Consider the following 82,309-nt stretch of genomic DNA (forward strand, 5'->3'; position numbering starts at 1 on the left):
CCCAGCTCCCCGAGCCGGGCGACTGGGAGATCGACCCGATGCATTCGCAGATCGGCTTCACCGCGCGCCACATCGGCCTGGCCCGGATCCACGGCCGGTTCAACAGCTTCGCGGGCGCGGTACGCATCGCCGACCGCATGGAGAACTCGGCGATGCACGTCGTCATCGACGCGGCCTCCATCGACACCGGGGTCCAGATGCGCGACGACCACCTGCGGTCGGGTGACTTCCTCGACGTCGGCGCCTACCCGACGCTGGAGTTCTTCAGCGAGCGCTTCACGCACCGGGGCGGCAACCGGTGGGCCGTCACCGGGGCCCTCACCCTGCACGGCGTCAGCCGCACGGTGACCCTCGACACCCAGTACCTGGGCCTCGGGAACGGCCTGGAGGGCGAGACGCGCGGCGCCTGCCGCGCCAACACCGAACTCCACCGGGAGGACTTCACCCTCACCTGGCAGACGCTGCTCGCCCGCGGGATCGCGGCCGTCGGCTCCAGCATCAGCATCGACCTCGACATCCAGATCGTCCCGAAGAAGAGCTGAGAGCGCGCCCCACGGGTCACGGGGCTGGACGCGCCCCGCGGGTCACGGGGCTTCGAGCCAGCCCTCGTACTCGGCCGCCAGCGCGTCGAGGGCCGACGGGTCGAGCCGGCCGTCCGGGTCCTCGACGACGACGAGCCACTGCGCGTCCTCGGCGTCGTCCTCCCCGGCCAGGGAGTCCCGTACGAGCTGGGGTTCCTCGGCGACGCCGAAACGGTCGGGGAGCTCCCCGGCGACCTCCTCGGCGGCGTCGCGGTCCGGGAGTACCAGTACGTGTCGTTCACTCACGCCGCCATTCTCGCGCGCCGCCCGGAACGGGGTGTCAGTGGCCCGTGGGATGCTGGATCGCGATGGCCACCAGAAAGACTTCCCCCGACGACCTCCTCGGCCCCGTGACGCTCGCGGTCGGCCAGGAGGACCTGCTCCTCGACCGCGTCGTCCAGGAGGTGGTCGCGGCCGCCCGGGCCGCCGACGCCGACACGGACGTCCGTGACCTCACGTCCGACCAGCTCCAGCCCGGGGCGCTCGTCGAACTCACCAGCCCCTCGCTCTTCGCGGAGCGCAAGGTGCTGATCGTGCGGAACGCCCAGGACCTCTCCGCCGACACCGTCAAGGACGTCAAGGCCTACCTCGGCGACCCCGTCGAGGACATCTCCCTCGTCCTGCTCCACGCCGGCGGCGTCAAAGGCAAGGCCCTGCTCGAAGCCGCGCGCAAGGCCGGTGCGCGAGAGGTGGCCTGCCCCAAGACGACGAAGCCGGCGGAACGGCTGACGTTCGTACGGCAGGAATTCCGGGCCCTCGGACGTTCGGCCACGCCCGAGGCCTGCCAGGCCCTGGTCGACTCGATCGGCAGCGACCTCCGCGAGCTCGCGTCCGCGGTCGCACAGCTGACCTCCGACGTCGACGGCACCATCGACGAGGCCGTCGTCGGGCGGTACTACACCGGCCGCGCCGAGGCCTCCTCCTTCAACGTCGCCGACCGCGCCGTCGAGGGGCGGGCGGCCGAGGCCCTCGAAGCCCTGCGCTGGTCCCTGTCCACCGGCGTCGCCCCCGTCCTCATCACCAGCGCGCTCGCCCAGGGCGTACGGGCGATCGGCAAGCTCTCCTCGGCCCGCGGCGGCCGCCCCGCCGACCTGGCCCGTGAGCTGGGCATGCCGCCCTGGAAGATCGACCGCGTCCGTCAGCAGATGCGGGGCTGGACCCCCGACGGCGTCTCCCTCGCCCTCCGCGCCATCGCCGACGCCGACGCGGGCGTCAAGGGCGGTGGCGACGACCCCGAGTACGCCCTCGAGAAGGCGGTCGTCGCGGTGGCGCGGGCGGCGAGGATGCGGCGGGCGTAGGGGGCCGGTTCGGTGCCGGTGCCCGGTGGGGCCGTTGCCGGTCCCAGTCCCGGTGCTTGGCAGTCCCTGGCGTTGCCCGGGGTGGCTGCGGTCGTGGCCCGTGGGCCGGTGTAGGCCTCGGGGTTGTTGCGCCGTGCCGGGGCCGGTGGGTCGGTGCGGTCCGGTTCGTGGCCGGCGTCTGAGGTGATTCCCCCACCCCGCCCCTTCCCGAAACCCTGCCGGAGGCCGATGGGGCCGAGGTGATTCCCGGGGGCTCCGCCCCCGCCGCCCCACGCGTCGACGGCAGCTTCGCGCCGTGGGCATTCGCCCTCAGGCCCGAGCCCACCTGCGGCAGCCCGTCCAGGGCTCGCGTGTGGGGCTTACGTGCCTCCTCGGCCCCGAGCCTGCCTCCGGCGGTCCTCCGGGGGGCCCGCACCCTGGCTCGCCGAGGCGCGGAACCGGCTCCGGGTGCGGCGAAGGCCCCGGCGGCTCCTGGGGAGGAGGCGGCGGGGCCTTCGGCGTATGGGGTGGGCTCGCACCCGCGTGGCGAACGCGTCCGCGTGCGAGTCCGGGGTGGCCGTCGGGAGCGGGAGAGAGGGCCCGCTGGGTCCCGTACGGCCGGTTAGATCAGAGCTCAGCCCTGGAGGGAGGCGACCTTGATGGCCAGCGCCGACTTCTTGTTGGCGGCGGCGTTCTTGTGGATGACACCCTTCGAGACAGCCTTGTCGAGCTGACGCGAGGCGGCGCGAGAGGCGATGGTGGCCTTCTCGAGGTCGCCGGCGGCGACGGCCTCACGGGCCTTGCGGATCGCGGTCTTGAGCGACGACTTGACGGCCTTGTTACGCAGGCGCGCCTTCTCGTTGGTCTTGTTCCGCTTGATCTGGGACTTGATGTTCGCCACGAAAAGAGCCTTTACAGGTTCGGTGTTCCTTCTGGATGTGACTCGCAGGCTGAGAGGGCACACGAGACACAGCTGTCCACAGTACCAGTCACCCTCGGGGCCGCCCAAACCGGGCGCCGGGCGGCGGGCATGGGACCATGGAGCCTACGTATCGATCCGACATCGCCCCGAGACGAGACCCTGCGTGCCCGCGACTCCTACCAACGTGCCCGAGCCGAGCCGTACCGACCCGGCTCTGATCCGCAATTTCTGCATCATCGCGCACATCGACCACGGCAAGTCCACGCTTGCCGACCGGATGCTCCAGCTGACCGGTGTGGTCGACCAGCGGCAGATGCGTGCCCAGTACCTCGACCGGATGGACATCGAGCGGGAGCGGGGCATCACGATCAAGTCCCAGGCGGTCCGGCTGCCCTGGGCGCCGACCGACGGGCAGGGTGGGGGCAGGACCCACATCCTGAACATGATCGACACCCCCGGGCACGTCGACTTCACGTACGAGGTCTCGCGGTCGCTCGCCGCCTGTGAGGGCACGATCCTGCTGGTGGACGCGGCGCAGGGCATCGAGGCGCAGACCCTCGCCAACCTCTACCTGGCGATGGAGAACGACCTCACGATCGTTCCCGTCCTGAACAAGATCGACCTGCCGGCCGCCCAGCCGGAGAAGTTCTCCGAGGAGCTGGCCAACCTCATCGGCTGCCAGCCGGAGGACGTCCTGAAGGTCTCGGCGAAGACCGGCATGGGCGTCGAGGCGCTGCTCGACCGCGTGGTCCGGGACGTGCCGGCGCCGGTCGGTGTGGCCGACGCCCCCGCCCGCGCGATGATCTTCGACTCCGTGTACGACTCGTACCGGGGCGTCGTGACGTACGTCCGTGTCGTCGACGGCCAGCTCAACAAGCGCGAGCGCATCAAGATGATGTCGACCGGCGCGACCCACGAGCTGCTGGAGATCGGCGTCTCGTCGCCGGAGATGACCGCGTCCGACGGTCTCGGCGTCGGCGAGGTCGGCTACCTCATCACCGGTGTGAAGGACGTCCGTCAGTCCAAGGTCGGTGACACGATCACCTCCCTGAACAAGGGCGCGACCGAGGCGCTCGGCGGTTACAAGGACCCGAAGCCGATGGTGTTCTCGGGTCTGTACCCGCTGGACGGCTCCGAGTACCCGGACCTCCGCGAGGCCCTCGACAAGCTCCAGCTGAACGACGCCGCGCTCGTCTACGAGCCGGAGACGTCCGCCGCGCTGGGCTTCGGCTTCCGCGTCGGCTTCCTCGGCCTCCTGCACCTCGACGTGATCCGCGAGCGCCTGGAGCGCGAGTTCGGGCTCGACCTGATCGCCACCGCCCCCAACGTGGTCTACCGCGTGGTCATGGAGGACGGCAGCGAGCACACGGTCACCAACCCGAGCGAGTTCCCCGAGGGCAAGATCAACGACGTGTACGAGCCCGTCGTACGCGCCACGATCCTGGCCCCCAGCGAGTTCATCGGCGCGATCATGGAGCTCTGCCAGACCCGCCGCGGCACGCTGATCGGCATGGACTACCTCTCCGAGGACCGGGTGGAGATCCGCTACACCCTGCCCCTCGCCGAGATCGTCTTCGACTTCTTCGACCAGCTGAAGTCCAAGACGCGCGGTTACGCCTCCCTCGACTACGAGCCCACCGGCGAGCAGGCCTCCAGCCTGGTCAAGGTCGACATCCTGCTGCACGGCGACAAGGTCGACGCGTTCTCCGCCGTCACCCACAAGGACGCCGCGTACGCCTACGGTGTGCGGCTCGTCGCGAAGCTGCGCGAGCTCATCCCGCGGCAGGCCTTCGAGGTGCCGATCCAGGCCGCGATCGGCTCCCGGGTCATCGCCCGCGAGACCATCCGCGCCATCCGGAAGGACGTCCTCGCCAAGTGCTACGGCGGTGACATCTCCCGCAAGCGGAAGCTGCTGGAGAAGCAGAAGGAAGGCAAGAAGCGCATGAAGATGGTCGGCTCGGTGGAGGTGCCGCAGGAGGCCTTCATCGCCGTCCTGTCGAGCGACGAGTCCTCCGGCAAGAAGAAGTAGCAGGGCCGGCAGGAATAGCTGTCCTATGCAACCAATGGGTCCACGTGCCGTGCGCGCGTGGGCCCGTTCGTTATGAAGCGACGCCCTGCAGGGCCTTACGCGCCGGTCCCCGGCCCTCTACTCTGATCCCGAATCGCAGGTTACTCGCCAGTTTTTACGCACCGCCAGAAGGCACCGCCGCCGCCCGGAGGACGTCGTGAGCGACACACAGAACCAGATCGAGAACCGGCCGCCCTCCGTGGCGTCCCTCTTCCTTACGCGCGTCGAGCGGACCCCGGATGCGGAGGCCTACCGCTATCCGGTCCCCGCCGCCTCCGGCACCGGCCCGGACGAGTGGAAGTCGCTCAGCTGGGGCCAGGCCGCCGAGCGGGTCTACGCGATCGCCGCCGGTCTCGCCGACCTCGGCGTGCGGGCCGAGGAGCGGGTCGCCCTGGCCTCCTCCACCCGGGTCGAGTGGATCCTCGCCGACCTCGGCGTGATGTGCGCCGGCGCCGCGACCACCACGGTCTACCCGCAGACCAACGCCGAGGAGTCGGCGTTCATCCTCTCGGACTCGGAGTCGAAGGTCCTCATCGCCGAGGACGCCGCCCAGCTCGCCAAGGCGGTCGAGCGCCGCGGAGACCTGCCGAACCTCCGCCACGTCGTGGTCGTCGACCCGGCCGGCGTGGAGAGCGACGGCGAGTTCGTGCTCTCCCTCGCCGAGCTGGAGGCGCGCGGCAAGGCGTACCTGGAGAAGCACCCCGGGGCGGTGAAGGAGCGGGTCGCCGCGATCACCTCCACCCAGCTCGCCACCCTCATCTACACCTCGGGCACCACCGGCCGCCCCAAGGGCGTCCGCCTCCCGCACGACAACTGGTCGTACATGGCCAAGGCCATCGCCGCGACCGGCCTCGTCACCCAGGACGACGTGCAGTACCTGTGGCTGCCGCTCGCCCACGTCTTCGGCAAGGTGCTCACGTCGGGCCAGATCGAGGTCGGGCACGTCACCGCCGTCGACGGCCGCGTCGACAAGATCATCGAGAACCTGCCGGTGGTCCAGCCGACCTACATGGCCGCGGTGCCGCGCATCTTCGAGAAGGTCTACAACGGGGTCGCCGCCAAGGCCCGCGCCGCCGGCGGCGCCAAGTACAAGATCTTCCAGTGGGCGGCCGGCGTCGCCCGCGACTACGCCAAGGCCACCCAGGACAACTTCCGCCGCACCGGCACCGCCTCCGCGCCCTTCGGCCTCTCGGCGAAGCACAAGGTCGCCGACGCGCTCGTCTACGGCAAGATCCGCGAGGCCTTCGGCGGCAACCTGCGCGCCTGCATCTCCGGCTCCGCCGCGCTCGCCCCCGAGATCGGCTACTTCTTCGCCGGCGCCGGCATCCACATCCTGGAGGGGTACGGCCTCACCGAGTCCTCCGCCGCCTCCTTCGTCAACCCCGGCGAGGCCTACCGCACCGGCACCGTCGGCAAGCCGCTCCCCGGCACCGAGGTCCGCATCGCCGACGACGGCGAGATCCTGCTGCGCGGCCCCGGCATCATGGAGGGCTACCACGGCCTGCCCGAGAAGACGGCCGAGGTCCTGGAGTCCGACGGCTGGTTCCACACCGGCGACATCGGCGAGCTGTCCGCCGACGGCTACCTCCGGATCACCGACCGCAAGAAGGACCTGATCAAGACGTCCGGCGGCAAGTACATCGCGCCCGCCGAGGTCGAGGGCCAGTTCAAGGCCGTCTGCCCGTTCGTCTCGAACATCCTCGTCCACGGCGCCGACCGGAACTTCTGCACCGCCCTGATCGCCCTCGACGAGCCCGCCATCCTCGGCTGGGCCGCCGAGCACGACCTGGCGGGCAAGCCGTACGCCGAGGTCGTCGCCGACGCGCGCACCCAGAAGCTGATCCAGGGCTACGTCGACCGCCTCAACGAGGGCCTCCAGCGCTGGCAGACGATCAAGAAGTTCCGGCTGCTGCCCCGCGACCTCGACATCGAGCACGGCGAGCTCACCCCGTCGCTGAAGCTGAAGCGACCGGTCGTCGAGCGCGAGTACAAGGACCTCATCGAGGAGATGTACGCGGGCTCCCGCGAGTCCTGACCGGCCGGGCACGACCGGCACCGCGGGCAGTACGGGACAATGGGACCCATGCCTTCCGTACTGCCCGATGGTGAGCCCGTTCCCGACGACGGGGCGCTGCCCCCGCACGCCCTCGAAGGGGCGGGGGAACGGCCGCTCGGGTTCTACCTGCACGTGCCGTACTGCGCCACCCGGTGCGGCTACTGCGACTTCAACACGTACACGGCGAGCGAGCTGCGCGGCACGGGCGGTGTGCTCGCCTCCCGGGACAACTACGCCGAGCAGGTCGTCGAGGAGATCCGGCTCGCCCGGAAGGTCCTCGGCGACGCCCCCAGGCCGGTGCGGACCGTCTTCGTCGGCGGTGGCACGCCGACGCTGCTCGCCGCCGGGGACCTCGTACGGATGCTGGGGGCGATCCGCGACGAGTTCGGGCTCGCGGACGACGCCGAGGTGACGACGGAGGCCAATCCGGAGTCCGTGAACCCGGCCTACCTCGCCGAGCTCCGGGAGGGCGGCTTCAACCGGATCTCCTTCGGCATGCAGAGCGCCAAGCAGCACGTCCTCAAGATCCTCGACCGCACGCACACGCCGGGCCGCCCCGAGGCGTGCGTCGGCGAGGCGCGGGCCGCCGGCTTCGACCACGTCAACCTCGACCTCATCTACGGCACGCCCGGCGAGACCGACGACGACTGGCGCGCCTCCCTCGACGCGGCCATCGGCGCCGGGCCCGACCACGTCAGCGCCTACGCCCTCATCGTCGAGGAGGGCACGCAGCTCGCCCGCCGCATCCGCCGCGGCGAGGTGCCCATGACCGACGACGACGTGCACGCCGACCGCTACCTGATCGCCGACGAGGCCTTCGAGGCGGCCGGCTTCTCCTGGTACGAGGTCTCCAACTGGGCCACCTCCGAGGCAGGGCGCTGCCTCCACAACGAGCTCTACTGGCGCGGCGCCGACTGGTGGGGCGCCGGCCCCGGCGCCCACTCCCACGTCGGCGGCGTCCGCTGGTGGAACGTGAAGCACCCCGGTGCGTACGCGGCCGCCCTCGCCGCCGGGAAGTCCCCGGGCGCCGGCCGCGAGCTCCTCTCCGACGAGGACCGCCGCGTGGAGCGGATCCTCCTGGAGCTGCGGCTCAAGGAAGGCGTCGAGCTGTCCCTCCTCAAGCCCGCCGGGCTGGCCGCCGCCGGCAGGGCCCTCACCGACGGCCTCCTCGCCCCCGAGCCGTACGAGGCGGGCCGCGCCGTCCTGACCCTGCGCGGCAGGCTGCTCGCCGACGCGGTGGTGCGGGACCTGGTGGACTGAGCCGCCCCGGTCGGTCGACGGACGGCTCGAAATCCCAGGTGGGGCGGACGCGCCTCCGGGCCGCCAGGGTGTGAGAGCGCGGGCTCCGGCATGGTGTGGGCGGCGGCCCGGTCGCCGGAGGCCACCAGCACGAGGGCCGTGTTGGTGGCGGCGGCGACGGGGTGGGTGGGGCCCAGGAGGGCCGGTAGCCGTTCTCCGCTTCGGTGCGTCGGACGTGGAGGTGTGTACCGCGCCCCGGGCGCCCCTACGGGGACGTCACGAAGTCGATCAGTTCCTCGACGCGGCCCAACAGCTCCGGTTCCAGGTCCTTGTAGGAGTGGACGCGCTTGAGGATGGCCTGCCAGACGGCGCCGGTGTTGTCGGAGGGCCAGCCGAGGGCGCGGCAGGTGCCGGTCTTCCAGTCCTGGCCGCGGGGCACGGCGGGCCAGGCGGGGATGCCGAGGGAGGAGGGCTTCACCGCCTGCCAGACGTCGATGTAGGGGTGGCCGACGACGAGGACGTCGGGGGAGGTGACCTGGGCGGCGATCCGCGACTCCTTGGAGCCGGGGACCAGGTGGTCGACGAGGACGCCGAGGCGCGCGTCGGGTCCGGGGGCGAAGTCCGCGACGATGGACGGCAGGTCGTCGACGCCCTCCAGGTACTCCACGACGACGCCCTCGATGCGCAGGTCGTCGCCCCAGACCCGTTCGACGAGTTCCGCGTCGTGGCGGCCCTCGACGTAGATGCGGCCCGCTCGCGCCACGCGCGCGCGTGCGCCGGGGACCGCGAGCGAGCCGGAGGCCGTACGGGTCGGACGGACCGCGCCGCCGGACGCCGGGCGGACCAGGGTGACGACCTTCCCCTCCAGGAGGAAGCCGCGCGGTTCCAGCGGGAAGACCCGGTGCTTGCCGAAGCGGTCCTCCAGGGTCACCGTCCCCGCCTCGCAGCGGATCACCGCCCCGCAGAAGCCCGTGGAGACCTCCTCGACGACGAGGTCGGGGTCCGCGGGGACCTCCGGGACGGGCTTCGGCTTCTTCCAGGACGGCGTCAGGTCCGGGTTGTAGCTACGCATGGGCTCCGATCCGTCCGGGGCGCGGTGGCGGGGGTTCCGCCCGGGGGTCCGGGGGCGTCCCCGGGGAAGGCACAGCCGGGGCCGCGTCGGGTCCGGGCGTGGCTGCGCATCCCGGCGACGTTATGCGACCGAGAAGCGCCTGGCCAGTTCCTCGCGTTGGCGTCGCACGAACGCGGCGTCGACCACGGCGCCGTGGCCGGGTACGTACGCCGCGTCCTCGCCGCCCAGCGCGAGCAGGCGGTCCAGGGCGTCCGGCCAGCGGGAGGCGATCGCGTCGGGGCCGGCCTGCGGCTCGCCCGACTCCTCGACCAGGTCGCCGCAGAACACCACCTCGCGGCTGCCGGGGACGCAGAGGGCCAGGTCGTGGCCCGTGTGGCCGGGCCCCACGTTCGCCAGGAGGACCTGGCGGTCGCCCAGGTCGAGCGTCCACTCGCCCGAGACGACGTGCCGCGGGGCGACCAGGACGTCCACCGCCTCCGCCGCCACCCGCGGGTCGACCCCCTGCCGTACCGCGTCCTCGCCGAGCTCCTCGCGGGCCCGGGCGGAGCCCAGGAGGTCGTCCGAGCCGACCGCACCGAAGACCTCCGCCCCCGCGAACGCCGCCGTGCCGAGAACGTGGTCGAAGTGGGGGTGGCTGAGTGCGATATGCGTCACCCTCCGGCCGCCCGTGAGGGCCGTCACCTGTGCGCGCAGCTCGGCGCCCTCGGCGAGCGACGACCCCGTGTCGTACAGCAGTACCGCCCGTGTGCCCAGGACCAGTCCGACCGTGGCGTCCCAGCCGGGCAGCCGCCGCCGGCCGACCCCGTCCGCGAGCCGTTCCCATCCGTATGCTTCCCAATCCGCGTCCATGGGGCGACGCTAACCGCTGGGCACGCCGCCTCCTTGCCAGGAGCGATGCCCGCCGCCGTACACTGACCGGGGATCGCTGGCACTCGGACCGGGGGAGTGCCAAAAGCGGAGCAACCGGAAACGACGACAGCTGGAGGTGCGCACGATGCTCAGCGAACGCAGACTCGAGGTACTGCGCGCCATCGTCCAGGACTACGTCGGGACGGAGGAGCCCGTAGGCTCCAAGGCGCTCACCGAGCGCCACAAGCTCGGCGTCTCGCCCGCCACCGTGCGCAACGACATGGCGGTCCTGGAGGAAGAGGGCTACATCGCCCAGCCCCACACCAGCGCGGGCCGCATCCCGACCGACAAGGGCTACCGGCTCTTCGTCGACCGGCTGGCCGGCGTCAAGCCGCTGTCGACCCCCGAGCGGCGCGCCATCCACAACTTCCTCGACGGTGCCGTCGACCTGGACGACGTCGTCGGCCGCACGGTCCGGCTGCTCGCGCAGCTGACCCGTCAGGTCGCCGTCGTCCAGTACCCCTCGCTGACCCGTTCGACCGTCCGGCACGTGGAGCTCCTCGCGCTGGCCCCGGCCCGCCTGATGCTCGTGCTCATCACGGACACCGGCCGCGTCGAGCAGCGCGTCATCGACTGCCCCGCGCCCTTCGGCGAGACCTCCCTCGCCGACCTGCGGGCCCGGCTCAACAGCCGGGTCGTCGGCCGCCGGTTCGCCGACGTGCCGCAGCTGGTGCAGGACCTCCCCGAGTCCTTCGAGGAGCTCGAGGACCGCGCCACGGTCTCCACCGTGCTCGCGACCCTCCTCGAAACCCTGGTGGAGGAGCACGAGGAGCGGCTGATGATCGGCGGCACCGCCAATCTCACCCGCTTCGGACACGACTTCCCCCTGATGATCAGGCCCGTCCTGGAAGCACTCGAGGAGCAGGTCGTGCTCCTCAAGCTGCTGGGCGAGGCCAAGGAATCGGGCATGACCGTACGCATCGGGCACGAGAACGCCCACGAGGGGCTGAGCTCCACGTCCGTCGTCTCGGTCGGCTACGGTTCGGGCGGCGAGGCAGTCGCCAAACTCGGCGTGGTCGGACCGACCCGCATGGACTACCCCGGAACGATGGGAGCGGTACGCGCAGTGGCACGTTACGTCGGACAGATCCTGGCGGAGTCGTAAGTGGCCACGGACTACTACGCCGTACTCGGCGTGCGCCGCGACGCTTCCCAGGACGAGATCAAGAAGGCGTTCCGGAGGCTCGCTCGCGAGCTGCACCCGGACGTCAATCCCGATCCGAAGACGCAGGAGCGCTTCAAGGAGATCAACGCCGCCTACGAGGTCCTCTCGGACCCGCAGAAGAAGCAGGTCTACGACCTCGGCGGCGACCCGCTCTCGGCCTCCGGTGGCGGAGGCGGCGCGGGCGGCTTCGGTGCGGGCGGCTTCGGCAACTTCTCCGACATCATGGACGCCTTCTTCGGCACGGCCTCGCAGCGCGGCCCGCGCTCGCGGACCCGTCGCGGCCAGGACGCCATGATCCGCCTGGAGATCGACCTCAACGAGGCGGCCTTCGGCACCACCAAGGACATCCAGGTCGACACGGCCGTCGTCTGCACGACCTGCTCGGGCGAGGGCGCAGCCCCCGGCACCTCCGCGCAGACCTGTGACATGTGCCGCGGCCGCGGTGAGGTCTCCCAGGTCACCCGGTCCTTCCTGGGCCAGGTCATGACCTCCCGCCCCTGCCCGCAGTGCCAGGGCTTCGGCACCGTCGTCCCGACCCCGTGCCCCGAGTGCGCGGGCGACGGCCGGGTCCGGTCCCGCCGCACCCTCACGGTCAAGATCCCGGCCGGCGTCGACAACGGCACCCGCATCCAGCTCGCGGGCGAGGGCGAGGTCGGCCCCGGCGGCGGCCCCGCCGGCGACCTGTACGTGGAGATCCACGAAACCCCGCACGACACGTTCCAGCGGCGCGGCGACGACCTGCACTGCACGGTCACCATCCCGATGACGGCGGCCGCGCTGGGCACCAAGGTGCAGCTGCAGACGCTGGACGGCCTGGAGGAGATCGACATCCGCCCGGGCACCCAGTCCGGCCAGTCGATCCCGCTGCACGGCCGCGGCGTCACGCACCTGCGGGGCAACGGCCGAGGCGACCTGATCGTCCACGTCGAGGTGCAGACCCCCGGCAAGCTCGACGCGGAGCAGGAGCGCCTCCTCCGCGAGCTCGCCAAGCTGCGCGGCGAGGAACGCCCGACGGGCCAGTTCCAGCCGGGCCAGCAGGGGTTGTTCTCGCGGCTGAAGGACGCGTTCAACGGGCGGTAGGCGTCCTGCCGGGGGTCCGGGGGGCGTCCCCCGGGCCGGCACAGTCAGCCGGGCCGGCAGGGGTTGTTCTCGCGGCTGAAGGACGCGTTCAACGGGCGGTAGGCGTCCTGCGGGGGGTCCGGGGGTCGTCCCCCGGGTCGGCACAGTCAGCCGGGCCGGCAGGGGTTGTTCTCGCGGCTGAAGGACGCGTTCAACGGGCGGTAGTTGCCCAGTGGCACGGATGGAGGCGGTACCCGCGGGTCGCGGGTACCGCCTCCATCCGTTTGCGGAGCCGTTGCTTCCACGATCTGACGTACGGATTCGGCGGGGAAGCAGGGGCATGACACGATGCCCATATGTCCACCACCGCACTGAACGATCTCTCTCGGTTTCCGATCGTGCAGGCCCCCATGGCGGGTGGACCCTCCTGTCCGGAGCTCGTCGGGGCCGTGTGCGAGGCCGGGGCGCTCGGCTTCCTGGCGGGCGGGTACAAGACGGCCGGAGGCCTGTACCAGGAGATCAAGCAGGTACGCGGGCTGACCGCGCGGCCCTTCGGCGTCAACCTGTTCATGCCGCAGGACGGCCGGCCGGCCGACCCCTCCGCGGTGGAGGTCTACCGGCACCAGCTCGCGGGCGAGGCCACCTGGTACGACACCCCGCTGGGCGAGGCCGACGACAGCCGGGACGACGCCTACGACGCCAAGCTGGCGATCCTCAGGGAGGACCCCGTCCGGGTCGTCTCCTTCACCTTCGGCTGCCCCGAACCGGAGGTCCTCGCCTCCTTCGCCCGGGTCGGCACGTTCACGATCGTGACCGTCACCTCGGCCGCCGAGGCCCTCGCCGCCGAGCGGGCGGGCGCCGACGCCGTCTGCGTGCAGGGCGTCGAGGCGGGCGGGCACCAGGGGACGTACCGCGACGACCCGGCCGACGACGGCGTCCCGGGCATCGGGCTGCTGGCCCTCGTCACCCAGGTCCGCGAGCGCGTCGGGCTGCCGATCGTCGCCACCGGCGGGATCATGCGCGGCGCGCAGATCGCCGCGGTCCTGGCCGCCGGGGCCGACGCGGCCCAGCTCGGCACCGCCTTCCTCGGCTGCCCCGAATCGGGCGCCCACCCGCTGCACAAGCGGGCCCTGACCGACCCGCTGTTCACCCGGACCGCCCTCACCCGGGCCTTCTCCGGACGCCCGGCGCGCGGCCTGGTCAACCGCTTCATGCGCGAGCACGGGCCGTACGCCCCCGCCGCCTACCCCGAGATCCACCACCTCACCGCCCCGATCCGCAAGGCCGCCGCAGCCGCGGGCGACGCCCAGGGCATGGCCCTGTGGGCCGGTCAGGGCCACCGTCTCGCCCGCGCGCTTCCCGCCGGGCAGCTGGTGGAGGTGCTGGCCGCCGAACTCGACACCGCCCTCTCCGAGATCGCCCACAGGAGCGCCTCATGACCGCACCCGTCTTCGTCGTCGACGCCATCCCCGACACCCGGCTCTTCGTCCTGGACGGGCCCGAGGGCCGGCACGCCGTCTCCGTGAAGCGGCTGAACGCGGGGGAGGCCGTCGTCCTGACCGACGGCCGGGGCCGCTGGGCCGACGGCGTGGTGGTCGCGGCGGAGGGCAAGGACCGGCTGACCGTGGAGTTCTCGTCCGTGTCCGAGGACCCGGAGGAGGAGCCGCGGATCACGGTCGTCCAGGCGCTCCCGAAGGGCGACCGGGGCGAACTCGCCGTCGAGACCATGACGGAGACCGGTGTGGACGCGATCGTGCCGTGGGCCGCCGCCCGCTGCATCACCCAGTGGAAGGGGGACCGCGGCCTCAAGGCGCTCGCCAAGTGGCGGTCCACCGCGCGCGAGGCCGGCAAGCAGTCGCGCCGCACCCGCTTCCCCGAGGTCGCCGACCTGATGAGCACGAAGCAGGTCGCCTCGCTCCTCGCCGGCGCCGACTTCGCGGCCGTCCTGCACGAGGACCGCGCCCACCCCAGCGGCGCGCTCGCCACCGCCGAACTCCCGGAGAAGGGCTCGATCGTCCTGGTCGTCGGCCCCGAGGGCGGGGTCTCACCGGACGAGCTCGCGGCCTTCGAGGCGGCCGGAGCGAAGCCGTACCGCCTCGGCCGCAGCGTCCTGCGCACCTCCACGGCGGGCACGGCGGCGACGGCCCTCGTCCTGGGCCGCACGGGCCGCTGGAGCTGACCCGTCCCGGTCAGGGTGCCCCGGCGCCCGCCTCCCTGTCCGCCACGGTGTCGTAGAGGGGCCAGGCGTTCTCCTCGCGGATGCCGTGGACGGTCGGGAGGAGGCCGCGGGTCGCGGCCTCTTCGAGGAAGCGGCGTACGACGCCCGGCTTGTTGAGGTTCAGGATCGCGCCGCCGGTCGAGGCGACGTCGCCCAGGCCGAAGGGGTATCCGGCCACGATGCGGCCGGGGCCGTCGCGGAAGACGAGCCGGAGCTGCGCGTGCGGGTGCTCCGTGCGGCGCAGGGAGAGCACCGTCCGGCAGTCGGGGTGCCGGTGGCGGACGTTCCACAGCCACACGGTGCCGTCCACGGTCAGTCTGCGCGGCGCGCTTTCGCGTCTCATGCGGCGCACCCTACGCGCCGTGTCTCCGGCCGCACCCGGTGGACAGCGGCCCCCCGGCGCTCCTTAGGCTGACCGCATGGCCGACGAGTCCCCTCTGATCCGCAGTCTGCGTGCCGCCGTGGCCGCCGCCCCGGGTGACGTACCCCTGCGTCTCCACTTCGCCGAACTCCTCCTCTCCGAGGGACGGAACGACGACGCCGTCGCCGAGGCGGCGGTCGCGCTCCAGCACGCGCCGGGGGACGCGGACGCGCGAGCGCTGATGGTGCGGGCGATGGGCCTGCCGCCGGCCTCCGCCCCCGCGTCGGCCCCGGCGCCCGTGCCGCCTCCCGCGCCCACGCCGCCTCCCGCTCCGGCTCCGGAACGGTCTTCCGCTCAAGCGCCCTCCGCTCCCGAAGAGCCCTCCGCGACCGCTCCGGCCGCCGGGGAGTCCGCGGAGCAAGCCCCCGACTTCGACTGGGCCGCGGCCGAGCAGCAGGTGCAGGACCTGGTGGGGCCGCGGTTCCTGGAGGCCCCGCAGGCGGACGGTGGCGAAGGGACCGCGGGGGACGCCGCGGCGTGGGACGTGGACGCGCCCGGGGCGGTGCGTCTTGCCGACGTCGGCGGCATGGAAGAGGTCAAGGACCGCCTGGAGGCCGCGTTCCTCGCGCCGATGCGCAACCCCGAACTGCGCAGGCTGTACGGCAAGTCGCTGCGCGGCGGGCTGCTGCTCTACGGGCCGCCCGGCTGCGGCAAGACGTTCATCGCGCGGGCCGTCGCGGGCGAGCTGGGCGCGAACTTCCTCACCGTGTCGCTCTCCGACGTCCTGGACATGTGGATCGGGGCCTCGGAGAAGAACATCCACGACATCTTCGAGACCGCCCGCCGCCAGGCGCCGTGCGTCGTCTTCCTCGACGAACTGGACGCGCTGGGCGCCAAGCGCTCGCGCACGCACCACAGCGGTCTGCGCAACGTCGTCAACCAGCTGCTCACCGAGCTCGACGGCATCGCGAGCGGGGCCGGCAACGAGGGCGTCTTCGTCCTCGCGGCCACCAACGTGCCCTGGGACGTGGACATCGCGCTGCGCCGCCCCGGCCGCCTCGACCGCACCCTGCTGGTGCTGCCGCCGGACGCCAGGGCCCGGGAGGCGATCCTCCGCTACCACCTGCGGGAGCGGCCGATCGAGGCCGTCGATCTCGGCAAGCTCGTCAAGGTCACCGAGGACTTCTCCGGCGCCGACCTCGCCCACCTGTGCGAGTCGGCCGCCGAGGCCGCGCTCCTGGACTCCGCCCGCACCGGCTCCGTACGGCTGATCACCACCAAGGACCTGCTCGGCGCGGCCAAGCAGATCAAGCCGTCCACGGAGCCGTGGTTCGCCGCGGCCCGGAACGTCGCCATGTTCGCCAACGAGGGCGGCCTGTACGACGACCTCCTGGCCCACCTCAAGCGGAAGCGCAAGCTGTGACCGCCCCGGGCGGCCCGACCGCGCTCCTGCGCGCCGAGGCGCTGTACGACACCGGGCGGTACGCGCAGGCCGGGGCGCTCGTCGCCCAGCACCTGGCGACCGAACCGGAGGACGCCGAGGCACTCGTGCTGCTCGCCCGCTGCCACCACAGGAGCGGCGACGGGCCCGCCGCCCTCGCCGCTGTGGACCAGGCGCTGCGGGCGCAGCCGGACCTGCTCGGCGGCTGGCTGATGCGCGTGCACATCCTGCTCGCCGCCAAGCGGTTCCCGGAGGCCGAGGCCTCCGCGCGGCACTCCGTCGAACTCGCCCCGCAGTACTGGGGCACCCACTACGCGCTCGGCACGGTCCTCGCGGAGCACGGCGAGGCCACGCGCACCCCGGGCCGCACCGTCGAGGCGTACGAGGCGGCCCGGGCCGCCGTGGCCCTCGCCCCCGAGGAGGACGCGGCCCACTTCCTCGTGGGTCTGACCGCCCAGCGCCGGGGCGACCGGGTCACCGCGCAGCGGGCGTACGAGACGACGCTGCGGCTCAACCCGCAGAGCAGCGAGGCCCACAACAACCTGTCGCTGCTGCGGCTGCGGCGCCGCTGGTTCCGCCGGGGGGCGTGGACGCAGGCCGCCGAGGGATTCGTGGCCTCCGCCGCGCTCGACCTCCAGGACCGCAAGGCCCGCTACAACCTGGAGGCCATGGCCTGGAGCACCGCCGCCGGCGCCCGCTGGGTGGCGCTGCTCGGCTTCCTCGCCTCGGCGTTCGGCGCCGCTCCGCTGCGCGAGGGGGCCACCGGGGCCGCGGCGTTCGTGCCCTTCGTGATCGGCGCGGTCGTCCTCGTCGGTGCCTGGGGCGGCTGGGTGCTGTGGATGGCCCGGCGGGTGCCGCCCCGGCTGCGCCGTCCGATGCTGCTCGTCGCGCGCGCGTGCCGGCCGGTGATCGCGATGGCCACCGCGGTGGGGCTGCTCGGTCTCTACTCGGCGGTGTCGATGACCCTGTGGGCGTTCGACGCGGGTGTGATCGGCGGGCTGGGGACGCCGTTGTTCTGGGCGGTGGTCATCACGTACTGGGTGAGCCGCTCGGCCCTGAACCGGCGCGCGCCCAAGGACTGACCGGGGCCCGGGGCCCGGGGCCGGGGAGGCGGCACCGGGGACGCGATGCCGGGGGGACATGGGGCCGATCACGCGGTGCCGGGGACGCGGCACCGGGGACGCGGTGATGCCGGGGGCGGCCGATAGCATGCGCGTGTACTGACCGACGGAGGCGAGGAGGCCCGGGCCATGGCCGGAGAGCCGCAGAGCGACTGCCTGTTCTGCAAGATCGTGGCGGGGGAGGTGCCGGCGACGATCGTCCGCGAGACCGAGACGACCGTGGCGTTCCGCGACATCAACCCGCAGGCGCCCACGCACGTCCTCGTCATCCCGCGCGTCCACTACCCGGACGCCGCCTCCCTGGCCGCCGCCGAGCCGGCCATCGCGGCCGACATACTGCGCGAGGCCGGTGAGGTCGCCGCCCAGGAGAAGGTCGACGGCCACGGCTTCCGGATCGTGTTCAACACCGGCGCGGGTGCGGGCCAGACCGTCTTCCACGCCCACGCGCACGTGCTGGGCGGCCGCGGCCTCAACTGGCCCCCCGGATAGATCCGTGTCCGTACGCGAACTGGTCGTGCTCGGGACCGCCAGCCAGGTCCCGACCCGGCACCGCAACCACAACGGGTATCTGCTGCGCTGGGACGGCCAGGGCATCCTCTTCGATCCCGGCGAGGGCACCCAGCGCCAGATGCTGAGGGCCGGGGTCGCCGCGCACGACCTCGACCGGATCTGCGTGACGCACTTCCACGGCGACCACTCGCTCGGCCTGGCCGGGGTGATCCAGCGGATCAACCTCGACCAGGTCCCGCACCCGGTCACCGCGCACTACCCGGCGAGCGGGCAGCACTTCTTCGAGCGGCTGCGGTACGCCACCGCGTACCGGGAGACCGTGAAGCTGACCGAGTCGCCCGTCGCCGCCGACGGGCCGCTCGCCGTCACCGAGGCGTACACCCTCGACGCGCGCCGGCTGTCGCACCCCGTCGAGTCCTACGGCTACCGGCTGACCGAGTCCGACGGGCGCCGCATCCTGCCCGAGAAGCTCGCCGCGCACGGCATCAAGGGCCCCGACGTGGGCCGGATCCAGCGCGACGGCGTCCTGGACGGCGTGACCCTCGACGAGGTCAGCGAGGTGCGGCGCGGGCAGCGCTTCGCGTTCGTCATGGACACCCGCCTCTGCGACGGGGTGCACGCCCTCGCCGAGGGCGCCGACATGCTCGTCATCGAGTCGACCTTCCTCGACGAGGACGTCCGACTCGCCACCGACCACGGTCATCTGACGGCAGGACAGGCCGCGTCGGTCGCGCGGGACGCGGGGGTGCGGCACCTCGTCCTCACCCACTTCTCGCAGCGCTACTCCGACCCGGCGGAGTTCGAGCGGCAGGCGCGGGCGGCCGGGTTCGACGGCGAGCTGAGCATTGCCCAGGACCTCATGAGGGTCCCCGTACCGAAGAGATAGAGCACCACCCATGCACCAGCCGGTGGCCCTTCCCAAGGCCGAACTGCACCTCCACATCGAAGGCACCCTCGAACCCGAGCTGGCCTTCGCGCTCGCCGCGCGCAACGGCGTCACCCTGCCGTACGCGGACACCGCCGCCCTGCGCGAGGCGTACCGCTTCAGCGACCTGCAGTCCTTCCTGGACCTCTACTACGGCCTGATGGCGGTCCTGCGCACCGCCGAGGACTTCACGGAGCTCGCCGACGCGTATCTGGAGCGGGCCGCGGCCCAGGGCGTCCGGCACGCCGAGATCTTCTTCGACCCGCAGGCGCACACCGCCCGCGGCGTCCCGATCGGCACCGTGATCGAGGGCCTGGGCGCCTCCCTGGACCGCGCCGAGGAGCGGTACGGGATCTCGACGCGCCTGATCATGTGCTTCCTGCGCGACGAGTCCGCCGAGTCGGCGCTCGCGACCCTGGAGGCCGCGAAGCCGTACCTGGACCGGATCACCGGCGTCGGCCTGGACTCGGCCGAGGTCGGCCACCCGCCGGCCAAGTTCCGCGAGGTGTACGAGGAGGCCGCCCGGCTCGGCCTGCGCCGCGTCGCGCACGCCGGCGAGGAAGGTCCCGCCGCCTACGTCCGCGAGGCCCTGGACGTGCTCGGCGTGGAGCGGATCGACCACGGCCTGCGCTGCATGGAGGACCCGGAGCTCGTCGAGCGGCTGGCCCGCGAGCGGGTCCCGCTCACCCTCTGCCCGCTGTCGAACGTCCGGCTCCGCGTCATCGACACCCTCGCCGACCACCCGCTCCGCACGATGATGGCGGCGGGCCTCCTCGTCACCGTCAACTCCGACGACCCCGCGTACTTCGGCGGCTACGCCGGCGACAACTACGACGGGGTGCGGGAGGCGCTGGGCCTCACCGACGCCCAGCTCCGCGAGCTCGCCCGGAACTCCTTCCGCGCGTCGTTCCTGGACGACGACGAGCCGCGCCGCGCGCGGTACCTCGCCGAGGTGGAGGCGTACGAGTTCGGCGGGAAGTAGACGCCCCCGTCAGCCCCGGTCGCTCGGCCTCGCCAGGCGGTACGCCGACTTCGCCGGGCGGCGGCGGGCCGCCGGGACCGGGATCGGGGTGACCTCCTGCTCCGGCGCGCCCATCTGCGGGACGAGGGACGGCGTCGCCGAAGCCGTGCCCGCCAGGACCGCCGCCGGTGCGCCGCCGCGGCGGCGGACGGAGCCCGGGACCAGGGGGCGGCCCGAGGCGTGCCGGGCGACGGCGGTCATGGGGAGTGCGACGAGGACGAGCAGGGCACAGAGGACGGCGCCCATGCCCGGGTAGCCGGCGCTCTCCGAGAGGAGGCTGCCGACGACGGGGCCGCAGGCCACGCCGAGGGAGGAAGCCGAGCCGACCAGGACGGCCCAGCGGCCGCGCGGGTCGAGGGAGGCGGCGAGGCCCAGGAGGTACGACAGGACGACCGGGTAGACGGCGTTCCACAGGATCTCGCCGGTCGCGAAGGACGCCAGGCTTCCGGCGGCCGAACTCAGCAGCACGCACCCGGCGATGAGGACGGTGCCCACCCCGATCGGGACGGCTCGGCCGAGGCGCGAGCCGAGCGCCCCCGCCGCGGTGACCCCGGCGAGGCCCGCGCCGAGCGCCGCGGCGAAGACCGCGCCGACCGTGACCTCGGAGAGCCCGGCCTGGGTGATCCCGATGCGGCCGCTGACGCCCCAGAGCGCGTTCTGCGCGAGGGACCAGAACAGGATGCCGCCGGCGAGCACGGCCCCGGCCCGGCGGTACGGCAGCGGGCCCGTCGGGGCGTGCCGCCGTTCCGCCCCGTCACGCGCGTGCGTGGCGCCCGGCAGGCGGCCGGTGAGCGGCCACACCAGCGCCGCCGCGCAGGCGATCGCGAGCAGCGGCGCCGCGTGGCCGCCGCCCAGGTGCGGGAGCGTCAGATAGAGGGCGCCCGCCGTGGCCGACACCGTCAGGAGGCCCAGCGTGGAGGCCCGGTGCGGGTCGGGCCGGCCGGCGATCCCGGCCGCGGCCACCGCCGTCGCCGTACCCGAGCCGAGGCCGCCGATGACCGCGCCCGCGACCACCAGCGGCACGGTGCCGGTCGCGGCGGCGGAGCCGTATCCGACGGCCATCGCGAGCAGGCCCGCGCGGGCCGCGGTGCGGGGCCCGATCCGGTCGCCGCGCGCGGCCAGCGTGAATCCGGCGGACGAGGAACCGAGCAGCAGCACGGAGCCGACCAGACCGGCCTGCGCGGGGGTGAGGCCGAGCCCGGCGGAGAGCCGGCCGACGACGGTCGGGAGGAGGTACGGGGCGAGGTAGCCGGCCGTGAAGAGGGAGACGAGGGCGGCGAGGGCCCCCGGGCCGCGAGTCCGCGACGACATGGGCGTTCCCAGGAACAGGAGGGGAGGGGAGGAGCGCCCGGTGGTGCGGGGAACACGGGGTCGCGGAACCATGTGTATCAAGCAGGTGCTTGACCGGAGAAGGTGGTATCCGCCCGTTCGTCACGTGATCTGGGTCACCATCGGTTTCGTCCGTGGATTCCCGGGTAGGAGTCGGCTTCCTCGTTGCGTCCCACCCGTCACCCACCCCTCGTCGGGCACACTGGCATGATCCGCACCGCAGCCGAGGAGTCCGCCGTGACCACAGCAAGGGGAGACCAGCCGCAACACGACGCCGGGGTCGACCCGTTGGTCTGCCTGCGCGAACCCACCGACCCCGACTGCGACGTCTTCCTGACGGGCACGGTCTTCCTCGACATCATCTTCACCGGCCTCGACAGCGCGCCCGTCCGCGGCACCGAGTCGTGGGCCCGCGGCATGGGCTCCAGCCCCGGCGGCGTCGCCAACATGGCCACCGCCCTCGCCCGCCTCGGTCTGCGCACCTCCCTCGCCGCCGCCTTCGGCGACGACCACTACGGCGAGTACTGCTGGGACGCCCTGGAGCAGGGCGAGGGCATCGACCTCTCGCTCTCCCGCACGGTCCCCGGCTGGCACTCCCCGGTGACCGTCTCCATGGCCTACGAGGGCGAGCGCACGATGGTCTCCCACGGCCACGAGGCCCCGCCGCTCGACGGCGCCCTGCCGGCCTACCCGCCGCACGCCCGCGCCGCCGTCGCCTCCCTCGTCCCCGGCCGCTCCGAGGACTGGGTCGCCCAGGCCGCCCGCGGCGGCGCCAAGGTCTTCGCCGACGTCGGCTGGGACGACACCGGCCGCTGGGACCTGGCCGGCCTCACCGACCTGGAGCACTGCGAGGCCTTCCTGCCCAACGCCGCCGAGGCCATGCGCTACACCCGCACCGACTGCCCCAGAGCTGCCGCCCGCGCCCTCGCCGACAAGGTCCGCTACGCCGTCGTCACCCTCGGCTCCGAGGGCGCCTACGCCGTCGACGGAGCCACCGGCGAGACCGCCGAGGTCCCCGCCATCCAGGTCGCCGCCCTCGACCCCACCGGCGCCGGGGACGTCTTCGTCGCCGGTTTCGTCACCGGCACCCTCGCCGACTGGCCGCTCGCCGACCGCCTCGCCTTCGCCGGTCTGACCGCCGCCCTCTCCGTCCAGGAGTTCGGCGGCTCCCTCTCCGCGCCCACCTGGGGCGAGATCGCCGCCTGGTGGCAGCACGTCCAGGGGCACGCCCGGCAGGACCCCGAGGCGCTGCGCAGCCGGTACGCCTTCCTGGAGCGCCTCCTTCCGGTCCCCGCCCGCCCGTGGCCGCTGCGCCGGGCCGTGCCGACGATCGGCTTCCGGGCGGCCGCCTCGTAAATCCCTTCGACCCGTCGCCGGCAAGTCGTAGGCTTGGAGGCCGAGAGGTTGTCGAGCGGCGAGAACCCCGCAGCGGGAGGTATCCGCAGGCCACAGTGCCGGCCCATGACTCAGACACCCACAGCCCACAACGGCGCGGCCCGCGACGGCGCGCCCGGTCAGGCCCGCGCCCAGTTCACGGTCCCCGCCAAGCACCCGATGGTGAGCCTCCTCGGCTCCGGTGACGCGCTGCTCCGCGTCATCGAGCAGTCGTTCCCGGCCGTGGACATCCATGTCCGGGGCAACGAGGTCAGCGCGGTCGGAGACGCGACGGACGTCGCGCTGATCCAGCGCCTGTTCGACGAGATGATGCTGGTGCTCCGCACCGGTCAGCCGATGACGGAGGACGCAGTGGAACGCTCGATCGCCATGCTCAGGGCGAGCGGGAACGGTTCGGCGGAGGGCGGCGAGGAGACTCCCGCCGAGGTGCTCACGCAGAACATCCTCTCCAGCCGGGGCCGCACGATCCGACCCAAGACGCTCAACCAGAAGCGGTACGTCGACGCGATCGACAAGCACACGATCGTCTTCGGCATCGGCCCCGCCGGTACCGGAAAGACCTACCTCGCCATGGCCAAGGCGGTCCAGGCCCTGCAGTCGAAGCAGGTCACCCGGATCATCCTGACCCGGCCCGCCGTCGAGGCGGGCGAGCGCCTGGGCTTCCTGCCCGGCACGCTCTACGAGAAGATCGACCCGTACCTGCGCCCGCTCTACGACGCCCTGCACGACATGCTCGACCCCGACTCGATCCCCAAGCTCATGGCGAACGGGACGATCGAGGTCGCGCCGCTGGCGTACATGCGCGGCCGGACGCTGAACGACGCGTTCATCATCCTCGACGAGGCGCAGAACACGAACCCCGAGCAGATGAAGATGTTCCTCACCCGCCTCGGCTTCGACTCGAAGATCGTCATCACCGGTGACGTCACCCAGGTCGACCTGCCGAACGGGACGAAGAGCGGTCTGCGGCAGGTCCGCGACATCCTGGACGGCGTCCAGGACGTCCACTTCTCGACGCTCACGTCGCAGGATGTCGTCCGGCACAAGCTCGTCGGCCGTATCGTCGACGCGTACGAGCTGTACGACAGCCGAAACGGCCGCAACGGGAAGTAGCGACAAGCACCATGTCGATCGACGTCAACAACGAGTCCGGTACCGAGGTCGACGAGCAGGCGATCCTCGACATCGCCCGCTACGCGCTCGCGCGCATGCGCATCCACCCGCTCTCCGAGCTCTCGGTGATCGTCGTGGACGCGGAGGCGATGGAGCAGCTCCACATCCAGTGGATGGACCTGCCGGGTCCGACGGACGTCATGTCCTTCCCGATGGACGAGCTTCGCCCGCCGTCGAAGGACGACGAGGAGCCCCCGCAGGGGCTCCTCGGCGACATCGTGCTCTGCCCCGAGGTCGCCACCCAGCAGGGCAAGGACGCGCCGACCGAGCACTCCATGGACGAGGAGCTCCAGCTCCTCACCGTCCACGGCGTGCTGCACCTCCTCGGGTACGACCACGAGGAGCCGGACGAGAAGGCCGAGATGTTCGGCCTCCAGGCGGCGATCGTCGACGGCTGGCGCGCGGAGAAGGGCCTCACGGGCCCGTCCCCGGCGCCGACCGTCTCCTGACCCCGTGGACGTGTCGCTGATCCTCGGCGCCGTCGCGCTGGTCATCGTGGCCTGGCTCGCCGCCTGCGCCGAGGCGGGCCTCGCCCGCGTCTCCACCTTCCGCGCCGCCGAGGCCGTACGGTCCGGGCGGCGCGGGGCCGAGAAGCTCGCGCAGGTCGCCGCCGACCCGACCCGCTACCTCAACGTGGCGCTGCTCGTCCGCGTCGCCTGCGAGATGGCGGCCGGCGTCCTCGTCACGTACGCCTGCCTCGAGGCCTTCCCGGAGACCTGGGAGGCGCTGCTCGTCGCGATCGCCGTCATGGTCCTCGTCTCGTACGTGGCCGTCGGCGTCTCGCCGCGCACCATCGGCCGCCAGCACCCGCTGAACACGGCGACCGCCGCCGCGTACGTGCTCCTCCCGCTGGCCCGGATCATGGGCCCGATCCCGCAGCTGCTGATCCTCATCGGCAACGCGCTGACCCCGGGCAAGGGCTTCCGCAAGGGCCCCTTCGCCTCCGAGGCCGAGCTGCGGGCCATGGTCGACCTCGCCGAGCAGGAGTCGCTGATCGAGGACGAGGAGCGCCGCATGGTGCACTCCGTCTTCGAGCTGGGCGACACCCTCGTGCGCGAGGTGATGGTGCCGCGCACGGACCTCGTCTGCATCGAGCGGTACAAGACGATCCGTCAGGCGCTCACGCTCGCGCTGCGCTCCGGCTTCTCCCGGATCCCGGTCACCGGCGAGAACGAGGACGACATCGTCGGCATCGTCTACCTGAAGGACCTGGTCCGCAAGACGCACATCAACCGCGACTCCGAGGCGGACCTGGTGTCGACCGCGATGCGGCCCGCCGCCTTCGTCCCGGACACCAAGAACGCGGGCGACCTGCTGCGCGAGATGCAGCAGGAGCGCAACCACGTCGCCGTCGTCATCGACGAGTACGGCGGCACGGCCGGCATCGTCACCATCGAGGACATCCTGGAGGAGATCGTCGGCGAGATCACCGACGAGTACGACCGGGAGCTGCCGCCCGTCCAGGACCTCGGCGAGGGCCGCCACCGGGTCACCGCCCGGCTCGACATCGGCGACCTCGGCGAGCTGTACGGCCTGGGCCCCGACGAGTACGACGACGAGGACGTGGAGACCGTCGGCGGCCTGCTCGCCAAGGCGCTCGGCCGCGTCCCGATCGCCGGCGCCAAGGCGGTCGTGGAACTGCCCGACGGCCGTTCGCTACGGCTGACGGCGGAGGCCCCCGCCGGCCGCCGGAACAAGATCGTCACCGTGCTGGTGGAACCCCTGGAACCGGAGGACGCACCGGAATGACCCCCGACGAGCTGCGCACGCTCTGCCTGGACTTCAACGACGCCTCGGAGGAGTTCCCGTTCGGGCCGGACACCTCCGTCTTCAAGGTGGCCGGGAAGATGTTCGCGCTGTCGTGGCTCGACGGCGACCCGCTGCGGATCAACCTCAAGTGCGACCCGGACGACGCGGTACGGCTCCGCGAGGAGCACCCCGCGATCGCCCCCGGCTATCACATGAACAAGCGGCACTGGAACACCGTGACCGTCGGAGAGCTCCCGGACCGGATGGTCCGGGAGCTCGTCGAGGACTCGTACGACCTCGTCGTCGCCGGTCTGCCGAAGGCGGTACGGCTCCGCCTCGACCGCCCCTGAGTCAGGACCGGCGCCGCAGGCCGAGGCCGACGAGGACCGCGGTGCCGAGGACGATCGCCGCGTCCAGGGCGATGACCGTGCGGACACCGCCGTACAGGTCGGATCCCGTGGTCGCGAGCACGCCGAGCAGCGGGATGCCGACCGTGAGGCCGACCTGCTGGGTGGTGGTCACCAGACCGGTCGCCAGGCCCTGCTCCTCGTCCGGGACGCCGGAGGTGACGGTCAGGCCGTACGAGATGATCGCGCCCAGGTGGAACATGCAGGCCAGCGAGGCCGCGACCGTCGCGAGGACCGCCCCGGAGTCCCGTCCCACACCGAGGACCGCGGCCGTCAGCAGGCCCTGCCCGACGAGCGAGCCGACCAGGACGCGGCGGGTGCCGAGCCGGCCGATCACCTTCGGGGCGAGCGTGCCGGCCAGGATCGCGGCCAGGCCCTGCACACCGAAGACGAGGCCGGTGACGAACGCCGAGAGGTGCAGCGTCTCCTGGAGGTACAGGGTCAGGACGAAGACGACGGTCGACATCATCGCGAAGGTGACCAGGCCGCCCAGGTTGCCGAAGGCGACCGTCCGCCTCCGCAGCATCGGCAGCGAGACCAGCGGGGACGCGTGCCGGGACTCGACCCGCACGAAGACCGCGAGGAGCACCACGCCCGCCACCAGGGTGACCAGCACGTCCGCGCCGCCGAAGCCGCGCTGGGCAGCCGTGGACAGCGCGTAGATCAGGGCGAGCAGGCCGCCGGTGACGGTCACCGCGCCCGGCACGTCGAGCCGGGGCCGCTCCGGGGTGCGGGACTCGGGCAGCAGGCCCGGCGCCAGCGGCAGCACGATCAGCGTGAACAGGGCGAGCAGGCCCATCGTGGAGCGCCAGCCGAGGGTGTCGGTCATGACGCCGCCGAGCACCATGCCGACGGTGAAGCCGAGCGACAGCAGCGTGCCGGAGATGCCGAGCGCCCGGTCGCGCAGCGGCCCCTCGGGGAACGTGGTGGTCAGCAGCGACATGCCGGTGGGGACGATCGCGGCGGCACCGATGCCCTGGAGGGCGCGGCCGGTGAGGAACACCGCCGGGTTCCAGGCGAGGGTGGCGAGCAGCGAGGCGGCGCCGAAGAGCACGAGCCCGGCGAGGAACAGCCTCTTGCGCCCGTAGAGGTCGCCGATCCGGCCGAAGAGGAGCAGGAAGCCGCCGGACGGCAGGGCGAAGGCGGTGACGGCCCACTGGAGGGCGGACTGGCCGAGGCCGAGGTCGGCGCCGAGGACGGGCAGCGCCACGTTCAGGACGGAGAAGTCGAGCGCCACCATGAACTGGGCGGCGCACAGCACGAAGAGGATGAGCCGGGTGCGGCCGGTGAGCACCGGAGGAGCCGCGGGGGTGGTGGGGGCGGTCGGGGGAGAGGTCGTCGTTGCCATGCCCCCACCCTCGGCGTCCGGGAACAACGTTGGGGAGCGGGAACTTATCCTGTTGGTCGCACCACCAGGCACCGCCAGGCATCCACCATGCGTCCAGGGGGAGGAAGCACACGTGGCCACCGTTCTCGAGAGCGCCGGAGCGAAGCGGCACCGACTCGGCGAACTGCGCGAGTTCCTGATGAGCCGTCGGGCGCGGGTCAGTCCGGCGGAGGCGGGGCTCCCGGACGGAGGGGCGCGCCGCCGCACTCCGGGCCTGCGCCGGGAGGAGGTCGCGGTCCTCGCGGGCGTCGGGGTCTCCTGGTACCAGTGGCTGGAGCAGGGCCGGGACATCACGGTGTCGTCGCAGGTCCTCGACTCGGTCGCGCGGGTGCTGCGGCTGAGCCCGGCGGAGCGGCGGCACCTGTACGTCCTGGCGGGACTGAACCCGCCTGCCCTGGAGGCGGCCCCGGAGGACCGGGACATGTGCGACGGGCTGCGGCGCCTGATCGACGCGTGGATGCCGTTCCCGGCGCACATCATGGACCGGTACTGGAACACGGTCATGTACAACGACGCGGCGGCGATCGTCCTCGGGATGCGGCCGGAGATCTCCCAGAACTGCATGATCGCGTTCTTCACCGACCCGCTGCACCGCGCCCGGGTGAGCCACTGGGAGGAGCTCGCGCCGAAGGTGGTCGCGCAGTACCGCTCGGCGTGCTCGGAGTACGAAGACGACGGCGGGTTCCGGGCGGTGATCGACGAGCTCAAGGAGTGCAGCGAGGAGTTCGTGGAGCTGTGGGAGCGGCGGGACGTCCTGCCGGGCGGCCAGAACCGCAAGGAGATGGAGCACCCGGTGGTCGGCACGCTCGTCGTCGAGTCGACGCAGCTCAGGGTCCCCGCCCGCCCCGACCTCGTCATCGTCATGCACACCCCGCTCCCGGAGGCCGACACCGCCGAGAAGCTGGAATGGCTGGTCTCGCCCGAGGGCCGGCGCGGCGCGATGTACCCGCTCGCGGGCTGACCCCCGGGCGGCCGAGGGCCGAGACGGTCCCGCCCGGCGCCCGGGAAGGTCCGGCCGAGGGCCGAGACGGTCCCGCCTAGGGCCCGGGAAGGTCCGGCCGAGGGGCGAGACGGTCCGGGCGAGTGCCGAGACGGTCCGGCCCCCGGTCGCGCCGCCGGCCGGTCGAAGGTCGAGACGAGGTGGCCGAGGACTGAGACGCCGGACGGCCGGGCGTGGGCCCCGACCTATGCTCGGGGCATGACACTCAGCAGCGAGCACGGCGACCTCGGCGCCGAGGACCTCAAGATCATCACCTTGGCGCGGAGCGCCCGCGCCCGCAACGGCGTGCCCGAGGGCGCGGCCGTGCGCGACGAGACGGGCCGGACGTACGTCGCCGGCACCGTGGAGCTGGAGTCGCTCAAGCTGAGCGCGCTGCGGACCGCGGTGGCCATGGCCGTGGCCAGCGGCGCCCAGTCCCTGGAGGCGGCGGCCGTCGTGTCGAACGCCGAGGCCGCCTCGGACGAGGACCGCGCCGCCGTACGGGACCTCGGCGGCCCCGGGACCCCCGTCCTGCTCGCCGGCCCCGACGGGCGGCTGCGCACCGCTGTCACCGCCGGCTAGGTCCTGCCCCTCGGATCGTGCCGGGCTCGCGGCGCCTGGTCGCACGGCGCCCCCGAGGCATCGAGGACCCGGCCGCCCGCCGGGTCCTTGCGCGTTTGTGAAGGATCACCGCAACTTCTCTTGCCTTCCCCGGTCGTCTGCGCATCAATGGCATCGGTTCGCCTGACGGACCGTCGGATGTTCGCCAATCACGCAGTGCCCGCACCCCTGCGTTCTTCATCGGAAGGGGTACGAACTCGCCATGAGAAGCAGAAGCACCTTAGGGACCGTCGCGGTCGTCAGCGGGGCGCTGGCGGCCGCCGGACTCGCCTTCGCGCCGACGGCCGGCGCCGTCGCTCCGGGCAGCGCCACGGCGACGTACGACTGCGGCAGCTGGGGCGGTGGCAGTGCCACCCTCACGGCCACGCAGAGCGGCACCGCCGCGACCATCACCGTCACCTCGGCCGTCACGACACCGATCCCGGTCGGTGCCGATACGATCAACGCCACGCTGACGATGGCCAAGGGCGGCGGCGGCACCCGGGTCTTCACCGGCAAGAAGAACCCGGCGCTCGGTGCCGGGCAGTCCGTCGTCATCGGCCCGCTGAGCGGGACCGTGGCCTCGGGCGACAGCCTCAACTCGTACTTCGCGGGGGTCGCCCTCAAGATGGTGATCTTCGGGGTCACGGTGAACTGTGACGCGCTGACGTCGCAGTCGCCCGGCCCGTTCGTCTTCAGCTGAGCCCTCTCCACAAAGGACCGGTGTCGCCTTCGGTGGCACCGGTCTCTGTCGTGTCCGCACCACCGTTGAGCTGGGGAAACGTCTCCCGTTCGTCGATCTTGACATTATCTGATGGGTCATCAGTCAATGGGTCCCGATCCCATTGACTTCTCTCCGCCCGCAGCCGTCAATGGCGCCCACTCATCCCTCAGGAGGGGGCACACCCATGGCACTCAACCGATCCCGGGCGGCGGCCCGAAGACGGCGTTGGACCGCCGTCCTCGGCGCCACCGCCCTCGCGGTCGGCGGCGGCGCGCTCGCCGCCCCGGCGGGCGCGACGACCACCTCGCAGTCGGTGGAATTCCCGACCCGCTGCGTCCCGCCGCCCATCGCCGGCATCCCGCCGATCGAGGGCGTCACCACCGCCGAGATCACGGTCGACAAGCCCAGCCCCAAGGTCGGCGAGACCGTGACCGTGACCTACACGGTCACCAAGCCCGCCGCGTCCAACCCCGTCGACCTCGCTCTCCCGGCCGACATCATGACGCCCAGCGGCAAGGTGGTCCTCGGCGGCGCCCAGACCGGCCAGGTCACCGTCACCGGCCCCAAGAAGAACCCGCCGGTCCCCGGCAAGGGCTCCTTCCCGGCCTTCTCCATGACGGGCACCTTCACGGCCACCGCGGCGGGCTCGATCACGCTCTCGCCCGGCGACTACAACATCCACACCAGCTACCTCATGGAGCTGGACACCCCCTGTACGGTGCTCAACCCGCCCGCCCCGGTCTCCGAGACGGTCGTCGCGAGCCCCGTCACCAACCCCAACACGCGCACGCTCCAGCTCGACAGCGCGTCCGGGGACCCCGGCGTCCGGGTGACCGTCAGCGGCTCCAAGTTCACCCCGCTCGCCGAGGTCACCGTCGTGGGCCGGGCCGGCGGGGCGGAGACCGCCGACCGGATGACGGTCACGACCGACGCCGAGGGCGGCTTCGCCGCGCGCCTGAAGGTCAACGACCCGGCGACCACCGGGATCGTGGCGTACGAGGGCGCGGCCTGGGACCCGGAGAAGGGCGCCGGACCCGCCGCGTACAAGGTCATCGTCCCGGCACCGCCGAACAGCCAGACGATCACGGCGGCCGTCACCGCGGGCGAACTGTCCATGACCCAGGCCGGGGACGCCGTCCAGCTGTCCTCGGTCGACTTCGGCGCGGGCGGCGCGGCCACCGGCGCCCTGCAGACGGTGACCGTCAAGGACTTCCGCGGCGGCCCCGCGGGCTGGTCCCTGACCGGCAAGGTCACCGACTTCAGCGGGCCCGGCGGAGCCATCGGCGCCGGGAACCTCAGCTGGACGCCGGCCTGCACCGCCAAGGCCGGCAGCCCCAGCGCCTGCTCGGCCGGCTCGGCCGGGCCGGTCGGCAGCGGGGGCGCGACCCTCGCCTCCACCCCGAACGGCACCCTCACAGGCGGTGAGTTCACCGTCGACGCGGGACTCTCCCTCGACGTCCCGGCGTTCACCGCGCCCGGCTCGTACGCGGGCGTCCTCACGCTGACGCTGTCCTGACCACCCGCGGGCCGGGCGCGCACCCGGCCGGCCCGCTCCGTCTCCGCACCCCCGGGGGGTTCCGCACCCGTGCGCACCAAGCCGTACGTCCTCCTCCTGAGCACCCTCCTCGCGCTGCTCGCCCTCGCACCGAGCGCGGAGGCCGCCGAGAACGGCGAGTGGGCCGTCTACCCGGCCGCCGCCCGGCTCGGCAGCCGCCCCTACTTCTTCCTCTCCGCCGACCCCGGCAGCACCCTCACCGACCGGGTCACCGTCACCAACAAGACCGCCGCCCCGCTCACCTTCCGGCTGTACGGCGCCGACGCCTACAACACGGACCGGGACGGCGGCTTCGCCGTCCGCACCCAGGCGGAGCGGCAGACCGGCGCCGGCGCCTGGATCAAGCCCGAGCGGACCCGGGTCACCGTCCCGCCGCGCTCCGCCGTCACCGTGGCGTACACGCTCGCCGTCCCCGCCGACGCGGACCCCGGCGACCACCCCGGAGCCCTCGTCGCGCTCGACGAGCGGGTCAGCCCCGGCGGGAAGGGCACCGTCGCCGTCGGCGTGCAGCGGGCGGTCGCCGCCCGCCTCTACCTCCGGGTCAACGGGCCGACCGTCCCCGCGCTCGCCGTCGAGGACGTCACCCTCGACCAGGACCGGCCGCTCGTCCCCGGCACCCGCACGAGCAGCGCCGTCGTCTCCTACACCCTGCACAACCGGGGCAACGTCACCCTCAACCCCAAGGTCGCCCTCAAGGCCCGCGGCCTCTTCGGCCGCACCCTCCTCGACCGCGACCTGGCCGAGGTGCCCGCCGAGCTGCTGCCCCGCCAGAAGATCCGGCTCACCGAGCGCTGGACCGGCTCCCCGCAGTTCGACTGGGGCGACATCACCCTCACGGCGACCGCGAAGGACGTGAAGGAGACCGGCGCGGTGTCCTTCCTCGCCCTGCCCTGGCTCGCCGCCGCGGTCCTCGTCACGGGCGCCGCGGCCGGCCTCCTCGGCCTGCGGATACGGCGCCGCCGGGCACTGAGTGCGTGACGCGGGCGCTCATCGGGGACAATGGCCCCCATGAGCGCTCGCAACCAAGAAACCGAAGCCGTCCACCGGGCCGGCTTCGCCTGCTTCGTCGGCCGCCCCAACGCGGGCAAGTCCACCCTCACGAACGCTCTGGTCGGCCAGAAGGTGGCCATCACCTCGAACCGGCCGCAGACCACCCGGCACACCGTCCGCGGCATCGTGCACCGCCCGGACGCGCAGCTGATCCTGGTCGACACCCCCGGCCTCCACAAGCCGCGCACCCTCCTCGGCGAGCGGCTCAACGACGTCGTCCGCACCACCTGGGCCGAGGTCGACGTGATCGGCTTCTGCCTGCCCGCCGACCAGAAGCTCGGCCCCGGCGACAAGTTCATCGTCAAGGAACTCGCCGCGATCAAGAAGACCCCGAAGGTCGCGATCATCACCAAGACAGACCTGGTCGACTCCAAGACGCTCGCCGAGCAGCTGATCGCCGTCGACCAGCTCGGCAAGGAGCTGGGCTTCGAGTGGCAGCAGATCGTCCCGGTCTCGGCCGTCGGCGACAAGCAGGTCCAGCTCGTCGCCGACCTGCTCATCCCGCTCCTCCCGGAGTCCCCGCCGCTCTACCCGGAGGGCGACCTCACGGACGAGCCGGAGCAGGTCATGGTCGCGGAGCTGATCCGCGAGGCCGCGCTCGAAGGCGTACGGGACGAGCTGCCGCACTCGATCGCGGTGGTCGTCGAGGAGATGATCCCGCGGGAGAACCGCCCCGCGGACCGGCCGCTGCTCGACATCCACGCCAACGTGTACATCGAGCGCCCCAGCCAGAAGGGCATCATCATCGGCCCCAAGGGCAGCCGCCTCAAGGAGGTCGGCATGAAGTCCCGCAAGCACATCGAGGCGCTCCTCGGCACCCCGGTCTTCCTCGACCTCCACGTGAAGGTCGCGAAGGACTGGCAGCGCGACCCCAAGCAGCTGCGCAAGCTGGGCTTCTAGCCCGGCTTCCGGAAACCGTCCTAGGCAGCCTCCGGGGGCGCGTGTCAGCATGGCGCCGTGACAGAGATCGTCAAGGGGGGAAACCTGCCGGTCCCCGGGCAGGCGTGGCGGGTCGCGGTCGTCCGGCGGGCCGCCGGTGACGGGGTGCCGGAGGTCGACGCCTCGGCCCTGCTGCTCGACGCCTCGGGCAGGGTCAGGGGCGACGGCGACCTGGTCTTCTACAACCAGCCCGCGCACGCGTCCGGCGCGGTGCGCCTGAGCGGGCAGGTGCGGGACGAGGAGCAGCGGGTCGCCGACTGGCTGGAGATCGACACCGCGCTCGTGGAGCCCGCCGTCCAGCGCATCGTGATCACCGCGTCCAGCGAGGACGGGACGTTCGGCCAGGTGCCGGGCCTCCACATCCGGACGGTCAGCGCCGCCACCGGCGAGCAGCTCGCGCTGTACGAGGTCGACGACGCGAGCACCGAGACGGCGTTCGTCCTCGGCGAGTTCTACCGGCGCGACGGGGCGTGGAAGTTCCGCGCCGTGGGCCAGGGGTGGGACTCCGGCCTCGTCGGCCTCGCAGAGGACTTCGGCATCGTGGGCAGGGACCCGGATCCCGCCCCCGACGACGATCCCGCGCACGACGACGAGCCCGCCCCGGCCGACGAGCCCGTCTCCGGCGACGCCGCTCCGGAGGCCATCCCCGAGGAGCTCCTCGCCAAGGTGAGGGAGGCCGAGGCCGGGGCCGCCTCCGTACGGACAACGCCGCGGGTCCCCGTACAGCGACCCCCGCGGACCGGTCCGCGGTCGGACGCCGAGCTCTTCGGACAGGACTTCCCGGAGTTCGTCCGCAGTGGCGAGGGCAAGGCCGACATCACCGTCGACGTGCCGATCCCGGCCGGATACGTCATCGTCGAGGCGACCCGGAAGGGCGACAGTTTCTTCAACGTGCGCAGCATCGACGAGAAGGACGAAGGCGGCGGCACACTGCTCGCGAACACGACCCTCGAGGACTACGAGGGCCGCCGGTGCATGCACCACGACGGCAAGGCCCCGCTGCGCCTGCGCGTGAGCACCTCCGACGCCTCGTGGACGATCGCCGTCCGGCCGGTGAGCACCCTGGAGGTCCTCGACGGCTCCGCCAAGGGGCGGGGCTCCGACGTGCTGCTCCACACGGGCCCCGCCGGCCTGCTCACCTCCCAGCTCCACTCGAGGCTGGGCCATGAGTGGATCTGCGTGGAGGGCTACGAGCCGGACGGCCGCCGCCACCTGCTCGCCAACGAGGCGGGCAGGATCATCCGGGACACGCGTCCCCTGCCCGAGGGGCCTCTGCTCGTGCAGCTCACCAGCGCCGACACCCATTGGTCCCTGAAGGTCAGGCAGAACAGGTTCTGGCGCCGCGCCTCCCGCTAGCGGTTACGCGCCTTCCTTGAGGACCCTCGTGACGAGGGTCCTCTGCGCGTCCGTGAGCCTGGGGTCGCAGCAGCGGACCGTGCGGCCGTCGACGGTGATCTCGTACGAGAAGCCGTCCGGCACGCCCCGGACGTCGCCGTCACCGTCGGCGAGGACGGTGGCGGCCAGGGCCTCCAGTTCGGGGTCCGTGACCGCCACCTCCGCCGACCGCTCGATGCCCGCGAAACCGCCCGTGCGTCGCACTCGAATCCGCATGGCCCCTGTCTACCAGCCGGTCAGTCGGTGGGCACCCCCACCGCCGTCCAGGCCTTCAGGACGGCCTGGATCTCCTCGCCCTCGCCGTACCGGGCGCGGGTCGCGGCCACCGTGGCCGCCGCGAACTCGTCGAACCGGGTCTCGGGGGCGAGGGTGCCGCCGGTCATCACGTCGTACCAGATCTGCCCGGCCCGCTCCCAGGCCTTGCCGCCGAGCTCGGTCGCGACCAGGTAGAAGGCGTGGTTGGGGATGCCGGAGTTGATGTGCACCCCGCCGTTGTCGCGGCCCGTGCGGACGTAGTCGTCCATGTGGCCGGGCTGCGGGTCCTTGCCGAGGACGTCGTCGTCGTACGCGGTGCCCGGGGCCTTCATGGAGCGCAGCGCCGTCCCCTCCACGTTCGGGTGGAAGAGGCCCTCGCCGATGAGCCAGTCGGCCTGCTCGGCGCTCTGGTCGAGGGCGTACTGCTTGACGAGGGAGCCGAAGACGTCGGAGACCGACTCGTTGAGGGCGCCGGACTGGCTGAAGTACTCCAGGTTCGCCGTGTACTGGGTGAAGCCGTGGGCGAGCTCGTGCCCGATGACGTCCACGGGCAGCGTGAAGTCGAGGAAGATCTCGTCGTCGCCGTCGCCGAACACCATCTGCTCGCCGTTCCAGAAGGCGTTGCCGTAGTTCTCGTCGTAGTGGACGGAGGCGATCAGCGGCAGTCCGGAGCCGTCGATCGAGTCGTGGCCGTAGGCGTTCAGGAAGAGGTCGAAGGTGGCGCCGAGGCCGGCGTAGGCCCGGTTGACGGTGGCGTCGGCGACCGCCTCCTCGCCCTCGCCCCGGACCTTGGTGCCCGGCAGGTCGGTGCCGCGCGCGCAGTCGTGGACGGTCCGGTGCGGCTTGCCGGCGTCGCCGGGGGCGAGCGTCGGGGCGGCGCCGGGCAGCGGCAGCACCCGGAACGTACGGGCGGCGGCGTCGGCGACCAGGGTGCGGCGGGCGGCGGCGGCGACGGCCGGGTTCGAGGAGCGGGCCAGGTGCTCCAGGAGGTGGGGCGGCACGATCGAGCAGAAGGCGGACGTCTGGGGAGTCATCCCAGCAATGTGGCACTGCGTGGTGCGACTGTCACGAGGAGAGACGAAGATTGGCGAAATGGAGTGATGAGTCACCTTTCGGGCTTGACGCGGCCGCCGTCCCGCATACTGAAACAGGACGTCCGCCTTCCACGGACCTGGGCTATGGTGACGCACATCATGCGTTTCGGGCTGCTTCTCCTTAGCTGCCGCGGCGAGGGCCTGTAGTCGTAGGCCGACCCCCTCCCCGCGGGACCTGGTGTTGCGTTCGACAGTCGGCCGTCCCTCCCGTTGGACCCGAGGAGCCCTACGCAATGACCCAGTCGCCTTTCGTCAGCCGCCCCACGCCCGTCACCAACGCGACGCAGCTGCAGAAGCCGTCCGGCATGCCGATCCACAAGTACGGCCGGTACGAGGCCGTGGTCATCCCCGACCGCACGTGGCCCGAGCAGCGCATCACCAAGGCGCCCCGCTGGCTGTCCACCGACCTGCGTGACGGCAACCAGGCACTGATCGACCCGATGTCCCCGGCCCGCAAGCGCGAGATGTTCGACCTGCTGGTCCGCATGGGCTACAAGGAGATCGAGGTCGGCTTCCCGTCCTCCGGCGAGACCGACTTCGCGTTCGTGCGCTCCATCATCGAAGAGGGCGCGATCCCGGACGACGTCACCATCTCCGTACTGACCCAGGCCCGCGAGGACCTGATCGAGCGGACCGTGGAGTCCCTGGTCGGCGCCAAGCGCGCCACCGTCCACCTGTACAACGCCACCGCCCCCACGTTCCGCCGGGTCGTCTTCCGCGGTTCGAAGGAGCAGATCAAGCAGATCGCCGTGGACGGCACCCGTCTGGTCATGGAGTACGCGGAGAAGCTGCTGGGCCCGGAGACGACCTTCGGCTACCAGTACAGCCCCGAGATCTTCACCGACACCGAGCTGGACTTCGCCCTGGAGGTCTGCGAGGCGGTCTGTGACGTCTGGCAGCCCGGCCCGGGCCGGGAGATCATCCTCAACCTGCCCGCCACCGTGGAGCGTTCGACGCCGTCCACGCACGCGGACCGGTTCGAGTGGATGTCCCGGAACCTGACCCGCCGCGAGCACGTCTGCCTGTCCGTCCACCCGCACAACGACCGCGGTACGGCCGTCGCGGCGGCCGAGCTGGCCATCATGGCCGGCGCCGACCGCATCGAGGGCTGCCTGTTCGGCCAGGGCGAGCGCACCGGCAACGTCGACCTGGTCACCCTGGGCATGAACCTGTTCAGCCAGGGAGTCGACCCGCAGATCGACTTCTCGCAGATCGACGAGATCCGCCGCACGAGCGAGTACTGCAACCAGATGGAGGTCCACCCGCGCCACCCCTACGCGGGCGACCTGGTCTACACCGCCTTCTCCGGCTCCCACCAGGACGCCATCAAGAAGGGCTTCGACGCGATGGAGGCCGACGCGGCCGCCAAGGGCGTCACCGTCGACGACATCGAGTGGGCCGTTCCCTACCTGCCGATCGACCCGAAGGACGTCGGCCGCTCCTACGAGGCCGTCATCCGGGTCAACTCGCAGTCCGGCAAGGGCGGTATCGCGTACGTCCTGAAGAACGACCACAAGCTGGACCTGCCCCGCCGGATGCAGATCGAGTTCTCGAAGATCATCCAGCAGAAGACCGACAGCGAGGGCGGCGAGGTCACGCCGGCCGCGATCTGGGCCGTCTTCCAGGACGAGTACCTGCCCAACCCGGACAACGCCTGGGGCCGCATCCAGCTGCGCTCCGGCCAGTCCACCTCGGACACCGACGGCACGGACACGCTGACCGTCGAGGCGGTCGTGGACGGCGTCGACACCGTCCTGACGGGCTCCGGCAACGGTCCGATCTCGGCGTTCTTCGCCGCGCTGCAGTCCATCGGCGTGGACGCCCGCCTGCTGGACTACCAGGAGCACACCATGAGCGAGGGCGCCTCCGCGCAGGCCGCCTCGTACATCGAGTGCGCCATCGACGGCCAGGTCCTGTGGGGCATCGGCATCGACGCCAACACGACCCGCGCCTCCCTGAAGGCGGTCATCTCGGCGGTCAACCGCTCCGCCCGCTGACCCGCACCGCGCCCGAAGGCCGCCCCGCGCCCCTCCTCACGGAGGAGCCGGGGCGGCCTTCGCGTGTGAGCCGCGTCACGGTTTCAGGTTCGCTTAAGGAAGATCATCCCGGCATGCCGGAATCGGCGCCATATCAGGTGAGTTGACGGCACATCGGGGAATGGCGGAAGGTCGGCTCGTCCGCTCGGACACACCCCCCACGCGCCCTCCCCGTACCTCCCTGACCTGGAGTTTCGCATGCGCACGACCGCTGCCGTGGCCGCCGTTCTCGCGGTGACCGGTGCCGCCCTCGCCTGGGCCCCCGCCGCTTCCGCCACGACCTCCACGGAGTGCGCGACGAACCCGCTCGGAACGGCCGGCCTGTACGCCGAGTTCGTCGAGAAGGACTCCACCCGCCACTCGGACTCCGAGGGCGCGGTCGCGGTCGGCGGCGACGCCTTCTTCGGCGACGCGAAGGTCGGCCAGGGGTTCTCCGTCGGCAACAAGCTGACCGGCGCCGACCTGGCGAAGCTGCCCGGCGGCCACAGCCTCGTCGTCGGCGGCACCCTCCACGCCAACCAGGTCGTGATCACCAAGGGTTCGGGCGTGTACGGAGCACTCGACGACCGCTCGGCGAAGGGCGCCGGCTTCGCCGTCGACGGCCCGCACGCCAAGGGCGCCTCCCCGGTGGACTTCGGCAAGGAGTTCACGCGGCTGCGCGCGCTGTCCGCCGGCTGGGCCGCGACGAAGCCCAACGGCACGGTCTCCACCTCCGGTGACGGCATCTTCCTCACCGGCACGGACCCGAAGCAGAACGTCTTCGCCGTGAACGCCGCCGACCTGGAGAAGTTCCGCGCGATCACCCTGGACGTCCCGGTCGGCTCCTCGACCCTGGTGAACGTGCTCGGCACCTCGTACGACATGAGCGCCTCGGCCACGTACGGCGTCTACTACCGGAACCTCGACGGCGGCACCCCCGTCATCGACGACTACGCCGTGCCGCGCGACGAGTACCGGCAGATCCGCTCCAAGCTGCTGTGGAACTTCCCGCAGGCCGACAGCGTGAAGAAGAACCACACCTCGTGGCCGGGCGCCATCCTCGCGCCGGACGCCAAGGTCGAGATGGGCGGGAAGAACATCGGCCCCGGGCACGTCAACGGCTCCGTCATCGCCGAGGAGCTCGTCACCGTGCCCGGCGCCGAGACCCACCAGATGAACTTCACCGGCTGCCTGCCCGGAGAGCCGACGCCGGGCCCGGTCGTCACCCCGGAGGCGCCGAAGCCGACCGACACCCCCGCCCCCACCCCGCCGGCCACCCCCGGCGAGGGCGGCGCGACGCCCGGCGCGTCCGAGACGCCCGGGGGCTCCGCGTCCCCCTCCGCGCCCGCCACTCCGGGCGACAGCACCACCGCCCCGGCCGCCACCCCGACGCCGGCGCCGTCCGCCACTCCGGAGGGTGATCTCGCGACCACGGGATCGGCCATCGGTCCTGGCGCGATCGGGGCCGCGGCCGCCGCCGTCGTCATCGGCGGGGGCTTCCTGGCCTTCGGAAAGCGTCGCCGCCGCGCCTCCTGAGGCTTCCGGCAGGGTGACGTGTCTCGGCCAACTCCACGGTGAACTCCCTACGGGGTGCTGACGTCACATCAAGGATGTGGCTAACATCACGCCAACGCCGGCAGTGCAGCCGGGCCGTTGAGGAGGTGCGTATGCGGTCTGCCCGGAATTCACGTGGTGGGAAAGTGGGCGTCTGCGGAATCCGCACCTCCTGGAACACCGTCGGAGACGGCGAGTTCTTCTGCGAGGAGTGCGGGGGCGACCGCAACTACCGGCGGCGCACCGGCCGCCGCAGGTTCGCCGTCCTGGGCGTCCCGGTCCTGCCCCGGGGCTGTACGGGCCCCGTCGTCGAATGCGCGGCCTGTCACACGCACTTCGGCACCGAGGTCCTCGACCACCCGACGACGAGCCGCTTCTCGGCGATGCTGAGGGACGGCGTGCACACCGTCGCCCTGGCCGTGCTCGCGGCCGGCGGCACGGACTCCCGCGCGGTCCTCGACCGGGCCGTCACCGCCGTCCGGTCGGCCGGCTTCGCCGAGTGCACGGCCGTCCAGCTCGTCGACCTCGTCGAGGCCCTGGCCGCCGACACGGGGCGCTTCATGCCCGAGGTGAACCCCGAGGGCACGCTCCTCGCGATCGAGCTCCACGAGGCCCTGGAGCCGCTCACCCCGCACCTCGCGCCCGCCGGCCGGGAGTCGATCCTGGTCCAGGCCGCGCGGATCGCCCTCGCCGACGGGCCCTACAGCCCGACCGAGATGGAGGTCCTCGGGACCGTCGGGAACGCCCTCGCGTTCGCCCCCGACGACACCGTCCGCCTCCTCGACTCGGCGCGGACGGTGTCGTAGGCCCCGGTCTACGGGGCGATGTTCTGGTTGAGCCGGAACACGTTGTCGGGGTCGTAGCGGCGCTTGACCGTGCGGAGCCGGTCGTAGTTCTGGCGGTAGTTGACCCGCACCCGGTCCTGGTCGTCGGTGTCCATGAAGTTCACGTACCCGCCCTCCTGGGTGTGCGGGCGCAGCGCCTCGTCGTAGGCACGGGTCCAGGCGATGTTCCGCTCGGAGTCCGCCGGGTCGGTCCAGGTGCCGCCGAAGGAGTGCGAGAAGACGGCGTCCCGGTAGGCGAAGGCGGTGTCCTGCGGCCCCACCTCGTGGCATGCCCCGTCGATCGGGAAGATCGCCGTGTCCGACTCCAGCGACGGCATCGTCTCGCCGTACGCCACGTGGGCCGCGATCGCGCCCTCGGAGAGCTCACGGCTGAAGTTCCCCTTCCAGTAGTGGTGGAGCCCCGGCGGCAGCTGCTCGTCGAAGAGGGTGTTGATCACCGGGTACGGCATCCGGTCCATGAACCGGCCGACGACCGGGCCGAGCCCGTCCAGGCGGGCGAGGACCTTCTCGTCCTCCGTCACCGAACCGGTGAAGCAGGTGAACGCGGCGCAGATCGGGCGGCCGTGCCAGCGCTCCGGCAGGAACGGCTCCTGGGGGCCGAGCGCGATCACGAAGATCGAGTTGAGCTCGACCGGCGCCGCCGCGTTCATCGCCTGCCAGGCGCGTGCCACGTCCCCGTCCAGCGGGTAGCAGGTGATCCCGCCGAAGACCACGTCGACCGGGTGCAGCCGGTAGGCGAGCGAGGTGACGACGCCGAAGTTCCCGCCGCCGCCGCGCAGCGCCCAGAACAGGTCCGCGTTCCGCTCGGCGTCGCAGGTCACGAGCGCGCCCTCGGCGGTCACCACGTCCGCCGCGACCAGGTTGTCGCAGCTCAGTCCGCAGCGGCGGGCCAGGTGCCCCATGCCGCCGCCGAGCGTCAGGCCGCCGAGGCCGGTCGTGGAGACCACCCCGCCGGTCGTGGCCAGCCCGAAGGCGTGGGTGGCGTGGTTGAAGTCGCCCCAGGTGGCGCCGCCCTCGGCGCGGGCCGTACGGGCCTTCGGATCGACCCGCACGCCCCGCATCCGGGACAGGTCGACCACGAGGCCGTCGTCCACGGTGCCGAAGCCGGCGACCGAGTGGGAGCCGCCCCGCACGGCGAGCGGAAGGTCGTGCTCCCGGGCGTACAGCACCGCCGCGATCACGTCACCGGCGTCCACGGCGTGGACGACGACGGCCGGCCGGCGGTCGTGCAGGGCGTTGTAGACCCGGCGGGAGACGTCGTACGACGGGTCGCCGGGCGTCACGACGGTGCCGCGCGCGGCACCGCGAAGCGTGTCCAGGGAGTTGGTCGTGGTGGTCATGGATCCGGTGTAGCCCCGTGGGCCGCGGGCCCGCATCGCCCGGACCGCCCATGGGCGGTCCGGGCGCCGCATGGGTTGTACGGCCCATGGCGCGGCCCGCCGCGTCAGACCAGGTCGTGCGCGTACGCGTAGGCCGTGGCGGCGGCACGGGAGCCGACGCCGAGCTTGGCGAAGATGTTGTTCAGGTGACGGCCCACGGTGTGCTCGCTGATCACCAGGGCGTGGGCGATGTCCCGGTTGGTGCCGCCGGCGGCGACGAGCCGCAGGACCTCCGCCTCGCGGGCGGTCAGACCGCCGGGCAGCCGCCGCCGCTTCCCGCCGGAGAGCAGCGCCGCCGCGCGCCGGGCGTCCGGCACGGCCCCGAGCCGCTCGAACACGGCCCGCGCGGCGCCCAGCTCCAGCCGGGCGGCCTCCTCGTCGCCCGCCGCCCGGCAGGCCGCCGCGAGCAGCATCCGCACCTGCGCGGCCTCGTACGGCACCCGCAGCTCCAGCCATCCGGCGAGCGCCCGCCGCAGCGGCGGCAGCGCGGCCCCGTGGGAGGCCAGGGCGACCGCGCCGGCCGCCGTGTCGGCCATCGCCCGCAGCAGGGGCACGTCCGCGGCCAGCGCGTCCAGGTCCGCCGCCGCCTCCGTCGCACCGGCCACGTCCCGGACGGCGAGGGCCACCTCGGTGCGGGCGGCGAGCAGCCGGGCCCGGCCCAGGAGGTCGTGGCGCGGGTCGCTCTGGCAGGCGAGCGCCAGTTCGACGCCCGCGACCGCCGCGTCGGCCCGGCCCTGCGCCAGGCGCAGCAGCGCCAGCCCCGGCTGCGGGATCCGGCCCAGCTCGTGCGCGTGGGCGTACGACACCGCGGCCGCGTCGAGCCGGCCCTGCCGTCGCTGCACGTCCCCGGCGGCGTAGTACGCGGCCGCCGCCGACTCCAGGCAGTCCACCGGCACCTCCCGGCACGCGAGCCGGGCCTCCGCCTCGGCCGGTTCCCACGCCCCGAGCAGGTCGAGGACCTCCACGCGGTGGGCTCTGCAGACGCCCCGGAAGGGGTTCTCGCCGGAGGGGACGGTCATGGGGAGGGGGGCCGGGGACGCGGCCGGGCCGGCGGCCGCGTCCGTCGTCGAGCGGCCCGACCACGGCGGCGCGCACCACTCCATCGCCGCGTTCGTCCACTCCACGGCGCGGCCGAGGTCGGCGGCCTCCATGCACTGGGTGAGGGCGAGGCAGTAGAGCCAGCCCGTGAACATGCCGGTGAGCTCCCCGGCGGAGACGGCGCACATGGCGTCGTCGAGGAGGGCGAGGGCCTGGGCGCGGCGGCCGTCGGCGAGGAGGACGGCGGCCTCGGCCTGGCGGCTCAGGGCGAGCAGGTCGGGGCTGCCGGAGCGGAGGGCGAGGCGGGTCATCCGGTGGGCGGCGGCGAGGGCCGCGGCCCGGTCGCCGTGCTGCTCGGCCTCCTCGGCGTCCGTCCAGGCGAGGAAGCACTGCTCGGGGCACGGGGGCAGGTCCGCCAGGTGGTGCCTGGCCCGGTGGAGCCAGCCGGAGGCCGCCGCGGGCCGCCCGAGACCCCGGTACTCGAAGTACAGCCACCAGGAGGCGAGCCCGGCGCCCCGGTGGTCGCCGGCTGCGAGGAAGGCGGCGTGCGCGCGGAGCCTGGCGGTGACGGACTCGTCGACGTGCCCCGACCACCAGGCCGCGTCGGCGAGCGCGGACAGGTCGTCGGCGGTCAGCGCGCGCGAGGGGTGCCGGTCGTGGGCGTGCAGCAGCGCGTACACCTCCGCCCAGGACTCCCGGCCGGCGGCCTCACGGGCCCGCTCGACCACGTCCGCCGACCCGGCCGTGGTGGTTCCGTCGGCGGCGGTGGCCGTGTGCGTCACCGGTGCGGACATGGCCCTCACCTCTTCCCGGTCCTTTCAGGGTAGGACCGGGAACGCCCGAGGGCCCCGCGACCGACAGGTCGGGGGCCCTCGGGCGTGACTGCCGCGACTACTGGATCGCGCCGCTGGCGCGCAGCATGTCCTCGCGCTCGACGATCTTCACGCGCTCGCGGCCCTGCGGCTCGCCCAGCGCCTTCTCGGCCGCGTCGAGGGCGTACCAGCCCTCCCACGTCGTGTAGGTGAGGCCCTTGCCCTCCAGGAAGGACACGATCGCGTCCGTCTCGGGGGTCTCGGGCGTCAGCAGACGGCCGTTGGCGAAGTCGTCCAGGAGGTTGGCGACGGTCTCGTTGGCGTCGCCCTTGGTGTGGCCGATGAGGCCGACGGGGCCGCGCCGGATCCAGCCGGTGCAGTACGTGGAGGCCATGGGCTCGCCGGACTCCTCGATCACGCGGCCGCCCTGGTCGGGGATGGTGCCGGTCGTGGTGTCCCACGGGATCTTCGGGAGCTCATCGGAGAGGTAGCCGACCGCGCGGTAGACGGCGGAGACGTCCCAGTCGGTGGTGGCGCCGGTGCCCTTGACGTTGCCGGTGCCGTCGAGCTCCGTGCGCTCGGTGCGCAGGCCCACGACCTTGCCGTCCTCGCCGAGGATCTCGACGGGCGACTCGAAGAAGTGCAGGAAGAGCTTGTGCGGGCGGTCGCCGGTGTCGCGGATCGCCCAGTTCTCCAGGGTCTTCGCGACCATGTCGGTCTGCTTGTTCTTGCGCCGCTCGGCGATCGAGCCCTCGTCGTAGTCGATGTCCTCGGGGTTGACGATGACCTCGATGTTCGGTGAGTGGTCGAGCTCGCGCAGCTCCATCGGGCTGAACTTCGCCTGCGCGGGGCCGCGACGGCCGAAGACGTGCACTTCGAGGGCCTTGTTGGCCTTGAGGCCCTCGTAGACGTTCGCAGGGATCTCGGTCGGCAGCAGCTCGTCCGCCGTCTTCGCGAGGATGCGGGCGATGTCGAGCGCCACGTTGCCGACGCCCAGGACGGCGACCTTCTCGGCCTCCAGGGGCCAGGTGCGCGGGACGTCCGGGTGGCCGTCGTACCAGGACGCGAAGTCGGCGGCGCCGTACGAGCCGTCGAGCTCGACGCCGGGTATGCGGAGCTCGCGGTCGGCCATGGCGCCGGTCGAGAAGACCACGGCGTCGTAGAAGGCGCGCAGGTCGTCCAGGTGTATGTCGGTGCCGTAGTCGACGTTGCCGAACAGGCGGACCTGCGGCTTGTCGAGCACCTGGTGCAGCGCGGTGATGATGCCCTTGATGCGCGGGTGGTCGGGCGCCACGCCGTAGCGGATCAGGCCGAAGGGGGCGGGCATCCGCTCGAAGATGTCGATGGACACGCCCGGCTCGGCGGCGGCGTCGGACTTCAGCAGCGCGTCGGCGGCGTAGATGCCGGCGGGGCCGGCGCCGACGATCGCGACCCGGAGGGGGCGGGGCATGACGGGATTCCCTTCGCAAGCGACGTGGCGGCGAAGCCGCCGACACTTAGGTCACCCTAAATAATTTCTTTCACGGAGTGGTACCCGGGCCCGGTCTATGGACTCATAAGGCGGACTTATGGCGTCCATAAGCGAGTGCATGAATGAGCGCGTGGGCGCTCAGAAGCCGCCGACGCCGAGGAGCGCCATGACCGTGGCCGTGACCGCGCCGGCGGCGCCGAGGAGGCCGATGAGGAGACCCGTCGACGCCAGGGTGACGTCCAGCCACCACATGGCCCGGGTCCGCAGGACGACCACGCGCCCCGGGTCCCGCGGGTCATAGGCGACGTCGATGGTCCACGCGGGGGCGAACTTCCGCACGGTGCGGTGCAGCCCCATCGGGTCGACGTACACGTAGGTGCCCGGCTCCCCGGAGACCCGGTCGGCGGCGACCGTGACCCCGCGCTTGCGCAGGTACCACTCCTCGTACGGCGGGTACGCGCCCCCCGCGCCGAGGATCAGGAACAGCAGCCCGAAGAGGCCGCCCGGGATGATCGCGATCAGGGCGACCGGGTGCCCCGTGACGCACACGAGCACGCAGAGGGCGACGATCACGAGGAGGCCGTGGAGTGCCCCCCGCTTCAGCCTGCGGAAGAGCCGCACGGCATGCAGGTCGGCCAGGCGGTTGCCCGATATGTACGTGATGCCGTCGACCGGCTCGGACCGCTCCGGCAGGGCCCCGTTCACGGCGTCGGCGAACGCCGCCGCGGCCGCCCCGTCCACCTCCTCCAGCCGGTACACGGCCGGCGTCGCCCCGGTCAGGGCGGCCAGCTCGACGGCGACGGCCCTTCCCTCGGCGCGGACCCGGCCGACCGCCATCAGCGGGATGTGCACCTCCTCCTGAGCCGTACGCAGGAGCAGGGCCTCGCCCTCGACGCGCAGACCGGTGCCCCGGGGGCCCGGGAGGGCGGGTATCGGCGACATGATCGACATGGCGCGATCGTAAAGGGCGGTCTGACGGTCGGTGAAGCCCTTGGCCACCGTGCGCATTCGCTTGACGGCTGTCCGGCGGAATGCACCCTGTCCAGTGAAATGGGCACGGCGGCAGGGTGGGGTGGCGTACGTCGACGAGATCGGCGCGTACCGCGCGGCCTGAGGGTGCTCTACGAGGGGTCGGCGGGAGGCGGCCGGCGGGGCGGGTCAGCCCCTCAGGAGCGTGACGACCAGCCGGCCGATGTCGGGGCACGACGGTCACCAGGACGCGGTGCTGCCGGATCAGAGACACGATGGGGTCGAGTCGGGCGGCCATGGCCTCGGGGCCGAGGCCCGGCAGCACCGTCGGTGCGAACTCGCGGATCCTCGTCGCCACCGCCTCCGGCTCCGCCACCTCGTGGAAATAGGAGCCATACGGCGACTTGTTGACGACTTGGCATACCGTCCGTTCGAAAAAACCGCCGGTTTGCAGGGCGGCGTCGATCCGCTTCGCCACGTCCAGCTGCGGCTTTCGAATTCCCTGCTCGAACAGTCCGATTAGGCGCCCGAAACGAACATTAGGGCGGCCGGCTCGCCCCGCGTGGGCCCGGCGTCCTCTCGGCGTTCCTTCAGGGCCTCGCCGAAGTACTCCCACGCCTTGTTTCGCCTGGTCTTGGCCATGGGTTAACTCCCCAATCCTGCGCCGCAGTTGTACAGACCGCGCGTCTGCCGATTCTACGGATCTGCCCCCACCCTGGAGAGGCGAAGCGGGAAATGGATTCAGAAAGGCATACGTTGGTGAAGGAAGACATCAAGAAGACGACCACGGGGGCAGTCGGAGCCGCACAGGAGGCGGTGGCGGAATTGCGCGAGGCGTTGGCGAGGGCCGGAATCAGGTTGCCGTCGCAGGGGCTTGGCGTCGTCACGCTCGCGGCCGAGCCGCCGAGGCCGCTCGTGGAATCGGGATGCTGCACGGTGGAAACGGCTCGGCTGCTCGCGGCCGCCGTACTGCCGAGGGAGGAGAGTCGAACGTGACGCTGCCCATCGGGTCGTACGTCGTGGAGATCAGCACCGGGCGGGTGGGGACGGTGATGGGGCATGAGGGGCCGTACGTCCAGATCCGGCCGCTGGGGGGCGGGCGGGAGTGGGACGTGGAGCCGGAGGAGGTGCGGGAGGCGACGTCGTCGGAGCGGCTGAGCGCCGCGACGGCGCACGCGAACGCGCGGAGCAGGGGAGAGGTGCCCTGAGGGGCACCGTATGCGCGGGAACGGGCCGGTACGCGGAGTGCGTACCGGCCCGTTCCCGTGCGCGCGGTCAGGACGTGTGGCCGCGGCGGCGGATCTGCTGGACTTCGCGGGTGATGGCCCAGGCGTCGGCGACGGGGCCGAGGTGGGCGAGCTTGTCGGGGTTGAGGACGGCGCGGATGGTCTGGATGTGGCCGTCGAGGACGTCGAGGGCGAGGGCCTGGAGGACGCGGCCGTCGCGGTCGCGGTAGATGGCGCCCGGCTGGCCGTTGATGTCGCGGGGCTCGCAGGTGATGTCGAGGGCGAGGAGCGAGGGGAAGACGGAGCCGAGGAGGCGGGAGACGTTGTCGGCGCCGTGGATGGTGCGGGCGAAGTTGGGGGCCTTGCCGCCGCCGTCGCCGACGAGCTGGACGTCGGCGGAGAGGAGGGTCTGGAGTCCGCCGATGTCGCCGGTCCGGAGGGCGTCGAAGAAGCGGTCGGCGAGTTCCTGGCGTTCCTGGCGGTCGGCTTCGAAGCGGGGGCGGCCGTCGTGCATGTGGCGGCGGGCTCGGACGAGGAGCTGACGGCAGGCGGCCTCGGAGCGGTCGACGGCGGCGGCGATGTCCTCGAAGTCGAAGGCGAAGACCTCGCGGAGGAGGAAGACGGCCCGTTCGAGGGGGCTGAGGCGTTCGAGGAGGAGGAGCGCGGCCATGGAGACGGAGTCGGCGAGTTCCACCGAGCGGACCGGGTCCTGGTAGGGGTCGGTGAGGAGGGGTTCGGGGAACCAGGGGCCGACGTACTCCTCGCGGCGGACGCGGGCGGAGCGGAGGACGTCGATGGAGAGGCGGGTGATGGTGGTGGAGAGGAAGGCCTTGGTGGAGGTGGGGCGGGTGGGGGAGGCGTCGAAGCGGAGCCAGGTCTCCTGCACGGCGTCCTCGGCCTCGCTGACGCTGCCCAGGATGCGGTAGGCGATCGAGAACAGCAGGGGGCGCAGTTCCTCGAACTCCTCGACCTTGCCCATGACGTCGTCCTCGCTCATGACGGCTTCCTCTCCCCGTTTCCCCGTTGCGGTGCGTCCGCGTCCGTGTTGCGCGCCGGCGTGACGCGGACGCACCATGATCATCCAGATGTGGGGCGGCCTTCAGTGGAACTGCCCGGGCACGTAGTCGCCGGCGGGCTGCCGAGTGATGACGTTCAGGCGGTTCGCCAGGTTCATGAAGCCGATGTGCATGACGAGGGCGACCAGCTGTTCCTCGTCGTAGTGGAGGGCGGCGCGCGCCCAGACCTCGTCGCTGACGCCGCCGGCCGCGTCGGCGGTGCGGGTGCCCTCCTCGGCGAGTTCGAGGGCGGCCCGCTCGGCCTCGGTGTAGACGGTGGCCTCGCGCCAGGCCGCCACCAGGTTCAGCCGCAGCGGGGTCTCGCCCGCGTGGGCCGCGTCCTTGGTGTGCATGTCGATGCAGACCGCGCAGCCGTTGATCTGGCTCACGCGCAGCGCCACCAGCTCCTGCGTCGCGGCCGGCACCGTCGACTCCTTGACCGCCTTGCCCGCCGCCAGCAGGTGCTTGAAGGCCTTGCCGACGGTGGGGCTGGCGAGGAGGTCGAGTCGCGCGTCCATGGGGTGCTCCTTCGTGGGTGTCGCTCGCTGGTGACAACCCCTGAGACGAGACGGCCCGGGCCCCTGTGACACGGCCCGATGTGACCTGCGTCTCCCCGCGGGCCGACTTCCCGCCCCGGGCTCGACTGTCGGCGCCGTACGGGAGAATGGGCGCATGAGTCTGTTCCGCGACGACGGCATCGTGCTGCGCACCCAGAAGCTGGGTGAAGCGGACCGCATCATCACCCTCCTCACGCGCGGTCACGGCCGCGTACGCGCGGTCGCGCGCGGCGTGCGCCGGACGAAGTCGAAGTTCGGGGCGCGACTCGAACCCTTCTCGCACGTGGACGTGCAGTTCTTCGCCCGGGGGAGTGAGCTCGTCGGACGCGGGCTGCCGCTCTGCACGCAGAGCGAGACCATCGCCGCGTACGGCAGCGGCATCGTCACCGACTACGCCCGGTACACCGCGGGCACGGCCATGCTGGAGACGGCGGAACGGTTCACCGACCACGAGGGCGAACCCGCGGTGCAGCAGTACCTGCTGCTGGTGGGCGGCCTGCGGACGCTCGCCAGGGGCGAGCACGCGCCCCACCTCATCCTCGACGCCTTCCTCCTCCGCTCCCTCGCCGTGAACGGCTACGCGCCCAGCTTCGAGGACTGTGCGAAATGTGGCATCCACGGTCCCAACCGGTTCTTTTCGGTCGCCGCGGGTGGAGTCATATGCGGCGACTGCCGGGTCCCCGGAAGCGTCGTACCCTCCTCGGAGGCCATCGGCCTGCTCAGCGCGCTGCTCACCGGCGACTGGGCGACGGCGGACGCGTGCGAGCCGCGTCACGTCAGGGAGGGCAGCGGACTCGTGTCCGCCTACCTGCACTGGCACCTGGAGCGCGGCCTGCGCTCCCTGCGTTACGTAGAGAAGACCTAGGAGAGACGACCCATGGCCATCGCACGACTCCTCGGGCGCCAGCGTCGGGAGTACAGGACCCCCGAGCCGCACCCGTCCGGTGCGCGCCCGCCGAAGCTGCAGTCCGAGCTCGTCCCGGAGCACGTCGCGATCGTCATGGACGGCAACGGCCGCTGGGCCAAGGAGCGCGGCCTGCCCCGCACCGAAGGCCACAAGGTCGGCGCCGAGCAGGTGCTCGACGTGCTCCAGGGCGCGATCGAGATGGGCGTCGGGTCGATCTCGCTGTACGCCTTCTCCACCGAGAACTGGAAGCGCTCCCCCGAGGAGGTGCGCTTCCTCATGAACTTCAACCGCGACTTCATCCGCAAGACCCGCGACCAGCTCGACGAGCTCGGCATCCGGGTCCGCTGGGTGGGCCGGATGCCGAAGCTGTGGAAGTCGGTCGCCAAGGAGCTCCAGGTCGCGCAGGAGCAGACCAAGGACAACACCAAGCTGACGCTCTACTTCTGCATGAACTACGGCGGACGCGCCGAACTCACGGACGCCGCGCAGGCGCTCGCGGAGGACGTGAAGGCCGGTCGGCTCGACCCCGCGAAGATCACCGAGAAGACCATCCAGAAGTACCTGTACTACCCGGACATGCCGGACGTCGACCTCTTCCTGCGTCCCAGCGGCGAGCAGCGCACCTCCAACTACCTGATCTGGCAGAGCGCGTACGCCGAGATGGTCTTCCAGGACGTGCTGTGGCCCGACTTCGACCGCCGCGACCTCTGGCGCGCCTGCATCGAGTACGCCCAGCGCGACCGCCGCTTCGGCGGCGTCGACCCGGCAGACCTGGCCGTCCTCGACAAGGCCTGAGCCGGGACCGGGGGCTGGGGATGACGATGGAGCTGGTGTACACGCCGACGCGTGAGGACCTCGTGGACGCCGTGCGGGTGCAGCTGCGGTACGGCTCGTTCCGGTGGATGCGGTGGGTGCTGCCGTTCGCGGCCTGCCTGGCGTTCCTGGCCGTGGCCCTGATGCTGACCGGCCCCGGCGGGGCGGAGACCGGGCCGGTGGCGCTGATGGTCTCGCTGGGACTGTTCGCCGCCGTCTTGCGGCCGCTCATGCCGCGGCTCGTCGCCCGGGTGACGTACCCGATGATCGAACGGCAAGGGGAGCACCGGGCGAGCGTCGGCGAGGAGGGGGTCCGCTGGGTGACCCGCGACAGCGAGGTCACGGGCCGCTGGCAGCTGATGGCCCGGTACGTCGAGACGCCCACCCAGTTCGTCCTGCTGTCCGCCGACAAGGGCGCCGCGGGCGTGGCGGCGCTGCCCAAGCGCGGCCTCGCCGGCCCCGCGGACGTCGACCGGCTCCGTGCGGTGCTCGACCGGAACATCGCCCGGATGTGAGAGCGCGTACGCGAAGGGCCCGCACCGAATCCGCTCGGTGCGGGCCCTTTCGTATGTCAGGTCGCTCGGCCGCCGTATGTCAGGTCACTTCTCGGCGCAGTCGGCGCAGGTGCCGAAGATCTCGACGGTGTGCGCCACGTTCACGAAGCCGTGCTCCGAGGCGATGGTCTCGGCCCACTGCTCGACCATGGGGCCCTCCACCTCCACGGCCTTGCCGCAGACGCGGCAGACGAGGTGGTGGTGATGGTCGCCGGTCGAGCAGCGGCGGTAGACCGTCTCGCCGTCGCTGGTGCGCAGCGCGTCCACCTCGCCCGCGTCCGCCAGGGACTGGAGCGTGCGGTAGACGGTGGTGAGGCCGACGGAGTCGCCGCGGTGCTTGAGCATGTCGTGCAGCTCCTGGGCGCTGCGGAACTCGTCCACCTCGTTCAGCGCCGCCGACACGGCGGCCCGCTGCTTGGTCGAGCGGCCGCGTACGGGGGGTCCTGCCGTCGCCACGGGGGCCTCCTTGGATGCTTGTCTGCCCCGCCATTCTGCCAGCCCCCCGCGCCCCCGGGATCAGTCGTGGATCAGACCTTCACGTCGTCCGTCGGTCGCCGGGTGTCCGGGACGCACCGGGCGTCGCAATCGGCGATGGCCCGCTCGGCGGCCTTCGCCCGCCTTTTGGCGAGCGGAGCGGCCAGCAGGGTCAGGACGATGAAGATCCCGATCGCGTACAGGACGATCGTCGCGCCGGGCGGGACGTCCTGGTAGTACGAGGTGACCGTGCCCGCCAGGGTGACGGTGATGCCGGTCGCCACCGCGAGGACGAACGTCATGCGGAAGGACTTCGACAGCTGCTGGGCGGCCGCGACCGGCACCACCATGAGCGCGCTGACCAGGAGCAGGCCGACGACCCGCATGGCGACGGTGACGGTGACCGCGGCCGTGACCGCGATCAGCAGGTTCAGGGCGCGCACCGGCAGGCCGGTGACCCGGGCGAACTCCTCGTCCTGGCTCACCGCGAAGAGCTGGCGGCGCAGGCCGACCGTGACGAGGACCACGAAGCCGGCGAGGACGCTGATCGCCGTGACGTCCTCGGTGGAGACCGTGGACAGCGAACCGAAGAGGTACGAGCTGAGGTTGGCGTTGGAGCCGGTCGGCGACAGGTTGATCAGCAGGACGCCGCCGGCCATGCCGCCGTAGAAGAGCAGCGCGAGCGCCAGGTCGCCGCGGGTCTTCCCGTACGCCCTGATCAGTTCCATGGCGACCGAGCCGGCGACGGCGACCAGGGTCGCCATCCAGACCGGGCTGGAGTTCAGGAGGAAGCCGAGGCCGACACCGGTCATGGCGACGTGGCCGATGCCGTCGCCCATCAGCGCCTGGCGGCGCTGGACGAGGTAGATGCCGACGGCGGGCGCGGTGATGCCGACGAGGACGGCCGCGAGGAGCGCCCGCTGCATGAAGGCAGGTTCGAGGAAGTCCATGATCAGGTCAGCAGTCCCGTGCGGAGCGGCTCGCCGGCCGCGTGCGGATGTACGTGGTCGTGGCCCGGCAGCGCGTGCTGGCCGACGGCCTCGGGCGGCGGGCCGTCGTGGACGACGCAGCCGTCGCGCAGCACGACCGCCCGGTCGATCAGCGGCTCCAGGGGGCCCAGCTCGTGCAGGACGAGGAGGACGGAGGTGCCGCCCGCGACCTGCTCGCGCAGCGTCGCGGCCAGGATCTCCTGGCTCGCGAGGTCCACGCCGGCCATCGGCTCGTCCATGATCAGCAGTTCGGGCTCGGAGGCGAGCGCGCGGGCGATCAGGACGCGCTGGTGCTGGCCGCCGGAGAGCGCGGTGACGGCGTCCTGGGCGCGGTCGGCGAGGCCGACCAGCTCCATGGCGCGGTGGACGGCGGCCTTGTCGGCCTTGGTCGGCAGGCCGAACCGGCGGCGCGAGAGGCGGCCGGAGGCGACGACCTCGCGGACGGTGGCGGGCACGCCGGCGGAGGCCGTGGTGCGCTGCGGCACGTAGCCGATGCGGGCCCAGTCGCGGAACCGCCTGCGTTCGGTGCCGAACAGCTCGATCGTGCCGCCGGTCAGCGGGACCTGGCCGATGACGGCGCGGACGGCGGTGGACTTGCCTGAGCCGTTGGCGCCGAGCAGCGCGACGACCTCACCGCGGCCGACGGTGAGGTCGACGCCCCGGAGGACGGGCCGGGCGCCGAGGGCCGCCGTGGCTCCGCGGACGGAAATGACGGGATCCGGTTCCTGGGCTGCCATGGCTCGTGCCTCCTGCTGTGCTGCCGTGGTCACTTGGCGCCGAGTGCCTTCTTCAGCGCGGCGAGGTTGGACTGCATGACCTCGATGTAGTCATCGCCCTTGGACTTGTCCGTGATTCCCTCCAGCGGGTCGAGCACGTCGGTCTTCAGACCGGTGTCGCCGGCGAGGGTCTTCGCGGTCTTGTCGCTCGCGAGGGTCTCGAAGAAGACGGTGGAGACCTTGTCCTTCGCCGCGATGTCCTGGAGTTCCTTGATGCGGGCGGGGCTCGGCTCGGACTCGGGGTCGATGCCGGTGATGCCCTCCTGCTCCAGGCCGTAGCGCTCGGCGAGGTAGCCGAAGGCGGAGTGGGTGGTGATGAAGGTCTTCGTGGCGGTGTTCTTCAGGCCCGTCTCGAACTCGGTGTCCAGGTCGCCGAGCTTCTTCACCAGGGCGTCGGTGTTCTTCTTGTAGTCGGCGGCGTGGGCCGGGTCCGCCTTCTCCAGGGTGCTGCCGACGCCCTTGGCGACCTCGGCGTACTTCACGGGGTCGAGCCAGACGTGGGGGTCGGCGCCGGCCTCGGACCCGTGGTCGTGCCCGGCCTCCTCGCCCTCGTGGTCGTGGCCGACCTCGGTGCCGTGCTCCTCGAGCGTGGTGAGGCCGGCGGCGTCGACGGTGTTCTTCACGCCGGCCTGGGCGATCGCCTCGTCGACGGCGGGCTGGATGCCCTTGAGGTAGAGGATGACGTCGGCCTCGCCGAGCTCGCCGATCTGCTTCGGCTTGAGCTCCAGGTCGTGCGGCTCGACGCCCGGCTTCGTCAGGGTGTTCACGGCGACGTGCCCGCCGCCTATCTGCTCCGCCAGGTACTGCATGGGGTAGAAGGACGCCACGACGTCCAGCTTTCCGCCGCTTCCCTTGTCCGCTGCGTCGGAGGTCCCGGCGCAGGCGGAGAGGGAGACGACGCCGAGCGCGACGGCTCCGGCGAGGGCGGTGCTGGGTATCAAACGGCGTACGTTCATGACACTCATTTTCAACAAAACTGGAAACGGTTGTCAATTGCCGTATGTGTGGCCCCGCCCACGCGGGCCCTCGCCCGCCCCCGGTGCCGAACCGATTTGATACGGGGGGTGCGGGCGCCGGTAACCTGAGGCATTCGCACTTCGTCGTCGTAATGAAGAGAGCACCGTGGCCGCCGACAAGATCGACACCATCGTCAGCCTGAGCAAGCGCCGTGGCTTCGTCTACCCGTGCAGTGAGATCTACGGCGGCCAGAAGGCCGCCTGGGACTACGGACCGCTGGGTGTCGAACTCAAGGAGAACCTGAAGCGTCAGTGGTGGCGTTACATGGTCACCTCGCGCGAGGACGTCGTCGGCATCGACTCGTCGGTCATCCTGGCCACCGAGGTCTGGGAGGCCTCCGGCCACGTCGCGACCTTCACCGACCCGCTGACCGAGTGCACCTCCTGCCACAAGCGCTACCGGGCGGACCACCTGGAGGAGGCGTACGAGGAGAAGCACGGCCGTCTTCCCGAGAGCCTCACCGATCTCAACTGCCCCAACTGCGGCAACAAGGGCACCTTCACGGAGCCCAAGCAGTTCTCCGGCCTGCTCTCCACGCACCTCGGCCCGACCCAGGACACCGGCTCCGTCGCCTACCTGCGTCCCGAGACCGCCCAGGGCATCTTCACCAACTTCGCCCAGGTACAGACCACCTCGCGCAAGAAGCCCCCGTTCGGCATCGCGCAGATGGGCAAGTCCTTCCGGAACGAGATCACTCCGGGCAACTTCATCTTCCGCACGCGCGAGTTCGAGCAGATGGAGATGGAGTTCTTCGTCAAGCCGGGCGAGGACGAGCAGTGGCAGGAATACTGGATGGAGCAGCGCTGGAACTGGTACACCGGCCTGGGTCTCCGTGAGGAGAACATGCGCTGGTTCGAGCACCCGGCGGAGAAGCTCTCCCACTACTCGAAGCGCACCGCCGACATCGAGTACCGCTTCTCCTTCGGCGGCAGCGAGTGGGGCGAGCTCGAGGGCGTCGCCAACCGCACCGACTACGACCTGACGGCCCACTCCAAGGCCTCCGGCGCCAACCTCACGTTCCTGGAGCAGGAGTCCGGCGAGCGCTACACGCCGTACGTCATCGAGCCCGCGGCCGGTGTCGGCCGCGCCATGCTCGCCTTCCTGCTCGACGCGTACATCGAGGACGAGGCCCCGAACGCCAAGGGCGTCATGGAGAAGCGCACCGTGCTGCGCCTCGACCACCGCCTGGCCCCGATCAAGGTCGCCGTCCTGCCGCTGTCGCGCAACGCGCAGCTCTCCCCGAAGGCCAAGGGCCTCGCGGCGGACCTGCGCCAGAACTGGAACATCGAGTTCGACGACGCCGGCGCCATCGGCCGCCGCTACCGTCGCCAGGACGAGATCGGCACCCCGTTCTGCGTCACCGTCGACTTCGACACCCTCGAGGACAACGCGGTGACCGTGCGCGAGCGCGACACCATGAAGCAGGAGCGCGTCTCCCTCGACCAGATCCAGGGCTACCTGGGCAGCCGTCTGCTCGGCTGCTGAGTCCGATCGGCCGTACGCGTACGTACGGGAAAGCCCCCGGTTCCGAGCTTCGGAACCGGGGGCTTTCCCGTGCCGTCAGGCGGTCGCGGCGGCCGCCGCCGCGTCGGCCTCGGCCTGGCGGCGAGCACCCTCGGCCGCGCGGCGCTTGCCGAACCAGGCCGTCCAGACGCCCAGGGCGGCGAGGACGCTGTAGATCATGACCGGGCTGAGGGCGACCATGGTCTTCGTCGGCAGGGCGTACGCGAGGGCGACGCGGACCAGCGCCTCGGCGACGTACGCCACGCCCCACACCAGCGTCATCGTGCGCATGGTGGAGCGGAAGCCCTCGTACTGCCACAGGCCGTTCCACCAGGCCGTGCTCGCCGGGGTGCCGTCGGTCGCGAACTTGCGGCCGAAGTAGAACATCAGCGGGCGCGGGGCGAGCAGGGTGGCCAGGCACAGCAGGCCGAACAGGCCCGTCACGCACGAGTCCTTGACCAGGAGCGCGCGGGCGGTGTGCGCGCCGACGAGCGAGACCACGGCCGTGATCACCAGGAAGACCAGGGTGACGACGGCGAACTCGTCCACCTTGCGGCGCCAGGCGACCACGATCGCGGTGTCGAGCACCGGCCAGGCACTGCTCAGGAGCAGAGCGGAGAACTCCGACCAGCCGTGGTCCTCCGTCAGGATGTCGTACGTGAGGATCGGCGCGACGACGTTGAGGCCGATCGTGAGGATCCAGCCCAGCGCGGAGGCGGCGCCCGAGCGGGCCGGTGGCTCCGGTGGGGCGGTGGCCTCCGCCGGCGGCCTGGCGGGTGCGGACATGGTTCCCCCTGGGTGCTTCTGCGGTCGCGGTGCGGGGGAACGATAGCCATGCACCGGACAGGGAAGGGGAAACTCCGCGCCAAGTGATCTTCAAGAGGCCGCGGGCGCGGGCCGTTCGCCGATCGGCTCTTCGCCGGCCGGGGCCGTCAGGCCCGCAGGGCCCGCTGCACCAGGGAGACGACCGCGGTGAACGCGTCCTCGGCGTCCGGGGCCGACCAGTCGGCCGCGTGCGCCGGGTTGTGGAAGCGGTCCGTGGCGTCGAAGACCGCACGGGCCGTCGAGGTGAGGTCCCGCTCGGGGGCCGTGAACACGCCCTCGCGGTGACCGTCCTCCAGGATGCGGGCGATCTGCTCCACGAGGTGCTCCTCGTGCCGGTCGACCACTGCGCTGTTCTCGCCGATCAGCACCTGGAAGGTGGCCATCAGCTCCGGATCGCCGCCGGCCTTCCTGCGCTTGAGGGCGAAGAGGGCCGTGAGCCAGCCGGTCAGCCGCTCGTCCGCGGGCTCCCCGGTCTCGACGTGCGGCCGCAGCGCCACGATCGTCCGCTCCAGCCACCGTTCGGTCACCGCCTCGCGCAGCGCCGCCTTCGTGCGGAAGTGCCGGTACACGCTGCCGTGGCTGACCCCGAGGACCCGGGCCACGTCCACGACCGTCGCCTTCGCGGGTCCGTAGCGTCGCAGCACCTCCTCGGTGGCTTCGAGGATGCGCTCGGCGGTCAGGGTCTCGGTGGTGGCGGCCATGAAATGACACTACCTGTCAGCTGCGGGAGCCCGGCGGGTGTCGGTCAGCGCTCGCTGTCCAGGTGGGCCATCTGCGCGGCCGGGTAGCGGTCGCCGGAGGCGGCGCCCGCGGGGACGGCCTCCTCGATGGCGGCCAGGTCGGCGGCGTCGAGGGTGACGGCGAGGGCGCCGAGGGCCTCGGCGAGGCGGTCCCGGCGGCGGGCGCCGATCAGCGGGACGATGTCCGTGCCCTGGGCCAGGACCCAGGCGATGGCGGTCTGGGCGACCGTGACGCCCTTGGCCTCGGCCACCTCGCGCAGGCGGTCCACGAGGTCGAGGTTGCGGCCGAGGTTCTCGCCCTGGAAGCGCGGGGACATGCCGCGGAAGTCGCCGGGGCCGAGCGCGCGGTCCCGGGTGAAGTGGCCGCTGATCAGGCCGCGGGAGAGGACTCCGTACGCCGTGACGCCGATGCCCAGTTCGCGGGCGGTCGGCAGGATCGTGTCCTCGATGCCACGGGAGATCAGCGAGTACTCGATCTGGAGGTCCGCGATCGGGGCGACGGCCGCCGCCCGGCGCAGGGTGTCGGCGCCGACCTCGGAGAGCCCGATGTGCCGGACGTGGCCGGCCTCGACCAGTTCGGCGATGGCGCCGACGGTCTCCTCGATCGGCACGTCCGGGTCGACGCGGGCGATCCGGTAGATGTCGATGTGGTCGGTGCCCAGGCGCTGGAGCGAGTACGCCGCGAAGTTCCTCACGGCGGCCGGGCGGCCGTCGTAGCCGGTGAAGCCGCCTTCGACGGTGCGGAGCGCACCGAACTTCACGCTGGTCAGCGCCTGCTCGCGGGCGGCGGCGGGCGCGCTGCGCAGGGCCTCGGCGATCAGCAGTTCGTTGTGGCCCATCCCGTAGAAGTCGCCCGTGTCCAGCAGCGTCACTCCGGCGTCCAGGGCGGCGTGGATCGTCGCGATCGACTCGGCGCGGTCGCTCTCGCCGTACAGAGCGGACATGCCCATGCAGCCGAGGCCCAGGGCGGAGACGGTCGGCCCGGTGGTGCCGAGGGAGCGGGTGGCGGTGGGGTTCTGTGTCGTCGTCATGCAAGAAGAATGACATGAGCGATGACAGATTTCAATATCTGTCATTCATTCGGCAGGGAGGTGGCGCGGAGGGAGGGGCGAGGCTCCGGCGGGGAGCGGAAAAGCGGGTGCCGGGGAGGAAGGCCGGAGGTAGCGTCGTGCGCATGGCTTCTTCGTTCTTCCAGATCTACGAGTGAGCGCGTCGCGCAGGCGACCGACCACCGCACACCTCACTGACGGGAGAACCCCATGGCCAAGCGCAACAATCTCCTCGGCGTAGGAGGACAGCGCAAGAAGCTGTCCCGTGCCGACCAGCACGGCGCCGTCCAGGGCGCCGCGGCCGTCCGCGGCGCGGCCGACGAGCGGAAGCAGGAGCTTCTGAAGAAGATGCGCGAACGCGCGCAGGGGGCGCAGGACACGAACGCCGCCGGGACCCCGGACACCACCGGGGCCGGGCAGGAGTAGCAGCCGCCGCACGACGAAGGGCCCGGGTCGCGCACGCGCGACCCGGGCCCTTCCATGCCGCCCTCTGGCACCGGGCCCTTCCGTGCCGCTTCTTCGGCACCGGGCCCTTCCGTGCCGCGCCGCTCTTTGGCACCGGGCCCTCTCGTGTGACTTCCGGCCGGTCAGCTCACCGACTTCGGCAGCCGCAGCGCGAGGATCGCCGTCAGGAGCGCCATCGCCAGCTGGATGACGAGGGTCACGGTCAGGGCCGTGCCCGTCGAGCCCGAGGCGGAGAGCGAGAGGAAGAGTGAGCCGAGGGTGGCGACGCCCAGGGTGATGGCCGCCTGCTGGGTGGTCACCATGACGCCGCTGCCGACGCCCGCGCGCTCCGGCGGGACGTCGGAGAGGACGACCCGGAAGAGCACCGGGAGCTGGAGTCCCTGGCCGAGCCCCGCGACCGCCATGCCCGGGACGAGGCTCGCCACCGACAGGTCCGGCCAGGAGCGTCCGGCGGTCACCGCGATCAGGCCCAGACCGGCGGCCTGGAGCAGGGCGCCCACCGGCACCACCCGGGTGCCCCAGCGGCGGATCAGCCGGGGACCCGCGAGGGATGCCGCGAAGAAGGCCAGCGCCATGGGGACCACCGCGAGGCCCGAGGCCACCGCGCCGAGGCCCAGGCCCTGCTGGAGCGAGACCGCGATCACGAACATGAAGCCGCTGAAGCCCGCCGAAAGCGGCAGGACGAGCACCAGACCGCGCCGCAGCGACGTCAGGTCCAGCAGGCTCGGCGGGACCAGCGGGGTGCGGCCCGTGCGGTCGAGCCGCCGCTCCACCCGCCAGAAGCCCGCGGTCAGGAAAGGGAACGCCCCGAGCGAGAGCCAGGTCCACAGCGGCCAGCCCGCCGACCTGCCCTCCGTCAGCGGGGCGAGCAGGCTGAGCAGGGCGGCCGCGAGGAGCAGCGTGCCCGCCGCGTCCACCGGCGCCGGCCGGTCCGAGCGGGTCTCCGGGACGGTCCGCACGGCGAGCAGCAGGCCGGCCGCGGCGATGGGCACGTTCACCAGGAACACCGCGCGCCAGCCCGTGCCCGCGAGGTCCGCCGCGACGAGCACGCCGCCCAGGATCTGGCCGCCCGCCATCGAGAGGCCGGCGGTCGCCCCGTACAGGCTCACCGCCTTGGCCCGCCGCGGCCCCTCCGTCGCCGCGTGGATGGTCGCGAGCACCTGCGGCAGCATCAGCGCCGCCGCGGCGCCCTGCGCCACCCGCGCCGCGACCAGGCTCCAGGCGTCCGGGGCGAGCCCGCAGGCGAGCGAGGTCAGGCCGAAGGCGGCCATGCCGGCGAGGAAGAGCCGACGGCGCCCGAAGAGGTCGCCGAGCCGTCCGCCGAGGACGAGCAGCACGGCGTACGGCAGGCCGTACCCGGCGACGACCAGCTCCAGCATCACCGGGCCCGCGGCGAGGTCGTGGTCGATGGACGGCAGGGCGACGTTGACGATGAAGAAGTCGATCAGCGGCAGCGCGGCGCCCAGGAGGACGGTGAAGAGGCCCAGGGTGCCGAGCGAGCCCGAGGTCGCGCGGGGCGCAGGGGACGTGGGGGCGGGGGCCGGGGCCGTCGGGTGGCCGGGCGGGGTGCCGGGGGTGCCGCCCGAGGTGCGGCCGGAGGTGGGAGTCGAAGTCACGGATCCGACGATCCGCCGATGCTCAGCCTGGTACCAGAGTGTCTTCATCCTGGTAGAACGAGTACCTGGCAACGGGCTGACGGCCCCGGCACCCTGGGAGCGTGACGACAGCGATGACGGCGGCACCCGAGACCCGGCGGCACGAGCTCGCCGCCTTCCTGCGCAGCCGGCGCGAGCGCATCACCCCCGAGCAGGTCGGCCTGCCCAGGGGCCGGCGCCGCCGCACCCCCGGTCTGCGCCGCGAGGAGGTCGCGCACCTCTCCGCCGTCGGCGTCACCTGGTACACCTGGCTCGAACAGGCCCGGGACATCCAGGTCTCGCCGCAGGTCCTCGACGCCCTCGCCGACGCGCTGCTCCTCGACCCGACCGAGCGGAACCACCTCTTCGCCCTCGCCGGACGGGTCGACCCGCACCCCGGGGCGCCCTCCTCGGCCGTCACGCCCGCGCTGCGGACGCTCCTGGAGCAGCTGGAGCCCGTACCCGCCGCCGTACAGAACAGCCGGTTCGACTTCCTCGCCTACAACCGGACCTTCGGGCACCTCTTCTGCGACCTGGACGCGCGGCCCCGCGAGGACCGCAACTCGCTCTGGCTGGCCTTCACCGACGAGGACTTCCGGGCCGCCGCCACCGACCTGCCGGACCTCCTCCCGATCCTCGCCGGGAAGTTCCGTGCCTCCATGGCCGAGCACCTGGCCGAGCCGGCCTGGAAGGCGCTCGTCCAGCGTCTCGAAGCGGCCTCGCCGGAGTTCCGGGAGATCTGGGCCCGGCACGACGTGGTCGCGCCGGGCGGGCGCACCAAGGTCGTCCACAACGCCCACGTCGGCCTGCTCAGGTTCGAGCACACCAACCTCTGGCTCGGCCCGAACTCCGGCCCGCACCTCGTCACGTACCTCCCCGTCGACGCCGAGACCCGGGCCGGGATCGCCCGGCTCCTCGACGTGGTGGTCCGGACGCGGGTCCCGCGGCTGGGATCGCCGCGCCCGCCGGGGCGGCCCGGGGGCTGTGAGCTCGGCCATGCGCGGACGGGAGGGCTGACCGGAGGCCTCGGCGGTGCGCGACAATGGGGCGCATGACCGCGTTCACCCCTCTCGCCATCGGGCCGCACATCGTGCAGCCGCCGGTGGTGCTCGCCCCGATGGCCGGCATCACCAACGCCCCGTTCCGTACGCTCTGCCGCGAGTACAGCGGAGGCAAGGGGCTGTTCGTGAGCGAGATGATCACGACGCGCGCCCTGGTCGAGCGCAACGAGAAGACGATGCAGCTCATCCGCTTCGACGAGACCGAGAAGCCGCGCTCGATCCAGCTGTACGGCGTGGACCCGGTGACGGTCGGCAAGGCCGTGCGGATGATCGTCGACGAGGACCTCGCGGACCACATCGACCTGAACTTCGGCTGCCCGGTCCCCAAGGTGACGCGGAAGGGCGGCGGCTCGGCCCTCCCGTACAAGCGGCCGCTGCTGCGGGCGATCCTGCACGAGGCCGTGACCAACGCGGGCGACCTGCCGGTCACCATGAAGATGCGCAAGGGCATCGACGACGACCACATCACGTACCTGGACGCGGGCCGGATCGCGGTCGAGGAGGGCGTCACGGCGATCGCCCTGCACGGGCGGACGGCGGCCCAGCACTACGGCGGTACCGCCGACTGGGACGCGATCGCGCGCCTCAAGGAGCACGTGCCGGAGATCCCGGTGCTCGGCAACGGCGACATCTGGTCGGCGGACGACGCCCTGCGGATGATGCGGGAGACGGGCTGCGACGGCGTGGTCGTCGGGCGCGGCTGCCTGGGCCGGCCGTGGCTCTTCGGCGACCTGGTGGCGGGCTTCGAGGGCACCGGGGAGTACGCGCAGCCGGGGCTGCGGGAGGTCGCGGACGCGATGGTGCGGCACGCGCGGCTGCTCGGCGAGTGGCTGGGAGACGAGGCACGCGGTGTCATCGACTTCCGGAAGCACGTGGCCTGGTACCTGAAGGGCTTCGCGGTCGGTTCCGAGATGCGCAAGAAGCTCGCCATCACCTCGTCCCTGGACGAACTGCGCGCTCAGTTGAGCGAGCTCGACCTGGACCAGCCGTGGCCCGTGGGTGCGGACGGTCCTCGGGGTCGTACGTCCGGAAACAACCGGGTTGTCCTGCCGGACGGCTGGTTGAAGGACCCGTACGACTGCGCCGGAGTGAGCGAGGACGCCGAGCTGGACACGTCCGGCGGCTGAGATTCGGCCTTTCCTGGGGAGTGATCCTCGCCACCCCTGAGGGGGGTAGCGCTCACATGAGCAGGTTACGGCCCCCTGCACCGCCTGAAGGGGTGGCACTCGGTGCCACCCCTTTTGCGTTCAAGAGTTGAACGCAAGTGGTCGATTGGGCGCTCAGGTGAGCGGGATACCCGGGCTTTGGGGTTCAGGACCCTTCGGGCCGTGAAAGCGGAATGTTTTGCTCGGTAACTTTCGAAGTGCTGGCGGACGGGTGGTTAAGACCGAGTGTCCGGTAGGCGTACCTCCCCAGAAGCCTTCGATCTGGGTATGTTCCTCGCCGTCAGGGCAGCCAACCGAGTCGTCGAGGAGTCGAGACCCGTGTCGGGAAACATTGATCAGAAGTTCGTGTACGACTTCACCGAGGGCAACAGGGACCTGAAGGACCTGCTCGGTGGCAAAGGCGCCAACCTCGCCGAGATGACCAACCTCGGCCTGCCGGTGCCTCCGGGCTTCACGATCACCACCGAGGCGTGCAAGGTCTACCTCGAGAGCGGCTCCGAGCCGGTCGAGCTCCGCGACGAGGTGACCGCCCACCTCGACGCCCTCGAGCGGCAGATGGGCAAGAAGCTCGGCCAGGCCGACGACCCGCTGCTGGTCTCCGTCCGCTCGGGCGCGAAGTTCTCCATGCCGGGCATGATGGACACCGTCCTCAACATCGGCCTCTCCGACGAGTCCGTCGCCGGCCTCGCCCGCCAGGCCGACAACGAGCGCTTCGCGTGGGACTCGTACCGCCGCCTCATCCAGATGTTCGGCAAGACCGTCCTCGGCGTCGACGGCGAACTCTTCGAGGAGGCCCTCGACGAGGCCAAGACCGCGAAGAAGGTCGCCAGCGACACCGACCTGGACGCCGGTGACCTCAAGAAGGTCGTCAAGCACTTCAAGAAGATCGTGAAGGCCCAGACCGGCCGCGACTTCCCCCAGGACCCGCGTGAGCAGATGGACCTCGCCATCGAGGCCGTCTTCAACTCCTGGAACACGGACCGCGCCAAGCTGTACCGCCGCCAGGAGCGCATCCCGGGCGACCTCGGCACCGCCGTCAACGTCTGCTCGATGGTCTTCGGCAACCTCGGCCCCGACTCCGGCACCGGCGTCGCCTTCACCCGCGACCCCGCCTCCGGCCACGCCGGCGTCTACGGCGACTACCTGCAGAACGCGCAGGGCGAGGACGTCGTCGCCGGCATCCGCAACACCGTGCCGCTGGCCGACCTCGAGTCGATCGACAAGAAGTCGTACGACCAGCTCATGCACATCATGAGCACCCTGGAGACCCACTACAAGGATCTCTGCGACATCGAGTTCACCATCGAGCGCGGCCAGCTCTGGATGCTCCAGACCCGCGTCGGCAAGCGCACCGCCGGTGCCGCCTTCCGCATCGCCACCCAGCTCGTGGACCAGGGCCTGATCGACGAGGCCGAGGCGCTCCAGCGCGTCACCGGCGCCCAGCTCGCCCAGCTCATGTTCCCGAAGTTCGACGAGAACGCGAAGGTCGAGCAGATCGGCCGCGGCATCGCCGCCTCCCCGGGCGCGGCCGTCGGCAAGGCCGTCTTCGACTCGTACACCGCGGTCAAGTGGTCCCGCTCCGGCGAGAAGGTCATCCTGATCCGCCGCGAGACCAACCCGGACGACCTGGACGGCATGATCGCCGCCGAGGGCATCCTCACCTCCCGCGGCGGCAAGACCTCGCACGCCGCCGTCGTCGCCCGCGGCATGGGCAAGACCTGTGTCTGCGGCGCCGAGGAGCTCGAGGTCGACACCAAGCGCCGCCGGATGACCACGGCCGACGGCCAGGTCGTCGAGGAGGGCGACGTCGTCTCCATCGACGGCTCCACCGGCAAGGTCTACATCGGTGAGGTACCCGTCGTACCGTCCCCGGTCGTCGAGTACTTCGAGGGCCGCATGCACGCCGGCGCCGACGACGCCGACGAGCTCGTCGCCGCCGTGCACCGGATCATGGCCTACGCGGACCGCGTCCGCCGCCTGCGCGTCCGCGCCAACGCCGACAACGCCGAGGACGCGCTGCGCGCCCGCCGCTTCGGCGCCCAGGGCATCGGCCTGTGCCGCACCGAGCACATGTTCCTCGGCGAGCGCCGCCAGTACGTCGAGCGGCTGATCCTGGCCGACACGGACGCCGAGCGCGAGGAGTCGCTGAAGGCGCTGCTCCCGCTGCAGAAGCAGGACTTCATCGAGCTCTTCGAGGCCATGGACGGGCTGCCCGTCACGGTCCGCCTGCTCGACCCGCCGCTGCACGAGTTCCTGCCCGACATCACCGAGCTGTCGGTGCGCGTCGCCCTCGCCGAGTCCCGCAAGGAGCCGCACGAGAACGACCTGCGCCTGCTCCAGGCCGTGCACCGGCTGCACGAGCAGAACCCGATGCTGGGTCTGCGCGGTGTCCGCCTCGGCCTGGTCATCCCCGGCCTGTTCACCATGCAGGTCCGGGCGATCGCCGAGGCCGCGGCCCAGCGCATCGACGCCAAGGGCGACCCGCGCGTCGAGATCATGATCCCGCTCGTCGGCACCGTCCAGGAGCTGGAGATCGTCCGCGAGGAGGCCGAGCAGGTCATCGCGGAGGTCCGGGCGCAGACGGGCGTGGACCTGAAGCTCGCGCTGGGCACCATGATCGAGCTGCCGCGCGCCGCCGTGACCGCCGGTCAGATCGCCGAGGCCGCGGAGTTCTTCTCCTTCGGCACGAACGACCTGACCCAGACGGTCTGGGGCTTCTCCCGCGACGACGTGGAGGCCTCGTTCTTCACCGCGTACCTGGAGAAGGGCATCTTCGGCGTCAGCCCCTTCGAGACCATCGACAAGGACGGCGTCGGCGCCCTGGTGCGCAGCGCCGTGCAGGCCGGCCGGGCCACCCGCCCCGACATCAAGCTCGGTGTCTGCGGCGAGCACGGCGGCGACCCGGAGTCGGTGCACTTCTTCCACGAGGTCGGCCTCGACTACGTCTCCTGCTCGCCCTTCCGGATCCCGGTGGCGCGCCTGGAGGCGGGCCGCGCGGCCGCCGAGGCGAAGGGCAGCGACAGCCGCTGACCGTGCTGAACGGACGTTCAGCAGCGGCCACCGAGTCCTGCTGAACCGGGGTTCAGGAGCGGCGGTCGGGCCCTCCTGAACCCCGGTTCAGCAGCGGGAACACGGAACCACCGGGGTCATCGCCGGCCATTCTTCGACCCTCACCGGCGGGCGGCGGCCTCGGAAACACAGAGACGGGACGGACACCTTTGTGCGGAGGTGTCCGTCCCGTCGTCTTTCGTCCCGCTGATTTCGCGTGATCGTCGACCAGATGTGAGTTCGTGTTCAATTGCGGCCGCTTGAATTATTGGCCATTGAACTTTTCTGTTTCCTTGCCGCAAAGAACGTGGTCGGGCGCGGCCTCCGGATCCCCACCCGGAGGCCGCGCCCTTTACCGATGCCGGGCAGGTGAGCCGCAACCCTCGCCGACCGCCGCCAGACGCGTGAAGCCCCCCACGGTCTTCGTCGCGTCACCTCGGTCCTGAAGGTTTCCTGCCCGACCCGTACAGCTTTTCGGTTCTGCCCCGATTGCCGCGATGCTTTTCAACTGTGGCTGAAACACCCTGGTAACGTGCAGTGATGCTGTGCATACTCGTCGTCGGGGGTGGTTGCGAGTGCACAGGTGGGGACGTCATGCTGCGGATTCATTTCACCGGAAACGACTTGGCGGGGGTGCGGACGGCCGCCCGGCCTGACGTTCTGTGGGAAACGATTCTCAGCTTTCACCGTTTAAGGGACCGGCGCGGTCCCGTGGTCTACGGGGAATGGCGCTCGGAAACGCGGATGCGGCTCGGCGGTGAGACCCGCCTCCTCGCCGCGCTCGTGCCCAGCCGCGGCTATTTTCCCGACTTCCTGACGCCCGCGGAGGGCGTCCACGGGCTCGACGAGGGCCTCCAGGCGATCCGCGCGACCGACGCGGGACGGCTCCGCGGAGAGCTCTCGCTGCTCGCCGCGGACCGTTCGGGAGCCCGGACCGTCCCCCATTCGCTGCGCGCCCTCGCCGACGGCGGCGCGGAGCCCTTCGACCGGCTCGTGGGGGCCCTGCGGAGCTATCACCGGGCCGCCGTGGAGCCGTACTGGCCGCACATCCGGGCCCGGGTCGAGGCCGACCGGGCCCGCCGCGGCAGGGCCCTCCTCGACGGCGGCGCCGAGGAGCTCCTGGCCTCGCTGCCGCCGATGCTGCGCTGGCGCGCGCCCGTCCTGGAAGCCGACTACCCGGTCGACCGGGACGTCCACCTCGACGGGCGGGGGCTGCTGCTCCAGCCGTCGTACTTCTGCCGGGGGACCCCGGTGGTGCTGCGCGACCCCGGGCTGCCGCCGGTCCTCGTCTACCCGGTCACGCACGGCGAGGCGCCGACCGTCCGCTCGCCGGGCGGCTCCTCGCTCGCCAAGCTGGTCGGCCAGACCCGCTCGGCGGTCCTGCACGCCATCGGCGACGGCGGTACGACGAGCGAGCTCGCCCGCCGGGCCGGGGTCTCCCTCGCCTCGGCCAGCCAGCACGCGGGCGTCCTGCGGGAGGCCGGTCTCATCGCGACCCTCCGCAACGGCAACGCGGTCCTGCACACCTTGACGCCGTTGGGCGCCGCCCTGCTCGGCGGCGCCCAACGGACGGTGGACCTGCGGTGCTACGCGGGGAACTACGCCCGGAACGGGCCCTTCACCTCGTAGGTGATGCCGCCCGACGAGCTGCCGGTGGTGCCGCGCTGGCTGGAGAAGTACAGCCGGCTGCCGTCGGGGGAGAAGGCCGGTCCGGTGATCTCGGAGCCGGACTGGCCGGTGATCCGCAGGAACGGCGCCACGACGTCGTCCGGCGTGATGATGCAGATCTCCATGTTGCCGCCGTCCTCGGCGACGTACAGGTCGCCCGAGGAGGCGCCGGTGATGTTGTCGACCCCGGTGAGCGGGGCGCCGCCGCCGGAGACCAGCGAGTCGTCGTAGGCCAGCTCGTACGTGCCGGCCGCCAGGTTGACCTGCCAGACCCGGTTGTCGCCCTTGGTGGTGAACCAGACGGTGTCGTCCGCGTAGTGGCAGCCCTCGCCGCCGTTGAACCGCTTGGCGCCGGAGACCTGGTTGCGGGTGGTGGTCGGCGCGCCGTCCGGGTCCGGCACGTTCTGCCAGGTGAACGTGCCGGAGGTGGCCGTGCCGGCCTTGAAGACCTGGAGGGTGCCGGAGGACAGGTTGCCCCAGGTGGTGGGGATGAACCGGTAGAAGCAGCCGTCCGTCTCGTCCTCGGTCAGGTAGATCACCTGGCGCACCGGGTCGGCCGCCGCCGCCTCGTGCTTGAACTTGCCCATCGCGTCCCGGCGGGTGGCGGTGCCGCCCCACGGGTTCGTCTCGTAGACGTAGCCGAGGGACACCTCCTCACAGGACAGCCAGGTGTTCCACGGGGTCTTGCCGCCCGCGCAGTTCTGCCGGGTGCCGGAGAGGATGCGGTACGCGCCGGTGATCGCGCCGGCCGAGTCGAACCTCACCGCGCTCGCGCCGCCGCTGGGGTTGATCTCCGAGTTCGACACGTAGATCCAGCCCGTGCCGTCGGCGAAGCAGGCGCCGCCGTCGGGGGCGTTGTGCCAGGTGTACGAGGTGCCCGTCACGGTCTGTCCGGACCGTGCGATCACCCGGCTGGTGAACCCGGCCGGCAGCTGGATGCCGTTCGCGTCCGCCGCGCCGAGCGCCCCGTAGGGGCCGGCGCCGGGCTGGGCGGGGGCGGCGAAGGCCGCGCTCTGCCACAGGCTGCCGCCGAAGGCCGCGGCCGAGGTGCCGATGACCGCTCCACGCAGGAAACTGCGTCGCTCCACGTCTCACTCCTGAGAAGGGTGTGAACCGCCCCGCCGCGCCGGTCGGCGACGGGGTCGCGCGTTTCCGGAACCTAGAAGTGCTGAATTGACAGTGCAGCAACAGCCGATGAAGCGGAAGCGGCGGGCGCCGGGACCTTCGGCACTGGGGGGAACGGGGGCCGTCGGGGACACTGGGGGCATGCGTGCCACCCGGGACATCAGCGACCGAGAAGACCTCGACGTGCTGCTGCGCAGGTTCTACGGCGCCGCGTTCGAGGACCCCTTGATCGGGCCGTTCTTCACCGAGATCGCCGGCACCGACCTGGAGGTCCACCTGCCGCGGATCACCGACTTCTGGGAGCGGGCGCTGCTCCGGAGCGCGGAGTACGGGCGGGACGCGTTCGCCCCGCACGCGGCGCTGCACTCGGCCCGGCCGCTCACGGCCGCCCACTTCGGCCGCTGGGTGCAGCTGTGGCACGCGAGCGTCGACGGACTGCACCAGGGGCCGCTGGCCGAGCGGGCGAAGGGGCAGGGGGAGCGGATCGCCGTGGCCATGCTGCGGAGGCTGGCCGGGCCGGGCGCGGCCACCGGGGGAGGCGGCGGCGGGTTCGTGCCGCTGGCGGCGCTCGAACTGCGTTCGGCCGCCTGAGCGAAAGAACTCTCCGGAGAGCGATGAGTTCCGGGGGGCGGGCCCGTCCTACCTCTCGACAGCACCGCACGACGGAAGAGAGCACACCATGGCCCCGCAGATGATCTTCGTGAACCTGCCCGTCGCGAGCGTCGAGGCGAGCAAGGCCTTCTTCTCGAAGATCGGCTTCTCCTCGAACCCGCACTTCAGCGACGAGACCACCGCCTGTGTGGTCATCAGCGACACGATCTTCGCGATGCTCCTCGAAGAGCCCAAGTTCCAGTCCTTCATGGCGCCCGGCAAGGAGATCCCCGACGCGACCAAGACCACCGAGGTCATGGTCACGCTGAGCGCCGAGAGCCGGGCGGAGGTCGACCGGCTGGCCGACGCCGCCCTCGCCGCGGGCGGCGGCCCGGCGAAGGACCCCATGGACCTCGGCCACATGTACGGCCGGTCCTTCACCGACCTCGACGGCCACCACTGGGAGGTCTTCTGGATGGACCCGGCCGCCGTCCCCGAGGGCTGAGCCCGGAGGCGTACGCCGACGCGGCCGCCCGGTGCCGGGCGGCCGGGGGCGCACTCAGGCCGAGACACCGCCGTCGATCACCAGGTCCGTGCCGACGACGGAGGCCGCGTCGTCCGAGGCGAGGTACAGCACCGCCGCCGCCACCTCCGCGGCGGACGAGATGCGGCCGAGCGGCGACTGCTCCTTCATCCGGACCTCCCGCTCGGCCTCGGACTCGCCGGGCAGCAGCGACATCGTGGACTCCGAGGCGCCGGGGCTGACCGCGTTGATCCGGACCCCGTCGGAGATGTGGTCCAGGGCCGCGGCCCTGGTGATCGCCGAGACGGCCGCCTTGGAGACCTGGTAGCCGAACACCCCGGGGATCCGCACGTGCGGGCCCAGATTGGACGCGATGTTCACGATCGCCCCGCCGCCGTGCGCCCGCATGTGCGCCACCTCGGCCTGGAGGGCGTGCAGCACCCCCGTGACGTTGATGTCGAGCAGCGTCCGCCAGTCCTCCAGCGGGAAGTCGGCGGCGCTGTGACCGCCCCGGAAGACACCGGCGTTGTTCACGGCGACGTCCAGGCCGCCGAAGAGCTCGACCGTGCGGCGCACGAGGTCCCGGGTGGACCCGGCGCTCGCCACGTCGGCGGTGACCGCGGCCGCGGTGCCGCCGGCCGCCTCGATCAGGGCGACCGTCCCGTCGAGGGGCCCGGCGGTGCGGCCGGCGACCACGACCCTCGCGCCCTCGGCGGCGAAGGCGAGCGCGATGGCCCGGCCGAGTCCGGAACCCGCGCCGGTGACGAGGACGGTGCGGCCGGTGAAGCGTGCGGACATGACTGACTCCCGTGTGAGTTCGAGTGTGGGTGTGGGTGTGGGTGTGGATGCGGTCGTGGGTGTGGATGCGGCCGTGGTGGTCGCTATCCGGCGCGGGTGGCGCGGGTGGCGCGGTTCATGAGGGGCGCGAGGACGGTGACGGCGGCCAGGGCGGCGAACAGGGCGGCCGCGGTCGCCAGCGACACCGCGTCGCCGCCGAGGGTGAGCAGGGCGGCGAAGACCACCGTCGGCCCCAGTTCCATCGCCGTGTTCAGGACGCCGCCGGCGAGCCCCGCGTGGTGCGCCGGCACCCCCCACGTGGCGAGGACGGCGGCGCCCGCGAAGGACAGCGCGCCGCCGGCCGGCAGCAGGAGCAGGCCGGGCAGCAGGCCGTACGCGTACGGGACGGAGGTCTCGAAGCCGGTCGCCGCCAGCAGGCCGAGGCCGGCGGCGGCCGTGCCGAGCCCGGCACCGGTGACCCGGCCGGGGCCGTACCGGCCGATCAGCGGGCCCGCGAACCGGCCCGCGCCGAGCAGCGCGACCGCGAAGGGCACGAAGGCGGCGGACGTGAGGAGGGCGCTCCAGCCGCGCTGTTGTTGGAGCGTCAGGGAGAGCAGGACGAACACCGTCGCCGTTCCGGCCGCCGTCAGTCCGATCGCCGCGAGGCCCAGCGCGCGGCGGCCGTCGCGCAGGAAGTCAGGGGGCAGGAGCGGGTCGGCGGTCCGCCGCTCGACGGCCCCGAAGGCGGCGAGCAGGACGAGGCCGGTCGACAGCGGCACGAGGACCGGCGCGGACGCCCACGGGTGGGCGTCGGTGAGGACGAGTCCGTAACTGGCCAGCGTGATACCGGCGGTGGCGAGCAGCGCCCCGGGCAGGTCGAGTGACCGGCCCGTGCCCGGTCGGCGGAGGGGCCGGCCCGTGCCCGGTCGGTCGGGGTATCGACTTGTGCCCGGTCGGTCGGGGGATCGACTCGTGCCCGGCTGTCGGAGCGGCCGGCCGGGGCCCGGCGAGGTGGTGGGCAGCAGTCCCGGGGCGAGGAGGAGGGCGGCGAGGGTGACGGCGACGGGTACCGCGAAGGTGCCGCGCCAGGAGGAGACGGCCGCGATCACGCCGGAGAGGAGGTTGCCGGCGGTGGCGCCGAGCACGGAGAGGCCGCCCCAGGTTGCCATCGCCCGCCCGTACGCGGCAGGTTCGGGGAACAGCGCCCGGAGGAGCGCCATCGCGGCGGGGGCCACCAGGGCCGCGCCGACGCCCTGGCCGAAGCGGGCGGCGAGCAGCGCCTCGTACCCGGGGGCGAGCGGTGCGGCGACGGAGGCGGCGCCGAAGACCAGGAGCCCGACGGTGAGGGTCCGGCGTCCGCCGAACCGGTCGGCGAGCCGGCCGCCGAGGAGGAGAAGCCCGGCGAAGGTCAGCCCGTACGCGGCGCTCAGCAGGATCAGTTCGGCGCGGTCGAGCCGGAACGCGGCCCCGATGCGGGGGAGAGGCACGGCGAGGGAGGCGAGGGTGAAGATGAGCGTCATCTGCACGCCGCCGAGCAGCAGGAAGGCGGGGCGGGCGCGCACACCGGGCGTGTTCCCTAAGGCCGTCCGGGCCTCTGTCGTCGTCGTCATGTCCGTACCCCCTCCGTCCGTACCGGCCGCCGCACGGGCCGCCCGCTTTCCCGACAACCTTGAACTTGACCGTACATTCCAATATCAAGGCCGAGGAAAGGGCGCCCCCGTGGGCGCCCTTTCCTCAGTCCAGCAGCCTCAGCGCCTGTTCCGCCGCGTCCCTGACCCGGCCCGGGTCGCTCGACGCCTTGCCGACCACCCGGACGCCCTGCAGCAGGACGAGCAGCATCCGGGCCAGGGCCCGCGGGTCGCGGTCGGCCGGGAGTTCGCCTCCGGCGCGGGCGCGGGTGAGCGCCCCGTGGAGGAGCGTCTCGATCTGCTCCCAGCTGAGCTCGACCCGGCGGGCCACGGCCGTGTCGTGCGGCCCCAGCTCCGCCGCCGAGTTGGTGACGAAACAGCCGTTCAGGCGCTCGCCGTCGGTCGCCGCCTCGGCGGCGAAGCGGCGGACGAGCGCGCGCACGGCCGGCAGGGCCGGGCCCGGCGCGGACAGCTCCTCGACGATCCGGGGGTCCCGGGTCTCCAGGTAGCGGTCCATCGACTTCAGGTACAGCTCGTGCTTGTTCCCGAAGGTCGCGTAGATGCTCGCGCGGCCGATCCCGAGGTGCTCCACGAGGTCCGACATCGTCGTCGCCTCGTAGCCGCGCGCCCAGAACAGTTCGAGGGCTGCCTGGAGCGCGGCGTCCGGATCGAATTCCTTGGTCCTGGCCACGAGAAGACCGTACGTCTTTCTGGAACGACCGGTCAAGCTAGACCGTGCGCACCGGGTAGACCGCCACCGCGACCTCGTCGTCGTCGAGGCAGCGGCCCGTCTCCAGGTCGAAGCGCTGCTTCAGGAGCGGCGAGGCCACGAACAGCCGCCCGTCCGCCGAGCCCACGAGCCCCCGGGCCAGGACCTGCGCCCCGGTGAACGGGTCGCGGTTGTCGATCGCGTACGTCCGCCCCGCCCGGTCGCGGAAGACCGCGGCCTGCCGGCCGTCCGGGAGGAGCGCCGCCATGCCCCGGCCCGGGGTCAGCCGGGCCTCCTCGCAGACCGTCATCCAGGCGCCGGGGGAGGGGGAGAGCTCCAGCATCGTCGTGGAGCGTGCGGAGGGTTCGGTGAGTGTCGTCATCAGGAGGAAGCCCCTTCCAGCGTGCTGATCGTCGGTCCGAGCGTCAGGATCGTGAGGTCCGGCTTGATCTGGTCGCGCTCCGGCACGAACCGGACCGAGGGGTCCGGCGCGTCCGGGGCGTTCACGAAGGAGACGAAGCGCCGCAGCCGGTCCGGGTCGTCCAGGGTCTGCGCCCACTCGTCCTGGTAGTCCTCGACGTGGGCGGCCATCAGCGCCTCCAGCTCGTCGCAGAGCCCGAGCGAGTCGTGCACCACCACGTCCTTGAGGTGGTCGAGGCCGCCCTCCAGGCGCTCCAGCCAGGTCGACGTCCGCTCAAGGCGGTCCGCCGTCCGGATGTAGAACATCAGGAACCGGTCGATGAGCCGGACCAGTTCGGCGTCCGACAGGTCCTGCGCGAGCAGGTCCGCGTGACGCGGGGTCGCGCCGCCGTTGCCGCCGACGTACAGGTTCCAGCCGTTCGCCGTCGCGATGATCCCGAAGTCCTTCGACTGGGCCTCCGCGCACTCGCGGGCGCAGCCGGAGACGGCCGACTTCAGCTTGTGCGGGGCGCGCAGGCCCCGGTAGCGCAGCTCCAGTTGGATCGCCATCTTCACCGAGTCCTGGACGCCGTACCGGCACCAGGTCTGCCCGACGCAGGACTTCACCGTGCGCAGCGACTTGCCGTACGCGTGGCCCGACTCGAAGCCCGCGTCGACCAGCCGCGTCCAGATCGAGGGGAGCTGGTCCACCCGCGCGCCGAACAGGTCGATCCGCTGCCCGCCGGTGATCTTCGTGTAGAGCCCGAAGTCCCGTGCCACCTCGCCGATCACGATCAGCTTCTCCGGGGTGATCTCACCGCCGGGGATGCGCGGCACGACCGAGTAGGAGCCGTTGCGCTGCATGTTCGCGAGGAAGTGGTCGTTGGTGTCCTGGAGGGAGGCCTGCTCGCCGTCCAGGATGTAGCCGTTGTTGAGGCTCGCGAGGATGGAGCCGACGGTCGGCTTGCAGACCTCGCAGCCCTCCCCGCCCTTCGCCCCGTCCCGCCCGTGCGAGTCGAGCAGCGCCGCGAACGAGGTCACGCGAAGGGTGCGGGCGATCTCGTAGAGCTCGCTGCGGGTGTACGAGAAGCAGCCGCAGAGCCCCTTGTCCTTGGCGGCCGGCAGCAGCTTCTCTATCACCTTCACACAACTGCCGCAGCCCGTACCGGCCTTGGTGCACTTCTTGACCTCGGCGAGCGACTCGCACTGACCGATCGCGTGCTTGGTCACGTTGTGGCAGGAGCAGATCACCGCGTCGTCCGGCAGCGCCGACGGGCCGAGCGCCACCGGCGCCCCCGCACCCGCCGGAAGCACCAGCTGCTCGGGGGAGACGGGCGGCACGGAGCCGGTGAGCGGCCGGAGGAGTCCGTACTGCTCGGCGTCGCCGACCAGGACACCGCCGAGCAGCACCCCGTCGCCGGAGATCACCAGCTTCTTGTAGACGCCCGAGCGGGAGTCCGAGTACACCACGTCGAGGCAGCCCTCGGCCGTGCCGTGCGCGTCGCCGAAGGAGGCCACGTCCACGCCGAGCAGCTTCAGCTTCGTCGACATGTCGGCGCCGGTGAAGCCGTCGACCGTCTCGTCGGCGATCGCCGACGCCGCCGTCTGCGCCATCTCGTAACCCGGCGCCACCAGGCCGTACACCCGGCCGTCCGAGGCGAGGGCGCACTCGCCGATGGCGAAGACCGCCGGGTCGGACGTGCGGCACAGCTCGTCGACCGCGATGCCGCCGCGCTCGCCGACCGTGAGGCCGCAGTCACGCGCCAGCTGGTCGCGGGGCCGCACGCCCGCCGAGAACACCACCATGTCCGTGGCGAGTTCGGAGCCGTCCGACAGCTTCATCCCGGTCACGGCGCCGTCGGTCGTCACGACCTCCTGCGTGCCCGTCCCCGTGTGGACGGTCAGACCCATCTTCTCGATCGTGCGGAGCAGGGCCGCGCCGCCGCCCTCGTCGACCTGCACCGGCATCAGGCGCGGCGCGAACTCCACGACGTGCGTGTCGAGGCCGAGCCCCTTCAGGGCGCCCGCCGCCTCCAGGCCGAGCAGACCGCCGCCGACGACGGCGCCGGTCGTCGCCGTCTTCGCGTAGTCCTCGATCGCGAGCAGGTCCTCGATCGTGCGGTAGACGAAACAGCCGCGGGCGTCCTTGCCGGGCACGGGCGGCACGAAGGGGTACGAGCCGGTGGCGAGGACGAGCGAGTCGTACGCGAAGACCTGCCCGGAGCGGGCCGTGACCGTACGGGCCTCCCGGTCCACCGACTCGGCCGGATCGCCCACGTACAGCTCGATGCCGTGCTTCTCCATGAAGCCGGCCTCGACCATCGACAGGTCGTCGGGCGTCTTGCCCGAGAAGTACGAGGTCAGCTGCACGCGGTCGTACGCCGGGCGCGGCTCCTCGCAGAGGACCACGATCCGGGCCCGCTCGGTGACGCCACGGTCGGCGAGCGCCTCCAGGAACCGCTGGCCGACCATTCCGTGGCCGACCAGGACGATCGTCGGGGTGTGCGCGGTCATGTCAGGAGCCTCCGTCGTGGGTGAGCAGGTGGAGCAGAGGGGCGTCGGGGAGGGCTTCGTCGCCCTCCCACGCCTGGGCGAGCGAGCCGACCGCGGCCAGATCGCCGAGGAGGACGCCCCCGACGAGCCGGTCACCGCGCACGACCACCTTCCGGTAGGCGCTGCGCGTGGCGTCGGTCAGCTGGACGACGTCGTCGCCGGGGCGTGCCGTGACCTCGCCGAACGCGGCGAGGTCGAGCGGCTGCGCGCCGCCGAGGGTGAGCCGGGTGAGGGCACGGGTGCCGGTGTAGCGGGCGCCGGTGAGCTCGGTGGTGAGCAGGTCCGCCAGGACGTCGGCCTGTTCGAGCGCCGGTCCCGCGAGGCCGTAGTTCCGGCCGGCGTGCTCCGCGCAGTCGCCGATCGCGTGGATGAACGGGTCGGAGGTGCGCAGTTCGTCGTCGACGACGATGCCGGTGGCGACGTCGAGCCCCGCCTCGCGGGCGAGGGAGACGCGGGGGCGCACCCCGCAGGCGAGGACGACGACCTGGGCGTCCAGGACGAAGCCGTCGGCGAGCTCGACCGCCGTGACGGCCCCGTCGCGCTGCCGGAGACCGCTCACGCGGCACTCGGTGTGCACCTCGACGCCGAGGGACTCGACGTGTTCCCGGAGCAGGACCGAGGCCTGGGCGTCGAGCTGCCGTTCCATCAGTCGCTCACCCTGCTGGGTCAGCACCACCTCGGCACCGAGCGCGGCGAGGGCGCGTGCCGCCGAGACGCCGAGGAGGCCGCCGCCGATGACCACCGCCCGCACTCCCGGCCGGACGACGGAGCGCAGCTCCAGGCAGTCGTCGAGGGTGCGGAAGGGGTGGACGCCGTCCGGCAGGGCCGCCCCGCGCAGTCCGCGCAGCGGCGGCAGCACCGGGTTGGAGCCGGTGGCCAGGACCAGCCGGTCGTAGCCGACGACGGAGCCGTCCGCGCACTCCACCATCCGGGCCGCCCGGTCGATCCGCACCGCCCGCACCCCGAGCCGGGCCGGCTCGCGGACCTCGGGCAGGGCGATGACCTCGGGGGCGTACCGCCCGGCGAGGACATCGGCGAGCAGCACCCTGTTGTACGGTGCGTGCGGCTCCTCGCCGAGGAGGGTGACGGGCAGGCGCTGGGCGAGCCGGGCGCCCGCCGTTCCGCCCCCGACCACCACGATCCGTGTACTCATACCCGGAAGAGTGCGTCGCCGGTGTTACCCGACGGCATCCCGACTGTTTCCCGTACGGAACGCTGATCTCAGCCTCCGCCCCGGATCGCTGTGAGGGTCCGGAAGCATTGCCCGCGATCGGCGTCGGCCCGAGCCCGGTCCGGGCATCGGAGGCGGCGGGCCGAGCCGCGTGCTCCCGTATACGGGCCGGGCCGGGGGTGGCCGACGGGACCGCGAACCGGGACGGCCGGGGGGACCGCGAACCGGGACGGCCGGGGGGACCGCGAACCGGGACGGCCGGGGGACCCGGGTGCCGCAACCTCAGAGCTGGCTCAACGATGAGGTGATCGATGGACGGGGCAACGATCCGCTCCGTAGGGTCACGGCCATGCCCGAGATATCGCTGACCACCCTTGCCCTGCTCTGCCTCGCCGCGCTCGTGGCGGGCTGGATCGACGCCGTGGTCGGCGGCGGAGGGCTGCTCCTGCTGCCCGCCCTGCTGCTGGGGATCCCGCACGTGCCGGCGGCGCACATCCTCGGGACGAACAAGGCGGTCGCGATCGTCGGCACCACCGGGGCCGCCGTCACCTACGTCCGCAAGGCGCCCGTCCAGGTGTGGACGGCGGTGCGGATCGGCCTCGCGGCCCTCACGGGCTCCATGTGCGGCGCCTTCTTCGCGGCCGGCATCAGCAGCGACGTCCTGCGCCCGGTGATCATGGTGGTGCTGCTCGCGGTCGCGGCCTTCGTGATGCTGCGGCCGTCGTTCGGCGCGAAGGCCGAGGGCGCGGACCGGGCGCCGCTGACCCGCGCCCGGATCGTCACCGCGATCGTCGTGGTCGGCGGCGGCATCGGCTTCTACGACGGCCTGTTCGGCCCGGGTACCGGGACCTTCCTCGTCCTCGCGCTCACCGCCGTGCTCCACCTGGACCTCGTGACCGCCTCCGCCACCGCCAAGATCGTCAACGTCTGCACCAACGCGGGCGCGCTCGCCATGTTCGCCCACCAGGGCAGCGTGTACTGGCAGCTCGCCGCCGTCATGGCGGTCTTCAACCTGGCGGGCGGCATGATCGGGGCCCGGATGGCGCTGAGCAAGGGTGCCGAGTTCGTCCGCGGGGTGCTGCTCGTCGTGGTCTTCTCGCTGGTCGCGAAGCTCGCCTTCGACCAGTGGGCGTGACGTCCCGCCCGCCCTCCGCTACCGGACGCCGATGAGGTGGCCGAAGGCGACCACGTTGCCCTGGTAGCCGTTCTTCTTCGAGAAGCCGCCGCCGCAGGTGATCAACCGGATCTCGGCCCGGTCGGCCTCGTCGTACACCTTCCGGTCCGGGAAGCTCTTGTTGTCGTACACCTCGACCGCGTCGACGGTGAAGACGGCGGTACGGCCGTCCTGCCGGTCCACCTCGATCCGGTGTCCCTTCTTGAGGGCGCCCAGCGTGTAGAACACGGCGGGACCGTCGGCGTTGTCGACGTGGCCGGCGACGATCGCCGTGCCCTTCGCCCCGGGCGTGGTGCCGTCCTCGTACCAGCCGGCGAGGTTCCGGTTGCCGGCCGGCGGCACGTCGAGGGCGCCGCTCGCGCCGAGGCCGAGCCCCGTCATCGGGGTGTCCACGTCGGTCTCCGGGATGCGCAGCCGGACCGGCGCCGACGGCGGCAGCGGGTCGGCGGCCGCGTCCGTGTGCACGCTCGGCCCGGCGGCGAAGGCCTGGGCCGCGGACGGCACGGGCGGGGTGACGTTCTCCGAGCCGTTGTGGACGAGCCAGAGCCCGACGCAGGCGGCCACGGCTATGCCCCAGCCCTTGCTCCTGTTGCTCACCTGGGTTCCCTCGGTCGGTTCACGGATGTGGTCCTGCCCCCGTCGGGCCGGGTAGCGGCGCGCGGCGGGGGCAGGACGGGCGGTGGTCCCGGTCAGCCCTGCGCGCCGCTCGCCCGGCGACGCAGAAGCCAGACCCCGCCCACGGCAGCCGCGGCCAGCACCGCCGCGCCCGCCGTGACCTGGGCGGTGTCGGGGCCGACGCTGCCCCCGACACCGGTCTGTACGTGCCCGCTCGGGCTCCGGTGCTTCACGATCAGGTCGCCCCGGGCCGTCCGGCCGTTGTCACAGGCGACGCTGATCCAGTAAGAACCCGGCTTGGCGTGCTGCGGCACGGTGAACTGCCCGACCACGACCTCCTTGTGCGTGCTCGGGTTCAGCTGGAACTCGCCCGCGCCGAGCGAGTTCGCGTCCCCGACCCCGTGCCCGTGCTTGCCGCAGGCGAGGGTGTTGACGGTGACGGTGGTGCCGGGCGAGGCGGACGACGGGAAGATCTCCAGCGACTCGGAGTTCTCGTTGTTCGCGTACGCCCCCGGGGCGGCGAACGCCCCGAGCGCGACGACCGTCAGCGCGGTACCGGTGAGCAGGCGGGCAGTGGTGCGCATGGGGATCCTCCGGGGCGCGCGTACGGTCATGCCTGGCGGTCCTCCCGGGAGGGACACCCGGAAACGGACCTTCTGTGACCGAGATAAAGGCCGCGCCACGCCCACCGCCTGCTGATGGGGCATCAGGATTGGGCCGTCCGATACGGTGTGTCGACTGGATCGCCGACATTTGCGCAGGTCAGAGCGGATTATCGGGTGCCATCCGACACTCCGTGCCGAACGGGTGACGCGGGGCCCGACGGCCCGGCCCCCGCTCTCGCCCCCTCATCGCCCCGGCCGCAGCGCCTCCCCCTCCACCGACACGTACGCCGCGTACACCCGCTTCATCAGGTCCTCGTCCACCGCGAACACGGTCTCGTCGATCGCGGTGACGGGGGCGATCGTCCTGGAGTTGGTCACGAAGGCGGCCCGGTAGCCCGGCAGGTCCGCGAGGGTCACCGGGCGGCGGACCGACCCCAGGAGGGGCTCCAGGAGGGCCATCGTGACGCCCTCCAGGCACGGCGCCGACGGCCACACCACCGAAGTGCCGTCCCAGAAGGCGATGTTGGTCACGGCGCCTTCCGCGATGTCGCCGTACGGGTTCGTCAGGAGGGCCGCGTCGTAGCCGGCGCGGCGGGCCGCGGTGTTGTGGAAGTCCTGGCCGAAGCCGCCCAGGTGCTTGACGTGCGGCGCGGGGCGCCAGTAGTCGACGCTCATGAGGCGCTGCGGGGCCCCGAGGTCGTCGGGGGCGGGCTCGTTGACGGTCACGACGACGCGGGGGCCCCCGTACACGTACACCCGGGTCGAGGAGTCCCGCCGCCCGGAGGCCGCCACGGCTCCGGCGATCAGGGCGCGGACCCGGTCGCCGTCCAGGCCCCGGCCGAAGAGTTCGCGGGTGGACCGGTCGAGCCGCTCCAGGTGCAGGCCGAGGCCCTTCACGCGCCCGTCCCGTACCTGCATCGCCGTGAAGTGGCCGTAGCCGCTCATGAGGGTGGCGAGGAGTCCGGGATCGGCCGCCGGGACGCCGTCGATCTCGATGTGTGCGGGAGGTGTCGTCATGTCCTCACCGTACGGTCCGGGAAGAAGCCCTCGGGAGAGCCCGGGAACGGCACTTGACCTCAAGCAAACTTGAGGTACCACGATCATCCGCATGGACCTCACGAACTCCACCCCGCCCGCCGTCCCTTCGGCCCCCCTGACCCTCGCACTGATCGTCGCGAGCGACCGCGAAGGCCGCTTCGGGCCCGTCGTCGCCGACTGGTTCCGCACCCGGCTCGCCGAACGCGAGGACTTCACCGTGACCGTCGTCGACCTCGCCGAGGTCGACCTGCCGACCTCCCTGTCCCACGATCCGTCGCCGGCCGTCCGCGCCGAACTCGCCAAGGTCTCCCCGGTGCTGGCCGACGCCGATGCCTTCGTCGTCCTCACCCCCGAGTACAACCACTCCTTCCCCGCCTCCCTCAAGAACCTCATCGACCGGCACTACACCGAGTGGCAGGCCAAGCCCGTCGGCTTCGTCTCCTACGGCGGTGTCTCCGGCGGCCTGCGCGCCGTCGAGCAGCTCCGCCAGGTCTTCGCCGAGATGCACGCCGTCACCGTCCGCGACACCGTCTCCTTCCACAACGCCCACGGGCGGTTCGACCAGGGCGGCCGCCTTCAGGACCCCGCCGCGGCCGAAGGCGCGGCCAAGGTGCTGCTCGACCAGCTCGGCTGGTGGGGACGCGCCCTGAAGGACGCCAAGTCCGTCCGCCCGTACGGCTCGTGAGGGCACCCCGCCATGCTGCTGCGCCTCCTCGCCCCCCGCCTCCGGCCCCACCGGCCCCTCCTCGTCCTCCTCGTCGCCCTCCAGCTCGTCCAGTCCCTGGCCTCCCTCGCCCTGCCCGCCCTCAACGCCGGCGTCATCGACCACGGCGTCCTGCGCGGGGACACCGACCGTGTCCTCGGCGGCGGCGCCGTGATGATCGCCGTCACCCTGCTCCAGGCGGTGGCGGCCGCGGCCGCCACCTGCACCGGGGCCAGGATCGCCATGGGCGTCGCCCGTGACCTGCGCTCCGAGGTCTTCCGCCGGGTCCAGGACTTCTCCGCCCGGGAGCGCGGCCGCTTCGGCGCCGCCTCGCTCATCACCCGTACCACCAACGACGTCCAGCAGATCCAGACGTTCGCCGTGCTCGCCCTGACGATGCTGGTCGCCGCGCCCCTGCTGTGCGCCGGCGGGATCGCGATGGCCCTGCGCCAGGACGTGCCGCTCGCCTTCGTCCTGCTCCTGTCCGTGCCGGTGATGACCGGCGCCGTCGGCACCGTCGTGCTGCGGATGCGGCCCCTCTTCCGCGGCATGCAGGAGCGCGTCGACCGGGCCAACCGGGTGCTGCGCGAGCAGATCACCGGCGTCCGGGTGGTCCGCGCCTTCGTCCGCGACCGGCACGAGCGGGAACGCTTCGCCGCCGCCAACGACGAGCTCCTCGCCGTCGGCCTCCGGGCCGGACGGTTCCAGGCCCTCATGTTCCCGACCGTGCTGATCGTCTGGCAGCTGACCACCGTCGCCCTCGTCTACGTCGGAGCCCACCGCATCGACTCCGGCGCCCTCCGGCCCGGCGAGCTCTTCGCCTTCCTCGGCTACATGCTCCAGACCTCCATGTCCGTGATGATGGTCCTCTTCCTGCTCATGCACATGCCGAGGGCCGAGGCCGGCGCCGAACGGGTCCGCGAGGTCCTTGACACCCTGCCCTCCGTCGTCCCGCCCGCCGACCCCGTCCGGGTGCTCCCCGGCCCCGGCCGACTGGACATCGAGGGCGTCGGCTTCCGGTATCCGGGCGCGGAGGAGCCGGTCCTCACGGACGTGGAGCTCGTCGCCCGGCCCGGTGAGACCACCGCGATCATCGGCTCCACCGGCAGCGG

At 72.2% G+C, this 82,309-nt stretch carries 78 protein-coding genes (1 of these 78 only partly in view); 45 read left to right on the forward strand and 33 right to left on the reverse strand.

Features of this window, described 5'->3' with window-relative positions; genetic code table 11:
* Positions 1-542, forward strand: partial view of a YceI family protein gene (locus OO54_RS01970; RefSeq protein ID WP_033201119.1) — the 3' portion only. Its footprint begins 343 nt before the window's first position; the window shows 542 of its 885 coding nt (coding positions 344-885); its start codon lies beyond the left edge, outside the window; it ends in the stop codon at positions 540-542.
* Between the two features lie 42 nt (positions 543-584).
* Here the strand turns inward: OO54_RS01970 and OO54_RS01975 are convergent, their stop codons facing one another.
* On the reverse strand, positions 585-827 hold the full coding sequence (locus tag OO54_RS01975; protein WP_017239272.1) for a hypothetical protein: 243 nt from the start codon (positions 825-827) through the stop codon (positions 585-587).
* Positions 828-889: 62 nt separating this feature from the next.
* Here OO54_RS01975 and holA point away from each other — a divergent pair, with 62 nt between their 5' ends.
* The gene (gene holA, locus OO54_RS01980) at positions 890-1,879 is read left to right on the forward strand and encodes a DNA polymerase III subunit delta (protein ID WP_033201120.1); all 990 of its coding nucleotides are present in this window, start codon (positions 890-892) and stop codon (positions 1,877-1,879) included.
* A gap of 613 nt (positions 1,880-2,492) precedes the next feature.
* Here holA and rpsT read toward each other — a convergent pair.
* Complete coding sequence (gene rpsT / locus OO54_RS01985) at positions 2,493-2,759, reverse strand: 30S ribosomal protein S20 (RefSeq protein ID WP_017239270.1); 267 nt, start codon at positions 2,757-2,759, stop codon at positions 2,493-2,495.
* 184 nt (positions 2,760-2,943) lie between these two features.
* Here rpsT and lepA point away from each other — a divergent pair, with 184 nt between their 5' ends.
* The 3 genes from lepA to hemW all read left to right on the forward strand — a co-directional run bounded on the left by lepA (position 2,944) and on the right by hemW (position 8,164).
* Positions 2,944-4,809, forward strand: coding sequence for a translation elongation factor 4 (lepA, locus tag OO54_RS01990; protein ID WP_033201121.1), 1,866 nt, complete (start codon positions 2,944-2,946; stop codon positions 4,807-4,809).
* A 196-nt stretch (positions 4,810-5,005) separates the two neighbouring features.
* Complete coding sequence (locus OO54_RS01995; RefSeq protein ID WP_033201122.1) at positions 5,006-6,883, forward strand: AMP-dependent synthetase/ligase; 1,878 nt, start codon at positions 5,006-5,008, stop codon at positions 6,881-6,883.
* A gap of 39 nt (positions 6,884-6,922) precedes the next feature.
* Positions 6,923-8,164 carry a radical SAM family heme chaperone HemW gene (gene hemW / locus OO54_RS02000; RefSeq protein WP_033201123.1) on the forward strand — a complete coding sequence of 414 codons (1,242 nt, stop codon included), beginning with the start codon at positions 6,923-6,925 and terminating at the stop codon, positions 8,162-8,164.
* Positions 8,165-8,408: 244 nt separating this feature from the next.
* Here the strand turns inward: hemW and OO54_RS02005 are convergent, their stop codons facing one another.
* Both OO54_RS02005 and OO54_RS02010 read right to left on the reverse strand, forming a co-directional pair.
* Positions 8,409-9,215 (reverse strand): DUF3097 domain-containing protein, encoded by an 807-nt coding sequence (locus OO54_RS02005; protein ID WP_033201124.1) that lies wholly within the window; start codon positions 9,213-9,215, stop codon positions 8,409-8,411.
* Positions 9,216-9,335: 120 nt separating this feature from the next.
* Complete coding sequence (locus tag OO54_RS02010) at positions 9,336-10,064, reverse strand: MBL fold metallo-hydrolase (RefSeq protein ID WP_017239265.1); 729 nt, start codon at positions 10,062-10,064, stop codon at positions 9,336-9,338.
* Positions 10,065-10,209: 145 nt separating this feature from the next.
* On the opposite strand from OO54_RS02010, the gene hrcA reads away from it, so the two are divergent.
* From hrcA to OO54_RS02030, 4 genes are all read left to right on the forward strand, one after another.
* Positions 10,210-11,229 (forward strand): heat-inducible transcriptional repressor HrcA, encoded by a 1,020-nt coding sequence (gene hrcA / locus OO54_RS02015; protein WP_024759069.1) that lies wholly within the window; start codon positions 10,210-10,212, stop codon positions 11,227-11,229.
* On the forward strand, positions 11,230-12,369 hold the full coding sequence (gene dnaJ, locus OO54_RS02020) for a molecular chaperone DnaJ (protein ID WP_017239263.1): 1,140 nt from the start codon (positions 11,230-11,232) through the stop codon (positions 12,367-12,369). It begins immediately after the preceding gene.
* Between the two features lie 335 nt (positions 12,370-12,704).
* A complete protein-coding gene (locus OO54_RS02025; RefSeq protein WP_033201125.1) occupies positions 12,705-13,787 on the forward strand; it encodes a nitronate monooxygenase in 1,083 nt (360 codons plus the stop codon).
* The gene (locus tag OO54_RS02030) at positions 13,784-14,527 is read left to right on the forward strand and encodes a 16S rRNA (uracil(1498)-N(3))-methyltransferase (RefSeq protein WP_033201126.1); all 744 of its coding nucleotides are present in this window, start codon (positions 13,784-13,786) and stop codon (positions 14,525-14,527) included. The genes OO54_RS02025 and OO54_RS02030 overlap by 4 nt, the downstream gene beginning before the upstream one ends.
* Positions 14,528-14,537: 10 nt before the next feature.
* On the opposite strand, the gene OO54_RS02035 is transcribed toward OO54_RS02030, so the two are convergent.
* A complete protein-coding gene (locus tag OO54_RS02035) occupies positions 14,538-14,909 on the reverse strand; it encodes a hypothetical protein (protein WP_033201127.1) in 372 nt (123 codons plus the stop codon).
* Positions 14,910-14,985: 76 nt separating this feature from the next.
* Between OO54_RS02035 and OO54_RS02040 the strand changes: the two genes are divergently transcribed.
* From OO54_RS02040 to OO54_RS02060, 5 genes are all read left to right on the forward strand, one after another.
* Positions 14,986-16,350: an ATP-binding protein gene (locus tag OO54_RS02040; protein WP_033201128.1), complete on the forward strand. Its 1,365-nt coding sequence runs from the start codon at positions 14,986-14,988 to the stop codon at positions 16,348-16,350.
* Positions 16,347-17,450, forward strand: a complete 1,104-nt coding sequence (locus OO54_RS02045) for a tetratricopeptide repeat protein (RefSeq protein WP_033201129.1) — start codon at positions 16,347-16,349, stop codon at positions 17,448-17,450. Before OO54_RS02040 ends, OO54_RS02045 begins: the two co-directional genes overlap by 4 nt.
* Positions 17,451-17,618: 168 nt before the next feature.
* Positions 17,619-17,978, forward strand: coding sequence for a histidine triad nucleotide-binding protein (locus tag OO54_RS02050; protein WP_033201130.1), 360 nt, complete (start codon positions 17,619-17,621; stop codon positions 17,976-17,978).
* 4 nt (positions 17,979-17,982) lie between these two features.
* Entirely contained in the window at positions 17,983-18,885 is a 903-nt protein-coding gene (locus OO54_RS02055) for a ribonuclease Z (RefSeq protein ID WP_033201131.1), read from the forward strand.
* Between the two features lie 10 nt (positions 18,886-18,895).
* A complete protein-coding gene (locus OO54_RS02060) occupies positions 18,896-19,906 on the forward strand; it encodes an adenosine deaminase (protein WP_200146716.1) in 1,011 nt (336 codons plus the stop codon).
* A gap of 9 nt (positions 19,907-19,915) precedes the next feature.
* Here the strand turns inward: OO54_RS02060 and OO54_RS02065 are convergent, their stop codons facing one another.
* Positions 19,916-21,256, reverse strand: a complete 1,341-nt coding sequence (locus OO54_RS02065) for an MFS transporter (protein WP_033201132.1) — start codon at positions 21,254-21,256, stop codon at positions 19,916-19,918.
* A 225-nt stretch (positions 21,257-21,481) separates the two neighbouring features.
* On the opposite strand from OO54_RS02065, the gene OO54_RS02070 reads away from it, so the two are divergent.
* From OO54_RS02070 to OO54_RS02090, 5 genes are all read left to right on the forward strand, one after another.
* Positions 21,482-22,630: a carbohydrate kinase family protein gene (locus tag OO54_RS02070; protein WP_399522348.1), complete on the forward strand. Its 1,149-nt coding sequence runs from the start codon at positions 21,482-21,484 to the stop codon at positions 22,628-22,630.
* Between the two features lie 105 nt (positions 22,631-22,735).
* Positions 22,736-23,782, forward strand: coding sequence for a PhoH family protein (locus tag OO54_RS02075; protein ID WP_033201134.1), 1,047 nt, complete (start codon positions 22,736-22,738; stop codon positions 23,780-23,782).
* Between the two features lie 11 nt (positions 23,783-23,793).
* Positions 23,794-24,291 (forward strand): rRNA maturation RNase YbeY, encoded by a 498-nt coding sequence (gene ybeY, locus OO54_RS02080; protein WP_017239253.1) that lies wholly within the window; start codon positions 23,794-23,796, stop codon positions 24,289-24,291.
* Between the two features lie 4 nt (positions 24,292-24,295).
* Entirely contained in the window at positions 24,296-25,591 is a 1,296-nt protein-coding gene (locus OO54_RS02085; protein WP_033201135.1) for a hemolysin family protein, read from the forward strand.
* The gene (locus OO54_RS02090; RefSeq protein WP_033201136.1) at positions 25,588-25,941 is read left to right on the forward strand and encodes an MmcQ/YjbR family DNA-binding protein; all 354 of its coding nucleotides are present in this window, start codon (positions 25,588-25,590) and stop codon (positions 25,939-25,941) included. The genes OO54_RS02085 and OO54_RS02090 overlap by 4 nt, the downstream gene beginning before the upstream one ends.
* A gap of 1 nt (position 25,942) precedes the next feature.
* On the opposite strand, the gene OO54_RS02095 is transcribed toward OO54_RS02090, so the two are convergent.
* On the reverse strand, positions 25,943-27,346 hold the full coding sequence (locus OO54_RS02095) for an MFS transporter (RefSeq protein WP_033201202.1): 1,404 nt from the start codon (positions 27,344-27,346) through the stop codon (positions 25,943-25,945).
* 112 nt (positions 27,347-27,458) lie between these two features.
* Here OO54_RS02095 and OO54_RS02100 point away from each other — a divergent pair, with 112 nt between their 5' ends.
* The 7 genes from OO54_RS02100 to OO54_RS44850 all read left to right on the forward strand — a co-directional run bounded on the left by OO54_RS02100 (position 27,459) and on the right by OO54_RS44850 (position 34,588).
* Complete coding sequence (locus tag OO54_RS02100) at positions 27,459-28,346, forward strand: helix-turn-helix transcriptional regulator (protein ID WP_033201137.1); 888 nt, start codon at positions 27,459-27,461, stop codon at positions 28,344-28,346.
* Between the two features lie 237 nt (positions 28,347-28,583).
* Positions 28,584-28,946 (forward strand): cytidine/deoxycytidylate deaminase family protein, encoded by a 363-nt coding sequence (locus OO54_RS02105; RefSeq protein WP_017239248.1) that lies wholly within the window; start codon positions 28,584-28,586, stop codon positions 28,944-28,946.
* Positions 28,947-29,187: 241 nt separating this feature from the next.
* On the forward strand, positions 29,188-29,667 hold the full coding sequence (locus tag OO54_RS02110; RefSeq protein WP_033201138.1) for a hypothetical protein: 480 nt from the start codon (positions 29,188-29,190) through the stop codon (positions 29,665-29,667).
* Between the two features lie 205 nt (positions 29,668-29,872).
* A complete protein-coding gene (locus OO54_RS02115) occupies positions 29,873-31,204 on the forward strand; it encodes a beta-xylosidase (protein WP_033201139.1) in 1,332 nt (443 codons plus the stop codon).
* A gap of 69 nt (positions 31,205-31,273) precedes the next feature.
* Entirely contained in the window at positions 31,274-32,221 is a 948-nt protein-coding gene (locus OO54_RS02120) for a WxL protein peptidoglycan domain-containing protein (RefSeq protein ID WP_033201140.1), read from the forward strand.
* A gap of 21 nt (positions 32,222-32,242) precedes the next feature.
* Positions 32,243-33,193, forward strand: coding sequence for a GTPase Era (gene era, locus OO54_RS02125; RefSeq protein ID WP_017239245.1), 951 nt, complete (start codon positions 32,243-32,245; stop codon positions 33,191-33,193).
* A gap of 57 nt (positions 33,194-33,250) precedes the next feature.
* A complete protein-coding gene (locus OO54_RS44850; RefSeq protein WP_051786653.1) occupies positions 33,251-34,588 on the forward strand; it encodes a TerD family protein in 1,338 nt (445 codons plus the stop codon).
* Between the two features lie 3 nt (positions 34,589-34,591).
* Here OO54_RS44850 and OO54_RS02135 read toward each other — a convergent pair whose 3' ends face one another.
* On the reverse strand, positions 34,592-34,843 hold the full coding sequence (locus OO54_RS02135) for a protealysin inhibitor emfourin (protein ID WP_033201141.1): 252 nt from the start codon (positions 34,841-34,843) through the stop codon (positions 34,592-34,594).
* Between the two features lie 20 nt (positions 34,844-34,863).
* Positions 34,864-35,916, reverse strand: coding sequence for a M4 family metallopeptidase (locus OO54_RS02140; protein ID WP_033201142.1), 1,053 nt, complete (start codon positions 35,914-35,916; stop codon positions 34,864-34,866).
* Positions 35,917-36,209: 293 nt separating this feature from the next.
* On the opposite strand from OO54_RS02140, the gene leuA reads away from it, so the two are divergent.
* The 3 genes from leuA to OO54_RS02155 all read left to right on the forward strand — a co-directional run bounded on the left by leuA (position 36,210) and on the right by OO54_RS02155 (position 40,351).
* A complete protein-coding gene (leuA, locus tag OO54_RS02145; RefSeq protein WP_033201143.1) occupies positions 36,210-37,973 on the forward strand; it encodes a 2-isopropylmalate synthase in 1,764 nt (587 codons plus the stop codon).
* Positions 37,974-38,210: 237 nt separating this feature from the next.
* Complete coding sequence (locus tag OO54_RS02150; RefSeq protein ID WP_033201144.1) at positions 38,211-39,527, forward strand: choice-of-anchor A family protein; 1,317 nt, start codon at positions 38,211-38,213, stop codon at positions 39,525-39,527.
* Positions 39,528-39,658: 131 nt separating this feature from the next.
* Positions 39,659-40,351: a TerB family tellurite resistance protein gene (locus OO54_RS02155; RefSeq protein ID WP_033201145.1), complete on the forward strand. Its 693-nt coding sequence runs from the start codon at positions 39,659-39,661 to the stop codon at positions 40,349-40,351.
* Positions 40,352-40,359: 8 nt separating this feature from the next.
* Here OO54_RS02155 and OO54_RS02160 read toward each other — a convergent pair whose 3' ends face one another.
* The 4 genes from OO54_RS02160 to OO54_RS02170 form a co-directional block, all read right to left on the reverse strand.
* Positions 40,360-41,730, reverse strand: coding sequence for an FAD-binding oxidoreductase (locus OO54_RS02160; RefSeq protein ID WP_033201146.1), 1,371 nt, complete (start codon positions 41,728-41,730; stop codon positions 40,360-40,362).
* Positions 41,731-41,834: 104 nt separating this feature from the next.
* Positions 41,835-43,601 (reverse strand): helix-turn-helix transcriptional regulator, encoded by a 1,767-nt coding sequence (locus OO54_RS42220; RefSeq protein WP_051786654.1) that lies wholly within the window; start codon positions 43,599-43,601, stop codon positions 41,835-41,837.
* Positions 43,602-43,698: 97 nt separating this feature from the next.
* Positions 43,699-45,069: an FAD-dependent oxidoreductase gene (locus tag OO54_RS02165; RefSeq protein ID WP_033201147.1), complete on the reverse strand. Its 1,371-nt coding sequence runs from the start codon at positions 45,067-45,069 to the stop codon at positions 43,699-43,701.
* 159 nt (positions 45,070-45,228) lie between these two features.
* Positions 45,229-46,041 (reverse strand): hypothetical protein, encoded by an 813-nt coding sequence (locus OO54_RS02170; protein ID WP_157856428.1) that lies wholly within the window; start codon positions 46,039-46,041, stop codon positions 45,229-45,231.
* Positions 46,042-46,818: 777 nt separating this feature from the next.
* On the opposite strand from OO54_RS02170, the gene OO54_RS02185 reads away from it, so the two are divergent.
* Entirely contained in the window at positions 46,819-47,055 is a 237-nt protein-coding gene (locus OO54_RS02185; RefSeq protein WP_234439476.1) for a hypothetical protein, read from the forward strand.
* Positions 47,052-47,267 carry a hypothetical protein gene (locus OO54_RS02190; RefSeq protein WP_033201150.1) on the forward strand — a complete coding sequence of 72 codons (216 nt, stop codon included), beginning with the start codon at positions 47,052-47,054 and terminating at the stop codon, positions 47,265-47,267. Before OO54_RS02185 ends, OO54_RS02190 begins: the two co-directional genes overlap by 4 nt.
* A 67-nt stretch (positions 47,268-47,334) precedes the next feature.
* Here OO54_RS02190 and OO54_RS02195 read toward each other — a convergent pair whose 3' ends face one another.
* Positions 47,335-48,264, reverse strand: coding sequence for an RNA polymerase sigma-70 factor (locus OO54_RS02195; protein WP_033201205.1), 930 nt, complete (start codon positions 48,262-48,264; stop codon positions 47,335-47,337).
* 120 nt (positions 48,265-48,384) lie between these two features.
* The gene (locus tag OO54_RS02200) at positions 48,385-48,858 is read right to left on the reverse strand and encodes a carboxymuconolactone decarboxylase family protein (RefSeq protein WP_033201151.1); all 474 of its coding nucleotides are present in this window, start codon (positions 48,856-48,858) and stop codon (positions 48,385-48,387) included.
* A gap of 154 nt (positions 48,859-49,012) precedes the next feature.
* Between OO54_RS02200 and recO the strand changes: the two genes are divergently transcribed.
* Genes recO through OO54_RS02215 form a run of 3 tightly spaced genes read left to right on the forward strand, consistent with a single transcriptional unit; the run spans position 49,013 to position 51,132 of the window.
* A complete protein-coding gene (recO, locus tag OO54_RS02205; protein WP_017239231.1) occupies positions 49,013-49,762 on the forward strand; it encodes a DNA repair protein RecO in 750 nt (249 codons plus the stop codon).
* 12 nt (positions 49,763-49,774) lie between these two features.
* Positions 49,775-50,599, forward strand: coding sequence for an isoprenyl transferase (locus OO54_RS02210; protein ID WP_033201152.1), 825 nt, complete (start codon positions 49,775-49,777; stop codon positions 50,597-50,599).
* Between the two features lie 20 nt (positions 50,600-50,619).
* Positions 50,620-51,132, forward strand: a complete 513-nt coding sequence (locus tag OO54_RS02215) for a YcxB family protein (RefSeq protein ID WP_033201153.1) — start codon at positions 50,620-50,622, stop codon at positions 51,130-51,132.
* 84 nt (positions 51,133-51,216) lie between these two features.
* Here the strand turns inward: OO54_RS02215 and OO54_RS02220 are convergent, their stop codons facing one another.
* The 4 genes from OO54_RS02220 to OO54_RS02235 form a co-directional block, all read right to left on the reverse strand.
* Positions 51,217-51,627, reverse strand: coding sequence for a Fur family transcriptional regulator (locus OO54_RS02220; protein ID WP_033201154.1), 411 nt, complete (start codon positions 51,625-51,627; stop codon positions 51,217-51,219).
* A 71-nt stretch (positions 51,628-51,698) separates the two neighbouring features.
* Positions 51,699-52,595, reverse strand: coding sequence for a metal ABC transporter permease (locus OO54_RS02225; RefSeq protein ID WP_033201155.1), 897 nt, complete (start codon positions 52,593-52,595; stop codon positions 51,699-51,701).
* A gap of 2 nt (positions 52,596-52,597) precedes the next feature.
* Positions 52,598-53,371, reverse strand: a complete 774-nt coding sequence (locus OO54_RS02230; protein ID WP_033201156.1) for a metal ABC transporter ATP-binding protein — start codon at positions 53,369-53,371, stop codon at positions 52,598-52,600.
* 29 nt (positions 53,372-53,400) lie between these two features.
* Entirely contained in the window at positions 53,401-54,366 is a 966-nt protein-coding gene (locus tag OO54_RS02235; RefSeq protein WP_033201157.1) for a metal ABC transporter substrate-binding protein, read from the reverse strand.
* 166 nt (positions 54,367-54,532) lie between these two features.
* Here OO54_RS02235 and OO54_RS02240 point away from each other — a divergent pair, with 166 nt between their 5' ends.
* The gene (locus OO54_RS02240; RefSeq protein WP_017239224.1) at positions 54,533-55,912 is read left to right on the forward strand and encodes a glycine--tRNA ligase; all 1,380 of its coding nucleotides are present in this window, start codon (positions 54,533-54,535) and stop codon (positions 55,910-55,912) included.
* A 75-nt stretch (positions 55,913-55,987) separates the two neighbouring features.
* Here OO54_RS02240 and OO54_RS02245 read toward each other — a convergent pair whose 3' ends face one another.
* The 3 genes from OO54_RS02245 to OO54_RS02255 form a co-directional block, all read right to left on the reverse strand.
* Entirely contained in the window at positions 55,988-56,716 is a 729-nt protein-coding gene (locus tag OO54_RS02245; RefSeq protein WP_033201158.1) for a VC0807 family protein, read from the reverse strand.
* 146 nt (positions 56,717-56,862) lie between these two features.
* Positions 56,863-57,456 carry a TetR/AcrR family transcriptional regulator gene (locus OO54_RS02250; protein ID WP_017239222.1) on the reverse strand — a complete coding sequence of 198 codons (594 nt, stop codon included), beginning with the start codon at positions 57,454-57,456 and terminating at the stop codon, positions 56,863-56,865.
* Between the two features lie 44 nt (positions 57,457-57,500).
* The gene (locus OO54_RS02255; protein ID WP_033201159.1) at positions 57,501-58,526 is read right to left on the reverse strand and encodes an aldo/keto reductase; all 1,026 of its coding nucleotides are present in this window, start codon (positions 58,524-58,526) and stop codon (positions 57,501-57,503) included.
* A 228-nt stretch (positions 58,527-58,754) separates the two neighbouring features.
* Between OO54_RS02255 and OO54_RS02260 the strand changes: the two genes are divergently transcribed.
* Positions 58,755-58,970 carry a DUF6243 family protein gene (locus OO54_RS02260; protein ID WP_017239220.1) on the forward strand — a complete coding sequence of 72 codons (216 nt, stop codon included), beginning with the start codon at positions 58,755-58,757 and terminating at the stop codon, positions 58,968-58,970.
* Between the two features lie 161 nt (positions 58,971-59,131).
* On the opposite strand, the gene OO54_RS02265 is transcribed toward OO54_RS02260, so the two are convergent.
* Positions 59,132-60,625 (reverse strand): MFS transporter, encoded by a 1,494-nt coding sequence (locus tag OO54_RS02265; protein WP_033201206.1) that lies wholly within the window; start codon positions 60,623-60,625, stop codon positions 59,132-59,134.
* Between the two features lie 113 nt (positions 60,626-60,738).
* Between OO54_RS02265 and OO54_RS02270 the strand changes: the two genes are divergently transcribed.
* From OO54_RS02270 to OO54_RS41360, 4 genes are all read left to right on the forward strand, one after another.
* Positions 60,739-61,698, forward strand: coding sequence for an MmyB family transcriptional regulator (locus OO54_RS02270; protein WP_078905012.1), 960 nt, complete (start codon positions 60,739-60,741; stop codon positions 61,696-61,698).
* Positions 61,695-62,831: a tRNA dihydrouridine synthase DusB gene (gene dusB / locus OO54_RS02275; protein WP_026058212.1), complete on the forward strand. Its 1,137-nt coding sequence runs from the start codon at positions 61,695-61,697 to the stop codon at positions 62,829-62,831. Before OO54_RS02270 ends, dusB begins: the two co-directional genes overlap by 4 nt.
* Before the next feature lie 357 nt (positions 62,832-63,188).
* The gene (gene ppdK, locus OO54_RS02280) at positions 63,189-65,900 is read left to right on the forward strand and encodes a pyruvate, phosphate dikinase (protein WP_033201160.1); all 2,712 of its coding nucleotides are present in this window, start codon (positions 63,189-63,191) and stop codon (positions 65,898-65,900) included.
* A gap of 612 nt (positions 65,901-66,512) precedes the next feature.
* Entirely contained in the window at positions 66,513-67,547 is a 1,035-nt protein-coding gene (locus tag OO54_RS41360; protein ID WP_017239216.1) for an ArsR/SmtB family transcription factor, read from the forward strand.
* Here the strand turns inward: OO54_RS41360 and OO54_RS02290 are convergent.
* Complete coding sequence (locus OO54_RS02290; protein WP_033201161.1) at positions 67,517-68,674, reverse strand: alkaline phosphatase PhoX; 1,158 nt, start codon at positions 68,672-68,674, stop codon at positions 67,517-67,519. The genes OO54_RS41360 and OO54_RS02290 overlap by 31 nt on opposite strands.
* Positions 68,675-68,852: 178 nt before the next feature.
* On the opposite strand from OO54_RS02290, the gene OO54_RS02295 reads away from it, so the two are divergent.
* On the forward strand, positions 68,853-69,302 hold the full coding sequence (locus tag OO54_RS02295; RefSeq protein WP_033201162.1) for a group III truncated hemoglobin: 450 nt from the start codon (positions 68,853-68,855) through the stop codon (positions 69,300-69,302).
* An 88-nt stretch (positions 69,303-69,390) separates the two neighbouring features.
* A complete protein-coding gene (locus OO54_RS02300; RefSeq protein WP_033201163.1) occupies positions 69,391-69,807 on the forward strand; it encodes a VOC family protein in 417 nt (138 codons plus the stop codon).
* Between the two features lie 54 nt (positions 69,808-69,861).
* Here the strand turns inward: OO54_RS02300 and OO54_RS02305 are convergent, their stop codons facing one another.
* The 6 genes from OO54_RS02305 to OO54_RS02330 all read right to left on the reverse strand — a co-directional run bounded on the left by OO54_RS02305 (position 69,862) and on the right by OO54_RS02330 (position 77,044).
* Positions 69,862-70,623, reverse strand: a complete 762-nt coding sequence (locus OO54_RS02305) for an SDR family NAD(P)-dependent oxidoreductase (protein ID WP_033201164.1) — start codon at positions 70,621-70,623, stop codon at positions 69,862-69,864.
* Positions 70,624-70,706: 83 nt separating this feature from the next.
* A complete protein-coding gene (locus OO54_RS02310; RefSeq protein ID WP_037944167.1) occupies positions 70,707-72,212 on the reverse strand; it encodes an MFS transporter in 1,506 nt (501 codons plus the stop codon).
* Positions 72,213-72,336: 124 nt separating this feature from the next.
* Positions 72,337-72,921 carry a TetR/AcrR family transcriptional regulator gene (locus OO54_RS02315; RefSeq protein ID WP_026058210.1) on the reverse strand — a complete coding sequence of 195 codons (585 nt, stop codon included), beginning with the start codon at positions 72,919-72,921 and terminating at the stop codon, positions 72,337-72,339.
* A 37-nt stretch (positions 72,922-72,958) separates the two neighbouring features.
* Positions 72,959-73,321 (reverse strand): nitrite reductase small subunit NirD, encoded by a 363-nt coding sequence (gene nirD, locus OO54_RS02320; RefSeq protein WP_033201166.1) that lies wholly within the window; start codon positions 73,319-73,321, stop codon positions 72,959-72,961.
* Positions 73,321-75,852, reverse strand: coding sequence for a nitrite reductase large subunit NirB (nirB, locus tag OO54_RS02325; protein ID WP_033201167.1), 2,532 nt, complete (start codon positions 75,850-75,852; stop codon positions 73,321-73,323). Before nirB ends, nirD begins: the two co-directional genes overlap by 1 nt.
* Before the next feature lies 1 nt (position 75,853).
* On the reverse strand, positions 75,854-77,044 hold the full coding sequence (locus tag OO54_RS02330) for an NAD(P)/FAD-dependent oxidoreductase (RefSeq protein ID WP_033201168.1): 1,191 nt from the start codon (positions 77,042-77,044) through the stop codon (positions 75,854-75,856).
* Between the two features lie 367 nt (positions 77,045-77,411).
* Here OO54_RS02330 and OO54_RS02335 point away from each other — a divergent pair, with 367 nt between their 5' ends.
* Positions 77,412-78,197 carry a sulfite exporter TauE/SafE family protein gene (locus OO54_RS02335; RefSeq protein WP_033201169.1) on the forward strand — a complete coding sequence of 262 codons (786 nt, stop codon included), beginning with the start codon at positions 77,412-77,414 and terminating at the stop codon, positions 78,195-78,197.
* A gap of 18 nt (positions 78,198-78,215) precedes the next feature.
* Here the strand turns inward: OO54_RS02335 and OO54_RS02340 are convergent, their stop codons facing one another.
* The 3 genes from OO54_RS02340 to OO54_RS02350 all read right to left on the reverse strand — a co-directional run bounded on the left by OO54_RS02340 (position 78,216) and on the right by OO54_RS02350 (position 80,473).
* Positions 78,216-78,833, reverse strand: a complete 618-nt coding sequence (locus tag OO54_RS02340) for a class F sortase (RefSeq protein ID WP_033201170.1) — start codon at positions 78,831-78,833, stop codon at positions 78,216-78,218.
* A gap of 92 nt (positions 78,834-78,925) precedes the next feature.
* Positions 78,926-79,435 (reverse strand): hypothetical protein, encoded by a 510-nt coding sequence (locus OO54_RS02345; protein ID WP_033201171.1) that lies wholly within the window; start codon positions 79,433-79,435, stop codon positions 78,926-78,928.
* Between the two features lie 264 nt (positions 79,436-79,699).
* Positions 79,700-80,473: an aminotransferase class IV gene (locus OO54_RS02350; protein ID WP_033201172.1), complete on the reverse strand. Its 774-nt coding sequence runs from the start codon at positions 80,471-80,473 to the stop codon at positions 79,700-79,702.
* 91 nt (positions 80,474-80,564) lie between these two features.
* Here OO54_RS02350 and OO54_RS02355 point away from each other — a divergent pair, with 91 nt between their 5' ends.
* Together OO54_RS02355 and OO54_RS02360 are read left to right on the forward strand one after the other, a co-directional pair.
* Positions 80,565-81,179: an NADPH-dependent FMN reductase gene (locus OO54_RS02355; RefSeq protein ID WP_033201173.1), complete on the forward strand. Its 615-nt coding sequence runs from the start codon at positions 80,565-80,567 to the stop codon at positions 81,177-81,179.
* 12 nt (positions 81,180-81,191) lie between these two features.
* Positions 81,192-82,309, forward strand: a 1,118-nt coding sequence (locus OO54_RS02360) for an ABC transporter ATP-binding protein (RefSeq protein WP_033201174.1), incomplete at its 3' end; no start/stop codon positions are given.

Origin of the sequence: Streptomyces wedmorensis, assembly GCF_000716445.1 — a bacterium.
In the GTDB taxonomy this organism is placed as follows: domain Bacteria; phylum Actinomycetota; class Actinomycetes; order Streptomycetales; family Streptomycetaceae; genus Streptomyces; species Streptomyces wedmorensis.

What these genes read in the sequence shown, in the direction of transcription:
- holA (WP_033201120.1), top strand. Translation starts at nt 890, where the DNA reads ATGGCCACCAGAAAGACTTCCCCCGACGACCTCCTCGGCCCCGTGACG.
- hemW (WP_033201123.1), top strand. Translation starts at nt 6,923, where the DNA reads ATGGGACCCATGCCTTCCGTACTGCCCGATGGTGAGCCCGTTCCCGAC.
- OO54_RS02005 (WP_033201124.1), bottom strand. Translation starts at nt 9,215, where the DNA reads ATGCGTAGCTACAACCCGGACCTGACGCCGTCCTGGAAGAAGCCGAAG.
- OO54_RS02010 (WP_017239265.1), bottom strand. Translation starts at nt 10,064, where the DNA reads ATGGACGCGGATTGGGAAGCATACGGATGGGAACGGCTCGCGGACGGG.
- hrcA (WP_024759069.1), top strand. Translation starts at nt 10,210, where the DNA reads ATGCTCAGCGAACGCAGACTCGAGGTACTGCGCGCCATCGTCCAGGAC.
- OO54_RS02025 (WP_033201125.1), top strand. Translation starts at nt 12,705, where the DNA reads ATGTCCACCACCGCACTGAACGATCTCTCTCGGTTTCCGATCGTGCAG.
- OO54_RS02030 (WP_033201126.1), top strand. Translation starts at nt 13,784, where the DNA reads ATGACCGCACCCGTCTTCGTCGTCGACGCCATCCCCGACACCCGGCTC.
- OO54_RS02035 (WP_033201127.1), bottom strand. Translation starts at nt 14,909, where the DNA reads ATGAGACGCGAAAGCGCGCCGCGCAGACTGACCGTGGACGGCACCGTG.
- OO54_RS02040 (WP_033201128.1), top strand. Translation starts at nt 14,986, where the DNA reads ATGGCCGACGAGTCCCCTCTGATCCGCAGTCTGCGTGCCGCCGTGGCC.
- OO54_RS02050 (WP_033201130.1), top strand. Translation starts at nt 17,619, where the DNA reads ATGGCCGGAGAGCCGCAGAGCGACTGCCTGTTCTGCAAGATCGTGGCG.
- OO54_RS02060 (WP_200146716.1), top strand. Translation starts at nt 18,896, where the DNA reads ATGCACCAGCCGGTGGCCCTTCCCAAGGCCGAACTGCACCTCCACATC.
- OO54_RS02065 (WP_033201132.1), bottom strand. Translation starts at nt 21,256, where the DNA reads ATGTCGTCGCGGACTCGCGGCCCGGGGGCCCTCGCCGCCCTCGTCTCC.
- OO54_RS02070 (WP_399522348.1), top strand. Translation starts at nt 21,482, where the DNA reads ATGATCCGCACCGCAGCCGAGGAGTCCGCCGTGACCACAGCAAGGGGA.
- OO54_RS02075 (WP_033201134.1), top strand. Translation starts at nt 22,736, where the DNA reads ATGACTCAGACACCCACAGCCCACAACGGCGCGGCCCGCGACGGCGCG.
- ybeY (WP_017239253.1), top strand. Translation starts at nt 23,794, where the DNA reads ATGTCGATCGACGTCAACAACGAGTCCGGTACCGAGGTCGACGAGCAG.
- OO54_RS02090 (WP_033201136.1), top strand. Translation starts at nt 25,588, where the DNA reads ATGACCCCCGACGAGCTGCGCACGCTCTGCCTGGACTTCAACGACGCC.
- OO54_RS02095 (WP_033201202.1), bottom strand. Translation starts at nt 27,346, where the DNA reads ATGGCAACGACGACCTCTCCCCCGACCGCCCCCACCACCCCCGCGGCT.
- OO54_RS02105 (WP_017239248.1), top strand. Translation starts at nt 28,584, where the DNA reads ATGACACTCAGCAGCGAGCACGGCGACCTCGGCGCCGAGGACCTCAAG.
- OO54_RS02110 (WP_033201138.1), top strand. Translation starts at nt 29,188, where the DNA reads ATGAGAAGCAGAAGCACCTTAGGGACCGTCGCGGTCGTCAGCGGGGCG.
- OO54_RS02115 (WP_033201139.1), top strand. Translation starts at nt 29,873, where the DNA reads ATGGCACTCAACCGATCCCGGGCGGCGGCCCGAAGACGGCGTTGGACC.
- era (WP_017239245.1), top strand. Translation starts at nt 32,243, where the DNA reads ATGGCCCCCATGAGCGCTCGCAACCAAGAAACCGAAGCCGTCCACCGG.
- OO54_RS02135 (WP_033201141.1), bottom strand. Translation starts at nt 34,843, where the DNA reads ATGCGGATTCGAGTGCGACGCACGGGCGGTTTCGCGGGCATCGAGCGG.
- OO54_RS02140 (WP_033201142.1), bottom strand. Translation starts at nt 35,916, where the DNA reads ATGACTCCCCAGACGTCCGCCTTCTGCTCGATCGTGCCGCCCCACCTC.
- leuA (WP_033201143.1), top strand. Translation starts at nt 36,210, where the DNA reads ATGACCCAGTCGCCTTTCGTCAGCCGCCCCACGCCCGTCACCAACGCG.
- OO54_RS02150 (WP_033201144.1), top strand. Translation starts at nt 38,211, where the DNA reads ATGCGCACGACCGCTGCCGTGGCCGCCGTTCTCGCGGTGACCGGTGCC.
- OO54_RS02155 (WP_033201145.1), top strand. Translation starts at nt 39,659, where the DNA reads ATGCGGTCTGCCCGGAATTCACGTGGTGGGAAAGTGGGCGTCTGCGGA.
- OO54_RS02160 (WP_033201146.1), bottom strand. Translation starts at nt 41,730, where the DNA reads ATGACCACCACGACCAACTCCCTGGACACGCTTCGCGGTGCCGCGCGC.
- OO54_RS42220 (WP_051786654.1), bottom strand. Translation starts at nt 43,601, where the DNA reads ATGTCCGCACCGGTGACGCACACGGCCACCGCCGCCGACGGAACCACC.
- OO54_RS02165 (WP_033201147.1), bottom strand. Translation starts at nt 45,069, where the DNA reads ATGCCCCGCCCCCTCCGGGTCGCGATCGTCGGCGCCGGCCCCGCCGGC.
- OO54_RS02170 (WP_157856428.1), bottom strand. Translation starts at nt 46,041, where the DNA reads ATGTCGATCATGTCGCCGATACCCGCCCTCCCGGGCCCCCGGGGCACC.
- OO54_RS02195 (WP_033201205.1), bottom strand. Translation starts at nt 48,264, where the DNA reads ATGGGCAAGGTCGAGGAGTTCGAGGAACTGCGCCCCCTGCTGTTCTCG.
- OO54_RS02200 (WP_033201151.1), bottom strand. Translation starts at nt 48,858, where the DNA reads ATGGACGCGCGACTCGACCTCCTCGCCAGCCCCACCGTCGGCAAGGCC.
- recO (WP_017239231.1), top strand. Translation starts at nt 49,013, where the DNA reads ATGAGTCTGTTCCGCGACGACGGCATCGTGCTGCGCACCCAGAAGCTG.
- OO54_RS02210 (WP_033201152.1), top strand. Translation starts at nt 49,775, where the DNA reads ATGGCCATCGCACGACTCCTCGGGCGCCAGCGTCGGGAGTACAGGACC.
- OO54_RS02215 (WP_033201153.1), top strand. Translation starts at nt 50,620, where the DNA reads ATGACGATGGAGCTGGTGTACACGCCGACGCGTGAGGACCTCGTGGAC.
- OO54_RS02225 (WP_033201155.1), bottom strand. Translation starts at nt 52,595, where the DNA reads ATGGACTTCCTCGAACCTGCCTTCATGCAGCGGGCGCTCCTCGCGGCC.
- OO54_RS02230 (WP_033201156.1), bottom strand. Translation starts at nt 53,371, where the DNA reads ATGGCAGCCCAGGAACCGGATCCCGTCATTTCCGTCCGCGGAGCCACG.
- OO54_RS02235 (WP_033201157.1), bottom strand. Translation starts at nt 54,366, where the DNA reads ATGAACGTACGCCGTTTGATACCCAGCACCGCCCTCGCCGGAGCCGTC.
- OO54_RS02245 (WP_033201158.1), bottom strand. Translation starts at nt 56,716, where the DNA reads ATGTCCGCACCCGCCAGGCCGCCGGCGGAGGCCACCGCCCCACCGGAG.
- OO54_RS02250 (WP_017239222.1), bottom strand. Translation starts at nt 57,456, where the DNA reads ATGGCCGCCACCACCGAGACCCTGACCGCCGAGCGCATCCTCGAAGCC.
- OO54_RS02255 (WP_033201159.1), bottom strand. Translation starts at nt 58,526, where the DNA reads ATGACGACGACACAGAACCCCACCGCCACCCGCTCCCTCGGCACCACC.
- OO54_RS02260 (WP_017239220.1), top strand. Translation starts at nt 58,755, where the DNA reads ATGGCCAAGCGCAACAATCTCCTCGGCGTAGGAGGACAGCGCAAGAAG.
- OO54_RS02270 (WP_078905012.1), top strand. Translation starts at nt 60,739, where the DNA reads ATGACGGCGGCACCCGAGACCCGGCGGCACGAGCTCGCCGCCTTCCTG.
- dusB (WP_026058212.1), top strand. Translation starts at nt 61,695, where the DNA reads ATGACCGCGTTCACCCCTCTCGCCATCGGGCCGCACATCGTGCAGCCG.
- OO54_RS41360 (WP_017239216.1), top strand. Translation starts at nt 66,513, where the DNA reads ATGCTGCGGATTCATTTCACCGGAAACGACTTGGCGGGGGTGCGGACG.
- OO54_RS02295 (WP_033201162.1), top strand. Translation starts at nt 68,853, where the DNA reads ATGCGTGCCACCCGGGACATCAGCGACCGAGAAGACCTCGACGTGCTG.
- OO54_RS02300 (WP_033201163.1), top strand. Translation starts at nt 69,391, where the DNA reads ATGGCCCCGCAGATGATCTTCGTGAACCTGCCCGTCGCGAGCGTCGAG.
- OO54_RS02305 (WP_033201164.1), bottom strand. Translation starts at nt 70,623, where the DNA reads ATGTCCGCACGCTTCACCGGCCGCACCGTCCTCGTCACCGGCGCGGGT.
- OO54_RS02310 (WP_037944167.1), bottom strand. Translation starts at nt 72,212, where the DNA reads ATGACGACGACGACAGAGGCCCGGACGGCCTTAGGGAACACGCCCGGT.
- nirD (WP_033201166.1), bottom strand. Translation starts at nt 73,321, where the DNA reads ATGACGACACTCACCGAACCCTCCGCACGCTCCACGACGATGCTGGAG.
- nirB (WP_033201167.1), bottom strand. Translation starts at nt 75,852, where the DNA reads ATGACCGCGCACACCCCGACGATCGTCCTGGTCGGCCACGGAATGGTC.
- OO54_RS02330 (WP_033201168.1), bottom strand. Translation starts at nt 77,044, where the DNA reads ATGAGTACACGGATCGTGGTGGTCGGGGGCGGAACGGCGGGCGCCCGG.
- OO54_RS02335 (WP_033201169.1), top strand. Translation starts at nt 77,412, where the DNA reads ATGCCCGAGATATCGCTGACCACCCTTGCCCTGCTCTGCCTCGCCGCG.
- OO54_RS02345 (WP_033201171.1), bottom strand. Translation starts at nt 79,435, where the DNA reads ATGCGCACCACTGCCCGCCTGCTCACCGGTACCGCGCTGACGGTCGTC.
- OO54_RS02350 (WP_033201172.1), bottom strand. Translation starts at nt 80,473, where the DNA reads ATGACGACACCTCCCGCACACATCGAGATCGACGGCGTCCCGGCGGCC.
- OO54_RS02355 (WP_033201173.1), top strand. Translation starts at nt 80,565, where the DNA reads ATGGACCTCACGAACTCCACCCCGCCCGCCGTCCCTTCGGCCCCCCTG.